Here is a 111,960-nt window from a genome sequence, read left to right as displayed (position 1 = left end):
TCGTGGTCGCTGCGGCGCGCCACGTCGCGCAGGCACCCGCACCGCTGGCGATCTTCCCGGTGGAGGACGTGCTCGGCCTGCACGAGCAGCCCAATCTGCCCGGTCCGACCGATGCCATCCACCCGAACTGGCGGCGACGCATGCCCGATTCGTCGGCACGACTTTTCGACGGCCCCATCGCCCATGCCGTCTGCGCGGCGATCGACCAGACCCGGAACCGTACATGAGCCCACCGCGCGCCCTTGCCCGCCTGCAATTCCATGCGGGCTTTACACTCGACGATGCCGTGCCGGTCGTCCCTTATTACGCCAGCCTCGGGGTGAGCCATCTCTACGCCTCGCCCATCCTGCGCGCGCGTGCCGGCTCGACGCACGGTTACGACGTGGTCGACTGCCACGAGGTGAATCCGGAAATCGGTGGCGAAGACGCGCTACGCCGTCTCGTCGCCGCCTTGCGCGAACACGGCATGGGCCTGGTGGTCGACATCGTGCCCAATCACATGGGTGTCGGCAGCGAGAACGGCTGGTGGATGGACGTGCTGCGGCATGGCCGCGAAAGCCGTTACGCAGGTTACTTCGATATCGAGTGGACCACGCCCGACCCCTTGCTCCGCGGACGCCTTCTGTTGCCGATGCTCGGCGCCGGCTACGACGAAACACTGCGTGCCGGTGACCTTCGCCTGGTCCGCCGCGGTGATACCTGGATGCTCGGCGTGTACGACGATCGCCTGCCGCTGTCGCCGACATCGGTGGCGGGCCTGGGCGACGACGCGGCGGCCGCGCACGATCCCTCGACCGACGAAGGGCGGCAGCGGCTACACGCGCTGATCGAAAAACAGCACTATCGGCTGGCTTTCTGGAAGCTGGCCAGTGACATGGTCAACTACCGCCGGTTCTTCGACGTCAACGAACTGGTCGGCTTGCGCATCGAGCGCACCGCGGTGTTCGAGGACACGCACAAGACCATCTTTCGCCTGTACGCCGAAGGCCTGGTCGACGGCGTGCGCTGCGACCACGTCGACGGCCTGGCCGATCCGCGCCGTTATTGCCGGCAGCTGCGGCATCGCCTGGACAAGCTACGACCGCAGCGCCCGGCGTCGGCACCGCAAGGCGGCGCATACATCGTGGTCGAGAAGATCCTGGCCGAGGACGAAGGCCTGCGCCTCGACTGGCGCACCGACGGCACCACCGGCTACGAGTTCATGGACCAGGTCTCGGCGGTGCTGCACTGCCAGCGTGGCGAGGCCCCGTTGACCGAGTTGTGGCGCAAGCTGACCGGTGAGTCGGCGGATTTCGGGACGCAGTCGGTGCGGGCACGCAGGCAGATCCTGGTCGACAGTTTCGAATCCGAACTGGACCGTACCGCGCGCGCCCTGTTCGCCGCGGCGCGTGCCGATGTCGCCACGCGCGACGTGTCGCTGGCCGCGGTGCGTCGCGTCCTCGTCGAACTGCTGGTCCATTTCCCCGTGTACCGCACCTATGCCGGCGGCATGGGCCGGGACGAGATCGACGAAGCCTTCTTCGCCCGTGCCGTCGAAGGGGCCTCGCGCACCCTGCGCACCGAGGACGGCGACCTGCTGATCCTGGTGTCGTCATGGCTGGGCGGCGAGGCGCCACGCTCGCTTCCCCCGGGCCCGGTGCGCCGGGCGCGCGAGCGCGCGATGGCGGTGTTCCAGCAGGCCACGTCGCCGGTGGCGGCCAAGGCCGTGGAGGATACGGCGGGTTACCGTTACGGCCGTCTTCTCTCGCGCAACGAAGTAGGCGTGGACGCCGGTCGCCTGGCTATGTCGGTCGACGATTTCCATGCGCGCTGCGCCGCCAGGATGCAGACCATTCCGTACAACCTGCTGGCCACGGCGACCCACGACCACAAGCGCGGCGAAGACCTGCGCGCCCGCCTGGCCGTGCTGTCCGAGGTAGCCGAGCGCTGGGTGGTCACGGCCGAGCGGTGGCGTGTTCGCCATGCGGATTTCCGCCAGCGCGCCGAGGGTCGCATGGCGCCGGCTGCCGGCGACGAACTGATGCTTTACCAGATGCTGGTGGGCGCCTGGCCAATGAACCTCGCCCCCGACGACACCGAAGGCGTGGAACGCTTCGCCTCGCGTATCGCGGCGTGGCAGCGCAAGGCCCTGCGCGAAGCCAAGCGCTGGTCGCGCTGGACCTCGCCCAACGAGCCCTACGAAGATGCCTGCGAGGATTTCCTGCGCACCATCCTGTCCAGCGAGGTGGCGGCGGAGTTCGCCGCGTTCGCGAACTACATCGCCACGCCGGGTGCCGCCAACGGCCTGGCCCAGACGGTGTTACGCATCACGACGCCCGGCGTGCCCGATCTGTACCAGGGCAGCGATTACTGGGATTTCAGCCTGGTCGACCCGGACAACCGCCGGCCCGTGGATTTCCCTGCGCGAGTCACGTCCCTCGCGCAGGGGAAATCGCCCCGCGACGCGCTGGAGCACTGGCGCGACGGCACGGTGAAGCAGGCCGTCATCGCCCGCCTGCTCGACGCCCGCCGCGCGCACCCCGAGCTGTTCGCCCGCGGCGACTACCGCCCGCTGACAGCCGAAGGGCCGGCCAGCGACCACGCGATCGGTTTCACGCGCGAGTACCGGGGGCAGCGGCTGTTCGTGGCCGTGGCACGGCATACGGCGGAGTGGGTCGCGGGGCAGGACACGCCGGTCATTGCCGACGATTGCTGGAAGGGTACGTCGGTGGCCCTGCCTGAGGGTCGCTGGGTGAGCGTTTTCTCAGGTGCGGAGTTGGATGGCGGTCGCGTCGGCCTAGAGCGGGTGTTCGATGGCTTGCCGGTGGCTGTTTGGCAGGCTGTTGGGGGTTAGGTTGAAGGAGCCAGGGGTGGGCTCGCCTTCGGCATCGCGTTGGGCCTTGGGCCGTGGAGCAAGAGCCGGCGGGTAGCCCCCTCGGTGCCACGCCTGCGGCGACCCGCTAGGGAAGGGCCGCTCCGCGGCCGTTTTCTTATTGCCCTACGGGCCGGGTCGGGCTTCGAACGGAGGTTTCCGATTCGACCTCCTGTCTCAGCGGAAACGGCCGGCCGTCCTGGCCGGCCCCCTTCGGGCTTTTTCCGTTCGAATCCCTCGCCTGCGGCTACCGGCACCGAGGGGGCTACCCGCCGGCTCTTCCTCAAACTGAGGCTGCGTGTTGGGCGAGCAGCGCGTGGCGTTGGGCGAGCAGGGGTCGGGGTACGGCGTCAGCGCTTTGTTGGCTGTTCGCGCACATCGTGCGCTCCTACCCCCAAGGGTAGGCAGGTTGTGGCATGCCCAACGCCTAATCCGCCGGCTGTGTAGGAGCAACTGTCTTTTTCAGGCCTCTACCGTGCCGTGCCATTGAGTCTGATCGCGGGCCATGGCGTTGAGGGTGATGAGCAGTTTGCGCATGCAGGCCACGATGGCCACCTTCGGAGGCTTGCCTCGCGCTTTAAGGGCCTGATAGTGGGCTCTCAGAGGTGACTGGGTGCTGCGGATGGCGGCGAGTGCGGCCATGTAAAGGATGCGCCGCACGAAGGGCCGGCCGGCCATGATCTGGCGGGGGCCGTCCCGCCGCCCGCTCTGCTTGGTGTACGGCGCGACGCCGACCAGCGCGCTGATCTGCCGATTGCCGCGTTGGCCCAGCTCCGGTAGGAAGGCCAGCAGCGTGGCGACGGCGATCTTGCCCAGGCCAGGCACCTGGAGCAGTTGCTCAGCAAGCGGCGCATCGGCGGCTTTGGCGGCTTCCGCCATGAGCCCTTCGAGTGCCTTGATCTCCGCGGTCAGCAGGGCGCCTACCCGCTCTAGCGCCCCTTGGACGACCATCGACTCGCACCGTTTGATCCGGCGGCGGTTGTCGTCGCGCTGCCGGATCAACTGATCCCGGCCCTTCACCAGGCCGCGCAGATGGCGTTGCGCCGGCGTTGGCGGCTTATAGGGCTGCGGCGTGATGGTCTGGGCCATGTGGGCCAAGGCCCTGGCGTCGGCCTTGTCGGTCTTGGCAAACTTGCCCAGGCTACGCACGAAAGCGGTGCCACGATGCGAGGCAATCCGGGTCACCGTATAGATCTGGGCGATGGCATCCAGAATCAGGTTCTCGTAGCCACCGGTGGCCTCCAGGACCACGTGTTGCACGTCCAGCCTGGCCATGACGCGAAGCAGTTTCTTCGCACCGGCTGGGCTGTTGTCGAACTGCTCACAGGCGCCGGTTTGTTCACCGGCACGGAAGAAAGCCACGTCAAGCGTCTTGCTGCTGACGTCGATACCGAGGTAAAAAGTCATCGTCTCGTTCCAGCTAGGGCGGGATAGAGAGCACTTTCCACGGGCCCACGCTTGTGATGTTCGAGCCGTTAACTCGGGCAACTGTTCGGGCTTGGTGGAAAGAAGGGAGTGTGGCGGCCCGGGCTCCTACACGTGCTCAAGGCACCGCGCACAATCGGCCTGCCACACTCCGCTCTCGACTTCGAATCTACCCCATCGAAAAGACACAAGCGCACGCATGTGCGCGAACCCTCAACACACCTAAGGCGGCTGATGCCGTACGCAACAGGCAAGCGAGCGTTCCCAGCCACGAAGCGAAACCCCGCTCTGTGCTTTCACCACACGCCACCTCAGTCGTCGAAAGAGCCGGCGGGTGCCACCCTCGTGGCCGGTAGCCGCAGGCGAGGGATTCGCACAGATCAGGCCCGAAGGGGGCCGGCCAGGACGGCCGGCCGTTCTCGCGAGACAGGATGTCGAGTCGAGAACCCCTGTGCGAAGCCCGACCCGCCCCGAAGGGGAATAGATAAACGGCCGCGGAGCGGCCCTTCATTGACGGGTCGCCGCAGGCGTGGCCGCGAGGGTGGCGCCCGCCGGCTCTTGCTCCAAGGCGCCAGGGCTCCAAGGCCCAACGCGACGCCGCAGGCGAGCCAGCCCCACATCACCCCACCTCCAACGACCGAACCAACGCCACGTAATCGCGCATAGCCTGCTCACGCGACAGCCCCGCCAACCGCGACCAGGCCTCATGCTTGGCCGTCCCCACAAAGTCGAAGAAACCGGGTTTCGGCCCGGTGGCATCGCCCTGGGTCGCCTGCTTGTACAGGGCATAGATGCGCAGCAGCGTGTGGTTGTCGGGCCGCGTCCCCAGACGGGTGATGTCCAGGTAGGCCTGCTCGAACTGGCTCTGGAGGTCGTCGGACATGGGAAGAGGCCCCGGTGGATCGTTCGGCGCCTTGTAGCATGGCGCGGCCGATGCGTCCATGCGCCGACGGCCGCGCGCCGACGCGATATCATGCCGGTTTGGCGAACGAGGATTCCCCCATGCCCGCATCGGCTGCCGCTCCGGTCCTCACCATCGACGGCCCCTCCGGCTCCGGCAAGGGCACCATCAGCCGGCGGGTGGCCGAAAAGCTCGGCTGGCACCTGCTGGACTCCGGTGCCTTGTACCGCGCCGTGGGCTACGCGGCGGGCGAGGCGGGTATCGACCTGTCCGACGTGGACGCGGTCACCCGCTGCGCGCAGACCGTCAAGATCCGCTTCAAGCCCAGTCCCGCGGGCGATGAGACGCACATCCTGGTCAACGGGCACGATGCCACGGACGAGCTGCGCACCGAGACGGCGGGCGCCGCGGCGTCGGCCATCGCGGTGATCCCCAGCGTCCGCCAGGCCTTGCTGGACCTGCAGCATGGCTTTCGCAAGGCGCCGGGGCTGGTGGCCGACGGTCGCGACATGGGTACGGTGATTTTTCCGGATGCCGGGCACAAGGTCTTCCTGACCGCCAGCGCCGCCGAACGGGCGAAAAGGCGCTATAAGCAGTTGAAGGATAAGGGCCTGAGCGTTACACTTGCCGTTCTTCAACGTGAGATCGAGGCGCGCGACGAGCGGGACGCGTCGCGGCTGGTCGCCCCGTTGAAGCCCGCCGAAGGCGCTGTGGTCATCGATACCACCGGCATGCCGATCGACACGGTGGTGGCAAACGTATTCGCGGTGGTGCGTCCGTAAGGGCGCGTCACGGCACAATTCCCGTGCAGTGTGCACGGGGCAATGGCAACGGTGCGGAGCGGCCTCACAAAGGCCTTCCAGCGCCCACAACCGGTGGGTCCCCTGTCCGCGGGCGTACATAGAAGTGACGCAGGCGCCGGGTACGACCTTTCATAACCCTGGAATCAAGATGACTGAAAGTTTTGCCGAACTGTTTGAACAGAGCCAGCAGGCCATTTCGAAGCTGAAGCCCGGCTCCATCGTCACGGGTATCGTTGTGGAAATCCGCAACGACGTGGTGGTGATCAACGCCGGCCTGAAGAGCGAAGGCATCGTCCCGATCGAGCAGTTCAAGGACGAGAACGGCGCGCTCGAAGTGGAAGTGGGCGACGAAGTTAAGGTCGCGCTCGATGCGCTCGAAGACGGCTTCGGCGAGACCAAGCTCTCCCGTGAGAAGGCCAAGCGTTCGATGGTGTGGGACGACCTCGAGCAGGCGTTCGACAAGGAAGAGACCATCACCGGCAAGATCTCCGGCAAGGTCAAGGGCGGCTTCACCGTCGACATCAAGGACGTCCGTGCATTCCTGCCCGGTTCCCTGGTCGACGTGCGTCCGGTCCGTGATCCGGTCTACCTCGAGGGCAAGGACCTCGAGTTCAAGATCATCAAGCTCGACCGCAAGCGCAACAACGTTGTCGTCAGCCGCCGCGCGGTTGTCGAGACGGAGTTCTCGGAAGAGCGCGAGAAGCTGCTCGAGCGCCTGACGGAAGGTGCGGTCGTGAAGGGTGTGGTCAAGAACCTCACCGATTACGGCGCATTCGTCGACCTCGGCGGCATCGACGGCCTGCTGCACATCACCGACATGGCGTGGAAGCGCGTGCGTCACCCGTCGGAAGTGGTCAACGTCGGCGACGAACTCGACGTCCGCGTCCTCAAGTACGACCGCGAGCGCAACCGCGTGTCGCTCGGCCTCAAGCAGCTCGGCGACGACCCGTGGGTCGCCATCGCACGCCGCTACCCGGTCGGCAGCCGCCTGTTCGGCAAGGTCTCCAACGTCACCGATTACGGCTGCTTCGTCGAGATCGAGCCGGGCGTCGAAGGCCTGGTGCACGTGTCCGAGATGGACTGGACCAACAAGAACGTCAACCCGGCCAAGGTGGTTCAGGTCGGTGACGAGACGGAAGTCATGGTCCTGGACGTCGACGAGGAGCGTCGTCGTATCTCCCTCGGTATCAAGCAGACCCGCTCGAACCCGTGGGAAGCCTTCGCCGCCATGCACAAGAAGGGCGACAAGGTGTCCGGCCAGATCAAGTCGATCACCGATTTCGGTATCTTCATCGGTCTGGACGGCGGCATCGACGGTCTCGTCCACCTGTCCGACATCTCGTGGCAGGCCTCGGGTGAAGACCTCGTCCGCAACTTCAAGAAGGGCGACGAAGTCGAAGCCGTGGTTCTGGCGGTCGATCCGGAGCGTGAGCGCATCTCCCTCGGCATCAAGCAGATGGAGCAGGATCCGTTCGGTCAGTTCATGGCCACGAATCCGCGCGGCACGATCCTGACCGGCACCGTCCGCGAAGTGGACGCCAAGGGTGCGATCATCGACCTCGGCGAAGGCGTCGAGGGCTACATCCGTGCCAACGACATCGCCAAGGAGCGCGTGGAAGACGCCACGACGCACCTCAAGGTCGGCGATGCCATCGAGGCGAAGTTCACCGGCATGGACCGCAAGGGCCGTCAGCTCCAGCTGTCGATCCGCGCCAAGGACGAAGAGGACGTGGCTGACGCCATGGCCGATTACGCCTCGGCCGCAGGCGGTACCACCAAGCTCGGTGCGCTCCTCAAGGAGCAGATGAACAAGGCCGACTAACCGTCGGGCGAGGGGCGGTTCACCGCCCCTCGCTGTTGTTTGACTGGTGTTTTGCTTCAGCTTTAAAGAAGAACCAGGGGACCCATGACCAAGTCGGAACTGATCGAGGCGCTGGCGCGGCGCCAGACCCACCTTGCCTTCAGCGATGTGGAACTCGCCGTGAAGAGCGTGCTCGAACAGATGAGCCATGCCTTGTCCACGGGTGAGCGCATCGAGATTCGCGGCTTTGGCAGCTTCGCGCTGCACTTCCGTCCGCCGCGCATGGGGCGCAACCCCAAGACCGGCGAAGCGGTGGCCCTACCGGGCAAGCACGTGCCACATTTCAAACCCGGCAAGGAATTACGCGAACGCGTAAACCTGATCGAGGAAACCGACGCCGCGCTCTGACGCGGCGTTTTTTTATGTACGAAAGCCCCACCGCGCTGCACCATCGTGTTCACGATTCGGGTACAGTCCGTGGATGCGCCTTCTCGTCATCCTCTTCCTTCTGTTGTTCGCCGCCGCCGGGGTCGTCTTCGGGGCACTCAACGCCGATCTCGTGTCGTTCGACTTCGGCTTTGTCCGCGCTTCGTTGCCCAAGGGCGGCACCATCCTCGCCGCCATCCTGGTCGGCTGGATCCTGGGTGGGCTGACCGCCTGGCTGGGCACGTCCTTCGCCCATCGGCGCCTGCGCCGTCGTGAGCGCAAAGAACGCAAGGTAGGCAGCGCAACGACCGCATGAATCCGATCTGGTTGCTGGCGCTCGTCCCCCCGCTGGCCTTCGTCAGCGGCTGGTGGTTCGCCCGCCGTACGCACACCCGCCGTTCCGGTGAGCGGGTCAATGCGCTTTCCTCCGATTACTTCCGTGGCCTGAACTACCTGCTCAACGAGGAGCAGGACAAGGCGCTGGAGGTCTTCTTGCGCCTGGCCGAATACAACCGGGATACGGTGGAGACCCACCTGGCCCTGGGCAATCTGTTTCGCAAGCGTGGTGAGGTGGATCGCGCCATTCGCCTGCACCAGCACCTGGTCTCGCGGCCCGGGCTTTCCGACGAAATGAAGACGGTGGCCTTGCTCGAACTGGGCGAGGATTACATGCGTGCGGGCCTGCTGGACCGTGCCGAAACCCTGTTTTCCGATCTGGTGGCCATGGATGCGCTGGCCCCGTCGGCCCTGCGGCACCTCATCGCCATCTACCAGCACGAGCGCGAATGGCACAAGGCGATCGATCACGCGCGTCGGCTGGAAACGATGACGAGCGAAGACGAGTCGCCGATGATCGCGCAGTTCTACTGCGAACTGGCCGAGCAGTCGCGCCAGCACGGCGCCCGCACCGAAGCGCGCGACTATGTCCGCGAGGCGTTCGCCTGCCAGCGCGACTGCGTGCGCGCGCACATGATCGCCGGGCGCCTTTCCTCCGAAGACGACGACCTGCCGCACGCCATCACGTCGTACGAGGCCGCCATCGCCGCCGATATCGCCTTCGTTCCGGAAATCCTGCCGCCGCTGCTCAACTGCTATGCGCGCTCGCAGCAGATGGACCGCGCCGAGACCTTCCTGCGCGAGATCATGGAGCGCTACCACGGCATATCGCCGGTGCTGGCGCTGACACGTCTGTACGAGGGCAGGGACGGTGAACGCACCGCCATCGATTTCCTGACCGGGCAGCTGCGCAAGCGGCCGTCCGTGCGAGGCCTGATGGCGCTCATCGATGCCACGATGGACAAGGTGTCCGGTGAGGCGCGGGAGAACTACCTGATCCTGCGCGACCTCACGCGCAAGCTGCTCGAGGGCCAGGCCATGTACCGCTGCAGTCGCTGCGGTTTCGGTGCCAAGGCCCATCATTGGCAATGCCCCAGCTGCAAGAGCTGGGGTACCGTTCGTCCCATCCATGGCGTTGCCAACGAATGATGCCCGTCGTCGTCAGCCTCCTGCCGACGCTGGTCGCCTGTGGCCTCGCTGCCTTCCTCGTCTCGTTCGCCGCCGTCCGGGCCACCATCGCCTACGCCCACCGGCGCGGCATGCTGGATGCCCCGGGGCGTCGCCGCTCGCATAGCGTGCCGACGCCGCGCGGCGGCGGCATCGGCATCGTGCTGGGCGCACTGGCCGGGATGCCGGCGGCTCTGCTGCTCCTCCCGGTCTCACCAGGTGCTGCGATCACCGCGGCGTTTTCCGTTGCCGTGATCGCGGTGGCGGGCATCGGCTGGCTCGACGACCACGGTTCGCTGCCGATCCGGCCGCGCCTGGCGATCCAGCTGGCCGCGACGCTCCTGCTGTGCCTGGCTATGGCCTCCGTCACTGCCAGCCTCTGGTGGGCGGTGCCCCTGCTGCTGGCCGGCGTGTGGTGCATCAATCTGCACAACTTCATGGACGGTATCGACGGCCTGGCGGCCCAGCAGGCCATGTTCTTCAGTGCCGCCTGCGCAGCCCTGGCCTGGTCGGCGGGCAGCCCGGCCCTCGCCGGCGCGGGCCTGGCCATGGCCACCGCGTCGCTGGGCTTCTGGTGGTTCAACCGGTCGCCGGCCCGTATCTTCATGGGCGACGTGGGCAGCGCCACCCTCGGCCTGATGGTGTTCGCGTTGTCCGCCATGCTCTGGGCATGGCGCACGGAACTCCTCTGGCCGGCGCTGGTCTTTTCTTCCGCCTTCGTCATCGACGCGACCTTGACGTTGCTCGTGCGAATGCTGCGCGGTGCGCGCTGGTACACTCCGCACCGCGAACACCTTTACCAATGGCTGGTGAGGCGTGGCGCATCGCATCGCAGGGTAGGCCTGGCCTACCTCGCATGGAATGTTCTCGTCTGTGTTCCCGTCGCATGGATCGCGTTCCGCTTCCCGGCGGCGGCGCCCGTGTGTTTCGTGGCGACCTACCTGGCGGGAGCCGCGGTCTGGCGTACTGGCAAGCGTTACGGCTTGCGTCGAAGGGAGCGACATGTTTCTGCGTAAGTTCATCGGCATCATCCATCCCCGCACGGCGGTCGTCGCCCACGACCTGGCCATGGCCGCGTTCGCCTGGTGGATTGCGAAGACCCTCCGCTACGCCCTGATGCCGGACCTGGCACCGATATCCTACCTGCCGATGGAATTTCCCATCGTGCTGCTGGTGCAGGGTGCCGTGTTCAACTGGACCGGCCTCTACAAGGGCGTATGGCGCTTCGCCAGCCTGCCCGACCTGTGGAACATCATCCGCGCCACGTGCTTCGGCACCCTGATCATCGGTCTGGCCATGGTCATGTATTCGCGCCTGGATGGGGTCCCACGGTCGGTCTTCATGATCTATCCCGTGGTCCTGGTGGTCCTGCTGGGCGTGCCGCGCCTGAGCTACCGTTTCTGGAAAGACAGCCGCATCGACCTGTTTCAGTCCACGCCGACCAAGCGCGTGCTGATCGTGGGCGCCGATCGCGCGGGTGAGGCGTTGTCGCGCGACCTGCGTCGGGACAGCCGTTACAGCGTCATCGGTTTCGTCGACGACAACGCGGCACTGCGTGGGGCCCAGATCGGCGGCATCCCGGTGCTGGGCACCGTGGACCAGCTGGCCGAGTTGTCCAAGGCCGTCGCCGTGCAGATGCTGCTCATCGCTGTACCGGGCGCCACCACGGCGCAGATGCGCCGCATCGTCGCCTTCTGCGAAAGTACCGGCCTGCCGTTCCGCACGGTGCCGCGCCTGGAAGATGTGGTCGCGGGGCGTGCCCAGTTCAACGAAATCAAGGAAGTCGCGATCGAGGACCTGCTCGGCCGCGACGCTGTGGAACTGGACTGGACGGCGATCCGCGAAAATATCAGCGGCGGCCGGGTGCTGGTGACCGGTGGCGGCGGCTCGATCGGCTCCGAGCTTTGCCGGCAGGTGGCCCGCCTGGGGGCGGCATCGCTGACCGTGGTGGAGATGTCCGAATACAACCTCTACCGCATCGGCCAGGAACTGACCTCGGCTTATCCGGAGCTGATCTTCAACGGTGTGCTGGCCGATGCGCGCGACGCCACGGCGATCAACCGCCTGTTCCAGGAGACGCAGCCGCAGATCGTCTTCCATGCGTCCGCGTACAAACATGTGCCGATGCTGCAGGGCCAGCTGCGCGAGGCCTTCCGCAACAACGTGCTCGGCACGCGCGTCGTCGCCGATGCCGCGGTGCGTTGCGGTGCGGCATCGTTCGTACTCATCTCCACCGATAAGGCGGTCAATCCCACCTCGGTGATGGGTGCGTGCAAGCGCATGGCGGAGATCTGGTGCCAGAATCTCGCCGCGCATACGTCTACACGTTTCATTACGGTTCGCTTCGGTAACGTCCTGGATTCCGCAGGGTCGGTGGTGCCGTTGTTCCGCCGGCAGATCCGCCAGGGCGGTCCGGTGACGATCACCCACCCGGAGATCTCGCGTTACTTCATGACCATTCCCGAGGCCTGCCAGCTGATCCTGCAGGCGGCCAGCCTGGGCAAGGGTGGCGAGATCTTCGCGCTGGACATGGGCGACCCGGTGAAGATCCGCGACCTTGCCGAGCAGATGATCCGCCTGGCCGGCAAGCGTCCCGGCTCGGACATCCAGATCGTTTATACCGGTCTTCGCTCGGGTGAGAAGCTGTTCGAAGAATTGTTCCACCCGTTGGAGAATTATACGAGCACGACCCACGCGAAGATCTTCCAGGCGCAGCATCGCCAGGTCTCGTGGGAAATGCTTCAGGTGCAGCTGGCCAGGGCCGAGGAGGCCGTGGCGGCGTTCGATGAAGAAACCCTGCGTCGGTGCGTGTCGCAGCTGCTGCCGTCGTTCCGCTGGAGCGAGCCGCAAAGCGACAACGTGCTGCCGTTACGTCGTAACGAAAGTGGAGACATCGCATGACCCAACCCCTGCGCAAGGTCGTATTTCCCGTGGCTGGCCTCGGTACGCGTTTCCTCCCCGCGACCAAGGTGGTAGCCAAGGAAATGCTGCCGGTGCTCGATCGTCCGCTGATCCAGTACGCCGTGGACGAGGCCGTCGACGCCGGTGCCGACACGCTGGTGTTCGTCACCAACCGCTACAAGCACGCCATTGCCGATTACTTCGACAAGGCCTACGAACTCGAAGAGAAGCTGGCCGAGAAGCACAAGGATGAACTGCTTTCCATCCTGCGGGGCATCCTGCCGCGGCACGTGCGCTGCGTGTTCGTCACGCAGCCGGAAGCCCTCGGCCTTGGCGACGCTGTGCTGCGCGCCGCGCCGGTGGTGGGCAACGAGCGCTTTGGCGTCATGCTTCCCGACGACCTGATCTGGAACAAGACCGGTCCGGGCGCATTGCGCCAGATGGCCGAGGTGGCCGACGCCAACGACGCCGGTGTCATCGCCGTGGAAGAAGTGCCCGAGCAGGACACCGACAAGTACGGCATCGTCGATGCGACGGAGGCGGTCACGGATCGCGCCACGATCATTCGCCACATGGTGGAGAAGCCCAAGCCGGCCGATGCCCCGTCCAACCTCGCCGTGGTAGGTCGCTATGTCCTGCCGTGCGAGATCTTCGAGTACTTGAAGAAGACGGAGAAGGGCGCCGGCGGCGAGATCCAGCTCACCGATGCCATCGAGGATCTGCTCAAGGCCAAGGGCAAGGTGCTGGCCTACCGCTTCGCCGGCACGCGCTTCGACTGCGGCAACAAGGCCGGCCTGGTCCGTGCCACGATGGCGATGGCGCTGGAAGATCCGAAGCTCGCGCCGATCGTCCGCGAGTTTGCCAACAAGGCCTGATTCCGGGCCCCTGCCACATAAAAACCCGCACCGACAGGTGCGGTTTTTTTTTGTTACGTAACGGCGTTTACGTCCGTAACATCCTGCGCTCGCGTGTCCCGCGCGATATCCCCACAGGAGTTATGCCATGGCAGAAGCCGAGTTCGTCACCGATCCCACGCTCAATGCGAAGTGGAACACCCGCTTCGCCTTCTTCGAGCGTTTCGGCGGTCCCAGTTCCCCGCGCTACAAGGAAGAGTTGAAGAAGCTTCCGTTCAAGCAGAAGCTCATCGTCAACGCCAACTTCTTCGCGTTCTTCTTCGGCCCGATCTATTTCTGCATCCTGGGCCTGTGGAAGAAGGCGCTCGCCATCCTCGGGCTCGAGGTGGCGGTCATGGTGCTGATGACGGTGTTCAACGCGCCGGACGTCGTGTATCGCGGCCTCGGCACGGGCTTCAGCGTGTTCTACATGCTGGTGGTCAATTACTCGTTCTACCTCAAGCGGGTCAAGGGCCAGGACAGCTGGAACCCGTTCGAAGGCATGCGCCTGTGATGTAGGGCCACGACGCTGCCGATCAGTGTGTCGGCAGCGTCGGCAGGAACCGCGGACGCCGGAAGGCCCGGGCTTGTCGCTCCACGCCGTAGGCGATGGCGATGAGGGTCGGCTCGCTCCACTTCGTGCCGAAGAACACCACGCCCACGGGCAGCTCGTGCGCGAACTCGACGGGCAGGGTGATCGACGGGTAGCCGGCGATCGCCGCGGGTGCGGATACACCACCGACGGTCGGGTCGCCGCTCACCACATGATCGCCCAGGACCAGGTCGTTGACGAAGGCCGGTCCCCAGCTGGGCGCCAGCAGGGCGTCGAGGTGGTCTTTCGCCAGCGCGGCGTCGATGCCTTGGGGCCCCGCGAGGCGCCGGTTGGCGTCACGCATCGCGATATACGCCGGATCGGTGATGTCGCCCTTCTGCTGTGCCTGCAGGAACAGTTCCTGGCCGAACCACGGCATCTCGCGCGCGGCCTCGCGGTCGTTGAACGCGATGAGGTCGGCGAGGTTCTTCATCGGCTGGTCGGGACGGCCGGCAAGATAGGCGTCGATGCCGTGTTTGAACTCGTAGAGCATCACGTCCAGCTCGTGCTCGCTCAGTTCCTTCAGGTGCGGAAGCGTCACGTTGTCGACCACGGTGGCGCCCTGTGCCCGGAGCAAGGCGATGGTGTGCTCAAGGGCGCGATCGGCGTTGGGCTCGATGCCCGCCAGCTGCCGCACCACGCCGATGCGCTTGCCACGCAGGGCGTTGGGGTCGAGGAACCGTGTGTAGTCGGTGGCGTGCTTGTCCGCGTCCTTCGTGGCCGGATCGCGCGGGTCGCTGCCTGCGATCGCGCCCAGCACCGTCGCGGCATCGGCCACGCTGCGTGCCATGGGGCCGGCGGTGTCCTGGCTGCTCGAGATGGGAATGATGCCGGCACGGCTGACCAGCCCGACCGTGGGTTTGATCCCGATCAGTCCGGTCATCGAGGCGGGGCAGATGATGGAACCGTCGGTCTCGCTGCCGATCGCCACCGTGGCCAGGCCGGCGGCGACCGCCGCGCCGGAGCCCGCACTCGAGCCGCAGGCGTTGCGATCCAGCACGTACGGGTTGAGGGTCAGGCCGCCGCGCCCGGTCCAGCCGCTGGTGGCGTGCGTGGAGCGCATGTTCGCCCACTCGCTGAGGTTGGTTTTGCCGAGGATCACGGCGCCGGCCTGGCGCAGTTTCGCCGCCACGGTGGCGTCGCGCGGCGCCGGCTTCGTCGCCAGGGCCAGCGAGCCGGCCGTGGTGAGCATGCGGTCGCCGGTGTCGATGTTGTCCTTGAGCAGGATCGCGATGCCGGCCAGCGGGCCCTCACGGCCTGCCTTGCGCGCAATGGACAGCGCGTCGGGGTTGGTCTCGAGCACCGCATGGATCGACGGACCCGCCTTGTCGATGCCCTGGATACGCCGGAGGAAGAGGGCGGTGAGGCCTTCGGGTGTCAATGTCCCGGACCTGTAAGCCTGGCGGAGGGTCGCGATGGACGCAAAGGCGTCGTCATCGACCGCGTCACGGGCGTGCGTGGCGGCGCCGGTGAGCGCGAGCGCCAGCGCAACGACGAGCGCGGCCGGTTTTCTCGACAGGTGCGGCATGGTGTTCCCCCTTGGCGACGTCTGCCGATGATGCCCGATCTGACGGCTGTCGCGCATGGCTATACTCGAGCCTCGCTACATCAGGGAGTGTCCATGCGTCTTCCGAGCCGACTCGCCGTCGCTGTCATCGCGCTGTGCGCCCTCGCGGTGCGCGCGCAGGATACGACCACGGTGCCCGATACCCTCGTGCAACGTATTGCCGCCTGCACCAGTTGCCATGGCGCGCACGGGGAGGGTGGGGACAACGGCTTCAACCCGCGCCTGGCCGGCAAGCCGGCGGGCTACCTCCATAGGCAGATGCAGGACTTCCAGAAAGGCCTGCGGCATTACCCGATCATGGAATACACCGTCGCCCCGTTGAGCGACGCGTACCTTCGCGAGATCGCCGACTACTTCTCCGCCCAGCAGGTGCCCTATACGAAGCAGCCGGCACCGGCGATGACGCCACGCGCCACGGCACGTGGCGAGCAACTGGTGTTGCGCGGCGATGCGCAGAAAGGCGTGCCCGCCTGCGTCGCCTGCCACGGTGCACGTCTGGCCGGTGTCCAGCCGGATATCCCGGGACTGGTCAACCTGCCGTACGACTACATCAGTGCACAACTGGGTTCCTGGCGCACCGACACGCGCAGTACGACCGCACCGGACTGCATGGCGACGATCGTCAGCCGGCTGAGCGATGCGGACATCAGCGCGGTATCGGCGTGGCTGGCTACGCGCCCCGTGCCCGAGGATACCCATGCCGAACCGGCCGGCAGTGTCACGCCGCCGATGCGCTGCGGCGTGTTGGGAGGATGAGTCGATGAACCTGCCGATCGTTCATCCCGTACGTTGCCTGTACCTCGCTTTTCTGGTGTTCGCGGGTTTTCCCGTGCATGCCGAGACCGTCGAGGAGCGTGGCCGTTACCTCACTGCGGCGGGCGATTGCGCGTCGTGCCATACCGCGCGGGGCGGCGTGCCGTTTTCCGGCGGCCGCGCTATCGGTACGCCGTTCGGCGCCATCGTTGCGCCCAACCTCACGCCCGACCGGGAGACCGGCCTGGGCGCATGGCATGCCGACGATTTCTACCGGGCGATGCATGAAGGCAAGGGGCACGACGATACCTCGCTGTATCCCGTATTCCCGTTCACCTCGTACACGAAGGTGACGCGCGCGGACACCGATGCCATCTTCGCTTACCTGAAGAGCCTGGCGCCGGTGAAGCGTTCGGTACCCGAGCCGACGCTGCGCTGGCCCTACAGCATGCGTTCGCTGATGGCCTCGTGGCGTGCGCTGTACTTCGACGAGGGCGAGTTCCGGCCCGATCCGAAACGATCGGCGGCGTGGAACCGCGGTGCCTACCTAGTGCAGGGCCTGGGCCACTGCAACGAGTGCCACGCCAGCCGCAACCGTTTCGGTGCCATGGTCACCGAGCCCTACCTCGCCGGCGGCATCATCCCCACGCAGAACTGGTACGCGCCGGACCTGTCCATGGGCCGCCATGGGGGACTGTCCGGCTGGACGGAGGCGGACGTGGTGGCACTGTTGAAGACCGGTCGTTCTGCGAAAGGCACGGCGTTGGGGCCGATGGCCGAGGTGGTGCTGCAAAGCACGCAGCACCTCACCGATGCCGACCTTGCCGCCATGGCGAGCTACCTGGCCGCGCTGCCGGAACGCGAACCCGCGGAGCAACGCGAATCCGCGGCCGGTGCGGACGACCTCGCGCGTAACGGCAAGACAGCCTATACGGCACACTGCGCGCAATGCCATGGCGACGACGGGCGCGGCAAGGGCGACGCCTACCCGGCGCTGGACGGCAATGCCTCGGTCACCGAACCCACGGGCATCAACGCGATCCGCATCGTGCTGAGCGGCGGCTTCGCGCCGGCCACGCGCGACAACCCGCGACCCTATTCCATGCCGCCGTTCTCGCAGAAACTCGGCGACGACGATGCGGCGGCGGTCGTGACCTACATCCGGCAGGCCTGGTCGAACAAGGCCTTGGCCGTGTCACCTGGCGACGTGCGCGCCTATCGATCGACGCCGGGCGGCTGATCGCGCACGAAGGCCGCGAGCTGTCGCCAGGGCTCGATGTCCCACGATCGCCGTGCCTGGCCGGACGGGGAGGGCAGCACGAAGACGGCAGTGTGGCCGATATCCACGGCTTGCCGTCCGAAACCGACCGGCCTGCCGAGTGCGGAGCGTCCGGCCTGCTTGCTGGTGAAAGCGAGGGCGCGTGGGGCGAATCGCGCCAGCTTTTCGTGCAGCGCGGCGACATCGAACGCGTCGCGGGGCAGCTCGGCGTCGTTGCCGTAATGGAATTTCGACAGGTCGGTCAGGCCGATGCCGAAACCCGGCATCACGGGATATTCGGCGGGTGCCAGCAGCCGCGGTGTCAGGCCCACCGCATGTACCGTGCGCCAGAACATGTTCCCCGGGTGGGCGTAATAGGCGCTGTCGCGGGCCGATCGCGTACCTGCCGCGGTGCCGCAGAACACTAGCGCCAGGCCCGTTTCGAGCACGTCGGGCAGGATGAAACCGTGTGGATCGTCGTGACTCATGCCGACGTTTTACCTTCCGATTGCTGCATCACAACAAAATGTGGACATCCGGGGCGTTAGGCTCCTCGCCCATGAACCCCTCCGATTGGATGCCCGATTTTTCGCATCCGTGGACGCGTTTCGCGTTGATCGTAGTGATCGCGCTGGCCGTCGCGGGTATTCTCCGACGCTTCGTCGACCTGTTGTTGCGTCGCTTCACCCTGCGACACCCACGCGGTGCCAGCATCATCGCGCGCGCAAAGGCGCCGATGGAAGTGATCGTGCCGCTGGCGATGCTGCTGCTGACCTTCCGTGCCGCGCCGGAGCAACCCGAGCGCCTGATCGACGGGCTGGAACACCTGATCGCGGTGATGCTGATCGGGGCCTGTACCTGGTTCCTCGTCCGTTGCATCGGCGCGCTGGAAGCCACGGTATCCCGTTTCAATCCCATCGACCTGGAAGACAATCTCCGCGCGCGTCGCGTGCAGACGCAGGTCCGTGTGCTGGCACGCACCGGCATGGTCGTGGTCATCGTGCTCGGCCTGGGCGTGGCGTTGATGACGTTCCCCACCGTGCGCCAGTTCGGCGCCAGCCTGCTCGCGTCGGCGGGCCTGGCGGGCCTTGCCGTGGGCCTTGCGGCCAAGCCGGTGCTGGGCAACCTCATCGCCGGCATCCAGATCGCGCTGACGCAGCCGATCCGTATCGACGACGTGGTGATCGTCGAAGGGGAGTGGGGACGGATCGAGGAAATCACCAGCACCTACGTGGTGGTGGCGATCTGGGACCAGCGCCGCATGATCGTGCCGCTGCAATACTTCATCGAAACGCCGTTCCAGAACTGGACACGCAACAACTCGCAGATACTCGGTTCGGTGCTGCTGTGGTTCGACTACGGCCTGCCGCTGGACCCGTTGCGCACGGAGTTGCAGCGCATCTGCAAGGACGCCGCCGAGTGGGACGGCCGCGTCATCGTGTTGCAGGTGGTCGAAGCGAACGACAAGGCGATGCAGATCCGCGCCCTGGTCAGTTCGATGGACTCCGGCAAGTCGTTCGACCTGCGCTGCAAGGTCCGCGAAGGCCTGATCGCCTTCGTCCGCCGCGACTTCCCCGCCTACATGCCCCGTTACCGCGGTGAACTGGCAACCGAACCACATCCCACGCCCGCCTCTCACAACGCTCGCTCGCCAGGGTAGGAGCCCACGATGTGGGCGAACCCTCAAGGTAGCTAGTGCGAATGAGGCAAACCATTTCGCACAGGCGAGCGTCTTTAGACCCTCCTGACACGGCTGCTAAAGCCCCATAGAAGCATCTTCGTTCAACCCACGGAACCGCTCGCATGGCGCATGGCCTCATCCGCCGTAGCCGCCTTGAGGGTTCGCCCACATCGTGGGCTCCTACCTGATGGATTTTCGGCGTAAAAAAAGAGCCCGGCGTGTGCCGGGCTCTGATTGGATCGCAGGTATCGTCTGGCCTTAGCCGCGCGACGCCTTCTTGCGATCCTGTTCCGTCAGGTGCTTCTTGCGCATGCGGATTTCTTTCGGCGTGACTTCGACCAGCTCGTCGTCGTCGATGAAGTCCAGGGCCTGTTCCAGCGTGAACTTGGTGGCCGGGGTCAGCTGGATCGCATCGTCCTTGCCGGAGGCGCGCATGTTGGTCAGCGGCTTCGGCTTGATCGCGTTGACGGTGAGGTCGTTGTCCTTCGCGTGGATGCCGATCAGCTGGCCTTCGTACACCGAGTCACCCTCGGCGGCGAACAGCTTGCCGCGCTCCTGCAGGGGCCCGAGCGAGTAGGCCGGGGTGTTGCCGCCAGCGTTGGCGATCATCACACCGTTCTGGCGCTTGGCGATCGGAGCCGGGGTGTACGGGCCGTATTCCTTGAATACGTGGAACAGCAGGCCGGAACCCTGGGTGAGGGTCTTGAACTGGTTCTGGAAGCCGATCAGGCCACGGGCCGGGATCTCGTATTCAAGACGCACGCGACCGTTACCGTCCGAGACCATGTTCTTCAGCTCACCCTTGCGGATGCCGAGGCGCTCCATCACGCCGCCCTGGTGGATCTCTTCGATGTCGATCACCAGTTCCTCGATCGGCTCCATCTTCTGGCCGTCGATTTCCTTGAGGATGACTTCCGGACGCGACACCGCCAGCTCGTAGCCTTCGCGACGCATGTTCTCGATCAGCACCGACAGGTGCAGTTCGCCACGGCCGGAGACCAGGAATTTGTCGGCGTCGGAGCCGTCCTCGACGCGGAGGGCGACGTTGTGCACCTTCTCGCGGTCCAGACGCTCGCGCAGCTGGCGGCTGGTCAGGAACTTGCCACCCGAGAGATCCTTGTTGCCGACGAACGGCGAGTTGTTGACCTGGAAGGTCATGCTGATCATCGGCTCGTCGACGCTCAGGGCCGGCAGCGCTTCCGGCGTATCCGGTGCGGTCAGCGTGTCGGAAATGGTCAGGTCTGGGATGCCCGAGATAGCGACGATATCGCCGGCTTCGGCGCTGTCCTGCTCGATGCGCTCGAGGCCCAGGAAGCCGAGCACCTGGACGATCTTGCCCTGGCGCTTCTTGCCTTCGCGGTCGATCACGGCGACCTGCATACCCTTCTTCAGGGTACCGCGCTGCACACGGCCGATGCCGATCACGCCGACGAAGTTGTTGTAGTCCAGCTGGCTGATGCGCATCTGGAACGGGCCTTCCGGATCGACGTCCGGCTTCGGCGCGTGCTGCATGATCGCTTCGTACAGCGGGGTCATGTCGCCTTCACGGGCATTCTCGTCGAGCGAGGCGTAGCCGTTCAGCGCCGACGCGTAGACGATCGGGAAATCCATCTGCTCGTCGGTGGCGCCGAGCTTGGCGAACAGATCCCACACCTGCTCGACCACCCATTCCGTGCGCGCTGCGGGACGGTCGACCTTGTTGACGACGACGATCGGCTTGAAGCCCATCGCAAACGCTTTCTGGGTGACGAAGCGCGTCTGCGGCATCGGGCCGTCCATCGCGTCGACCAGGATCAGCACGGTGTCCACCATCGACAGCACGCGCTCGACTTCGCCGCCGAAGTCGGCATGTCCCGGGGTGTCGACGATGTTGATGCGGTTCTTGACGCCCTTTTTCTTGTCTTCCCAGGTGATGGCCGTGTTCTTGGCCAGGATCGTGATGCCACGCTCCTTTTCCTGGTCGTTCGAATCCATGACGCGCTCGGCGAGCACGGTACGCTCGTTGAGCGTGCCCGACTGCTTCAGAAGCTGGTCGACGAGGGTGGTCTTGCCATGGTCGACGTGGGCGACGATAGCGATGTTGCGCAGGAATTCGATCGACATGCGTTATGCGCCGGCGTACAGCCGGATCGCCTCTTTAGGTTGGGAAGCCGCCGATTATAAAGGAATTTGACGACTTCCGCATGACCGGCGGGGCGCCGTTCAGGCGACCCCGCCCCATGCCCCGTTCAGAGCCCCGGAAGCTGGCCTTTGCAGGTCGCCGGCAGGTACCGCTCGTCGATGCCGTCGCCGGCGCAGATCCAGTTCACGCGGCCCGCCTCGACCTCCGGCATAAGGACCAGGCGCCCGCCGGTCAGCTTCGAATCGGCCTTGTGCGGCGGCTGGTCGTCAAGCGTGATGGCGATCTCGCCACCTTGGCCGACCTCGACCGAACCCGCATACTCGTTGCCCAGCGACTCGGCGGGGCCCAGGCCGGCGGCCTTGTTACTGGAAGGGAACTTGCCGCTGGCGAGCCGTCGCGCGGCTACCGCCGTCTTCGCGGGCTCGGCGGCCCCGAGCGCCGCGGTCACCTGACTGCGAAGCATGTATTGCTGGTATTGCGGGACGGCGATGGCGGCGATGATGGCTATACCCGCTACCGAGCCAGCGGCGTTGCTCCGGCCGATGAACTCCGTCGGGGCCTGCTCGTAGGTGAGCGACAGCCCCAACGTGTCATGGTCGGTCTCGATGGCGGCGCCAAGTACACCGTCGGACGGCAGGCCCAGCGTATGCGCGGCGGGCAGGGCGGAGATGTCGATGTCGCGGCCCGCGATCCCGCCGACGAACTGCAGGAACTGGAGATAGGAATAATAGGCGTCGCGCTGGGCGCCGTGGCTGGTGGCGGTGAAGCCGATCAGGGTGCGCACGCCCGGGTAGGCGCGGTCCTTGTACCAGTCGGCGATGGACGTGTCGGGCTTGCCGGCGGCGCGATCGGCCAGGGCCTGGGGCACCTTGGCCAACACGATCCAGTCGCCTTCCTCGACCCAGTACAGGCGCGTTCCGACCCGCTGGGCGATCGCCAGGTACGGTTTGACCTGCTGGCTCACTTCGCTTTCTTTCTCGGCCAGGTATGGGGCGCCGGGCATGACCAGCCAATGGACATGGGTGTCCTCGACGGTGGTCTCGCCACTGCGCCAGCGGCCGGCCTTGGTCATCTCGTCGATGCGGGCGTACCAGGCCTTGCGGTCGCGCGCACGGATGGCGAAGAACTCACCGGCATCATCGGCGAAGACCACCGATTCGGGGCCCAGCCACTTCGTGTAGTCGGCCACGTCGAAGCCGTAGGTCTGGCGCATCTTTGCCAGCGCTTCGCGCACCTTGCCAGCGTTTTCCGCGCCGAAGTCCAGGTTGAGGTTGTCCTCGAACGCCTTGTAGCCCTCCGCACCGGGCAGCGCGAAGTTCATCGCCCAGCGCGGTTTGCCGACAGTCTTGAAGTCCGGGGCGAACGAGCGCGGCGCAATGTACTGCAGCAGGCGCGCCTGCGGCGCATGGACGATCATGCGGAACTGGCCGCGGCCATCCACCGTGCCGCCGCCGAAAGCCACCGCGTCGGCCTTGCTGGCAAAGTCGGCCGGCAGCTTGCCCAGGGGATTGTCACCGGCCTGTGCGGCGGCGACACCGCCCACGCCACGGATGGAAGCCCAGCCGAACAGGCCCTGGCCCGAGGTGTCGATACGTGCTTCCAGCGCAGACAAGGTGGCGGGGGCGGTCGCCGCGGTGGACTTGCCGAACGTGGCGATCAGTTCGTCGAGGGTTTGGCTGTCGCTGGGCTGCTGCATCGACTGGGTGATCCACAGGCGGTGCTCGGCGACCACATAGCGGACGGCGCCGCCGGTAACCAGCTTGCCGTTGCCCTGGGCATCCAGCGGCGCGGCGATCGCTGGGGTGGTGAACAAGGTAGCGACCTGCTTGTTGAAGGCATCCACCGAATCGAACGAGAGCTTCGCTGTGGCGACGACGCGCGAGGTTGGGGCGGGTATGCCGAGCGGATCGATAAGGACGATTTCGATCGGCGAGCGCAGGTCGCCCAGCAGCAGGCTCAGCGCCGGTCCGATCCCCGCGTCGGTCAGCGCTTTATCCTTGGCGATGGCCTCGCGCACCTTCGCAATGGCGTCGATATTCGCCTTGGTCGACAGCGCGGCGTCCAGCGGCCGTCCGGTGGGGATGCCGCCGACAAGGGCCCACGGCGCGTGGAAGCGCACGTAGGCGACGGTCTGCGCGGGCAGGTGCTGGCGAAGCCAGGCCGGCGAGGAAATGGCGGCCTGGGCGGCGGCGATCGCCTTCGGATCGGCGGTGGGTGCTTCGTCTTTCCGGTGGCAGGCGGCCAGCCCCAGACCCGCGACGATGGCGGCGGACAGCACGACGGTACGGCGGGCAATCATTGCTCTTTATCCCCTTGGTTTCGTCCGGCTCCTGCCGGGAATCGGAGAATAGCAGTCGTTGGACCCGCTCCGGCAGGTGCGTCGGCCGACAGACTTTCGAGTATTGCGCCGACAGATTCCTCGGTCCTTGGATCGTCCAATACCCGGATGAAAATCATCATCACGTCGGTCCCGCTGCTGGGCCACCTCAACGCCGTCCTCGCCGTCGGCCGCATGCTCGTCGACGCCGGCCACGAGGTCGTCGGCCTGTCGGCCACCCATTTCCGCGACCGCATCGAAGCCATCGGTGCCCGGTTCCATCCCTTTCCGGGCGAGGCCGACGTGGACGCCAGCGATATGCTCGCTGCCTATCCGGAATTCGCGGAGCTCGAACCCGGTCCCGCCATGACGCTCTTCTATTTCAAGCGGGTTTTCGCCGATCCCCTCGGCGCCCAGCACCGGGGCTTGCGCGAGGTCATGGCGAATTTCGCCGCCGATCTCATCGTCGCCGACAACCTCTTCTTCGGCGTCCTGCCGCTCCTGCTCGGCGAGCGTTCGGCCCGGCCGGCCATCCTGCTGTGCGGCACCACCTTTCTCCTTTGGCACCGACCGGACCGCGGTCCCTGCAACGTGGGCCTGCCACCCGCTCGCGACGCCGCCGAGGAAGCCGCCTATGCCACCGTCGCCGACGAGGTGGAAAGCCGCTTCGCCCATCCGTTTGCCGCCCATATCGACCGTTGCCTGGCGTCGGCCGGCGCACCGCCGTTGCCGATGGACATCCTCGACGCGGTGACCTGTCTGCCCGACGCCCATATCCAGCTCACCGTGCCCGACTTCGAGTACCCGCGTCCCGACATGCCGACGACCGTCCGCTTCGTGGGCGCGCTGCCCATCACGCCCAACCAGGCACCGCTACCCGCGTGGTCCGACGACCTCGACGGCGTGCTCAAGGTCGTCATGGTCACGCAGGGCACCCTGTCCAACCACGACTTCAGCCAGCTGGTCGAACCCACGCTGGCTGCCCTGGCGGACAGGCCGGATGTGCTCGTGGTCGTGACCACCGGCGGCCGACCGGTGGAATCGCTCACCGGCGGCCTTCCTTCCAACGCGCGGGTCGCCCGTTATCTTCCCTTCGAGTGGCTGCTGCCGAAGGTGGACGTGCTGGTCACCAACGGCGGTTACAACACGGTCAACCAGGCACTCGCCCACGGCATTCCCATCGTGGCTGCGGGCCTCACCGAGGACAAGGCGGACGTCAGCGCACGCGTGGCGTGGGCCGGAGCGGGCATCGATCTGCAGACAAACGCCGCCCGTGTCGAAGAAGTGCGCATCGCGGTCGAGCGCCTGCTCACCGATCCATCCTTCAAGGCCGGGGCCATGGCGCTGGCGGATGCGCACCGCCGCCTGGATACGCGGGCCGAGGTGCTGCGAGTGGTCAGCTCGATCGTGCGTCTTTGAGTCTGCGCGTGCGCATGCGGCGAAAGACGACCCAGAAGATCCATGCATCCGCCAGAACCACGAGCGTCCCCGCCACGGCACGAAGCGGGGCGCTCCATTCCTGCTCGCTGATCACTGCGACGGCGCACAAGACGCCTAGCAACGACAACAACCCACTCACGACGAACGTAGCTGGACCCACCTTGCCCTGGTAGATGGCGCCGTAGAGCTGCCCTTCGGCATGCGCCACGCCGAGCGGATCGGAGGTATCGGGAAACCCCTGGGGTGGCAGTGTAGCCGCCTCGCTCGCCTGGGTTCGAGACGTATCGGGCGGAGGCCGACCGCTGCGCGCATCGATGGTATGCGCCAGGGCACCGTTAGGGTCCTGGAGGACAATCCGCTTGTCGCCGAGCTTCAGTTCGCGTTCCATCCGTCGCTCCATGGGGATCGATGCATGGCCGATGCTAGTGGCGGGGAGCGGTCGTTTTGTTAGGACCCCGTTAGAAGAGTGGCGTTAGCCCCGTGGGCGGATCATTCGCTGCTTGAATCGGCGGGGTAACGGTGTTGCTATCCAGCGGCGAGGTGGCGCATCGTCCTCCGTTCCTGACTCGGCCGAAAGGAAACGTCGATGTCCCTCACCGACACTGTCGGCGATGTTCGCGCCACCACGCACCGCGACAGCGACGACCTGCTCAGCGCCGGGCTGGGCCTTCGCGGCCTGGCCGGCACTCCGTCGGCCTTCGCGCTGCCCATGACGCCCACGCCCGAGGAACTGCGTCGCCGAGCGATCCACAGCAGCTGGAAGGGCATCGCTGATCTCGGTCTGCTCGGTGGTTTTGGCACGCTTTACGGCCGCCTGCCACCGGTGCCGGGCCGCGAGTACACCGCGTTCGCCACGCTGCCGGGTGCACGCGCGCCGCACCGGATGCTGGTGCAGGTGCCCGATGCGTTCGACAACGGGCAGCGTTGCCTCGTGGTCACGGCATCGTCGGGCTCGCGGGGTATCTACGGTTCCATCGCCCTGGCGGGCGGCTGGGGTCTGCCTCGCGGCTGCGCTGTGGCCTATACCGACAAGGGCGCCGGGTCGGGCTATTTCGATACGGCGGATCTCACCGGCGTGGCACTCGACGGTACCCGCGCGAAGGCGGGTGACATACCGCTGGAATTCGAGCCGGTTGATGCACCTACCGATGCAGGGATCGCGGTGAAGCATGCGCACTCGGGCGACAATCCCGAGGCGGATTGGGGGCGGCATGTATTGCAGGCTGCTCGATTCGGCCTGGCCATGCTCGATCGGGCATTTCCCGACGAAGCGCCGTTCACCGCACGCAACACGCGCATCCTCGCCACCGGCATCTCCAACGGCGGAGGTGCCGTGCTGCGGGCTGCGGGCGACGACGACGAGGGCATCCTCGCGGCGGTGGTGGCGCTGGAACCGAACATCCATGTCGAGGGCCGCGGCCGCGCGTTCTACGACTATGCCACGGAAGCCGCGCTCTGGCTTCCGGCGGCGCTGGGTTCGCGCTTCTTCGACGGCGTGCCGTTCGCCAGGATAGGGCTAGCCTCGCCACCTGGCTGGGCCCTGCGCGCCGCCATGTTGCGAGCGCATGGCCTTCTGCATGCGGCGATGCCCGGCGCCCAGGCCGACGAGGCCCTGGACCGGCTACGCGCGGCGGGCTGGCAGGGCGACGCCATGAAGGTCGGCGCGGCATCCACGTCGCTGGACCTCTGGCGCTCCGTCGCCGCCGCCTATGCATCGGCCTATACACGGCGTGCGGCGGGTCGCATGCCCTGCGGTTTCACTTACCACGCCGACATCGGCGCTCCCTTCGATGCGGCGGTCAGGGCGTCCTGGTGGGCCGACGGGTCCGGCGTGCCGCCCGGCGTGGGCGTGAGCCTGACCGGCGGTACGGACGTGTCGCTGGACCCCACATTGCCGGGCGTGCGGTGTCTGCGGAGCTTGTGGGAAGGGCAGGGGCAGGACGCCACCGACCTGCGTGCCGGCGTGGCATCCACCGTCGCGAAGCTGCCGCGCGCCGACCTTCCCGTGCTGGTGGTGCACGGCGCGCAGGACGGCCTGATCCCTGTCGCCTTCAGCTCCGAGCCGTACGTGGCATGGCTGCGCGCGTCCGGCCGGTCGCCCGTGTTGTGGAAGGTGCCGTATGCCCAGCATTTCGATGCCTTCCTCTCCTTTCCCGACTTCGGCGACCGCCATGTGCCGCTGCTGCCGTATGGCTTCGCCGCGCTGGACCGCGCTTGGGCACACCTGACCGAGGGCAGGGCGCTCCCGGAGGATGCCCTGGTGCGGGATGCGAGGCCCCGTGGCGGTGGCTCCCTGACCCGCGAAGCCCTGGCCTTGCCACCGCCATGACCATGCCGTCACATCGTTACGCTTGAACTCTTGGGTCCAGGCCACCATCTTCGGTAGCCTTTGCTGCCCCCAGGACCGGACGCGCGATGCGGATGGACCTATTTTTCAACGAGTTACAGGAATCGCGATGACCATCAACGTCACCATGAAGACCAACAAGGGCGACATCCACCTGCGCCTGCACGACGACAAGACCCCGATGACGGTGGCCAACTTCGTCAACCTGGCCAAGCGTGGCTACTACGACGGCAAGACCTTCCACCGCGTGATCCCCGATTTCATGATCCAGGGCGGCTGCCCCGAGGGTTCGGGTCGCGGCGGCCCCGGCTACAAATTCGGCGACGAGTTCGATGCCAGCCTGAAGCACGACAAGCCGGGCGTCCTGTCCATGGCCAACGCCGGCCCGGGCACCAACGGTTCGCAGTTCTTCATCACCCATGGCGCCACGCCCTGGCTGGACGGCAAGCACAGCGTGTTCGGTGAAGTGGTGGGTCCGGAAGACCAGGCCGTGGTCAACACCATCGCCGGTGACGACACCATCGAGAAGGTGATCGTCGAGGGCGACGTCGACGCGCTGCTGGAGAAGCAGTCCGCCCAGGTGGCCAAGTGGAACGAAGTGCTCGACGCGCGCTGAGCACCCCACGCCTTCGGTTCAGACGCCGCCTTCGGGCGGCGTTTTCCTTGGGGGCCGTGTTAAAATGATGGCCTTTGCCCCAGCCCCGCCGAGGAAACGATGCCGCAGCTTGCCACGCGAATGGGTCGCGCCAAACCCAGTGCGATCATGGTCATCGCCGAAAAGGCCAAGCGCCTGAAGGCGGAAGGCCGCGATATCGTCAGTTTCTCGATCGGCGTGCCTAATTTCCTCCCGGGTGAGCATGTCTACGCCGCCGCCCGCGAGGCACTGGCGAAGGACTCCGGCCAGTACGGCAGCAACCGTGGCGCCGATGCGCTGGTGGATGCCTTCCTGGGCCACATCGAGGCGCTCGGGCTCACCGGCTACACGCGCGAGAACGTCTCCACCGGCGTCGGTGCGAAGCAGATCCTCTACAACCTGGCCGAAGCCCTGCTCGACGAGGGCGACGAGATCGCCTTCCCGGCGCCGTACTGGACCAGCTACCTCGACATCGCCGAGATCGTCGGCGCGAAGATCAACATCCTGCCGTGCCCGCCCGAGCAGCACTACAAGCTCACGCCCGCGCAGCTGGACGAGGCACTGGCGCGCAAGCCGCGCGTGTTCCTGTTCAACAACCCGTCCAATCCCACGGGCATGGTCTATACGCGCGATGAAATCGCCGCGCTGGCCGAGGTGATCGCGAAGTATCCGGACACCTGGATCATCACCGACGACATCTACAACACGATGGTGTTCGATGGCGTGGGCTACCACAACTTCGTGCACGTGCGTCCCGAATTGAAAGACCGCACCATCTTCGTCGACTCGCTGTCGAAGACCTACGGCATGCCCGGCTGGCGCGTCGGCTTCATTGCCGCCCCGGTGGCCGTGGCGCGCGCCGTCACCGTGCTCAATTCCAATCACATCACCAGCCTTCCCGAAGTGGTCACGGCCGCCGCGGTGGCCGCGTTGTCGGGGCCGCAGGACGTGCCACTCGCCAAGTGCGTCGAGTTCGCCGCCAAGCGCGATCGCGTCTACGACGCGCTGGTCTCCATTCCCGGCGTGGTCTGCCCACGCCCGCAGGGCGCGTTCTACGCGTTCCCCGACATCTCGGTGGCCTTCGGCAAGACGCACAACGGTGTGCCGATCACCTCCGACGTCGATTTCTGCGCCGCGCTGCTGGAGGCCAAGGGCGTGGCCTGCGTGCCGGGCTCCGCCTTCGGTGAGCCGCGTGCCCTGCGTATTTCCTATTCGTGCCCGGACGAAGCGCTCGACAAGGGCATGGCCCGCATCGTCGAGTTCTTCGCCGAACTCAACTGATCGAAAGTCCCACGCGATATCCCTGAGGAGTCGAAAGATGAAAGCACCCGTTCGCGTTGCCGTTACCGGCGCAGCCGGCCAGATCGGCTATGCCCTCCTGTTCCGTATCGCCGCCGGCGACATGCTGGGCCCCGACCAGCCGGTGATCCTGCACCTGCTCGAGATCACCCCGGCGCTGCCCACGCTGCAGGGTGTGGTCATGGAACTCAACGATTGCGCGTTCCCGACCCTCGCGGGCGTGGTCGCCACCGACGACCTCAACGTTGCCTTCAAGGATGTCGACTACGCGCTGCTGGTCGGCGCGCGTCCGCGTGGCCCCGGCATGGAGCGCAAGGATCTGCTCGAGGCCAACGGCGCCATCTTCGGCCCGCAGGGCAAGGCACTGAACGACCATGCCAAGCGCGACGTGCGCGTGCTGGTGGTCGGCAACCCGGCCAACACCAATGCGCTGATCGCCCAGCAGAACGCTCCGGATCTGGATCCGAAGTGCTTCACCGCGATGGTCCGCCTCGACCACAATCGCGCGCTGTCGCAGCTGGCCGAGAAGACCGGCGCGCATTCGACGGATATCCGCAAGCTCACGATCTGGGGCAACCACAGCTCCACCCAGTACCCGGACCTGCACGCCACCACGGTGAAGGGCAAGGCCGCACTGGAGCAGGTCGACCAGGCATGGTACGAGGGCGACTTCATCCCGACCGTGCAGCAGCGCGGCGCGGCGATCATCAAGGCGCGTGGCGCCTCGTCCGCCGCCTCGGCCGCGTCGGCCGCCATCGATCACATGCGTGACTGGACGCTCGGCACCGCCGAGGGCGACTGGGTCTCGATGGCCATCCCGTCCGACGGTTCCTACGGCGTCGAGCCGGGCGTGATCTTCGGTTACCCGGTCACGGTCAAGGATGGCAAGTACGCCATCGTCCAAGGTCTGCAGATCAACGCGTTCTCGCAGGCGCGCATCGACGCGACCGAGAAGGAACTGCGCGAGGAGCGCGCGGGCGTCGAGCACCTGTTCGCGAAGTAAGCGGCACAGGGTACCGATCGAGGGCCGCGCCGCGAGGTGCGGCCCTTTTCGTTTTACCTCCGGAACACACCGCAGCCGCGACGATGGCGGATGGCTGAAGGTTCCCGACTCGTCGTTTATGTGGCGCTTGCCGCCAATGTCGCTATTGCCGCGGCCAAGTTCGTGGCAGCCGCGCTCACCGGCAGTGCCGCGATGCTGTCGGAGGGCGTGCACTCGCTGGTCGACAGTATCAACGAGGTGCTGCTGCTCTACGGGCTGAAACGCTCGCAGCGCCCGCCCGATCGCCTGCATCCGCTGGGCTTCGGCCGTGAACTGTACTTCTGGAGCTTCATCGTCGCGCTGCTGGTGCTGTCGCTGGGCGCGGGTTTTTCGTTGTACGAAGGGGTCAACCACATCCTGGCGCCGACACCGCTGGAGGATCCGAAGGTCGCCTATATCGTGCTGGCGACGAGTGCGTTGTTCGAGGGCGCGTCGTGGTATCTGTCGCTGAAGAGCGTGCGGCGGAAGAAGGGTAGCCTGGGTTATTTCGAGGCGTTCCGGCGCAGCAAGGACCCGACCACGTTCACCGTGTTGTTCGAGGATACGGCAGCGCTATTGGGCCTGGGCATCGCGGCGATCGGCGTCTACTGCTCGCACCGGTTCAACGATCCGCGCCTCGATGGCTGGGCTTCGGTCGGGATCGCCGTGGTGCTGGCGCTGGCCGCCCTCGCACTGGCCCGAGAGAGCAAGCAGCTGCTGATCGGTGAACCGGCGCAGCCGGGCCTGCTGGCACAGGTGTGCCGGATCGCCGGCGAGGTGCCGGGCATCGAAGAAGTCAACGGCGTGCTGACGGTGCAGATCGGGCCGGATCATGTAATGGTGGCCCTGTCGGCGGCGTTCGATGACGCGTTGACCACGGTGCAGATCGAGGAATGTATTCGCGAGATCGAACGGCGCACCGAAGCGGCCCGATTGCCGATCGTCGCGCTCTTCATCAAGCCGCAGACCCCCGAGCGCTGGCGTGAGCGCCTGGCCCAACTCGACGGCGCCCCTTCCGCGGGGCATGGCCCGACCCCGTAGGAGCGGACGATGTCCGCGAGCCCAAAACGCAGATCACGCGAGGGGATGCCGTGCAGCGATAAGCAAAAGCGTTTCCGGGCGCGGAACGAAGCCAGCGCACCCCGGCAGAGGCCCTCGTAGGCAGGATCGTCTTCATTCGCAATAGACAGGTCGAGGGTTCGCCCACATCGTGGGCTCCTACATGTCGTTCCGCAGGTGTCGTTCCTAACAAAAGGCCCCTTGCGGGGCCTTTTGTTTCACCGTCGCAAGCGTTCCTTTCAGGAATGCTCGCCTTCCTTGGGCGGGGTGCCACGGCCTTCGATGTGGCCACCGAAGCCCATGCGCATGGCCGACAGCAGGCGTTCGCCGTAGGTGTGGTCCTGGCGCGAGCGGAAGCGGGCGAACAGCGCGGAGGTGAGCACCTCGGCGGGGACGGCTTCCTCGATCGCGGCGTTGATCGTCCAGCGGCCTTCGCCGGAATCGTCGACGTAACCGGAGTAGTTTTCCAGCTCCGGACCCTTGGCCAGGGCGCTGGCGGTGAGGTCGAGCAGCCACGAGGACACCACGCTGCCGCGACGCCATACTTCCGCGATGTCGGCCATGTCGAGCTGGTAGCGCTCGCGTTCCGGCAGCTGGGTGCCGTTGCGGTTCTTCAGGATGTCGAAGCCTTCCGCGAAGGCCTGCATCATGCCGTACTCGATACCGTTGTGGATCATCTTGACGAAATGACCGGCACCGGCCGGGCCGGCATGCATGTAGCCGTTCTCGACGCGCGGGTCGCGGCCGTCGCGGTCTTCCGTGCGCGGGATGTCGCCGGCGCCCGGGGCGAGGGTCTTGAAGATCGGGTCGAGGAAATCGACCGTGGGCTTGTCGCCGCCGATCATCATGCAGTAGCCGCGGTCGAGGCCCCACACGCCGCCGGAGGTGCCGACGTCCACGTAGTGCTGGCCCTTGGCGGCCAGTTCCTCGGCACGGCGGGCGTCGTCCTTGTAGAACGTGTTACCGCCGTCGATGACGATGTCGTCCTTGCCCAGCATGTCGCTGATCTTGGCGATCGTGGTCTCGGTGATCTCGCCGGAGGGCAGCATGACCCACACCACCTTGGGCGAGGGCAGGGCCTGCACCAGCGCCTCGAGGGACTCGACGGCTTCGGCGCCATCCTTCGCCAGCGTGGTGCGCGCGTCGGCGTTGTTGTCGTACACCACGGTCTGGTGACCGTCCCTCATCAGGCGGCGGGCGATATTGCCGCCCATCTTGCCCAGTCCGATCAAGCCGATTTTCATGCGTGGGATCCTCGTGTGTTTATCGGGGGGGAATATGTGGCTGTCTGGTCAGGATGCAAGGCATGCCCGGATCAAGGCGCCGGGTGGGGCGCGTCGAAGTCGGCATCCGGTCCGGCGGGAACGATGCCCGTCGGGTCCAGCCAGGGGTGGCTCAGGTAATAGTGCTTTTTGATATGCGCGAAGTCGACCGTGTCGCGAATGCCGGGTACCTGGTACAGCGCGCGGGTATACGCCCAGAGCACGGGGTAGTCGACCAGGCGCCGCAGGTTGCATTTGAAATGGCCGTGGTAGGCGGCATCGAAGCGGAGCAGGGTGGTGAACAGCCGCCAGTCGGCTTCGGTCAACGTATCGCCGCACAGGTAGCGGCGGTCGCTCAGGTGGCTTTCCAGCCAGTCCAGCGAGTCGAAAAGCGGGTGGACGGCCTCTTCGTAGGCCGCCTGGGTACCGGCGAAGCCCGCCTTGTACACGCCATTGTTCACCGTATCGTAGATACGCGCATTGTAGCCGTCGATCTGCCCGCGCAGCGCTTCCGGGTAATAATCGCCCGGCGCGGCGCCGATTCCGTCGAACGCCGTGTTGAACATGCGGATGATGTCCGCGGACTCGTTGCTGACGATGCAGCGCCGACGTTTGTCCCACAGGACCGGGACGGTGGCCCGCCCCGAGACGGCGGCGTCGGACAACTGGTAGAGCTCGTAGACGCGACGGGTCTGGTTGACGGTGTCCGGGATCACCCCGTCGGCAGGGTCGAACGTCCAGCCCTCGTCGCCCATCAGCCAGTGGGTCACCGACAGCCCGATCAGGGTGTCCAGGCCCTTCAGTGCACGGAAGATCGTCGTGCGGTGGGCCCAGGGGCAGGCCCGGGCGATATAGAGGTGGTAGCGATCGGGCTCGGCCATGAAGCCACCCTCGCCGGTCGGGCCGGGCGCGCCATCGGGGGTGATCCAGTGGCGGAAACGCGTCGGCTCGCGCTCGAAGCGTCCACCGCTCTTGCCGGTGTCATAGCCCGCGGTGGTCCATCTGCCTTCGACGAGCAACCCCATGGGTAGCCCTCCCTCGTGGATAAACCGCTGTGATAGCGCATGCCGAGCGAAGATTACGTCATGTGAGGGCAGGATCGACGCGCGTCGACCTGACTTCTGGCACGGTAGAGGTAGGCTTGGTTTGCCGGTTACGCTGAACGGTCGTCCCCAGGGTGCCCCCGATGAAAAACCCAGTCCGTCTCTCGCTTGCCGGCTTCGCCCTGGCGGCCTCGCTCGGCGCTGCCGCCGGCACGTTCGATCCCCGGGAGGCGTTCGCGCCGTTCACCTATCCGCAGCCGGTCACGGCCTACCGTTCCGGCAGCGGCATGCCGGGCCCGCTGTTCTGGCAGAACCGTGCGGACTACGACCTGGCCGCCACGCTCGACCCGGTCCGCAACACGCTGGTCGGCAAGGCCACCGTGCACTACACCAACAACAGTCCGGACGCGCTCGACGTGCTCTGGCTGCAGCTGGACGAAAACCGGTTCACCCAGGACGCTCGCGGCAACTTCACGGCCGGCGCGATGCCCACGTCGCATACCGATGGGTATCGCATCGCCACGGTGACGGTGGAGCAGGGCGGGCGGGCCGTGAAGGCGAGCTACGTGGTGAGCGACACGCGCATGCAGGTACGCCTGCCGCAGCCGTTGCCGGCCCGTGGTGGCAAGATCACGCTGACGATCGATTATTCCTACGACTTGCCGGGCGATTTTGGCGGTCGTACGGGTTTCGCGCCGTCGAAGAACGGCAATATCTACGAGATGGCGCAGTGGTACCCGCGCATGTGCGTGTATGACGATCTGCGTGGCTGGGACACCGCGCCCTACCTCAACAGCGAGTTCTACCTCGAATACGGTGATTTCAACTACGCCGTTACCGTGCCCGCCAACATGATCGTCGCGGGCTCCGGCGAGCTGGTCAATCCGGACGACGTGCTCACGGCCACGCAGCGCGATCGCCTGGCCCGCGCGCGCGACAGCGATACGACGGTGATGATCCGCACGCCGGCCGAGGTGACCGACCCGGGCAGCCGGCCTGCGAAAAGCGGCACCCTGACCTGGAAGTTCCGCATGCGGAACACGCGCGACGTCGCCTTCGGCGCCTCCACCAGCTATGTCTGGGACGCCGCACGCATCAACCTGCCGGAGGGCGGCAAGGCGCTGGCGATGTCGGTCTATCCGGTGGAGAGCGTCGGCGACACCGCCTGGGGCCGCTCGACGGAATACCTGAAGGCCGCGGTGGAACACTTCTCGGCACGCTGGTACCCGTATCCGTACCCGGTGGCGGTGAACGAAGCCGGCTCCGCGGCCAGCGGCATGGAGTATCCAGGCATCGTGTTCGATCCGATGAAGGCCTCGCCCAAGGACCTGCACATGGTCACGGCACACGAGATCGGCCATACGTGGTTCCCGATGATCGTGGGCACCGACGAACGCCGTAACGCCTGGATGGACGAAGGTTTCAACACCTTCATCGATGTGTACGAGGCTGACGCGTTCCACGGCGGCGAGTTTGCGCCCAAGCGGGACGGCGAATACGCCCCCAAGGGCGGCAACCCGGTGGACGAGATCCTGCCGTTGCTGGCCGACCGCGATGCGCCCAACCTGCTGATCGGCGCGGACATGGTCAAGGAGAAGTACCGCCACCCGGCCACGTACTTCAAGGCGGCGCTCGGCCTGGTGCTGCTGCGCGAGCAGATCGTCGGCCCGGAGCGGTTCGACCCCGCGTTCCGCAAGTACATCGCCACGTGGGCGTTCCGGCATCCCACGCCCTCCGATTTCTTCCGCCTGATGGAAAGCGAGACGGGCGAGGACCTCGGCTGGTTCTGGCGCGGCTGGTACGCCAACAACTGGGAGCTGGACCTCGCGGTGACCAAGGTCGCCGGCACGAAGGTCACCCTGGCCAACCTCGACCGCCTGGTCATGCCGGCCACGCTGCGGGTGACCTTCGACGACAAGAGCACGCGTGACATCCGCATCCCCGTGGAAACCTGGCAGCAGCACACCACGTTCGACGTGACCCTGCCCGGGACGAAAGCGATCGTCCGCGCGGTGATCGATCCGGACCACGCGCTGCCCGACCGCGATCGCAGCAACAACACCTGGCCACGTTGACCATGTCGCCACGCGTGGGTGCGGTCTCCCATCTGTTCGCCCTGGTCGTCGCGGCGGTGGCGTGGCCGGCGCTGATGCTGCAGTACTGGCTGTCGCTATGGTCCGCGCCATGGCCCGAGGCGACCCTGCGCTTTTTCAGCTTTTTCACCATCCTGTCCAACCTGCTGGTGGCCCTCGTGGCCACCGCGTGGGTCACCGGTGGCAGCTGGGCGCCCGTGCGGTTCTGGCGCGGTCCGCGGGTGCGTGGACTGGCGGCGCTGTCGATCTCGGTCACCTGCCTGGTCTATGCGGCCGTGCTGCAGTCGCTGTGGCATCCGATGGGGCCGGAGCTCGTCGCCGACCGAGCCCTCCATTACGTAGTGCCGTTCCTGTTCCTGGTCTGGTGGATCGCCCTGTTGCCCCACGGTTCGCTGGACTGGGGCGATGCGCTGCGCTGGCTGGGTTTTCCCGCGGTGTTCCTCGCCTGGACGCTTGCGCGGGGCGCCGTGGTGCACGAATACCCGTACCCGTTCATGGACGTGCGGCACCTGGGCTATGCGGCCGTGCTGCTCAACAGTGCGCTTGTGGGTGCGCTGTTCCTCGGGCTGGGCATGGGCCTGGTCGCGATGGACCGTGCCCTCGCACGTGGCCTCCGGGCACGCCCGTAACCGTTCCCGGTCTACAATGACCGCATGATATTTCGCTGGTTCGAATCCCTGATCGACATCTTCCGCGAGGTCCCCGACCAGACCCCGCCGAAGGGCGTCGTACGTTTCTACGCGTTCTACCTCCGCCAGGTATGGAAGATCTTCGGTGCCGCGCTGGTCGTGGGCCTGGCCGTGGCGCTGATCGAAGTTGCGCTGTTCGACTTCCTCGGCCGGCTGGTGGACATGGCGCAGAAGACGCCCGCCGCCACGTTCTTCGCCACCCATGCCAACACCCTCTGGTGGATGGGCTTCGTGGTGGTGGTGTTGCGTCCCGTGTCCATCGGCCTGCACGACCTGCTGGTCAACCAGGCGCTGAACCCCGGCATGACCAGCATGATGCGCTGGCAGCACCATCGTTACGTGCTGAAGCAAAGCCTCTCGTTCTTCCAGAACGATTTCGCCGGGCGCATCGCCAACCGCATCATGCAGACCGCGCCGTCGCTGCGGCAGTCCGCCGTGCAGGTGGTCGATGCGCTGTGGTACGTCACCGTCTACGCGGGCACCTCCATCTACCTGTTCGCGCGGGCGGACATCTGGCTGGCGATGCCGCTGGTGGGCTGGATCGCCTGCTACGTAGGCATGCTGGTGTTCTTCGTGCCACGCGTGAAGGAGCGCTCGTGGAAGGCTTCCGAGGCGCGCTCCAAGCTCATGGGGCGCATCGTCGACGGCTACAGCAACGTGATGACGCTCAAGCTGTTCGCGCACACCAACCGCGAGGAAGCCTATGCGAAGGAAGCCATCGTCGAGCAGACCGACAAGGTGCGCTCGTCCAGCCGCATGGTCACTACCATGGACGCGTCGATCACCGCCCTCAACGGCCTGCTGATCGCCGGTACCAGCATCCTGGCGCTGTGGCTGTGGTCGCGCGGCACCGTGTCCACCGGTCAGGTGGCGCTCGCGGTGGGCCTGGTCATCCGTATCAACAACATGTCCGGCTGGATCATGTGGGTGGTCAATGGCATCTTCGAGGATGTCGGTACCGTGCAGGACGGCATCACCACGCTGGCACAGGAGCGCACGGTCGTGGACCGCGCCGACGCGGCGCCGCTGGAGGTCACCCGCGGCGAGGTGCACTTCAAGGACATCCACTTCCACTACGGCAAGGCCGGCGGCATCATCGGCGGCCTGGACCTCACGGTGCGCGCCGGTGAAAAGATCGGCCTGGTCGGCCCGTCCGGCGCGGGCAAGTCCACCATGGTCAACGTGCTGCTGCGCCTTTATGACCTGGAGGACGGCCAGATCCTCATCGATGGACAGGACGTGGCCGGGGTGACCCAGGAATCCCTGCGTTCGAAGATCGGCGTGGTCACACAGGACACCTCGCTGCTGCATCGGTCCATTCGCGACAACCTGCTCTACGGGCGCCCCGATGCCACCGAGGCCGAGATGGCCGAGGCGGTGCGCCAGGCACGCGCGGACGAGTTCATTCCGCTGCTGTCCGACGGCGAGGGCCGCACCGGCTACGACGCCCACGCGGGCGAGCGTGGCGTCAAACTGTCCGGCGGGCAGCGACAGCGCATCGCCATCGCGCGGGTGCTGCTCAAGGACGCGCCCGTCCTGGTACTGGACGAAGCCACCTCGGCGCTGGATTCCGAAGCCGAGGCCGCCATCCAGGAAAGCCTGGAAACGTTGATGCGCGGCAAGACCGTCATCGCCATCGCGCATCGCCTGTCCACCATCGCGAAGATGGATCGCCTGGTGGTCATGGATCACGGCGCCATCGTGGAAACCGGCACCCATGCGGAGCTGATCGCGCATGGTGGGCTGTACGCGCGTTTGTGGGCGCACCAGACCGGCGGTTTCGTCGGCGCGGAATAAACACCGCCGACATGAAACGAATGCGAGGCTGACTTGCACGCAATGCGCTTGTCGCCCGTGCGGTTCCGGCGACAATAGGCGTTACCCAAGGGAGAGTTACCTATGTCCGCCGCCAGCGATGCTCCGATCGACAACCGCCTCGCCGCCGTGGACCGCGACTGGCGCACCCCTGTGGAACTGGTCGCGCTGGGCGCCATCTGGGGCGGCTCGTTCCTGTTCATGAGGGTGGCGGCGAAAGACTTCGGGCCGTTTCCGATGGTGGCGACCCGGCTGCTGTTCGGCTCGCTGGTGTTGCTGCCGCTGCTGCTGAGGGCGCGCAAGACCTTGCGGTTCTCGCACCTGTGGAAAATGCTGGCGCTCGGTGCGCTCAGCGCCGCCGTGCCGTTCACGCTGTTCGCCTGGGGTGCCGAGCGTGCTCCCGCGGGCATCGGTGCCATCGCCAACAGCATGACGGTGCTGTTCGCCGCGCTGGTCGCGTTCATCGGCTTCGGCGAGCGCATCGGCACGCGCAAGGCGATCGCCCTGGTGGCCGGTTTCGCCGGCGTGCTGATCCTGGCCAGCGGGCGGACCGCCGGCGACAACGTGGCGCCCGCCGCGCTGGCCGGTGCCGCGGCCGCCTTCTGCTACGGGCTGGCGGGTAATCTCATCAAGCGCTACCTTGCCGATATCGCTCCCACCGCCGTCGCCGCCGGGTGCCTGCTCGGCGCCACCGTGCTGACCGCGCCGCTAGCCGCGCTGACCTGGCCGGACGCACCCATACCCGTGAAGTCGTGGCTGGCCGTCATCGCGCTGGGCGTGCTCTGCACGGGGCTGGCCTATGCGTTCTATTTCCGCCTGATCCAGCGCATCGGCGCACCGCGTGCGGCCACCGCGACCTACCTGGTGCCGTTGTTCGGCGTCGCCTGGGCATGGATGTTCCTGGGCGAGGCGCTGACTCCGACGATGGCGCTGGCCGGCGCGATCATCCTGGGCAGCGTGCTGCTCAGCCAGCAGCGCAAGGTGTCCTGAGCCCCTTTCCCCGGACGACGATGCGTGGAATAGTCCCGCCATCGTTTTTGTCGCAGGGGTGTTGCATGTCGCGTCTTCGTGTTCGTCATATCCTCGCCGTCGGTGGCGCGAGCCTCGCCTGCGCGCTGGCCGCGCCGGCGCAGGATGCGGCTTCGGCGCCAGCCGCGGCCACGACCGCGGCACCGGCCCGTCCACCCGCCCTGGCCGACTTCGACGCCTACGTGGATGCCACGCGCAAGCAGTTCGACGTGCCCGGTATCGCGGTGGCCATCGTGAAGGACGGCCGGATCGTGCTGGAGATGGGCTCGGGTGTGCGCAAGCTGGGTGACCCGAAGAAGGTGGACGCACACACGCAATTCGCCATCGCATCCAACACCAAGGCTTTCACCGCCGCGTCGCTGGCCATCCTCGCCGACGAGAACAAGCTGGACATGAACGATCGCGTCGTCGACCGGCTGCCGTGGTTCCAGATGTCCGATCCGTTCGTCACCCGCGAGATGCGCATCCGCGACCTGCTCGCGCATCGTAGCGGTCTGAGCCTGGGCGCGGGCGACCTCCTTTACTGGCCAGCCACCTCGTACACCACCCGCGAAGTGGTGCAGCGCCTCCGCTACGTGCCGCTGACCAACAGCTTCCGCGCCGAGTACGCGTACGACAACATCCTCTTCGCCGTGGCCGGCCTGGTGGTGGAGGAAGTCACCGGCAAGCCGTGGGCCGACTTCGTACGCGACCGCATCTTCGTGCCGTTGGGCATGACCGAGTCGCAGACGCACGCACCGACCACGATCGGGCCGAACGACGATATCGCCACGGGCCATGCCAAGTTCGACTTCAAGGACCTGAAGCCGGTCGGGCCGATGTCGTGGAGCAACAATCCGTCCGCCGGCGGCATCTATTCCAGCGTGCACGACCTGTCGAAGTGGTTGACCATGCAGCTGGCCGGCGGTACCTACATCGACGCCGCCGGCAAGTCGCAACGCCTGTTCAGCGAGAAGCGCCAGGCCGAGATGTGGTCGCTGATCACGCCCATCCGCATCCCTGAACCCAGCGTGCCCGAACTGAAGGCGGCCAGGCCGAATTTCTCGGGCTACGGCGAAGGCTGGTTCGTCTCCGACTACCGCGGCCACAAGCTGGTCTGGCACACCGGCGGTTGGCCGGGCATGGTGTCGCGCGTGACCATGGTGCCCGACCTCAAGCTGGGCATCGTGGTGCTGACCAACCAGGAAAGCGGTGCCGCGTTCCAGGCGGTCACCATGCGCGCCCTCGATGCCTTCACCGACGCACCGAAGACGGATTGGATCGCCGCCTACGCGGCCGGCGTGAAGAAATCCGAGGGCAACGCCGACGACAGTATGAAGACGCACGAAGCGGCGCGCATGAAAGGCACCAAGCCGTCGCTCCCACTGGACGGCTACGTCGGCACGTATCGCGACCCGTGGTACGGCGACGTCAAGGTAACCCGCCAGGGCGGCAAGCTGGTCATGACGTTCACCAAGACGGCGCAGCTCACCGGCACGCTGGAGTCGTGGCAGCACGATACGTTCATTGCCCACTGGGACGATCGCTCGCTCAACGGCGACGCGTTCGTCAACTTCGCGCTGGACCCCGACGGCAAGGTACGCGAGATCCGCATGGAACCGGTATCGCCGCTGACGGACTTCAGCTTCGACTTCCAGGACCTGCGGCTCACGCCCGTGAAGTAACCCTTCAGCCTGCCGGATCGTCCGTCGATGCCTTCGGCGCACCGGCGGCGGTCGGGCCTGGCGGCCCGGGCATCTCAGGCATGGCACCGCCGGAGCGCAGCACCAGGTCCTGCGGACGCAGCAGCGGGATATCCGCGCCGCGCAGGCGCGCGATGATGTCGAACAGCAGGTCGCTCTTGACGTTGCCCACGTCGCGCGGGCTGCCCACGTAGCAGGTGGCGACGAACATCATCGCCGTGCGATCGATGCCGTCCAGGGTGACCGACGGGGCAGGGCTCTCCTGCACGGCGTTGTGTGCGCCCATGGCTTCCAGCATGTGGCTGCGCACGTCCACCGGATCGCTGTCCAGCGGCATCGGCATCTTGATCTGCACGCGTCCCTGCGGGTTGGCCATCGTCATGTTCCGCACCGGCTTGGTGATGAACGACGAGTTGGGCACGATGATGGTCGACCGGTCGCCTACCTGGATCTCGGTGGCGCGGACATTGATGCGCCGGATGTCGCCTTCCGCGTCGTCGAGCACCACCCAGTCGCCTACCTTGACCGGTCGCTCCGCCAGCAGGATCAGGCCGCAGATGAAGTTCTGCACGATGGCCTGGAGGCCGAAGCCGATGCCGACGGAAAGTGCCGAGGCGACCCAGGCCACGTTCTGTACCGACAGGCCCATCGCCAGCAGGGCGATCGCCACGACGACGACGACGCCGACATACCCCAACAGGGTGGTCAGCGAACTGCGCATGCCCGGATCGAGGTTGGTTCGCGGCAGGTACTGGTCGGCGAGCCAGTTCTTCGCCGTGCGTACCGCCAGCAGTCCGACGAAGAACAGGCCGATCGCCGTGAGGATCTGGTCGGGCTTCAGCTCGACGTTGTAGATCTTCAGCGATTGCAGCTTGCCGCCCAGTTCGAGCAGATCGGGCACGCTGCCGCCGGCACCGGCCGCCGCGGCGGACAGTCCGAGCAGGAACAGGCCCAGGCGCACGACACCGGACAGCAGCACGCCCGCCTGGTCCAGCAACCGGGGATGCGTGCCGAACACGGCCTGGGCGCGGGCGCTCATCGGGCCCTTTTCCGAAAGCAGCGTTTCGAAGAGGTCGTCGACCAGGCGCATCGCGAGGTAGGTGGCCGCGATCACGATGGTGATCCAGACCACGCGCCCGGCCATGAAGGCCGCGAACGACACATAACCCAGCAGCAGGCCGACCCATGCGGCCACGATGGCGATCCACGCGGCGGCGATCAGCACGCTGGTCCAGACCGGGCGCGACGGAGGCGCCTCGTCCTCGCCTTCGGTGCGGTGGGTGCGTCCGAGCCGGATCAGCACGAGCGCCGCCAGCACGGTCAGCACCACCGCCTGCACGCTGCTGGTCATCACCGTCGCGGCAAGACTGGTGCCGATCGTGCGGTTCAGGTCTTCGAGGAAGCGGAACAGCACGATGGCGAGGGAGAACGCCATGGGGAAACGCCGCAGTTGCATGGCCGTCTCGTCGGCCAGTGCGGGCAACCGCCAGGAGGGTCGCTTCGCGGAGATCAGGGCGCGACCGAGACCGGCGACGAAGGCGCTGAAGAACACCAGGCCGACGACGTGCCGTGCCATTTCGTCGGTGTCGTGGCTGAGCGTATCGTTCCAGTTGATGCCCAGGTAGAGCAACTGCGTGCCCAGGCCGGTGGTCAGGGTGGAGGTCAGCGCGATGCCGAGGATCAGTGCCGAACGCCGCAGGCGGCCGGGCGGCATGCGGTTGGCGGTGAGGTGCCGCACCCGGTGTTCGATGTAGAAGCGCACGGCCGTCATCAGCAGCAGGCCGAACAAGACGCACGCGACCAGCGCGGTGCGGTTGCCTTGCGTCCAGCTCGCTACCAGGTCGGTCTTCACCTGGTTACCGAAATCCCGCAGGTTGGACGAGTCGCGCGGGAAGGCCTGCGCCGGATCGGACCAGAATGCGCGGGACAGCGGCGAGTTGGTCCGCTGCGAGATGGTCTGCTGGAAGCGGATGCGACGCAGATCGGCCAGCTGGCCCGAGGTCTGCTGGGCTTCCAGTGCGATGCCGTCGGCCTGCTTGACCTGGGCGTCCACCGCGTTGAACGCCTTGGTCGCGTCCTTGCGTGAGGCGGCCAGTTCGGGCGCTTCTTTCGTGCCGGCCGCTGGCGCGGGGCCGAGCTGGTCGAGGCGCGCCTTGGCGGCATCGCGGCCGGAGCGCAGCGTGCCGGAGACGGCCTGCGCGCTGGAGACGATATCCGTGGCCTTGCCGCGGAGGTCGTCGATCTTGCCATCCGTGATCTGGTCGTCCTTCATGGCCTTCTCGACCTGGTCGAGTTGCCCGCGAAGGTCGTCCAGCTGCTGGGCCGGCGTGGCGACGGCGGCAGGCGCGGGCGCCGCCGTGGAGTCGTCGTCGCTCTGGGCGAAGACGGGGCCGCTCGTGACGACGAGCAGGGCGATGAAGAGAATTCTCAATGTGCGCATGCGGGCGATCATAAGGCAGGTCGGCCCGCGTCGGACGCCTCGTGCCTGCGGTACGCTGACGGGAAGGGCACGCGCGGGCCGGCGATGCGGCAATGCAGCTTTGCCATGCCGTGCCCCGCCGTTATCCTGCCGCCCTTATTCCACGTACGGAAACCCGACCCATGCGCACGAAGCTCGTCGCCGGTAACTGGAAGATGCATGGCTCGCTGCGCATGGCGGACGACCTGATCCGTGCGGTGGTGGGTAACGTGCCTGGCAACGTAGATGTCGTGGCGTTTCCGCCGGCCGTGTTCCTGCACGACCTGGCACAGCGCTACGACGGTCGCGGCCTGGCTTTCGGGGCGCAGGACCTGTCGGAGCACACGCAGCCCGGCGCCTACACGGGTGAAGTCGCAGGCAGCATGCTGCGCGATGTGGGCGCCGCCTGGGTACTGGCGGGCCACTCCGAACGTCGCCAGTACCACGGCGAATCCGACGCGCTGGTGGCCAGAAAGGTAGATGCCGCGCGGCAGGCGGGCCTCACACCCATCCTCTGCGTGGGCGAGACGCAGGACGAACACGAGGCAGGGCAGGCCGAGTCCGTCATCGGTCGCCAGCTGGACGCCGTGCTGGACCAGGTGGGCGTGGACGCTTTCCGTGACATCGTGATTGCCTACGAGCCGGTCTGGGCCATCGGCACGGGGCTAACCGCCACCCCGGACAAGGTGCAAAAAATTCATGCGTTCATCCGTAGCCAACTGGCAAAAAAGGATGTTAATATCTCGCTCCTGACCCGGGTGCTTTACGGTGGAAGCGTCAAGCCGGCCAATGCGGCCGAACTTTTCGCCCAGCCGGACGTAGACGGGGGACTCATCGGCGGTGCGGCTCTCGTAGCGTCCGATTTCCTGGATATATGCGCCGCGGCGCGATAATCGCGACACGGCAAACAAGAAGACATGTTCATCCTCTTCAGCGTTTTCTATATCCTGATCGCCGCGGCGATGATCGTGCTGATCCTCATGCAGCGCGGCGCCGGTGCGGACGCAGGTTCCGGTTTCGGTGGCGGCGCGTCGGCCACCGTGTTCGGTTCGCGCGGCTCGTCCAGCTTCATGACGCGGGCCACCGCCATCCTCGCCGCACTGTTCTTCGTGCTCAGCCTGGGTATGGGTATTTATCTCGGTCGCTCGGGTGCTCCGCAGCCGGCCGCGGATCTCGGCGTGATGTCAGGTGCCTCGGTGCCGGCCGCTCCCGCCAGCAACGCTCCGGTGAAGCCGGTCGCGTCGGATGTGCCGCAAGCACCCGCCGCCGCCAATGGCGACACCCCGGCTGCCAAGCAGGATGCCTCGCAGGCTCCCGCCGAACCGGCCAAGAAGTAATCAGCGATACTGCAACACGCTGTAAAAGTTATGCCCAGGTGGCGGAATTGGTAGACGCACTACCTTGAGGTGGTAGCGGCTTAGGCTGTGGGGGTTCGAGTCCCCCCTTGGGCACCATAAACGGTTTCAGGGAATCTCACTGAATCTTTGAACCACAACGAACCCCGCCACCGTGCGGGGTTCGTTGTGTCTGCACGTCTCACGATGTTTCATCGAGGCTTGGACTTTTGGGTAGGTCTTTGGGTATGGTGCGCGCCACCTTACCCAAACCGGTCCCCGTTCGATGCCCAAGCTCGCCTCGCCGCTTACTGAGCTTCAAGTGAGCAAAGCCAAGCCAAAGCCCAAAGCGCACACTCTTTCCGACGGTAACGGGCTTGCGCTCGTCGTGAGCCCATCGGGCGTGAAGTCGTGGACGGTGCGCTACCGACTGCCGGATGGTTCCCGTCCCGCCCCGGTGACTATCGGTCGTTACCCTTCGCTGACGCTCGCGCAGGCGAGGGCTAAGGCAGTTGAGGTCCAGCGCGATGCCCGGCTTGGGCTGACGGCTTCGGGTGTTCGGGATGCCCGGCGCGTCGCCGCCGAAGCGGCAGTCGCATTGGACGCCATCGAGGAAAGGGCCAAAGAAGCTCGCGAGAACGCCGCGTTTCGCGCGGTGTCGGCTCGATGGCTGGCTGCAAAGCGGCCGTCGTGGGCAGTGGAGACCTTTAGGAAAGCCCGATTGGTCGTCAACTCTCACCTTGTGCCGAAGATCGGCGACCTCGACATGCGGGTGATCGAGACAAAAGACGTGCGCCCCGTGTTGATCGAGATGGCCCACGTCACTCCGCAACTCGCGCGCAAAGCTCGGCAGTACATGGGAAGCATCCTAGAGCAGGCAATCGACGAGGGACTCCGGTCGGATGAGAGCACGCTTCGCCTTGTGCGAATCCTCCCCAAGCTCAAGGCGGGGCACATGCCAGCCGTCACTGATGACGACGCGCAGCTAGGCAAGGTGATGACCGCGATCTACGGATATGAGAATCGAGTCGTCCGCGCCGCACTCATCCTCACGTCGTTGACGGCCATCCGGCCCGGCGTGGCCGCAAGCGCTCGTTGGTCAGAGATCGACCTTGATGCGGGGGAGTGGAAGATTCCCGGACTGAACCCGGACGGCAGCCGCAGGATGAAGACCGGTCAAGACTTCACCACCTCACTGCCGACTCAGGCGCTCGAAGTTCTCCGGGAGATGCATAGCGTCAGGTCGATGGAGGAGTTCGTGTTTCCTCCCCAGGCACGCCAGAAAACGAAGCACCTACACCGCGATTCCCTAAGTAAGGCTTTACGGGAAATGGGTTTTCAGGGGCGGCACACCACGCATGGGTTCCGCGCGTCGCTTCGAACGTTGGGGCGTGAACGCCTGAACATTGACGTGGACGTGTTGGAATCGCAGCTGGCGCACGCACCGAAAGACGAAGTACAGGCCGCATACGCGCGGGTCAAGTTCAAAGAGCAGCGGCGAACGGTGATGCAGGCGTGGGCGGATTACCTGGATGAGCTGCGAGTGGGCGGCTCCAAGGTTGTTCCCTTCAGGCGCTCGGTGGCGTAGGTGCCCGAAGTCCGGCGCTGGGCCGGGCAACGTTCGCACGAGCTTCTTCCCGTATCTGTCGTTTTGCTGCGAGGCGATTCAGGGCGTGCGAGGGAGGGCGAAACGCAATGATGATCTCGACTATGGCGCTGTTGCCGAATTTGCTTCAAAGTTTGCCACCGAACGCGAGGACCACTGATGCGGTCGGGCGGCTGCCAAGCGATACTGTCGGGTAAGGGGATCGTGACTCGATGAATTCTGGTAAGGGTTTGGGAATACAGCCATCGGTGCTGCGCTGGGCAAGAGAGTCTGCGGGCATGACCGTGGACGAGGTAGCCGTGCGCATGAAGCGTCGTCCCGGCGAGATTGATGCCTGGGAAAACGGAAGCGGCTCGCCGACGTATTCCCAGCTTGAGTCGCTGGCCTATAAGCATTACAAGCGGCCGCTTGCCGTCTTTTTCCTGCCCGCACCGCCTAAAGAGAGCAAACCGAAACATGAGTTCCGCACTCTTCCCGCTGGGGAGCTAGAGGGGCTCTCGCGCGACACCCACCTGCATATTCGCAAGGCGCACGCTTACCAGATCGGACTGGCCGAACTTTACAACGGTATTAACCCGGCGCCCGTGCGGCTCTGGGAAAGAGTGGGCTTGGCGCTGGGTGACAACGTATCGGCGAAGGCAGCCGAGATACGCTCTCTGCTGGGTATCGATATGCCAAGGCAAAGCAGCTGGGACAGCGACGAGGTGGCGTTGCGAGAATGGCGTCAGGCGATAGAGGCCGCTGGCATCTTCGTATTCAAGGACTCTTTTAAGCAGCGAGTCCTGTCAGGCTTCTGCCTGCGCGATGATAATTTCCCTCTGGTCTACATAAACAACAGCACGACTAAGACGCGACAAATATTCAGCCTACTGCATGAGGTTGCCCACATCCTCTTTTCGGTGAACGGCATCAGCAAGTTCGATCAGGCGTATCTCGACACGCTGCCACAGGCAGAGAAGCGACTTGAGATTTTCTGTAACGCTATCGCCGCCGAAGTGCTCATTCCTAGTTCGGAGTTTCAAAAGGACATAGGCGGCCTTCCCAACTCGGTCGAAGCGGTGCCTGAAAAAATCTTCATCACCCTGGCCCATAGGTTTGGCGTGAGTCGCGAAGCGATCCTTCGGCGCTTTCTTGACCTCGGTCGGGTGACTCCGGCGTTTTATGAGTCGAAAGCGCAGGAGTGGACTGCACAAATCAAAAAGAAGGCGGGCGGCGGCAGTTGGGTTGCGTCCACGGGCGCGTATCTGAGTGATCGCCTTCTCCGCGATGTCTTCGCGCGTAGGTCTCGCGATCAGATATCCGTCGAACAGGCGGCGGATTACCTTGGCGTCAAATCTAGGAACGTCGGTGCGCTTGAGGAGCTGGCCCTCAAAAGGAAGTTCGCATGAATTACGTCTTCGACAACGGCCCCTTTAGTCGGCTGAAGCATTATTACCCGACGGTGTTCAAGTCAGTGTGGGCCGGTCTCGAACAGCTGATTGAAGAAGGCGCGGTCGTTTCGACTAAAGAGGTCTGGACGGAGCTTCAGAACGGCGAGCCGAATAAGCATGTGCATCCCTGGTTGAAGGCGCGAAAGCACATATTCACCGTGCCAAGCGCGAAGGAGCTTGGAATGGTCGGGCAGATTCTTGCCGTGCCGCACTTCCAAGCAATCATCGGCGAGAAGCAGCGCCTACGCGGGACACCAGTCGCAGACCCGTTCGTCGTAGCTGCGGCATGGGCTCGGGATGCGGCGGTCGTGACGGAAGAGCAGCACAAGCCGAATGCATCGAAGATTCCGAACGTTTGCGAGCACTTCAAGGTTCGTTATCTGTCGTTGGAAGAGTTCATGGCGGAACAGGGTTGGACGTTCTGAACGCTATCTCCCGCGACGCCATTGCCTCGACGGGCGTGTGGATGGGTTGAGGTGGCTAGGACGGCCATGCGACCCAACGTGCGCATCATGCGCCCAACCGGGTATATGTGGTGTGGGCCTTATGGCAGACTCTACCGATCGTATGACTGCAGGGGAAGCTCGTGAGGAAGTCACTTTCACTAGGCATGATTCTGGCTCTGTCGTTCGCGCAGGCCTCCCGTGCCGAAGATCCGGTCATTACCGATGCCGTGTACACGCGACCGGCGCGAATGGTAAACGTGGGACAGGGGCGTCGCATGAACCTGTATTGCATGGGCAAGGGTTCCCCGGCTGTGATCATGGACGCTGGGATGGGCGATTCCTCGATCAGCTGGGCGCTTGTGCAGCCTGCCATATCGCGACATGTCCGCACCTGCTCGTTCGACAGGGCGGGGCTGGGTTTCAGTGACGCCGCAACGCGCGCTGGAACGGCCGAAAATGCGGCTGAAGATTTGCACCAGCTGCTCCAAGCTGCCGATATTGGGCCACCCTACGTTCTAGTCGCCCACTCTTCCGGCGGCCTGAATGCCCGCATCTTCGCCGATCGCTACCGCAGCGAGGTGGTGGGAATGGTTATGGTCGAATCGTCTCACGAGGATCAATTCACCGAAGGCTGGGCCATCGGCTCACCAGACCAGAAGCGCAAGTATGAGGAATTCCTGGCAGAGGAACATGGCTGCATCGCGCTGGCAGAAAAGGGGCTAGTACCCGGCAGTCCTGAGTTCAAAAGGTGCGTGGGCGACGATGCCGATCCCCGCAACAGTGACGCGATTAATGCCGCGCAACGCGCCTATGCTATTACCCCTCGCTGGCAGGCGGCGGTGGCATCTGAGCGCGAGAACGTTGCCAGCGTGAGCGTTGAGCAGGTACGAGCGACGCGGAAGGACTACGGTGATATGCCGCTGTTCGTGCTAATCCATTCGCCATACCCAAAGCGAGACGATGAGACCCAGTCCGAGCGCGACCTACGCACGCTGTCTTGGGAGCGGCTTCACACCCGGATGGCTGCGATGTCCGCGCGGGGCGTCAACATGATCGTTCCCAATAGCGGTCACTACATCCAGTATGACCATCCACAAGTCGTCGTGGATGCCGTGCTGCATGCGCTCGCCTTGCAGGAGACAAACTAGCGATTGGGCTAGGACAATGCCGCAAATGAAACGTCGCTTCGCCACTGTCACCGCCCCTGGCGAGCTTCGTTTTGCAACCACTCGTCGCCGGAAAATAAGCGACAGGGGCCGCCGTGTTTTCCGAGGGACTAACGACACTGATGCTATTGAGTTGAGATCTGGGCTGATGGATTCGGCAACCAGGGCATTTTGTGTGCGGCCCCCCGAGTAAGGTGAATGCTGTCATCGCAACCCGAGGGCGCCAGTGTGATTGATTGGCGGTCAGTGGGCGATCACCGTCAAAGGCCGTGGTTGCGCTGCGCACTACCCGTGGTGTCTCTGGCAATCGCGGGGGGCGCTCGCCCACCGAAGACGGCGGGCTTGAAAAAAGTCGCCACTTAGGATCAAGGCACGGGCTCGTGGAATAAAAGACGGAGCTTAGGACCTAACTTCCGGCCACGTTACGGCCAATGGCTGGATATATCTTGCAGCGTAGGAGCAACGAGGCCGTTGGCCGTTCCCCTGCTGGGACGCATGTAGACACAGGGCCGGTCTCACGGTAGGTGGATATAAGTCGGAACTTGGGACCTATCTGGCCGGGCGAGATAAACCCGCAGCTTAGAAACTACCGGCTGGGCTTAGATAAAACTCGGAGCATAAGACCAACAATATCCGGACCGGCTCAAGCGGGGACACGCGGTAAAACTGCGAGCCGTGAGGGAATGCGGTCGGCCCGACAGCTTATAAGTTGCAGCTTAGGACCATAGTGTCTCGCAGTGCCCCTCACAGGCCCATGCAGTAAAACTAGGAACTTAGATAGATACCCAGCAGCCGCTGGAACCGGGGGGCTTTAGGCACCATCCGGACTTTCGTCGTGCCCAGCGTTTGGGCATCCCAATCCACATCAAACAGACACAGACGCATGATTGAAAACGAACTCACATCATTGGCCGACGCGGTAGCCCTCCGCGAACCCTTGGTCATCCGTAACGTAGCCTTCGACACGGCGACCTTCGACGCGCTCAAGCACATCCAGCGCGGGCTGGAGCACCGCATCCGCCGCGACACCTCCAATGCGGAGGTGCTCAAATACCTGCTACTGACCCACCCGGATGCCCGAGCCACCCGTGGCGAATGCCTCTGAGGCCCTTGCAGCACTGAGGCATGGAGCACCTCGAATGGTTGCCGTCGGCAGCCTTAAGACCGATGAGATCCTTCAGCCCCGTGAAGGTCGCATGGTCCCCTACCGCGAGCAGGGCACTGTGGCTGCTCGTAGCGATGCCCATGTCGGGACCATGCGGCTGGCTCTAGAAGCTGGGGCGGCCGTTGAACTGGAACCGCTCCTGGCCGCTGAGGTCGGAAACGAGCTGTTGATTGTCGACGGGCACCACCGCCTAAAGGCTTACTCATTAGCCCGGCGCGCTATGGTGCCAGTCCGTACAGCGAAGATGTCGCTCCATGCGGCGGTCATCCTCTCCAAGCTAGCAAACACAGACGCGCGGGCCATGGAGATGCATCCGCAGCAGCGGCTGGATGCCGCGTGGCAGTACCTTGCTCACATCACCGAGCGAGGCCGCCTTCGCCTGCCTCCCGGGGAATCGCTCAGGGCAGTTTCCGGCCGCTTCGGTATTGGCCGAGGCACCGTGGCTCGGATGGTCGAGAAACTTCCGAGCGTCAGCCCATCCGCTTTCGCTCCGGCTGCTAATGACCTTGGCACGGGATTCCCGCGCTGGCGCTATGTACGCGAGCACGGAGCCGGATGGTTGGAGATGGAGCACAAGATGACCGCTGGCGCAATCGCCACGCGTGACGCCGAGAGGCTCGCGCGCAAGCTTGGCAAGCTCATATCCGACGTTCGCCCAGATGTGCTGACGGCTGCCTTGCGCCTCTTGAGTGCCGAGACGGCCTTGAAGAACGACCGGGACACAGCCGAGCTGATGGCGGCAGCAATGGACGTTGACGGGGCCGACTTCTAACGCCTTCGTTTCAGCTCGGGACTCTTCTGTCCCATCTCAAGTGTCCCATTGGGACAGCCGCCTCTCTTTACCCCCTAACTGCGGCCCTGCTCTCCGAGCACGGGCACGCCTGACTATGCCTAGAGAAAGACTCCATGACTCACGTCACCACCTCAAAACAAGCCACACCATCGTGTGCCGTTACCCCGGCCCGCATCGCGATATCACCGTCGACGGATGAGGCGCCCGAGAGCAACGCGCGGCCGCCCGAGCTGCGTCGGCCGAGGCGGGCATAACCGGCAACTCCGCTGACGCCGTTATCAGCGACATCCAGATGCAGCCCGGCCGGGATGTCTCCCGCATCGAGAAGAACCGCGAGAACGGCATCGCTGAAACCTCGCAGCAGGCACGTTCCCGAGGCGGCGAGATAAACGGCCAGCTCGTGCAAAGCCTCGTGTCTTCGGCTTCCTCGGCTGCGGGGGTATGGCCGAAGTCCACGGGTCTCCCGTCGACCGGAGCCACGGGCATTAAGGAATCAGTCGCCTCGGACATCAATGGTTACCGAAGCGACGTAAGCAAATTCACGATCAGCGATCAGCGATCAGCGCTGACGACACTTTTATAGACCAGAGACGCAATGACTAAGCAACGAGCTACCACTTACTACACCCGCGACGCGCGCGGGAACCGGCTGGCCCATGTCGCCGTTAATGGCACGCAGGATCGTGCAGTGCTACACGTGGACGACCTTGCCCGCATCCTTGATGGAGGCTGGTCGCCTCATTGGTCCCTGCAAAACACCGGGTGCCACCGGTACGTGCTGGTGTGGGCACACGGCCCCAAGGGCAGGCCGCGGACCTTGACGGTGGCGCGTCTCGTGGCGAACGCGGGGAAGGGCGAGATAGTCAGGTATGCGGACGGCGATCGACTAAACCTGAGGCGAGATAACTTGCTCGTGCGCAAAGGCACCGCATGGACACCGGTCGACACGCTGAGGGCGCCCGGCGTCGCCACGGCCTCCTGCCTGAAATGTTCGGCAGAAATTTCCGGTAGGGGTTCTAACACGGAGGAACAGCAAGGTTCCCCCCGTGCCCCCCTCGTCCCCGTGGGACGGCTTGGCGAGTTCCGGCCCACCGGCGGGCAGTCTCATGTCTGACGTCTCGCGCCCGACAATCCTCCGGCTGCCCGACGTCCTGGCGACCATCGGCCTTTCCCGCCCTACGCTCTATCGCATGGTGCAAGCGAAGACCTTCCCCGCGCAGATTCGACTCGGCACGGCGTCCGTCGGCTGGCTGCGGGCGGAGGTCGAGCAATGGATCAACGACAGGGCGGGGGCGCGTCCGTGACTCCGTGCTCCGCAAGCGCGGCGGTTTGGGCATGTTTTTGGGTATGTTTTTCACCGTGCCCGCTGATGAGCCTTGCATGGACAATCACTTACGTGCGGTGGAGGGTCTCCCCTTGGCACCAACGAAAGATTCGGAGTACCTCAACCGGATCGCAATCGAACCCGCGAAAGCGGGTTTTTTTGTGCCCGGACACTCGGTGTCGCTGCCTGAACGTACCGACACTCGATGATCGCGAAAGCTCAATAATTCGGTAAATTTGCCGATACTTGCCTATAGCCGCATGCTGCGGTGACGTCATCAGGCAAACCCCTTTCCATGCTCGCAAGCAGTTATAGCGGCATCCTCGTCGTGTTCTCGCTCGTTGTCGCCGTGCTTGCGTCCTACACCGCGCTGATCATGGCCAGCCGCGTGGCGGGTGCGCGAGGTCGTGCCTCGTTGCTTTGGCTGATCGGCGGTGCCGTGGCCATGGGCTTCGGCATCTGGTCGATGCATTTCATCGGCATGCTGGCGTTCCGGTTGCCCATCGCCGTGGGCTACGACCTGGGCCTCACCGCGCTGTCGCTGGTGATCGCCGTCGGCTCATCCGCCTTCGCCCTGTGGCTGGTCTGCCTGGAGCAGTTGCCTCGTCGGCGCCTCTGTGGCGGCGCGTTGCTGATGGGGGCGGGCATCGCCACGATGCATTACACGGGCATGGCCGCGATGAAGATGCAGCCGGGGGTGATCTACGATCCCTGGTTGTTCGCGGCATCGGTGGCGATCGCCGTGCTGGCGTCGGGTGCCGCCTTGTGGATCGCGTTTCGCCTGCGTCACGATGGCGAGCGGGTAGTGCTGGCGCGTCTGGGCGCGTCGCTGGTCATGGGCTGCGCCATCGTCGGCATGCATTACACGGGGATGGCCGCTTCCGCGTTCCCCTCGGACAGCTGGTGCGGTGCCGCCTATACCGGTATCGATGCGAAATGGCTTGCGTTCGTCGTAATCGTCGTCAGCCTCGCCGTGTTCGCCATCACGCTCATCGTGTCCATGCTGGACGTTCGCGCGGACGCGCTGGCCATGTCGCTGGACCGGGCGAACAGCGAACTGGTGCAGCTGGCACTGCACGACAACCTGACGCGCTTGCCCAATCGCGTGTTGCTGGGCGATCGCATGGAGCACGCCATCGACATGGCGGAACGCGACCGGCGCCAGCTGGCCGTTCTCTTCGTCGATCTGGACGGGTTCAAGGCCGTGAACGACGTCTACGGGCATCACCTCGGCGACCTTCTGCTCAAGGAGGTGGCAGGTCGTATCCTGAAACTGAAGCGCGGGCAGGACACCGTGGCACGGCTGGGTGGCGACGAGTTCGTGCTGGTGCTCGACATCCGTGGCCCGGAAGACGCCGCGGAGCTGTCGCAGCGACTCGTCGACCAGCTGGCGGCGGTGTACGTGATCGAAGACCACGCCATTCATGTCGCCGCCAGCATCGGCATCGCCATCTATCCCGAGAACGGGCGGACCACGCATGAGCTGATGGTCAATGCCGATGCGGCGATGTACCACGCGAAAGAGCAGGGGCGTAACGGCTACTGCTTCTTCGAAAAAGCGATGAACGCGAACGTGCACCAGCAGCTGCAACTCCAGCAGGACCTGCGGCGGGCGGTCGACAATGGCGAATTCCTGCTGCATTACCAGCCCAAGGTGGTGTCCCCCGCGGGGCCCATGATCGGCGTGGAGGCCTTGTTGCGCTGGCAACCGCCCGGGCGGGAGATCGTCGCGCCGGACGACTTCCTGCCTGTCGCCGAACGCACGGGGCTGATCGTGCCCATCGGCAACTGGGTGATCGACGAAGCCTGTCGGCAGATGCGTGCATGGCAGGCCCAGGGGCATACGGACTGGACCGTGGCGGTCAACCTGTCCACGGTGCAGCTCACTCATGCCGGTCTGCTCGATGTGCTGCGCGACACGCTGCAACGCCACCAGCTCGAGCCGCGGCACCTCGTGCTGGAGGTGACCGAATCCACGGCCATGCGTGACGCCGCCACCAGCCTGGCCATCCTCAACCAGGTGTCGGCGCTGGGCATCGGTATTTCCATCGACGATTTCGGTACCGGCTATTCCAGCCTGCTCTATCTCAAACAGCTGCCGGCCAACGAACTGAAGATCGACCGGGGCTTCATCACCGAACTGACGCAAGGCAACGACGATGAAGCGATCGTCTCGGCCATCGTCGCCCTGGGCAAGACGCTCGGCCTGAAGATCGTCGCCGAAGGCGTGGAAACCACGGAGCAGCAGGCGTTGCTCACGCGGTTGGGCTGCAACGTGCTGCAGGGCTATCTGCTGGGCAGGCCGGTGCCTGCCGCACAGGTCGCGTTGTCGATGCCGGTGCATTACGATGCGGGCTGACGTACACCCAACCACCGGAACTGCCATGAACCAGACTGCCGATCCGATCGACCGACTCTTCGAGTTCACTGTCTCGTTCGCAAAAGGCAGGCTGGAAGACGACGGCGACTTCTACCCGTTCGGCATGGTCATTTCGACGGATGGCAAGTTTTCGGCCGTGCACGGCGAATTTTCGGCCGTGCAAGGGGAGGGCAATCCCGACGCGGAACAGTCCCCTGTCCTGGACGTGTACTGGTCGACCGCGGAAGCGCTGACGCGCGCCTGCGCCGACGGTGGCGTGGCCGCCGCTGCCCTGCTTGCTCCCGTGACCATTCCGGCCGAACTTGACGCACCTGTCAGGAGCGGTATACGCGTGCATATCGAGGCACCGGGGATCGCGCGCCTGATCTATGTTCCGTATGGGCCCTATGCCGACGCCGGTCGCACGCTCGAGTTGCATGAACCGCTGGCGGTGGAAACCCCGGACGCTTTCTTCAAGGCCTGATAGCGATCGTCCTCACATCGTGAGGATGATCTTGCCCACGCTCTTGCCCGATTCCATGTGCGCGTGCGCCTCCGCGGCCTCTGCGAGGGGGAAGCGGCTATCGACCACAGCGTGCAGCGTGCCGTCGTTGAAACGGTGCAGCCAGCGCTCGCGGAACCGCCGTGTCATCGCCTGCTTGACCGCCGCGGGGCGTGACTTCATCACCGTGCCGATGATCTGCAGGTGGCGGTATAGCAACTGGTCCAGCGGCAGGCTGGCCTTCGCGCCGCCGCCCAGCAGGCCCACTTCGACCAGGCGTCCGCCATGGTTGAGCGAAGCCAGGTTGCGGTCGAAGTAGGACGCGCCGATGAAGTCGACGATCACGTCGACACCGCGCTTGTCCGTTTCGCGGGCGATCACCTCGGCAAAGTCGCTGCTGCGGTAGTCGATGGCGATATCGGCACCGAAACCGCGAACACGATCGAGCTTGCCCTCGCTGGCGGTCGCGAACACGCGTGCCCCGGCGGCATGGGCCAGCTGGATGGCGGCCGAACCGACGCCACTGGCGCCGGCATGCACCAGGATGGCGTCCATCGATTCCAGGCGACCCAGGTGGAAGGCCGCCTCGTGGGCGGTGACGAAGGCCTCGGGAATCGCCGCGGCGTCGGCATAGTCCATGCCGTCCGGAATCGCCATGGCCATGCGATGGTCGATGCGCGCCAGCGGGGCGTAGGCGCCGCCGCCGACGATGCCCATGACGCGATCGCCCAAGGCATGACCGTGCACGTTGCGCCCGACGGCGATCACCTCACCAGCGATCTCCAGGCCCATGACCGGGGAGTCGCCGAAGTTGTCGCGCTTGTAGCCGCCGGTGCGCTGGATGATGTCCGCCCGGTTTACGCCCGCCGCATGCACGCGCACCAGCAGGTCGTCGTCGCGCGGGGTGGGATCGTCCACCTCGCCCAGGTGCAGTACGTCGGCCGCGCCGAAGTCGTCGAAGATGATGGCTTTCATACCAGCGAGCATCGCGCCGCCCGCGCGAGGCGAGGGTGAAGATATGCATGCGCGTCCGCGACGCATTGACGCGCTGCAAGCCAGGCGACAAGCTGGACGACAAAGCCGATGGAAATGGGATTCCCATGACGAATGTGACACTGCGGGTTTCGCTCCTTGCCGGCCTGATGGCCCTGGCCGGCTGCGCCGCGCATGGGACGTTGCCCGAACCGCGTCAGGGAACGGACGTGGCGCAGCGCAAGAGCGATGCGCACCGGGTCTATGCACGCGGCGACATGCAGCAGGCTGCCGATCTCTACGAAGCGCTCGTGCGCGATGTCCCGGACGATGCCGACGCATGGTTCCACCTGGGCAATGCACGTTTCCGGCTGCAGCGGCAGGACGACGCCGTGGCGGCGTACGAGCAGGCCATCCGGATCAGGCCGGGCGATGCGCGGGCGCTCTATAACCTGGGCGTGGTTCGCCTTAAGCAGGCGCAGGCCGCGATGATCGACAGCGCCCAGGCCGGCAAGCCTGGCGATCCGTTGCGCGGCGACGGTGTGCGTATCGCCCAGCGGCTGGCCAAGGTCGGCGACGACCTCGGCTCCCACGGCAAGGCGGACGGTGGCGCCCCGCCGTTCATCGTCGAAGCGACGGACGACGCGTCCGCGCGGTGAGGGGTCGCCCTATGACGTATGGCCGGCGTCGGTGAACCGGTGTAGCGTTCCTGTGAACCAGGCGACATCGACCAGGGGGTGACATGTCGCGTATCGATTTCGACGAGCCGTGGACGTTCGGTGGACAGCCCTGGCACAGCCTGAAGGACATCGAGTTCGGGGTCATCGTCGTGGATGCCGCCGGCGCCATCGTGCACGTCAACGATCGCGCCGCCGAGCTGCACGGCTGGGTGCGCCTGGCGGTTGGCCCGGACGACTACAGCCGGATGTATGGCCTGTTCACCGAGGAGGGGCGTCCCTATCCCTCCGACGACCTTCCGCTTGCTCGTTCCGTCCGCCATGGCGAGACGGTTCGCCATGCCCGATGGGTGGTCCGGCGGCCCGACGGAAGTCGCCAGACCATACAGGGTACGTCCTACCCGGTATGCGATCGGGAGGGTGACCAGGTGGGGGCGGTGCTGGTCCACGATGCCATCGGCGAGCCGCGGCACGGATGAACGACCGTGCCGCGCCTGCCGGGCGACTCCGCATGCTGGCCCGTATCCTCATCGGCGTGATGGCGGGTCTGGTGCTGTTCGTCTCGGGCGCCTGGGGCACGCTTGCGCTGAGCTACCAGCTGCCGGGGCCGTCCTACGCGCGGATCGTCGGCGCGGGCGCATGGTCGGTCATGTGGCTGGGCCTGTGCGCCGCCCTGGTCGTCTGGCGCCCGTGGTGGGCGTCGGTGGCGATGCTGGTCGCGCTGACGGCACTGGCCCTGTGGTGGACCAACGTGCGGCCGTCGAACGATCGCGTCTGGGCGGACGACGTCAGCCGTCTGGTGTCGGGTACGATCGATGGCCCGCTCGTCACCCTGCACAACGTTCGCCATTTCGACTGGCGCACGGATGACGACTACGACGCACGATGGGAAACCCGCCAGTACGATCTCGATCACCTCACCGGGGTGGACGCGATCCTGTCTTACTGGTCGGGCGAGGTCATCGCGCACGCCATGCTGTCGTTCGGTTTCGACGATGGACGCCACCTGGTCTTCTCGGTCGAGATCCGGCGGGAGCGGGGCGAGGCCTTTTCCGAGGTGGGCGGGTTCTTCAAGCAGTTCGAGTTGATCCTGCTGGCCGCCGACGAGCGCGATATCGTTCGCGTAAGGACCAACGTGCGCGGCGAGGACGACTACCTGTTCCCGTTGCGTATGCCACGTGAGGCCATGCGCTCGCTGTTCGTGTCCTACGTGGAAGCCGCCAACCGGATGACGCACGAGCCGCGTTTCTACAACACGGTGACTTCCAACTGCACCACCATCGTCTATCGCATGGCACGGCGCATCGACAGCGGCCTGCCGCTGGACCCGCGCCTGCTGCTCACGGGTTACCTGCCGGAGTACTTCATGGAGGTCGGCGCGCTCGACCCACGCCTGGGCGTGGAGACCTGGCGGCGCCTCGGGCGCATTACCGACCGTGCCCGGGCCACCACCGCGAAAGACGATTTTTCGTCTGCCATACGCGTCGGTGTGCCGTCGGCTCAGTCGTCATCGTCGGGGGCCGACACCTTATAGCCCCTGGTGCTTAGCGCGCTCAGGTAGCCGTCGTTGCCCAGCAGGTCGTCCAGCGGCACGATGGCGATGGTCTGGTCGTTGGCGGCCACCGCGGTATCCACGGCGGCAAGCCAGCGCTCCCGCACGGCCTTGGGTATGTCGGTCAGGCCGATCTGCTGGGCTATGCCGCTGTCGGTCGCCGCGTTCATGCAGGTGATGCGTTGCCGGGCCGTGCGCTCGTCCTTCAGCGCGGCGATATCGCCCGTCGCCCACGCATTGGCACGTCGGGCCATGTCGGCCAGCTGCGCGTCGATGTTGTCGATGCTCTGCGCGAAGCATGCCACGTCGTCCAGGTTCGAACGCTTGAACGACTTCACCACGGCGCGCGGATCGTCGACCATCAGGGTGTACTCGATGGGCACCTGTTTCACGCCGTGTCGGGTCGCCAGGTCCATGACGGTGCGGGTGACGCCGCCGGAGCGTGCCAGGCCGCTGCTGCGTATGGCGGCCTTGTAAAGTTCCAGCACGGCGAAAAGGGGCCGGTAGCGCTCCACCTTGCGATCGTCGCCGATGTACTTCGCCTTCACCGTGAGCCAGCGGGCGTAGACGTCGGGTGGCACGGTCTCCTGCAGCGTCTTGCCGTCGGGCGAGTTGCGCACCCCGATCAGCGAGGGCAGTAGCGCAAGGCGACCGAAGAACCCGGCATTGGGCTTGATCTCCACCTTGGGGGGAAGGATGAGCGCCCCGGTATGGGCCAGTGCCTCGTCGATCTCCCGCGTCTGCCAGGTCATGTTCCTGGGCAGCGGGGTGAGCGTGCCGAGGATCAGCAGCGTGTGACCCCCGCGCGTTACCCGCCACAGGCCGGGTCCCGGCTGCTCGCCGCTGACCGTGACCGCCTCCAGCAGGGGCACGGACGTGGCCGGCGGTGGCGCGGCGGGAGGGGGCGTCTGCGCGGCAGCGGGGAGGGCTGCCGCCAGTACGAGGCCGAGGGCGGCAAGGGCTCTGAGCATGCGGTTCGGGGTCATGGCGTTAGGCTAAAGGAGGAACGCTGAAGGGAGGAGTGCCGCTTGGCCCGGGTTGCCGCTTAACCGGGTGCTCGCCCGGCATTCACATGGGATCGTGAACATGGATCACTTTCCCGGACCGGAGTTCCGCACATGAAGATCGGCATCATCGGCGCAGGCAATATCGGTAAAGTGCTCGCCAGGCGTTTCCGCGAAGCGGGCCACGACGTACTGATCGCCAACTCCCGCGGGCCGGAGACCTTGTCCGGCGTGGCCGCGGAGACCGGCGCCGTGCCGGCTACCGTCGAGGCGGCGGCGCACGGGGGAGACGTGGTCATCGTCACCATTCCCGAGTCGAGCATTCCGTCCCTGCCGGTCGACCTGTTTGCCGACGTGCCGGCGGACACCGTGGTGGTCGACACCGGCAATTACTATCCGCAGCAACGCGATGGTCGGATTGCCGCTATCGAGGAAGGACTGGCCGAGAGCCAGTGGGTTGCCGACCAGCTCGGGCGGCCGGTCATCAAGGCCTTCAACAACATCCATGCGGAGCACCTGGGCAGCATGGGTGTGCCGTCCACCGACGAGCATCGGATCGCCCTGCCGGTGGCTGGTGACGACCCCAACGCGAAGGCCAAGGTGCTCAAGCTCGTGGACGAGATCGGCTTCGACGGCGTGGATGCCGGCACGTTGGCGGAATCGTGGAAGCAGCAGCCGGGCACGCCGGTCTACGGCACCAATCGCGACATCGAAGGGGTGCGTCAGGGCCTGCTGGACGCCGAGCGTGATCGGCTTCCCGAATGGCGCGCAACGGCACAGAGTCCGGGTGATTACAAGGCACCTCGCTGACGCGAATCGTGACTTTCATGTGAAGATTTTTTTGGGCATTTCTTCCATTGTGGCGACACGTACGACCGGATAGTCTTGCTCGTCCCTTTCCGTGGCAGGACTGTCTCGCCCTCGCGAGCGCATAGACGGAATTTCGAGGTTACGCATTTTTCCATGGCCCTGGTCATTTACGACATTCCCTTCAGCCCGGACCTTGCAGGCCTGTGGCACGTGCAGATGAACGGCGTGCCCACGGAAAATTTCGACACGCGCGTCGCCGCCATCGCCTATGCCGTGCAGCAGTCCAAGCTGCTAGGTGCGCACAGCGGGTTGCAGGTGCTCGTCTCGGTCGAAGGCGCCGACGGTATATGGCGCGAGTTCGAATCCAGCGCCAAGCGCCCGGTCAGCGGACTGCTGTAGCCACCAGTGCACGTCCTTTTGATGCGCGATGCTTAGGATGATGCGCTGGAACGAGGAACATCCCACCTATGACGCATCGCAAGATCGGTTACTTCGACGTGGAAGGCTCATGTTACGTGGCAAAGCCAGGGCGCTGGCGCGGTAAATACGTCATCAGCGAGGACGGCGACGAGGTTGCCGAAAATCTCTGCACCACCCTGCACGAGAATGAGGCAGATGCCTGCGCCGAGGGGCTCAACCTGGGCATCCTGGCCGCTCGTCGGCTCATGAAGGAGCGCGAGGGTTTCGATCCTGGCGATGACTGATCCCGGTCATTCCCCCGTGCAATCGGGCGACACGCTTCGAAGCGACCTGGAGCGTCTTGCGAGCGCGGTGATGCCGTTCGGCAAGTTCAAGGGCAGGCCGATCGCGCAGCTTCCCGGTCACTATCTGGCGTGGTTCGCCCGCGAGGGCTTTCCGCCCGGCGAACTGGGGCGCCTGCTGGCGCTCATGCTGGAGCTCGATCACAACGGCCTGCGCAGCCTGCTCGATCCGCTGAGGCAGCCGTCCGCACACTGAAACGCAAGATATCGCGGCGAGAGGTCTTGTCGCCTCAGGCATTGGACGATCAGTGCCGCAGTGCCGATTCGTCCACGACATCCACACCCGCAGGATGGACACTGACGACACCGTCGTCGCGCAGCTTTGCCAGCATGCGCGTCACCGTGGCCGAACTCATGCGCAGATACGAGCCGATGTCGTCACGCGACATCGGTAGCGGGATCGTTCGGGTGTGTTCGTCGAGACGGCGGTGACGATCCAGCAGGTCGACGAGGAAGCCACGGACGCGCGATGCGGCGACACCGTCCGCGGCATGTCTGGTAACGGCGTGCTCCCGCCGACGCAGCGTGCGGAGGTGACGCGCCAGGGCATCGTTTTCCACGCAGAGGGCATCGACGGCGTCCCGTGGAAACCGGCAAAACCATGTCTTGCCCACCGCCACGACGGAGCGGCCGTGCGTTTCGTTGCGTGCCACGTCCAGGGCGAACAGTTCGCCGGGCAAATGGAAGGCCAGCACGCAGCCGGCGCCGACCGTCTTGGCCATGCCGTTGAGAACGGCGAAGGCTGCGCGGTGTGGGGCATCCGGTTGCACGAGTCGATCGCCGTCGGAAAAGGGGCCTACCCGTTCGACGACGTCCCTAATGTCGAGCAGGGCGGGGTCGCCACCTCTCGTTGCTTCGCACGCTTCCGCATGGCGACAGGAGGCGTTGCAGCACGCCGACGTGCGGCGCGTGGGCGCGGGGCTCGTAGCAGCGACAGGATGCGGCACGGTGGACCTCCCTGCACGCTGGAAGGGCGTGCGTGACCATTTTATGCCTTCGGGTCCCCGGCGGCGGGCGCGGTCAGGTGCCTGTGCCGATTTGCCGCAATGAACGGCATCCGCGGGCACCTCCATGGCGGGTGGTTCGCAGTCTTGGTCGACGCTTGACGCCGGTGGGTATTTACCTTAGTAAAGGGCGTTGGGGGAACCACAAGGGGGCCTTGCAGGCCATGGCACGTCGATCCACGCTTTTGCCCGAGACACAGATCGTTACCTTGCCCGATGGCTTCGTGCCCGGCACCGTGGCGCCGTTCGTGATGCGCTACGGCACCGACTTCCTGGTCGCCATGCAGCGGGCCGCCTCGGTCCACGATGCGGCGCAGTCGGCGGAAACAGAAATGGAAACGGCCTAGCGATCCGCAGCGTGGTTCGTCGGTGCGCGGGCACCGTCGTCCGGCGTATCGCCGGCCGGTCCGCCCTTGTTGATGGCGCCTACGACCACGATGGCCACTATCGCGACAATCAGCGCGATGAGTGCGTAATAGCGTGTGCGGTTCATACGAGTGTTTCCCCCATCACGGTACCGATTCGACGAAGGTGTCCATTGCGAAACGCCTCATGCCGTGCACGTCACGCAAGATGCACGCCTGTCCGTGGACGCTGACTTCCGGTTACCAACGAGGAGGAGCGTCCGATGGACGAGGGTAAGATTGCGGTTGCTGACAAACAGAAGGGCGGCATCGGATACATCCTGTTGTGGGTTCTGGGCGTGCCCATTCCGGTGCTCCTGCTTATTTTCCTGGTCAGGGGTTGTACCTGACTGAGCCAGACCGGCGTATCCAGGCAAAGGGAGGGACCCCGCGGGGTCCCTCGTGCCATGCACTGTCAGTGCTTGCCGGCGTCGCGCACCTTGTCGGCGGCCTTGCCTACTTCCTTCTGCGCCTTGCCGGCATTTTTCTCGATATTTCCCGCTGCTTCCTTGGCGTCATTTCCGGTGACCTTGCCGACAACTTCCTTCACGGCGCCCTTCACCTCGTGCTTGGTGCCTTCGGTACGGTTCTTGTCCATGGTGGTGTTTCCTCTGCAGGCTCTGCGTCATTCGCAGCGTGACCTGTGTACGCCTCGCGGCCATGAGCACTGCGTGAAACAAGCGTGGGGTCCGATTGATGGTGTTCAGGGTGCGGGGTAGGCGGACGCCTTGAGCAGCCCGGCGAGGTGCGCGGCGTTGGTCGTCAGCGTCGCTATGGTCTGCACGACCTTCTCCGGAGTCTTTTTCAGATCGATGTAGTTGGTGTCCGACATGGCTTCGCCCACCCAGTAGGCAGAGCTTCCCGCGGGGATGGTGAAGCCGACATCGGCCAATGCCTGGTAGAGCTCGGCGGTGACGTGGTGTGCGCCATCCTCGTTGCCGACGACGCCGACGATCCCCACTTTCCCGAACGTCGGGTAGCGTCCGTCGTCGCCGATATCGCCCAGGATGGCGTCCATGCGTTCCACGACACGTTTGCTGATACTGGACGGCTGTCCCATCCATATGGGTGTGACCATGACCAGGATGTCCGCTGCCATGATGCGCTCGCGCAGCGCCGGCCACTCGTCACCGTCGCCCTCGTCGTGGCTTACCCCGGGCTTGATATCCAGGTCGACCACGCGAGCGCTGTCCACCTCCACGCCATGCCGCTTGAGCCCTTCCAGCAGTTGATCGAGCAATTTCTGGCTGGATGACGGCTTCGGCGAGCGGGCAAGCGTGCAGTTGAGTCCAAGGGCTTTGAGTGTCATGAGGACGCTCCATTCGTGTGAGGTGAAACGTCAACCTCGGGCAAGGCATGTGCAGCACATGTGGTGCCGATGTGCATGTCGACGACCATCGGCGTATCGAAGACACGGGCATGACAGCGATCTCACACCGGGTCACGCAACTTCGGCGGACTACGACTCAGACGGTTGCCGACGCCATGCAAAGTCCTTATGTGCCCGAAACCCCCGGCCGCTCACCGGTCATCCCCGAAGAGTCGCCGGTCGAGCCGAGGCCCGAGACGCCGGGCGGTAACCCGGGAACGGATCGTCCGCAGGAGCGGCCCGCGCATCCGGATCAACCGGAAGATGACGGCGGCCCGTCGCCGGTGGCGCCCGAGGCGCTGGCTGTGCGGATTCCCTGAACTCAGGGGGATTGCAGGCCGGATATGACGGCGGCGGAGCGTCCCCTGCGATCCGGGCAGTTACGATCCGGGCCATGCCTCGCGATCGTTTTTACGACACAGAGGCCCGTCGAAAGACGGGCCTCTGTGTGTTTTCAGGAACGGTGTGCCATGCGCAAGCGCGTTGGCTCGGGACGCAGGGTCAGACCGCGTCGCCGCTGAGTCGGCTGGCGACCTCGCCGAGCCAGTCGTAGCCGTCCATCTCGCCGCCGAACAGATCGAGGCCGGTGCTGCTGTCGCCTGCACGGAAGCCCGTCGAATATTCGAAGGTGGTGATGCCGTATTCGTTGCGAAGTTCGTTCATGGTCGTGTCTCCCAGTCGTCTGTGACCGGATGCGAAATGCTCTGGCACCAACGTCGCCGGTCTTTGACGTGGTGGGGACCTTACGCCGATGCAGGACCTCGAAGAAGGCGTGCTGGGCGGTCAGTCCGTTTCGTTTGGTGAACAATCGGTTCGTTAGGCTTTCGTCATCACCCGATAGGGTGTAATTCCTGAACTAACGAGTTTACTACACGCCTTTTGTATGGGCGGCTCGGGCCATTACAAGGGGTCCCGGGCATTGAAGGGTTGGACAGGCTTGTGAGTAAAAGGTTCAAGCAAATCGCCCGGCGGTGTGTCGGAGCGCTTTCCAGGGATCCTTACTACGGGCTTTCGTTCACCGTTTCAGCTGTATCCGTTAACCCTAGTTTAACTCAAACGATCGTTCGGCGCCACGGGGGTGCCTGGAGGCGCTCCACGAGGAAGTCGGCGAGCTGGCGAACCTTGGGGGAAAGGTGGCGACTTTGCGGATACACCAGCCACACGGCACCGTGCTCGTAACGCCATGGATCGAGCAGAGAAACCAGGCTGCCTTCGACCAATGCCTGCTCCACGTAGAAGTCAGGCAACTGCGCGATGCCGAGTCCGCGGTGCGCCGCATCGAGCAGGGCCTGGCCCGAACTGGCCCGATAGCGGCCGTGCACGGGTCGCTGCCGGGGCTGGCCGTGCTCGGCGAAGATCCAGTGGCTGGCCGATCCCAGCAGGAGCGTGTGTCCCGCGAGTTCGTCGGGTGTCGTCGGCGCTGCATTGGCCGCGAGGTAGGCGGGTGAGGCGACGACGAAGAGTCGCCGCTCACCCAGGCGTCGTGCCACGAGGTTGGAATCGGGCAGGAGGCCGGTGCGCACCGTCAGGTCATAGCCTTCCTCGATGAGGTCGACGGTGCGGTTGGAAAAATCCATGTCCACGCCCAGTTGCGGGTGGAGCGCGAGAAAGGCGTTGACCAGTGGCGCCACGTAACGCTCGCCATAGGTGGTCGCCAGGCTGATGCGCAACTTGCCTCGCAAGCCGTCCTGGAAATCGACGATGGCCTGGTCGGCGGCGTCAAACCCCTCCAGCAGGTGCCGCGCATGCTCGTAGTAGAGGCGCCCGGCGTCGGTGAGACGCAGCTTGCGGGTGGTCCGGTGCAGTAGCTGGGTGCCGAGTCGTTGCTCCAGCGCGCTCACGGCGCGGCTAACGAAGGCCGTGGACAGGCCCAGGTGACGGGCGGCGGCGGAGAAGCTGCCTAGCCTTACCACTTCCACGAAGGCGTCCATCCCGTCCCAAGCACGCATCGATCTTTGCTCCCCGGTAAAAATGCTTCACCCGCAGGGCGGCTAATCGACGGGCCCGGGGCTGGCTAAAATCCTCGCTACCGCCGGCTGCCATGCCGGTTCCACCGTTAGTGTAAGAGGAATTGCCCACCATGAAGTCTCGTGCCGCTGTTGCCTGGGAAGCAGGAAAGCCGTTGTCCATCGAAGAAGTGGATGTCCAGGGTCCGAAAGCGGGCGAGGTGCTGGTGCGCATCGTGGCGACCGGCGTGTGCCACACCGACGCCTACACATTGTCGGGCGACGACCCGGAAGGGGCCTTCCCGGTCATCCTGGGTCACGAGGGCGGTGGCATCGTCGAAGAGGTGGGTGAGGGCGTCACATCGCTCAAGCCGGGCGATCACGTCATTCCGCTGTACACCCCGGAATGCGGTGAGTGCCGGTTCTGCCTGTCGGGCAAGACCAACCTCTGCCAGAAGATCCGCCTGACCCAGGGCAAGGGCGTCATGCCGGATGGTACGTCGCGCTTCTCGCTGGCGGGCAAGCCGCTGTTGCACTACATGGGCACGAGCACCTTCAGCGAATACACGGTGTTGCCGGAAATCTCCCTGGCGAAGATCAACAAGAACGCCCCGCTGGAAAAGGTCTGTCTGCTCGGTTGCGGAATTACCACCGGCATCGGTGCCGTCCTGAACACGGCCAAGGTCGAGCCCGGTTCGACGGTGGCGGTGTTCGGCATGGGCGGCATCGGCCTGTCGGTGGTGCAGGGCGCGGTCATGGCCCAGGCCAGTCGTATCGTGGTGATCGACACCAATCCGTCGAAGTTCGAGATGGCGAAGATGCTGGGTGCGACGGATTGCATCAATCCCCGCGACTATCCGGATACGCCGATCCAGCAGGTGATCGTCGACCTGACCGATGGGGGGGTGGACTATTCGTTCGAGTGCATCGGCAGCGTGGACGTGATGCGCGCCGCCCTGGAGTGCTGCCACAAGGGCTGGGGCGAGTCGATCATCATCGGCGTGGCCGGTGCCGGCCAGGAGATCCGCACCCGTCCGTTCCAGTTGGTGACCGGGCGCGTATGGCGCGGCTCGGCGTTCGGCGGCGTGAAGGGGCGCAGCCAGTTGCCGGGCTACGTGGATCGGTACATGGGGGGCGAAATCAAGATCGACCCGATGATTACCTACACGATGGGACTGGATGAGATCAATCGGGCTTTCGACCTGATGCACGAGGGCAAGGCCATCCGCTCCGTCATCCTTTACTGAACCCGCTCGTCATGACGAAGGACCGGATGGGACGGTTTCTGGTTGTCGACCGGTAGCGGTGTTCTAATGGGCCACCGTTACCAAAGCGAAGCCATCGTCATGCCGTTCCATGAATTCCGCCTTGAAGGCGATTACGTCGAGCTCAACCTGCTGCTCAAGCTGACCGGCATCGTCGCCAGTGGCGGCGAGGGCAAGCATCGGGTGGCCGATGGCCTGGTCGCCGTGGACGGCGTGACGGAAATGCGCAAGACCTACAAGGTGCGCGCGGGCCAGGTGGTCACCATCGGTAGCGACGAGATCAGCGTCCTGCCCGAAGTGGACTGACCCGTTCCATCGTCCGCATGAAAAAACCCGGCGCCTCGCGGCGCCGGGTTTTCTTTGGGCGGTTATTCCGCGGATGCGGAATTACATGCCGGAGCTGGACGACTTGGCCGGTTCGGTGCCGGTGGTCGGGGTGCTCTTCTTGTGCTTCTTGTGAGTGGACTTCATCGAACCGTTGGAATTGGCGGCGCTGGAACCGGAGGTGCCGGTGCTCTTCATGGCGTCGCTGGTGGTCTGCGTCTGCGAGCCCGCGCTGGAAGACGGCGTGGGGGACGCCGACTGCGAAGCATCCTGGGCCATGGCGGCGCCGCCGAAAGCCATACAACCAGCCAGCATGGCGACGATCAGTTTCGTGTTGCGCATGACGAAATCTCCTGGAACTTGTGGCGCCTTGGTCGAACTTCGCGATGCACGGCGCATGAGCATCGCTTACCGGATATCCGGATGTGTCGATGGGATAGACGCTATCGCGTTTCCGCTGAACAGTGTTCTTGCGAAGCAGCAAATTCCGGTTAACCGTTCAGAGTAAAATTAGCCGGCGTTAAGTAACGGCAAGGTCGTGCGATTCCTGACACGATCAGTGGAAATCCCGTGACACGGCACCGAGTTCCGGCAGGAGGTCGCTGTAGTCATGAAGACGGCTTGCCACGAGGTGGCGTACGCCTTTGATCGACTGCCAGCGGCCATCGACCGCCAGCAGCACGGCTTCCAGCAGCGCCTGCCGACAGGCCTCGGCCACCGCGGGTCGCACGATGACGTTGACCTGGCCCGTTTCGTCTTCCAGGGCGACGAAGGTAATCCCGCTGGCGGTCTGGGGGCGCTGGCGCATCGTGACCAGGCCGGCATGACGCAACCACGTGCCGCTGCGTGTGTCTTCGATGTCCCGTGCACGACGGACACGGCGCGACTGCAATATCTTGCGAACCAGCAGCAGGGGGTGGCCCGCCAGCGACAGGCCGGTGGTGGCGTAATCGGCAAAGACGTTTTCGGCCATGCTGGGTGGGCGCAGCGGCGTAGGTTGTTCGGCCACGGCCTCCAGTAGCGGCAGGCTGCGTTCGATGCCGGAGCTCTCCCAGCGGGCGCGATGACGATGGCCGCTGAGCACGCGCAGGGCACCGGCATCCGCGAGGCGTTCGCGCTCGAAACGGCTAAGGCGTGCACGGTGGGCGAGGTCGGCAAGATCGCGAAAGGGCGCGCTGTCGCGTGCCTGCACGATGCGTGCGCCGAGGTCGGCCGAGAGGCCGCCGATCAGGCGCAGACCCAGGCGCAAGGCAGGGCGTGGGGCCCGGGTCGCTTCCAGCGTGCAATCCCATTGGCTGGCGGTGACATCGGGTGGGCGCACCTCGGCACCGTGCCGACGCAGGTCGGCGACGAGCTGCGCCGGCGCGTAGAAGCCCATCGGCTGGCTGTTGAGCAAGGCGCAGCAGAAGATTTCCGGATGGTGGCATTTCATGTACGACGAGGCATAGGCGATCAACGCAAAGCCGGCCGCGTGCGATTCGGGAAAGCCGTAGCTGCCGAATCCCTGGATCTGGTCGATGATCTGCTGGGTGAACTCGGGGGTGTAACCCCTCGCCGCCATGTTGGCTCGAATTTTCGGCTCGAATTTCTGCAACCCGCCACGGCGCTTCCATGCGGCCATCGACCGGCGCAGGTCGTCCGACTCGCTTTCGGTGAAACCCGCCACCACCTGCAGCAGCTTCATCACCTGCTCCTGGAAGATCGGCACCCCTAGGGTGCGTTCCAGGACGTCCTTGACGCCCGGTTCGTAAACGATCTGTTCCGGCGGCAGTTGGCGTCGTTGCAGGTAGGGGTGAACCATGCCGCCCTGGATCGGGCCCGGTCGGACGATCGCCACCTGGATCACCAGATCGTAGTAAACAGCCGGTTTCAGGCGCGGCAGCATCGACATCTGCGCACGTGATTCGATCTGGAACACACCCACGGTATCGGCGGCCTGGATCATCGCGTAGGTTTTCGGATCCTTCATGGGGATGTCGGCCATGCATCGGTAATCCGGGCCGCCACGGGCACGCAGCAGGTCGATCGCCTTGCGCATGCAGGTCAGCATGCCCAGCGCCAGGCAATCCACCTTGAGCAGTTTCATCGTTTCCAGGTCGTCCTTGTCCCACTGGATGATGGTGCGGTTATCCATCGCCGCGTTCTCGACGGGCACCAGGTGATGCAACGGCGTATCCGAGATGACGAAACCGCCTACGTGCTGGGACAGGTGGCGAGGCATGCCGTTGAGTTCGTGCACCAGCACGATCAGCTGCCGGATGGTGCGACTGGCGACGTCGAAACCTCGCTCCTGCAGGCGCTGGATGATCGGCACCTCGCCATGCGCGTGCGAATAGGCACGGCTGAGCTGGTCGAGCTGGTCTTCGGACAACCCCAGCGCACGCCCGACATCGCGGGCGGCACTCTTGGGCCGGTAACTGATGACCGTAGCCGCCAGCGCGGCCCGTTCGCGGCCGTATTTCTCGAAGACGTACTGCAGGACTTCCTCGCGGCGCTCGTGCTCGAAGTCGACGTCGATGTCCGGTGGCTCGTCGCGCTCCAGCGAGATGAACCGTTCGAACAGCGTGGTGATCTGGTCCGGGTTGACCTCGGTGATGTGCAGGCAGAAACAGACCACTGAATTGGCCGCGGAGCCGCGGCCCTGGCAAAGGATCTGCTGCGAGCGGGCGAACCTGACGATGTCCTGCACCGTGAGGAAAAATGCCTCGTAACAGCACTTGGCGATGAGGTCCAGTTCTTTTTCGATGCGTGTGACGAGGTCGGGTTTCATGCCCCCGGGCCATCGCCGCGCCGCGCCCTCGTAGGTGAGACGGCGTAGGTAAGCGGCAGGATCGGTGCCTTCGGGCACCAGTTCGCGCGGGTAGACGTACTGGATCTTGCGGAGGTCGAAACCGGTGCAGCGGGCGGCCACGAGCAGGCTCTGCTCGAGCATGTCACGCGGATAGATGCGCGCGAGTGCCTCACGCCGACGCAGGTGGCGCTCCCCGTTGGGAAAGAGGTGGTGGCCGGCCTCGGCCACGCTGCGGTTGAGGCGGATCGCCGTCATCACATCCTGCAAGGCGCGACGCCCGCGCAGGTGCATGTGCACATCGCCGGCGGCGACGCATGGCAGGCCATGCCGCTCGGCCAGGTGACGCCACGCCGCCAGTTCGGCCGCGTCGTGCTGGCCGCGGTGCAGTTCCACGGCCACCCATGCGCGGTCCCGGAAATGCGTGGCCACCCAGGCCGCGCGGTCGTCATGGGTGGCGGCATCGTCGGCGGCCAACGGACCCGGTGCCCAGAGCAGGCAGAGGCCGTGGGCGAGGTTTTCCAGGTCGGCACGGTGGAGCTCGTAGCGTCCTTTCGGCGCGCGACGTCGGCCCAGCGTGATCAGCCGGCACAATTCGGCATAGCCGTCCTGGTTCTCCACCAGCAGCACGAGCGTGGTGCCGTCCACCAGACGGACCTCGCTGCCGACGATCATCGGCAGGTCGACTTCCAGCGAGGCTTCCAGTGCGCGGACGATGCCCGAAAGCGAACACTCGTCGGTGATCGCCAGGGCGGTGTAACCGATGTCCCTGGCGCGCTCGAACAACTCCCGCGCGCTGGAGGCGCCGCGCTGGAAACTGAAGTCGCTCAGCGCGTGCAGCTCGGCATAGGCGGGAAGGTCGATCTCGCCCTCGTTCGCGGGCGGCGGTAGGGTCAAGGGCAGCATGGCGAACTACGCGAACCAGCCGTGCAGCATCCAGCCGTCGAGGGTGCCGGGCGGCAGGTAGGCCCAGGCCTGTTGCCCGGAGGGAGTGCGCACGATGTAGTAATCGCGGCGCGTGTCGTCGCCATCCCACCAGCCGCTTTCGATACGTTCGGGCCCGGCCAGCACGGCGACAGGCTCGGGACGCATGGGCAGAGGACGTGGCAACAACCATAGCGGGCGCCGGCGACGTGGTGGGGCCACCGTGGTATCCGGTGGGCCATAGCGCATCGCGCGTTCCGGTCGATGGTCGGCCACCATGGCGATCTGCCGAAGCGCGGCATCGCCCAGGCGGGCCCGCAGGCGTTCGTCGAGCGTGGGCCAGTCCAGCCCGTCGCCGCGAATGGGCTCGAAAAGGTCGCGCACCGGTGGCCGGAAAACCGGAAGTTCCTCGGCATCGAGTTCGATGGCCCGCGCCGGCGCAGGCAGGACGGTACGTTCGAGCCGGGTGCGGGCCAGTTCGAACAAGCGTTCCGCCTCGCGCTGGGGCGCGGCCATCGCTACGACCACGCGCGTGGTGGCGCCGCGGGCATGCTCGAGCGTCAGGGTGAAACGCTGCACGCCACCGTCGCGTGCGGCGAGCAGGTTGGCGAGCGAGCGGGTCAGCCGGCGCAAGGGAAACAGCAGTGGCTGGCTGCCATCCAGCTCGCTATCGAATTCGATCTTCTGCCGGAAGTTTGCCGGTGGCTGCCACGCGGGCAGCGGCGCGGCCGCCTGCCCACGTAGCCGATCCAGCCAGTTCACGCCATCGCGGCCGATGCGACGTGTGAGTTCCGGGCGCGGCAGCCGGAAGATGTCGTCGAGCCGGCGAAACCCCATGGCCTGCAGCGATTTCACCGTCGTGGCAGGCAGGCCGGCCTGACCCAGCGAGAGGGAGCCCAGCATGCGGACGACGCCTTGCGGCTCCGGTAGCACCATGCCGTCCGCGTGCGCCGCAAACACCCACGAGGCGGCAGGGAAGGGGGTTGCCGCCAGGGTGTGGACATGGCCCTGTTCGCCCAGGCCATGGCGGAGGCGTTCGGCTATCAACGGCCAGCCGTCGAACAGCCTAAGACTGGCGCCCAGTTCGAGGAGGATGGCCGCAGGGGGTATCAAACTGACGTGCCCACTGAACTGGTAACACCACGCGGCAAGCTCCGCCAGCAGGCGGGATTCGGCGGCACGATCGCGAGGGCGTACATCCAGCGCGGGGCAGAGGGCGCGCGCCGCGGCGAGGCTCTGGCCCCGACGAACACCGGCGGTGGCCGCTTCTGCATTGGCGGCGGCGATCAGGCGCTGGGGTGACCGTGTGTCGAGCAAGGCAGAGGGGCCTGCCTCCGAGGTCGCGGCGAAGGCGGCGGAGAACGCCAGGCCGGGAAAACGGAGGCAGGCCCAAAGCATGGCTGCGTAAGAAAGGCGGCGACGAAGCGTTCGTCATGACGGCGGGTGGAGCACGGCGTCATGACGAGGTCCATCAGGCCCGCATGCGCAGCAGCGGAGCGGTGGTGGTCAGCAGGCCGCGCGACTTGAGGACATCTACATAGGTGGCCTCGTCGCTGTTGCTGACCTTGAGACGGAGTGCCGCGGGACTGTTCTGCGCTGCATGCGCGGCGGGACGGAAGAGCATGGCGCAGGCGTCACCGCTTTCCGCGGCCAGTTGCAGTCGCCGCAGGCTGCGATAGTCGATGTCCGGCAGCCAGCCGACCACGGCGCCGCAGCAGCCGGAGCGCAGGCATTGCTCCATGCTCCAGGCCGCCTCGGTCGTGCCGGCATGGATTTCATGCAGGAAGCGCAGATCGACCCCAGCGGCTGCGAGTGCCGGCGCATAAGGCAGGTAAGGGGGCGCGACGAAAATCACGCGGCGGTGTTCCTGCGTGAGCGCGGCCAGTGCGGGCATCACCAGGTCCAGTTCGCCCAGGCCATCGTGTTCGAACAGGATTTCACTGAGCGCGCCTTGCGGCCATCCCCCGCCCGGCAACTTCGCGTCCAGGGAGGTCCAGCCCGTGGAAAGCGCGCGCGTGCGCGGCTGACGATCGGCGGAACGGCGCCAGATACCGGGATGGTCGAGAACCTGGGCGAGGGTCGGGGCAGCGATGGCGTTCATGGTCAGGTCCTGCGGATGATGCCGACGTAACGCCCTTCGATGGCGAACGCGTGGCGACGGGGATCGACTTCGATAGGCTGGAAGTCGGGGTTTTCAGGCAGAAGAAGGAGGCGGCCGCGCTCGTGCCTGAGGCGCTTGACGGTGACTTCGTCATCGAGCCGGGCCACGACGATCTGCCCGTCGGTGGCGGTGGCCGTCTTGTGTACGGCCAGCAGGTCGCCATCGAGGATGCCGGCATCGCGCATGCTCAGGCCGACGACGCGCAGGAGGTAGTCCGCGCGCGGCCGGAACAGGGCAGGGTCCACCTCGAGCTGTGCTTCGATGTTTTCTTCCGCCAGGATCGGCGAGCCTGCGGCTACGCGGCCGATCAGCGGAAGATCGTTGGCCGCGGCGGCCCGCATGAGGGCCGCGTTACCCGCCGACAGGCGCAGGCCCCGGTGCTGGGGGGAGCGCTCGAGGACACCCTTGCGGACCAGCGATTCCACACAGGCCTGCGCCGAGCTGTGGCTGGGGAAGCCCAAGGCATCGGCGATCTCGCGCAATGTGGGCGGCAGGCCCTGCGTCTGCAGGTATTCCTGCAGGAAGGCGAGGGTCTTTTGCTGGCGCTCGGTGAGGGTAGGTGTCGACATGTGTACATTTGTACAGATGTCGGGCCGCCGGTGCAAGAGGGTAGGCCCCTTGAGAAAATCCGGAAACGTAAGCGTGTCGTCCAGGCTTACAGAAAGCGGTGGGCAAGCGCGACTGTCGATTCTGGCAGCCAAGGTGAATGCTCACCTCGGATCCTTTCAGCAGGCCCCGGCCCCTTCATTCCCGTGGGAGAACAGCATGATCATGGATCGATCCGGTGCCGGAAACAAAACGGTTGTCGTCTCCTGCCAACCTTCGCAACTTGCAAGCGAGCACATCACAGCCGAGTATCCCGCCATGGAAAATCGCCTCAGCCGACTGGAAGTCGCCACGACCCAACTCGACACCCGCCTTGCGCGCGTCGAAGTCACCCTCGAGCACATCGGGGAAGACGTCAACGGTCTCCGTACGGATTTCCGCGACCTTCGCAACGATATGAACCATTTGCGTGACCAGTCGCGTAACGATATGAGCCATTTGCGTGACCAGTCGCGTAACGATATGAGCCATTTACGTGACCAGTCGCGTATGGATTTTCGCGTGCTCTTCAGCGCGATGATCAGTCTGGCGCTTGGCATGGCTGCCCTGATGGCCAAGGGGTTTCACTGGATCTGACCGAAACGCGCATCGGGCTTGCACGTTTTTGCACGTTTAATTACATTGATGCGTATTCCTTGCTTTTGGCCTACGCATGAATCCCGTCCGCGCCACTCGGCTCATCTTTCTTCTTTCCGGCATAGGCATGGCCAGCTGGGCCCCGATGGTTCCCTATGCCAAGGAGCGCCTTGGCCTGGACGACGCCACGCTTGGTCTCGTGCTGCTGTGCATGGGTTGCGGCGCCACCGCGGCCATGCCCCTCGCGGGGTTCTTCACCCACCGGTTCGGTCACCGCGATGTCATCGGTGTCAGCGGCTTGCTGGTCTGCCTCGCGCTGCCCCTGCTTACGCTTGCGCCGAATGCATGGTGGCTGGGTGCGGCACTTCTGTTCTTCGGCGCGTCGCTCGGTGTGGTCGATGTCGCCATGAACGCGCATGCGGTGGATGTCGAGAAACAGCAGGGCCGGCCGATGATGTCGGGTTTCCACGGGCTGTTCAGCGTCGGCGGCCTGGCGGGTTCCGCCGGCATGGCGGCGTTGCTCCGGTTCGGCTCGCCGCTGACCGGTAGCGCCATCGCGGTCTCGGTGCTGCTGTTGCTGATCGTCGGCACCCAGTGGCGGCACTTCCTCGTGCGTCACGACGACGGCTCGGGCGAGGCGCGTGCACGGTTTCGCATGCCGGGCGGGGCGGTGTTCCTCCTGGGTTTCCTGTGCATGGTCGTCTTCCTGGCCGAGGGCGCCATGCTCGACTGGAGTGCCGTGTTCCTGCGCTTCTCGCGCGGTTTCGATCCCGCCACGGCCGGCCTGGGCTATGCGGCGTTTTCCGTGGCGATGGCCCTAGGCCGCCTGCTCGGCGACCGCATCACGGCGTCGCTGGGCGCCACGACCATCGTGCGGGTCGGCAGCCTGGTCGCCGCCGCCGGTTTCTTCCTTGCCACGTTGCTGCCGTGGGGCCCGATGGCACTGCTCGGCTTCGTGCTGGTGGGCATCGGTGCTTCCAACATCGTGCCCGTGCTGTTCAGTGCGGCGGGACGACAGGTAAGCACCTCGCCCGGTATCGCCATCGCCACCGTGACCTCACTGGGCTACGCGGGCATGCTCGCGGGGCCGGCCGTCATCGGTTTCGTCGCCCACGCCAGCAGCCTGTCGATCGCCCTGGCAGGCGTGGCCGCCCTGCTTGTCGTCGTATCCCTGTGCGCATCCATCGTTCGCCGCTGAAAGGAGTGTTCCATGCATAACAAACGCGATGTCGTGATCTTCGATTTCGGTGGCGTGCTGATCGACTGGAATCCCCGCTATCTCTACCGCAAGCTGTTCGGTGACGATGTCGAGGGCATGGAGACGTTCCTCGCCGAGGTGACCACACCGGAATGGAACCTGCAGCAGGATGCGGGCCGTTCGTGGGACGAGGCCGTTCGCCTGCTTACATCAAAGCATCCGACGAAGGCCGACCTGATCGCCGCCTATCAGCATCGCTGGGAAGAAACCCTGGGTGGCGCGATCGACGACAGCCTGCACATCCTCAGGGAACTGAAGGAGGCCGGCCATCCGTTGTACGGACTGACCAACTGGTCGCATGAAACCTTCCCCTTCGCACGGGAACGCTTCGATTTCCTCCGCTTGTTCGACGGCATCGTGGTCTCGGGGGAAGAGGGCACGATCAAGCCGGACCCGAAGCTGTACCGGACACTCCTCGAACGCTACGACATCGACCCGGCGCGCGCCGTGTTCATCGACGACAACAAGGCCAATGTCGACGCCGCCGAGGCATTGGGTATCCACGGCATCCATTTCCACACGCCAAGGCAACTGCGTGACGAACTGATTGCCCTGGGTTTCCTGGCGGCATGAGCGCATCGCCCGACACCACGCTGCCACGTGAGCGGCAACCCTTGATCCTGCAGCGGCTACGTCGCGACGGCAGGGTGGTGGCCGCGGATCTGGCCCAGGAATTCCGGGTGTCCGAAGACTCCATTCGCCGCGACCTGCGCGATCTTGCAGCGCAAGGCCTTTGTCGCCGTGTCTATGGCGGTGCGTTGCTCGCGGTGAACATCCCGCCGCTGGGCGAGCGTCATGCCGAGCGCACGGAACTGAAGCATGCGCTGGCCCGTATCGCGGTCGGCCTGGTCGGTACCGGGCAGATCCTCTTCATCGACGCGGGTTCGACCAATACGGTGCTGGCAAGGATGCTTCCCGAGCACCGGGAACTCACCGTGGTGACCAACGCCCCCGATGTCGCCCTTGCCGTGCTGGGTCGGCCCGGTTTCGAGGTGATCCTGCTGGGTGGCCGGGTCGATCCTTCCATCGGCGGTGCGATCGGCTCGCGTACCGTACGCCAGGCGCAGGATATCCGCGCGGACATCTGTTTCCCGGGGGTCTGCGCCATCGATCCCGAGCGCGGGTTGTGGACCTACGACGAAGAAGAAACGGTGTTCAAGCAGGCGATCATCGAGGCCAGTGGCGAGACGGTGGCGATCGCCACGCCGGACAAGCTGGTGGCATCGGCGACGCACCACACGGTGCCCATCACCGGCATCTCGCATCTGGTGGTGGCAGCCGATACGGAGGCGACGGTGGTGGCGACGTATCGCGACGCCGGGGTCACCGTGCACTGCTGACCTGAAAAAGAACGGCGCCCTGGAGGGCGCCGTTCTGCGATACCCATCGGAATGTCGGTCAGCCGGCCTTTTTCTTCGCCAGGCGCAGCCACGTGTCGACCACGGTGTCCGGGTTGAGCGACACCGATTCGATACCCTGTTCCATCAGCCATTCGGCAAGGTCCGGATGGTCCGACGGGCCCTGGCCGCAGATGCCGATGTACTTGCCCTTGGCCTTCGCGGTCTTGATCGCCATGGACAGCAGCTTCTTCACCGCCGGGTCGCGTTCGTCGAACAGGTTGGCGACGATGCTCGAATCGCGGTCGAGACCCAGGGTCAGCTGGGTCAGGTCGTTTGAGCCGATCGAGAAACCGTCGAAGATGTCGAGGAACTCGTCCGCCAGCAGCGCGTTGGAAGGCACCTCGCACATCATGATGACCTTGAGGTCGTTCTCGCCCTGCACGAGGCCGTTCTTGCGCAGCACCTCGATCACCTTGCGGCCCTCGTCCAGCGTGCGCACGAACGGGATCATGACCCATACATTGGTCAGGCCCATGGTTTCGCGTACGTACTTGGCGGCCTTGCATTCCAGGGCGAACGATTCGGCGAAGTCCGGCGAGACGTAACGGCTGGCGCCGCGGTAGCCGATCATCGGGTTTTCCTCGTGCGGCTCGTAGCGCGAGCCTCCGAGCAGACCGGCATATTCGTTCGACTTGAAGTCGGACAGGCGCACGATCACGGGCTTCGGGTACACCGAGGCGGCGATGGTCGAGATGCCCTCGGCCAGGCGGTCCACGTAGAACGAGACGGGGTCCTTGTAGCCGGCGATGCGCGTATCGATCCGCGCTTTCGTCTCCGCATCCTGCTTGTCGTATTCCAGCAACGCCTTGGGATGCACGCCGATGTGGCTGGCGATGATCATCTCCAGGCGGGCCAGGCCGATACCGGCGTTCGGCAGCATGCCGAAGTCGAAGGCGCGTTCGGGGTTGGCCACGTTCATCATGATCTTCAGGGGCGCTTCCGGCATCGCGCCCAGGTCGGCGGTGATGCGATCGAACTTCAGCAGGCCTTCGTAGATCGTGCCGGTGTCGCCTTCGGCACAGGACACGGTGACCTCGGCGCCGTCCGGAATCGACTGCAACGCGTTGCCGCAACCGACCACGGCCGGCACGCCGAGCTCACGGGCGATGATCGCCGCGTGGCAGGTACGGCCACCGCGATTGGTGACGATGGCGGCCGCGCGCTTCATCACCGGCTCCCAGTCGGGATCGGTCATGTCGGCCACCAGCACGTCGCCGGGCTGCACCTTGTTCATGTCGGAGAGCGACCGGATGACCCGGGCCTTGCCGGAGCCGATCTTCTGGCCGATGGCGCGACCCTCGGTGAGGATCTTGCCCTTCTCGTTGAGCTGGAAGCGCTCGAGCGTGGTCGCGTGCGAGCGCGACTTCACCGTCTCGGGGCGGGCCTGCACGATATAGAGCTTGCCGGTGTTGCCGTCCTTCGCCCATTCGATGTCCATCGGGCGGCCGTAGTGCTTTTCGATGATCAGCGCCTGGCGGGAGAGTTCCTCGACATCGCTGTCGACCAGGCAGAACCGGTGGCGCAGTTCGGCCGGCGTTTCCTCGATGCGAACGCGCTCGCCCGGCTGGTCGGAATAGACCATGCGCTGCTGCTTGGCGCCGAGGCTGCGACGGAGCACCGCGGGCTTGCCGTCGCGCAGGGTGGGCTTGAAGACGTAGAACTCGTCCGGGTTGACCGCACCCTGCACGACCATCTCGCCCAGGCCGTAGGAACCGGTGACGAAGACGACGTCGCGGAAGCCGGATTCGGTGTCCAGCGTGAACAACACGCCCGAGGCGCCGACGTCCGAGCGCACCATCAGCTGCACGCCGGCGGAGAGGAAGACGTCCTCGTGCTTGAAGCCCTGGTGGACCCGGTAGGCGATGGCGCGGTCGTTATAGAGCGAGGCGAAGACTTCCTTCACCTTGTGCAGCACGTCGTCGATGCCGACGACGTTGAGGAAGGTTTCCTGCTGGCCGGCAAACGAGGCATCCGGCAGGTCCTCGGCGGTGGCGGAGGAGCGCACGGCCACCGCGATGTCGTCCGCGCCGGCGTCCTTGCAGAGCTTGATGTAGGCGTCGCGGATGGCCTGTTCGAGGTCGCCGGGCAGGGCAGTGTCGACGATCCAGCCGCGGATCTCCTTGCCGCCGCGGGTCAGTTCGTCCACGTCGTCCACGTCCAGCGTGGCAAGGCGCTGCTGGATGCGCGTGGCGAGGCCGCTCTTCTCGAGGTAGGTCTGGAAGGCGTCGGCCGTGGTGGCGAAGCCCCCCGGCACCGAGACGCCCAGTTTCGCCAGGTTGCCGATCATCTCGCCCAGTGAGGCATTCTTGCCGCCCACCTTGCCGAGGTCGGTCATGCGTAGCGCGTCGAGCCAAAGTACCAGGTCGCTCAAAGGAAGTTCCTCACATCGGTTGGGCGGCGGGCCGCGCTGGAAAACCGGCGCATTGTCGCGGTGGTATGGTCGGCTTACAAGCCGCGATGCACCAAACGCGCAGTGATTCTGCGGGGTGGATGGTTATGATGACGTATTGGTCTTAAGGTGAGGGTCGGGAACCAGCCAAGGAAACCGTTCGATGCGGCGCACCGTCTTCTTCATCTCCGATTCCACCGGCATCACCGCCGAGACCATCGGCAACAGCATGCTGGCCCAGTTCGACGGGGTGCAGTTCGATACCCACCGGCTGCCGTTCATCGACAACGCGCAGAAGGCCGAGGCGGCCTCGCTGCGGATCAAGACCAAGTACGCCCAGGACGGACACCGCCCCATCGTGGTCAACACGATGACCTCCCGGGCCCTGTGCGACATCGTCGCCGGCAGTGGCGCCCTCATGCTGGACGTCTTCGCGCCGTTCATCGAGCCGCTGGAGGCCGAACTGGGAGCCAAGCAGTCGGGTGCGGTCAACCGGTCGCACGGCCTGGTGGATTTCGAGCGGTACGAGGCGCGCATCGAGGCGACCAACTATGCCCTGGCCCACGACGACGGCCTGGACGTGGACTACAACCAGTCGGACGTGGTGCTGGTGGGGGTGTCCCGCTCGGGGAAGACCCCCACCTGCCTGTACATGGCCTTGCATTACGGGGTATGCGCCGCCAATTATCCGCTCACGGACGACGACCTGGACAAGCTGGAGCTGCCGGTTCGCCTCCGCCCCTATCGCAGCCGCCTCTTCGGGCTCACCATCGATCCGGTGCGCCTGGCGCAGATCCGGGAGCAGCGCCGTCCCGGCAGCCGCTACGCCACGTTGAAGCAGTGTCGCTGGGAACTCGAACAGGCCGACCGGCTGATGCGGCGGGAAAACATACCCGTCCTCAACACGACGCACACCTCGATCGAGGAGATTTCCAGCAAGATCTTCGAGTACCTCGGCATCGAACGACACATGTACTGATCGCGCAAACGATTACGGAGACCGCCATCCTTTATGACCGCTGTGATTGAACGCCCCACCGCGTTGATCCCGGGACGCTTCGAGTTCCTGATGGGCCTGTACGCGGAAAACTACCATCGGCTGGCGCGCCTGTTCGCGCCGGAGCGGCTGGCGCCCGGGCGTTACGTATCCGACGTTGACGATGGGTTGATGGTGCGGCTGGATGTCCAGGAAAAGCATCCGTACACGCTGGAGCTCGAGCTTACCTACGACTTCGTCGACGAGGCCACCGGCCATCCCTCGCCCTCGGCGCAGCTGCGCATGTACACCGATGCCCACGTGGCCGAGGCCATGCATTGCCATCCGGGCCGCAAGCTGTGGCAGGTGCTGGGGCCGTTCCCGCCCGCGCATTCGGTGTTCCAGCACCGCCTGCGCATGAACGGCTTCCTCAGCCGCTGGCTGGAATACCTGGCCGAGCAGGGCCATTCGATCGGCACGCTCCAGCGGATCGATACCCCGGCTCCGTGAAGGTCTGGGGCCTGGGCATGCCGACATAACGCGCCAGCGCCCATGTCGGAGCGCACGATGTGCGCGACATATGTTGAGGCCGAGACATGGCGCTGGCGCGCCGACCGCCAATTGTCGCGAAAAGATGTCGCGCACGTGCGTGCGCTCCTACATGCCTATGCCGGTGCATGGGGAGACCGGGCAAATCCGAGACAAAAAAAATCCGCCAGATGGCGGATTCCTTTTGGAAGTAATGGCGGAGCGGACGGGACTCGAACCCGCGACCTCCGGCGTGACAGGCCAGCATTCTAACCGACTGAACTACCGCTCCACACTTACCGTCCAACACGTTCCAACAACTACCAACTTCTCGTCCATTCACTTCCTGGCGGACCAGAAAGTGGCGTCCCCACGGGGATTCGAACCCCGGTCGCCACCGTGAAAGGGTGATGTCCTAGGCCTCTAGACGATGGGGACGTCTTAGAAGTTGGTGGAGCCAGCCGGGATCGAACCGGCGACCTCCTGCATGCCATGCAGGCGCTCTCCCAGCTGAGCTATGGCCCCCTGCTGGAAGCCGCAAAGATTACGTCCGACCCATCCGTTCGTCAAGCATTCGTTACACTTTTTTTGAATTTTTTTTCCACGAAACGAGAATGACGAGGCGTGGCGGCTACTTGCGTGTGTCATGTGGCGCATGTCGTTTCGCCTGCCGCGTGTCGTGCCATGCGAGCACGGGTTAACCTGTGGGTTCGACATCACAGGGACAGGCATGCACGGCATCGTTTTCATCCAGGACCTGGCCACGGTCATGCTCGTCGCGGGGCTGACCACGGTGATCTTCCAGCGCCTCCGCCAACCGGTGGTGCTGGGATACATCATCGCCGGCCTGCTGATCGGTCCGCATACGCTGCCGGTCATCTTCATCCACGACGAGCAGACGATCCGCACGTTGTCCGAGTTGGGCATGATCCTGCTGCTTTTTGCGCTCGGGCTCGAGTTCAGTCTGAAGAAGCTGCGCGCCGTGGGCGGTGCCGCGCTGGTGGCCGCGTTTTCCGAGATCGTGCTGATGGTGTGGATCGGCTACGAGATCGGCCGGTTCTTTGGCTGGTCGGCCATGGATTCGATCTTCCTCGGCGCGATGCTGTCCATTTCCTCCACCACCATCATCATGAAGGCGCTGGAAGACCTGGGTCTGAAGCGCGAGCGCTTCGCCCAGCTGATGTTCGGCATCCTCATCGTGGAAGACCTGCTGGCCATCGTGCTGATGGCGCTGCTCACGGGCATCGCCAGCACCGGTGGCGTCGAGGCGGGGCAGGCGTTCGCCGCGGTCGGCCGGCTTGGCCTGTTCATGGCCGTATCGCTCGTGGTGGGCCTGCTGCTGGTGCCGCGCGTGGTCGATTACATCGCGCGTGTCAGCCGCAACGACGTGCTGCTGGTGGCCGTGCTGGGCATCTGCTTCGGTTTCTGCCTGCTGGTCACCGAGATGGGCTACAGCGTGGCGCTGGGCGCCTTCATGATCGGCGCCATCGTGGCCGAGTCGGACAGCGTGGCGCGCATCGAGCGGATCATCATGCCCGTGCGTGACATGTTCAGCGCCATCTTCTTCGTCGCCATCGGCATGCTGATCGATCCGGCCCTTCTGGTGGCCTACGCGTGGCCGATCACGATCGTCACCATCGCTGTGGTCGTGGGCAAGGTGGTGACCTGCAGTTTCGGCAGCTTCGTGGCCGGCAACGACGGGCGCACCTCGTTGCGGGTGGGCATGGGCCTGGCCCAGATCGGCGAATTCTCGTTCGTCATCGCCTCGCTGGGCCTGACCCTGAAGGTCACCAGCAATTTCCTCTATCCCGTGGCGGTGGCGGTCTCGGCCATCACCACCTTCCTCACGCCCTACCTCATCCGTTCGTCGGATCCGCTGGCGAACCTGCTTTCCCGCGTGCTGCCCGCGCGCGTGACCGGCGTGTTCGGCGCCTACACCGAATGGATGGGTAACCTGGGGTTGCAGGGGCAGGGCGCCATCGTGATGAAGATGATCCGCCGGCTCGTCTGGCATGTGGTCATCAACACGGCGCTGGTGGTGGCGGTGTTCATCGCCACGGCCTTCGCGTATCGCCGCGGGTTCCTCCACCTGGACATCCTCAGCGGCGATGCGACGGTCCGGCGCAGCCTGGCCTGGTCGATGGCTGCGCTGGTCTCGCTGCCGATGATCGTGGCCACCTACCGCAAGGCGGAAGCCCTGGGCATGCTGCTGGCGGAGTTGTCCGTGCCGGACCGTTTCGGCAGCAGCACCTACCGGATTCGTGCCGTGCTGGCGCGGATCGTGCCCCTCATGGCGATGCTGGTGATGGGGCTGCTGGTGGCGGCGCTGGCGTCCACGATCCTGCCCCCACGCGAAGTGGCGGGCCTGCTGATCCTGGTCGGGATCGGGCTGGCCTGGCTGATGTGGCGGGTGCTGGTGCAGGTGCACGCCCGACTCCAGGCCGCCCTGCGCGACACCCTGGACAAGCCCGGGGCGGACCCCCACGAATGAGCCGGTCACGTTTTTTGAAAGGTTTCTGAACTTTCCATGTGAAACCTTGTCTTTCGACCCGTCATTGCAAGCAGGATGCGAACCACCGCACAATGGCGATTCTGCCTCCACAAGGAGGTGTAAACCGGCGGCGTCGCCGAATCTTTCCAAGAGAGGGAGTATTCAATGAAGCACTTTTTGCGTCCCACGATGACGGCCGTCGCCCTGGCGGTTGCGCTGGGTACGGCTGCGGGCGCATCCGCCCAGGCCGCCAAGCCGGCTGCCTCCGGGGCACCGGTCGATAAGCAGAAGGCCAGCTACGTCGTGGGTTGGGACCTTGCCAGCTCGCTGCCGCCGCTCGTCGCGAAGGAAGTGGATGCCGCTACGGTAGCCAAGGCCCTCCAGGCCGCCCTGTCCGGCCAGAAGCCGACCATGTCGGAAGCGGAAGCCAAGTCCGTTCGTGAAGCCTTCGTGTCCCAGCTGAAGGTCAAGGCCGAAGCCGAGTACAACAAGGTTGCCGCCCAGAACAAGTCCGAGGGCGACGCCTTCCTGGCCAAGAACAAGTCGGCTTCCGGCGTGAAGGTCACGGCCTCGGGCCTGCAGTACCAGGTCGTCCAGGCCGGTACCGGTCAGCGTCCGGGTCCGAACGACACCGTCACCATCAACTACACCGGTACGTTCGTGAACGGCGAGAAGTTCGATTCCTCGGCCGATCACCAGCCGGCCGGTCCGGCCCAGATCCCGCTCGCCGCGGTCATCCCGGGCTTCCGCGAAGGCCTGCAGCTGATGCAGACCGGTGGCAAGTACAAGTTGTTCATCCCGTCGAACATCGCTTACGGCGCCAAGCCGGAAAATGGCTTCCCGCCGAATGCGACCATCATCTTCGACGTCGAACTGCTCAAGACCGGTCCGACCCCCGCGGGTCAGGGTCCGGGCGCCGGTCCGGCGCCGGGCGGCAAGTAAGCCCTCGCTACATCGGTGAAAAAGAAAGGGCGCGGAGCAATCCGCGCCCTTTTTCGTGCGCCCCCGTTACAATCGGCCGTTGGATCGCTTGCCGGAGCCACCCTGGGAGTCGCATGAAAGTCACGATCTTCGGAACCGGCTACGTCGGCCTCGTCACCGGCACCTGCCTCGCGGAAATGGGTAATCATGTCGTCTGCGTCGATGTGGATGCGACCAAGGTCGCGCGGCTGAAATCGGGTGATATCCCGATCTACGAGCCCGGCCTCGAGCCGATGGTGATCCGCAACCACGCGGATGGCCGGCTGGATTTCACCACCGACGCCGCCCCTGGTATCGATCATGGCCAGGTCGTCTTCATCGCGGTCGGCACGCCGCCCGACGAGGATGGCAGCGCCGACCTGAAATACGTCGTGGCCGTGGCCAACACCATCGGCGACCACATCGACCGCTATACCGTGGTGGTCAACAAGTCGACGGTGCCCGTGGGCACGGCGGACCGCGTGCGCGCGGCGATCGCCGCACGGTTGCAGGCGCGCGGGGTGGACGTGCCGTTCGACGTCGTGTCCAACCCCGAATTCCTCAAGGAAGGCGATGCGGTCGAGGACTGCATGCGTCCGGATCGCATCGTGGTCGGTGCGTCCAGCGAGCGTGCCGTCGCGGTGCTGCGCAAGTTGTACGCGCCGTTCAACCGCAACCACGACCGCATGGTGGTGATGGACGAACGCTCGGCCGAGCTGACCAAGTACGCGGCCAACGCGATGCTGGCCACCAAGATCAGCTTCATGAACGAAATCGCCAACATCGCCGAGCACGTGGGGGCCGATGTGGAACTGGTTCGCCAGGGCATCGGCGCCGATCCGCGCATCGGCTATCACTTCATCTATCCCGGTGCGGGCTACGGCGGGTCGTGCTTTCCCAAGGACGTGCAGGCGCTGGCGCGCACGGCCCACGGCGTGGGCTACGACGCGCGCCTGCTCGATGCGGTGGAGGCGGTGAACGACGCGCAGAAGTCGCGTCTGTTCGCGCTGCTGTCGAAGCACTTCGACGGCAAGCTCAAGGGTCTGACCGTCGCGGTCTGGGGCCTGGCCTTCAAGCCCAACACCGACGACATGCGCGAGGCCTCCAGCCGCCGCCTGATGGAGTTGCTGTGGGACGCCGGTGCCAGCGTGCGCGCGTTCGATCCCGAGGCGGCGGACGAAACCCGGCGCATCTACGGCAACCGCGACGACCTCGTGCTCGTGGAGCGGCCCTTCGATGCGTTGCAGGGGGCGGACGCGCTGGTCATCGTCACCGAGTGGAAGGCCTTCCGCGCCCCGGATTTCTCCCGGATCAAGTCGATGCTGGGCACGCCGGTAATCTTCGACGGGCGCAACCTGTACGACCCGGCGCAGGTCGAGGAAGCCGGCATCGCCTATTACGGTATCGGCCGCGGCCGCAGCCTGGCGGGACGCGATCATGGCTGAGTCCGTCGACGACCGCTTGAACGAGCTCGAAGTGCGCCTGTCCTTCATCGACGACACCGTCAACGGACTGTCGTCGGCCGACACGGAAATCGCGCGGCGCCTTGACCGGCTGGAGCGTGCCGTGCGCGACCTGCGCTCCGACCTGATCAACATGCGCGCCGGCATCGGCAGCGACCCGGCGAATGAACCGCCACCTCCGCATTACTGACACCCGAACGAGTCTTACCGATCATGGCAGAGTCCCTGCGCGACCAGTTGTTGAAAAGCGGCCTCGTCAAGGAGGTCCGTGAAGAAAAAAGGACCGCCGCGCCAGCGCCACCGAAACAGGCGGGGGGCAGCGGCCAGCCTTATGCGGGCCGCAATCCGCGTCACGGCGCCAAGCCTTCCTCGAGCCAGGGCGGTCGGCCGCAAGGCGAGCGGCCGGCTGGCAGTGGCGGTGCCCGGGCCGGAAGCGGTGGTCCCGGGGGCGGCGGTAATCGCGCCCAGGACGGCCGTCGCGGTGGAACCGGTGGAGGTCGCCCGCAAGGGGGCCGGCCGCCGCAGGCGGCCAAGCCCGCACGCACCGATGGCGAGATGGACCTGGCCAAGGCCTACGCCATTCGCGCCCAGGCCGAGGCGACCGAGCGTCGCCGTGCCGAGGCCGAGGCCGCCGAAGTGGCCCGGCTGCGCAAGGAAAAGAAGCGCAAGGTCGAGGAGCTTCTGAAGGGCAAGGCGAAGAACCTGCCCGACGCGGACCAGGTCAGGCATTTCCCGTATGGCGAGAAGATTCGTCGTGTCTATGTGGACACGGCACAGCTGGCGGCACTCAATGCCGGCGAACTGGGCGTGGTGCAGCAGGGCGGGCGTTATCTCATCGTCGACAAGGCGGTGATCGACGAATTGCGGGCCATCGCGCCGGAGTTCATCGCGCTCATGGTCGACCCGGACGCCCCCGTGGCCGACGACGGTGTTCCCGACGACCTGATGTGGTGACGTCAGGTCACGCCGGCGGCATCGCCAGCGCGGGGTTGTCCCAGCCTTCCTTCTTCGCAAAGCGTGCGCCGTGCTTCTGTCCCAGCCGGGCCAGTCGCTCGCCGATGGCGGCGACGCCTTCCGTGCGGAGGTACTGGATGGGGCCACCACGGAACGGCGCAAAGCCGGTGCCGAAGATGACGCCCGCATCCAGCAGGTCGGCGTCGTCCACCACGCCTTCGGCAAGGCATGCGACCGCCTCGTTGACCATTGGCAGGATCATCCGGTCCTGGATGTCGGTCGGCGGCACGTAGTCGGGATCGACCTCGGGCTTGTCCGGCTTGCCGTCCTTCCATACGTAGAGGCCTTCGCCGTCTTTCTTGCCGCGCTTGTTCGCGGCGAGCTTGTCGTCGAGCCCGGCCGGGATGTGCAGGCCCAGGAAGGGGGCAAGTTCCTTGCCGACGGAGGCGCACACGTCGAGACCGACCGTGTCGGCCAGTTCGATCGGGCCCATCGGCATGCCGAACTTCTTCGCCTCGCGATCCAGCACCGGACCCGGCACGCCTTCGTTGTAAAGGCGCATGGCTTCCATGAGGTAAGGCATGAGGATGCGGTTGACCAGGAAGCCCGGCGTGCCCTTGACCGGCACCGGCAGCTTGCCCAGCGCCTTACAGAAGGCGAGGGCGCGTTTTTCGATGGCGGGGTCCAGCCCGTCGTGACGGACGACCTCCACCAGCGGCATCTGCGCGACCGGGTTGAAGAAATGCAGGCCGAGGAAGCGCCGCGGCGCCGCCAGGCCCTGGCGCAGTTCGTCCAGCGGAATGGACGAGGTGTTGCTGGCCAGGATCTGCTCGGCGGTGAACTGCGGCTCGATGGTGGCGTACAGGGCGTGCTTGGCGTCCGCGTTCTCGAAAATCGCCTCGATGGCCAGGTCGGCCTGTGCGACGCCTTTGCCTTCCACGTCGGCGCGAAGTCGCGCCACGGCGGCATCGACCTTCGCCGGCGTCTTCAGTTTTTTCTCGAACAGCGTACGTGCGCGCTGGAGGGCGGGCTCGACGAAACGCAGCTCGCGATCCTGCAACGTAACGTCGAAGCCTTTCAGTGCGGTCCAGGCGGCGATGTCACCACCCATGGTGCCGGCACCGACGACGTGCACGTGCCGGATGCCGTGCTCGATGCCGCCGCCCAGTCCCTTGAGGCGTTCCTGCAGGAAGAAGATGCGGATCAGGTTGCGCGCGGTGGGCGTGGTGGCCAGCTTCGCCACCGATTTCGCCTCGAGTTTCAGGCGCTGCTGGATACCGGCACCGCCGCGTGCCCACACGTCGATCAGCGCGAAGGGGGCAGGGTAGTGTTCCTTGCGCACCTTGGCGGCGGTTTGCTTGCGGACCATGGGCGCGAGGATGGCCCTTGCCAGTGCGGTGTTGGTGGCCCAGGCCTTGGCGCGCAGCGCGAAGGGGCGCGCCGAGGGGCGCCGTGCCAGTTGCCTGGCTTCGGCCAGCAAGGCTTCCCGGCGTGCCAGCCGGTCGACGAGGCCGACGGCGCGGGCACGCCGCGCGTTGAACGGCTTGCCCGTGAGCATGGCCGGGAGGGCGTCCGGCGCACCGATCAGCCGCGGCAGCCGAGCCGAGCCGCCCCAGCCGGGATGGATACCGAGCATGACCTCGGGCAGGCCGATCTTCGTGGTGTCGTCGTCCGCAGCGATGCGCAGGCGGCAGGCCAGGGCCAGTTCGGTACCGCCACCCATGCAGGCGCCGTGGATGGCGGCCACGGTGGGGCACGGCAGGCGGGCCAGGTTTTCGAAAATGCGCTGGCCGTTCTCGATGTTTTCCAGGACCGAGCCGGCCTGGGCGTATTCGACGAACTCGCGGATGTCGGCGCCCACCGCGAAACCCGACGGCTTGGCCGAGTGGATCACCACGCCGCGCGGTGCCTCGATGGCCAGGCGCTCGACGAGGCGATCCAGTTCGTCGAGTACCTCGCGCGACAGCGCGTTGGCACTGGAGCCGGCGCGGTCCAGCGTGAGGACGACGATGCCGTCGTCATCGGCCTGGGTGGTCCAGTGCTTGAATCGGAGTCCTTCGAACATGGTGAAAGTCGTGCGCTGGCGAGTGAGCGCATCACCTTACCTTTCCGCCGCGTCGAATGCGAGATATCCGCTGGCGTCGCCCCCGGTGTTGCCACGATACTGCGCGTACCTCATGCAAGTGATGCCCATGGCGCCCGACACCCAGGCAGGTTCCGATGTCTTCGAGCGCATCCTGGCGTCGACGTGCCCGCTGGTCGCGTTGCAGTCGGCCGACCCGGCGATCCTGGTCGAGCAGTTCCGACTGGTGGCACGCCGCACGGGCCAGGCCGTCTACCTCTGGCGGCATGCAGACGGATTGACCAGCCTGCGCGATGCGCAGATGCGGGTGCCCGGCTGCGTACGATTGGGCGATGCCCTGCGCTACATCCTGCAGAGCCTGCATTTTGGCGTCTACCTGATGGACATGCCGCCGGGCCCGCCCAGCGCCACCGATGGTGCGCTTTTGCGGCAACTGGCCCGAACGAGCACGGGGCACGTGCGCCGCGTCGTGCTGATGGGCGCCAGCGCCAGCCTGCTGGCGACGTTCGAGGACGACGTGGTCAAGGTGGACGCCCAACCGCCGGGCCCGGCAGCCGCGCCCCGGCTTCGTGACGGTCGCTGGATCGTCTGACCCGTGTCGATCCGTCCAGCGCCTCTCGGCATCCTCATCTTCACGCCGCATCGCGACGTTCGGCGTGCCATTTTCGACGCCCTCGACCTGGATGGCGACTTCGTGCTGCTGAGCGCACGCGACGCCACGCAACTCGAGGCGCTGCTCGAGGATGCTCCCCCGCTGCACGTGATGGTGGTCGGTGCCGAGGGCGATCCCGAGATCGTCCGGGGGCTGCGCATCCTGCGTGCCTGCGAACGCTATGCCTCGCTGCCGGCAGTGCATGTCGTGGACGATCTTCCGGGTGTCGCGCCTGCGGGCGGTGTCGACTGGCTTCGCCAGGGCGCGATCGCCACCGAACTCGCCCAGCGCGTGCGGCAGGCGGTGACGACGCCCCCCGTTCCCGTCGTGCCGGTCGCTTCGGCACGGGATTACCGGTTCGCTTTCGATGCGGGCGCGGCATGGGTGGTGGCGTCCATCCCCCAGGGCTGCATCCTCGAGACAGGCGAGGCGATGGATCGCCTGTGCGCGGGGGATGGCCCGGCGCAGGGTCGCTTGCTGGCCGAGGTGTTCCATCCCGCCGGGGGCGCCGCCTGGCCGCTGCCGGATGGCGATGCCATCGCGTGCACGCTTCGCCGGCGCGATGGCACGGAGATCGTCGGCGAGATCGACGTACGGCATCGCACCGACGATGGGGAGCATCGCATCGCGGTCGGTTTCCGCGACCTGCGTGCCACCGACATGGCGTCGCGGGCGCTTTCCTTGCTGGCCGTGCTCGAGGGCTGCCCCAGTGACGATGAGGGCATCGGTGAGGCGGCGGCCCTTATAGCGGACGCCCTCGACCTGGACGCGTTCGCGGTCTGGTCGGCGCTTCCCGAGAGCGAGACGGACCCGTCGCTGATCACCCACCTGTACAACGGCCCGACGCCCGTGGAGTGGCCATCGCCCGACGACCTGCCCCTGCTCAGGACATGCCTTGGCGGCGCGACCCTGTCCAGGCTGGTCGAAGGTGACGATACCGCTTCCAGCGATCCGCTGGTCGACCTGCTGGGGCTGGTGTCGTTCGCCTTCATGCCGCTGCTGGACGAGCGCCGTAATGTGATCGGCGCGATGCTGGCGGGGCGGCGTCGCCAAGGCAGCGACGGCCGCGTGCTGTCCCTGGCGCTGCGCGCAGCCACCGCCCGATTCGCCTCGGCGCTGGAACTGCGCCGTGCGCGCGAGCAGGGCCGGGTGCGGGGCCTCATCGACACGCTGACCGGGCTGCCCAACCGGCTGCTGTTCAACGATCGCCTGGACACCACCATTCGCGAGGCGGAGCGCACCGGCGAGCTGTTCGCCATCCTCCTGGTCGACCTGGACCGTTTCAAGGGCATCAACGAGTCGCTCGGCCATGCGGTGGGCGATCTGGTACTCGACGCCGTGGCCCGGAGGCTGCGTGCCAGCGTGCGCGCGTCCGATACCGTGTCGCGGTTCGCGGGGGACGAGTTCACGTTGATCCTGCGCCACATCATCAAGCGCGACGACGTGCTGCGGATCGCCGAAAAAGTGGTCCAGGCGATGGAGGTGCCGCTGGCGCTGGATGACGGGTCGGAGTTGCAGGTCACCGTGTCGGTCGGCATCGCGTTCTTTCCCGACGACGCCCACCGGGGCGAGGTGCTGCTGCGCCATGCCGACGAGGCGATGTACGGCGCCAAGAGCCTCGGCCGCAACAATTACCAGCTGTATGCCGCCGATACCGGTGTGGCGCAGCGGCAGAGCGCCGAACTCAAGGCCCGCCTGCGTCACGCCGTGCGCAACGACGAGCTGCGCGTGTTCTACCAGCCCCAGGTGGCGGCGGCCAGCGAGGATATCGTCGGCATGGAGGCCCTGGTCCGCTGGGAGCATCCCGAGCTGGGCATGATCAGCCCCGCCTTTTTCATTCCGCTGGCGGAGGCCAGCGGCCTGATCGTGCCGCTGGGCGAATGGGTGCTGCGTACCGCCTGCGCGCAGGCGAAGGCGTGGGACGATCGGTTCGGCCTGCGGCTGCGGCTGGGTGTCAACCTCTCGGCGGTGCAACTGATGCAGCCGGACCTGGCCGGAGTGGTGGCGTCCGCGCTGCGCGACAGCGGCTTGCCGCCCGAGCTGCTCGAGCTCGAGGTCACCGAAAGCATCAGCGTCAAGACGGTGCCCCGGCTCGTCGAGACTCTCGATGCCCTGCATGCCCTGGGCTGCCAGATCGCCATCGACGATTTCGGTACCGGTGCCGCCTCACTGGACTACCTGCGCCGGCTGCCGGCAGACCGGATCAAGATCGACCAGAGTTTCGTGCGGAACATCGGGGTCGATCCCGACGACGAAGCCATCGTCAAGGCCACGATCGACGTGGCCCACCAGCTGAAACGGGCGGTGGTCGCCGAGGGCGTGGAGATCGAGCAGCACCTGCAGTTCCTGCGCAGCAACGGCTGCGAGGAACTGCAGGGCTATCTGTTCTGCCGCCCGCTGCCGGCCGCCAGCTTCGACAAGCTACTGGGCGAGCGTGAGCGCCTGGTCGGCGACGGCACCCAGGATCGGCCCGCTTTTCGGGCGTAGTGCACGAATCAATCCAGGGGGTATGTCTCTATGTCGTCGACGCGCCCGGCATAGAAGGCGAGATGCCCCTTGATCGCCAGTACGTGGTCGAACGGGTCTTCATACGACCACGCGATGTCTTCCTTGTGGTCCTTCCTGCTGAAATAACTCGCATCGCCCTTGAAAGGGCAATGGGTTCGGGTCCTGCTGGCCATGAGTTCCTGCATCGCCACCTCGTCGCGCGGAATGTAGAAAACCGGCGGCAGGCTGCCCTCGCGAAGCAGCAGAGCGTTACGACTATCGGCCAGCACCGCGCCGTCCGCCCGGACGATCACTCGCTGCGCGGCTGGTTCCACGGTGATGGGATGATGCGGTCCCGGTTGCTTGCCACCTTGCATGTGAACCTCTCGGGTGATGACGGATGCCGAAGCCGGCGGCATGGACCGCCAAAAATGTTGGTGCCGGTGATCATGGCGGCCGGCGATGGTTATCGGGGTCGCTGTCCAACGTGCCGTTCAGCCATTGGTGGGCATATTCCCACCGGCTGGGCCTGGCCCGTAAGTGAACTTGCCCGCGCGGCGCTTGTCTCAGCTGCGCCCGCGACTGGCCCCGAATGAGTTAAGGAGACGGCCCGGATGGGCGAAAACGAACTGGATCAAGCACTTGTCGAGCGCGTGCAGCAGGGTGACCGCCGCGCGTTCGACTTGCTTGTTCGCAAGTACCAGCACAAGGTCATCGCGCTCATCTCGCGATACGTCCACGACCGTACGGAGTGCGAGGACATCGCGCAGGAGGCCTTCGTGCGCGCCTGGCGGGCTTTGGCCTCGTTCCGCGGCGAAAGCGCTTTCTATACATGGCTTTACAAGATCGCGGTCAATACGGCGAAGAACCATCTCGTCGCCATGGGGCGTCGGCCCCCGACGGGCGACATCGACGTGGAAGACGCTGTCTACGTGCCCGGGGCGACGCGCATGCACGAAAGCGCTACGCCCGAGCGCGAGCTGATGCGGGAACAGGTGGAACAAACGGTCTTTTCCACTGTCCAAGCCTTGCCCGAGGAACTTCGGGTCGCGATCACCCTTCGCGAGGTGGACGGCAAGAGTTACGATGAAATCGCCGTTCTCATGGACTGCCCCATCGGGACCGTCCGCTCGCGTATTTTCAGGGCTCGCGAAGCCATTGACGAAAAACTGCGGCCGTTGCTATCCGACCGCGAGGATCACACCCCATGAGCGAAACCAATCGCGAAATTCTCTCCGCCGGCATGGACGGGGAGTTGTCACGGGAGGAAATGCGCTTCCTGCTGCGCCGCGTCGAGGCCGACGCCAGCCTGGCGGGCGCATGGTCGCGTTATCACACGGTGCGTGATCGCTTGCGCGGCGAAGCCCACCTGGCGGTGTCGCCGGATTTCGCCAGCCGTGTCATGGCGGCGATCGACGCGGAGTCCGTGATCGTTTCTGCGGCACCGCGACGTCGCTGGCTGCATTGGTCCGCGGGTGGCGCCATCGCCGCTAGCGTCGCTGTCGCCGCGCTGATGCTTTCACAGCCGGCGGGTCGCCACTCCACGGCGACCGACGTGGCCCAACAGGCCCCGGCCATGCAAGGCACTACCGTGGCGGATGTTCCCGCCGCTGCCGCCGCTCCCGTCGCACCCCAGTGGCTGTCGGGCAACGATGCGTCTCAGTTCACGCAGAAGGCGGCGTTCGATGGTTCGAGCGAAGCCGGCACCGCGTACCTGCCGCGTTCCATGCCTTACCAGATCCACCGCGCCCGGGCGTCGGAAAATCCCGAGGGCAACGGCTACATGCTGCTGACCCGTCCTGACGGCAGCCGCTATGCGCAGCCGGTGTCCGTCCCGCAGGCTCGCTGAGCCGCGGTCGTATCCGCGCCCGCCGCCGTCCCCGGCGGGCGCATCCCCTTCTGTTGATCCCCGGCGGTGCCATCGCCGCACGGGCAGTCGTGGCTGGAAAAAGGAGGAAAAGATGGCTTTCTGGCAGGTACGCGCGCTCCTGGGCGGCGCACTCGTGATGGCCGGCGCGACAGCGCAGGCACAATCGCTCCCGGACTTCACCGGCATCGTGGAAAAGAACGCCCCGGCGGTCGTCCATGTGGAAGCGAAGACCAACGGTTCATCCAGGGGCAAAGGGCGGAGCGGGCCCGACAGCGGCGGTCAGGACGACCAGCAGGAACTCCTGCGGCGCTTCTTCGGCATGCCGGGCATGCCTCCGGGCACGCCGGCGCCATCGCCCGAGCAGACCTCGCTGGGCTCGGGCTTCATCATCTCCGCCGACGGCTACGTGCTCACCAACGATCATGTGGTCGACGACGCCGACGAGGTGAAGATCCGCCTCCAGGACCGCCGCACCTTCACCGCGAAAGTGGTCGGCAAGGATCCCCAGTACGACATCGCCCTGCTCAAGATCGACGGCAGCGCCTTGCCCACCGTGACCATCGGCGACTCCCGCAGCGTGCGGCGCGGCCAGTGGGCCCTGGCCATCGGCTCCCCCTTCGGACTGGATGCCACGGTCACCCACGGCATCATCAGCGCGGTCGGGCGCAACCTGGGTAGCGGCGACCAGCCCTACACCTCGTTCATCCAGACCGACGTGCCGATCAACCGCGGCAATTCGGGCGGTCCGCTGTTCAACCTGCAGGGCCAGGTGATCGGCATCAATTCGCAGATCTACTCCACATCGGGTGGCTATCAGGGCCTGTCTTTCTCGATCCCGATCGACGTCGCAATGAACGTCGTGCAGCAGATCAAAGACAAGGGTTACGTGTCCCGCGGGATGCTCGGCGTCACCGTGCAGCCGGTGGACCCCTTCGTGAAAAACCTCGACCTGCCCGACGCCAACGGCGCACTGGTCGCCCAGGTCACCCCCGGGAGTGGCGCGGACAAGGCCGGTATCCGGCAGGGCGATGTCATCCTTTCGTTCAACGGCACCCCCGTCACGCAGTCGGCGGACCTGCCGCCGCTGGTGGGCATCACCCGTCCCGGCTCGACCGCGAAGGTCGAGGTCCTCCGCGATCACAAGAAGCAGGCGCTCGAGGTCAAGGTGGGCGAACTGCCGCGCGACAAGAACGCGCTGGCCCAGGCCGGCGATGCGGGCGCGGGGGCGGGCGGTTCGGCCGCCGCGCTGGGTCTGGCGGTGCAGGACATCGATGCCTCCTCGCGCACCGAGCTCGGCCTGAAGGCCGGCGAGGGCGTGGTGGTCAGCCGCGTCACCGGTCGCGCGGCCGCCGGGGCGGGGCTGCAGGCAGGCGATATCGTGCTCATGGTCAACCAGAAACGGGTCGGCTCGGCCGCGGCGTTCCGCGAGGCCACCCAGGGCATCAAGCCGGGCGACACGGCCATGCTGCTGGTTCGCCGCGACGACACCACGCGCTTCATGGGCATCACGGTTCCCCAGGATCGATGATCCCGCGCAGGCCACCCGTCGCCGTTCGGCGGCGGGTGGCCTTCCATGCGATAATGCCGGATTCGCACCGGCCCCCAGGGCCGCTGCGCGTCGTTCGCGCCGCGAGCGATGGTGAACGTGACCACGGCGCTCCATGGAACTCATCCGCAACTTCTCCATCATTGCCCACATCGACCATGGCAAGTCGACGTTGGCCGATCGCATCATCCAGCTTTGCGGAGGCTTGTCCGAGCGCGAAATGGAAGCGCAGGTCCTCGACAACAACCCGATCGAGCGCGAGCGTGGCATCACGATCAAGGCCCAGTCCGTGTCGTTGCCGTACACGGCGCGCGACGGAAAAACCTACCAGCTGAACTTCATCGACACGCCCGGCCACGTCGACTTCTCCTATGAAGTCAGCCGCTCGCTGTCCGCGTGCGAGGGTGCGCTGCTGGTGGTCGACGCTGCGCAGGGGGTGGAGGCGCAGTCGGTCGCCAACTGCTATACGGCGATCGAACAGGGGCTGGAAGTCATTCCCGTGCTCAACAAGATCGACCTGCCCACGGCCGATCCGGAAAAAGCCAAGGCCGAGATCGAGGCGGTGATCGGCATCGACGCCAGCGACGCCATCGCGGTCAGCGCGAAGACCGGGCAGAACGTGATCGAGGTGCTCGAGGCCATCATCCACCGCATTCCCGCTCCCAAGCCGGGCAATACGGACAAGCTCCAGGCGTTGATCATCGATTCCTGGTTCGACAACTACCTGGGCGTGGTCTCGCTGGTCCGCGTGATGCAGGGCGAGATCAAGCCGGGCGACAAGATCCTGGTCATGTCCACCGGTCGCACCCACCTGGTCGACGACGTGGGCGTGTTCACGCCCAAGCGCAAGAAGCTCGAAAAACTCTGCGCCGGCGAAGTCGGCTGGATCAACGCGTCGATCAAGGATGTCCACGGCGCCCCCGTGGGCGATACGCTGACACTGGCGGGCAAGCCGGCCAGCGAGCCGCTGCCGGGCTTCCAGACCATGCAGCCGCGCGTGTTCGCGGGCCTGTTTCCCGTGTCCGCCGACGATTACCCGGCCCTGCGCGAGGCCTTGGACAAGCTGCGCCTGAACGACGCCGCGATGTTCTTCGAGCCGGAAAGCTCCGAGGCGATGGGCTTCGGCTTCCGCTGCGGCTTCCTCGGCATGCTGCACATGGAGATCGTGCAGGAGCGCCTGGAGCGCGAATACGACCTCAACCTGATCACCACCGCGCCCACGGTGGTGTACGAGGTGGCCAAGACCGACGGCACCATCCTGTCGATGGACAACCCGGCCAAGTTGCCGCCCCCGCAGCAGATCGTCGAGATCCGCGAGCCGATCATCGTCGCCAACATCCTCACCCCCGGTGAGTACGTCGGCAACGTCATCAAGCTGTGCGAGGAAAAACGCGGCGTGCAGCGCACCATCCAGTACCTCGCTACGCAGGTGCAGGTGACCTACGAGCTGCCGCTGGCCGAAGTGGTGCTGGATTTCTTCGACCGCCTCAAGTCGGTATCCCGCGGCTATGCCTCGATGGACTACCAGCTGGAGCGTTTCGACGCGGGCCCGTTCGTGCGTGTGGATGTGCTCATCAACGGCGATCGCGTGGACGCGCTCAGCCTCATCGTGCATCGTTCGCACGCCGACCGCCGTGGGCGGGAACTGGTGGAGCGGATGAAGGATCTGATCCCCCGGCAGCAGTTCGACGTGGCCATCCAGGCCGCGATCGGTGCGGCGGTGATCGCGCGTTCCACGGTTAAGGCGTTGCGCAAGAACGTGCTGGCCAAGTGCTACGGCGGCGACGTCTCGCGCAAGAAGAAACTGCTCGAGAAACAGAAGGAAGGCAAGAAGCGCATGAAGCAGGTCGGCAGCGTCGAAATCCCCCAGGAAGCTTTCCTGGCGGTGCTCAGGCAGGACAACAAGTAGCCTTGCCGGCTGCGACGGCGTTTCATCACGGATAGCCGGCGCCGGACGCGCCGGAACGGGCCACCGGCCCCTCGACACGACTTACGGAGTTGGCATGGCGTCATTCGATTTTTCGGCGATTCTTCTCGGCCTCACGGTGCTGTTCGGCGTGATCTGGCTGATCGACTGGCTGTTCCTCGCCAAGGCGCGCCGTGCGCGCACCGAAGCCTCCGGCACCGAACAACCCGAGCCGTGGCCGGTCGACTGGGCGCGGTCGCTGTTCCCGGTGATCCTCGTCGTGCTGCTGCTTCGCTCGTTCGTGGCGGAGCCGTTCCGGATTCCCTCCGGCTCGATGATGCCCACGCTGGATGTCGGCGACTTCATCCTGGTGAACAAGTTCGCCTATGGCCTGCGCATGCCGGCGTTCAACAACAAGCTGCTGGAAAACGGTGAGCCCCGTCGTGGCGATGTGGTGGTCTTCCGCTTCCCCGGTTACCTCTGCCGGGACGAAAGCGGCCGCACCATCCGCAGTGGCGATGTCTCCTGCGCCGATCCCCACGCGCCGGTGCCGGGCGAAAACTGGATCAAGCGCGTGATCGGTCTGCCGGGCGATCGCATCGAGACCCGCGGCAGCGAGCTCTACATCAATGGCGAGCGGGTCGGCGCCGACGATCTCGGCGCGTTCAAGGGCAACATGAACCGTCCGGAAGACCGCATGCTGATGACCTACGGTTCGCACCTGTACACGGAGCACCTGGGCAGCATCAACCACACGATCGCCCTGACCCCGGCCTACAACGTGCCGATGGACATCCCCAACGCCATGGTGCCTTCCGAGGTGCCCAAGGGCTGCTACATCGTCATGGGCGACAACCGCATGAACAGCACCGACAGCCGCTGGTGGGGCTGCATGCCGGAGGAAAACCTGGTGGGCAAGGCGTTCTTCGTCTGGATGGCCTGGCGTGGTCTGGGCAACGGTATCCTCGACTTCTCGAAGATGGGCAAGGTCATCCATTGACGGCGGCATGGCCCCGTCGTGCGGCAGGACGTTGCGGATGGCCGTGGACAAGGTAATCTCCGCTCCGGGGCGCCCGTGCGCCCCGCTGCCATTCACGGTCTTGAACAGGGGAGCCGCCGGCCACGGCGGAACACACGCATGAAATCCAGGCAATCGGGTATCACCCTCATCGGTTTCGTCATCCTCCTGGCGGTGCTGGGTTTCTTCGCGTTCATGGCGATGAAGCTGGTGCCGTCGTACATCGAGTACATGGGCGTGGTGAAGGCCATGAACCAGATGTCGACCGAGGGTGGCAACGAGGACGTCGGCCAGGCACGTCGCCAGCTGGCCTTCAAGATGAGCTTCCAGTACGTCGACGATTCGACGATCAAGCCGCAGGACGTGACGGTGGAGCGCGCCAACAACGGTGCGGTGCTGCACGTGGACTACGACAAGCAGATTCCGTTCCTCTACAACATTTCCTTCCTGTTGCATTTCGACCATTCGGTCCCGCTCAAGAGTGCCGTCGGGCAATGATGAGGTTTCGTGCAGTTCCCGCATTCCTTCCGTAATCCGACTCTCGCGGCGCTGGCGCTCACCCACCGGAGCGTCGGCAAGCCGAACAACGAGCGGATGGAATTCCTCGGTGACGCGCTGCTGGGCGCCATCGTCGCCGAGTTGCTCTTCGAGGTGCACCCCAATGCCAGCGAGGGCGAACTTTCCCGCCTGCGCGCGCAACTGGTCAACGGCGAGGCCCTGGCGGTGATCGCGCGGGAGCTGGCACTGGGCGACGTGCTCAAGCTGGGTCCGGGCGAACTGAAAAGCGGCGGTTTCCGCCGCGATTCGATCCTCTCCGACGCCTTCGAGGCGCTGATTGCCGCCGTCTACATGGACGACGGCTTCGACGCCTGTCGCCAGGTCGTGCGCCGGCTGTTCATGCCGCGCGTGGCCGAACTCAAACGCTCCAGCAAGGACGCCAAGACGCGCCTGCAGGAGTGGCTGCAGGGCAGGGGCTTGCCGCTGCCCGTCTACGAACTCACCGACAGCTACGGCGAAGATCACGCCAAGACCTTCGACGTCAGCTGCTGCATCGACGAACCGGAACCGATCCGCGTGGAAGGACGCGGCGGCAGCCGGCGTGCCGCCGAACAGGACGCCGCGGAAGCGGTGCTGCGCCGATTGCTGGAAAAAAAGAATGAACGATAACGATACCCCCGAGAACGACACCCCCGTCGACGGCGACTTCCGCTGCGGTTACGTGGCCCTGTCCGGCCGACCCAACGTCGGCAAGTCCACGCTGCTCAACGCCATGATCGGCGTGCGCCTGAGCATCGTGAGCCATCGTCCGCAGACCACCCGCCATCGCATCCTGGGCATCTCGACCAAGCCCGCGGGCCAGATCCTCTACGTCGACACGCCGGGCCTGCACCGCGGCGCCAAGCGTGCGATGAACCGCAGCATCAACCGTGCCGCGCGCGCCGCGATCACCGAGGTCGATCTCGCTGTGCAGGTGATCGAGGCCGGTCGCTGGACCGACGAGGACGCCGCGATGTATGCGGCTCTCGCCGAACAGGAGGGCATGACGCGCCTGCTGGCCATCAACAAGGTGGACCTGCAGAAGGACAAGACGGCGATGCTGCCGTTCGTGGCCGACCTGATGACCAAGCACCCGTTCGACGATGTCTATTACGTCAGCGCGCTGAAGTCGAAGGGCCTGGAAGGCCTGGAAAAAGGCATCCTCAAGCGCCTCCCCGTGCAGCCGGCCGTCTATGGCGAAGACGAGATCACCGACCGCAGCGAGCGTTTCCTCGCCGCGGAAATGGTCCGCGAGCAGCTCATGCTGCGCCTGGACCAGGAACTGCCGTACGCCACCACGGTGGAAATCGAACAGTTCGAGGACCGCCCGGATGGCGTGGCCGAGGTGCATGCGGTGATCTGGGTCGAGCGCGACGGCCAGAAGGCCATCGTCATCGGCAACGGCGGCGCCCAGCTCAAGGCGATCGGCACCTCGGCGCGCAAGGGCATGGAGCACCTGTTCGAGCGCAAGGTCTTCCTCAAGCTGTGGGTGAAGGTGCGCGAAGGCTGGGCGGACGACGAGAATCTGCTCAAGCGCTTCGGCTACGAATAAGCCGGTGCGCCGTACCGCGTCATGCGCGTCGAACAGCAGCCCGCCTTCGTCCTGCACGCCCGGCCCTACCGGGAGACATCCCTGTTGGTGGAGTGCCTGACCCGGGACCACGGCCGCCTGGGCGTGGTCGCCCGCGGGGTGCGCAAGGAAGGCGCGCGATTGCAGCGGGCGCAGCTGGAGCCGTTCCAGCGCGTGGAACTGGACCTCCTGCTCAAGGGGGAGCTGGCCACACTGCGCACGGCCGAACACGTGGGCACGCCGCAACGCCTGACCGGCGACGCGGGCATGGCCGGCCTCTACCTCAACGAACTGGTGGTGCGGCTCACCGGCCGCCAGGACCCCAACCCCACACTGTTCGCGCACTACGAGCGCACGTTGCGCCGCATGGCGACGGGCGATGCCCTGGCCTGGACGCTGCGCCGCTTCGAGCGCGACATGCTGGACGCGCTGGGTTATGCGTTGCCGCTGGATATCGACGCCATCGACGGTGAGCCGCTGGACCCGGCGCTCACCTACTTCTATGACCCGGAGTCGGGGGTACGCCCCGGACGCGCGGGCGATGCCCGTGGCATTCGCGGTGCCGATCTGCTGGCGTTGGCCGCCGACCATTCCCCCGACGTGGCGGGGCTGGCCTCGCTGCGCCGCATGATGCGCCAGATCATCTCCTTCCACCTGGGCGGCGGCGAGCTGAAGGCCTGGCGCGTGCTGCGTTAAACGGCGGGCGTGTCGCGGGGCAGGGCCGCCAGCGCCTCGTTCAGTTCGAAGCGGAAGCGCTCTATGGCGGCGGGCGGAACGACGGTGCGGGTTTCCAGCACGTGGTTCTGCAAGGCCCTGGCCTGGGCACCCAGGCGGGCGGTGCCGCAGAACCCGCAAGCGGAACGCAGGCGATGCAGGCGGTCGACCAGGTCGGTCGGACGACGTGCCAGGTCGTCCAGCGCGGCCTCCAGTTCGACCAGTTCGACACGCAGCAACTGGCGCAGTGCCAGCAGGGTGATGGCATCGCCACTGGCCGCGCGCCCCGCGTCGTCGTCCAGCACCTGCAGATGCCCCTCGATGCCGAGCGTGGCGGCCAGCGCATGGCTGAGCGCGGCGAGCTGGCAGGGTTTTTCGATCACGCCGGCGAAGCCGGCCGCCAGCAAGGCCTCGCGCAGACGGGCGGGAATTTCCGCGCTGGTGGCCAGGGCCACGGCGTCGCGCGACCGGGCGGAAGGATCGGCGCGCAGCGCCGGCAGCAAGGCCTCCGCACCGGCGCCCGGCATGCGGCAATCCAGCAGGAGCGCGTCGAACGGCTGTCGCCTGGCGAGGTCCAGGGCGCGGTCGCCATCGGCCGCGACATCCACCCGATAGCCGAGCGATCGCAGCGCCTGCGCCAGGAACATACGGGTGGCCTCGTCGTCGTCAGCCACCAGGACATGCCGTGGCGTCGGCGCGGAAGGGGCGGACAGATACTGCTCGATCATGCAACGTTCCGTGTTGTTCATCTTGATTTGGCAGAATGGCGGAGCATGTTCCCGGTATCAACCCGCACGTTCAGCTTCCTGTTCATCGTTCTGGTCGCCCTGGTCGGCGCGGATGGGGCGCGGGCGGCTGTGTCCGTGGACGCGGAGGGCGTGTCGTTACCCGGCGTGGTGCTGGACGGACTGCACGCCGACCTGACCGCCGCGGGCGATGGCGTGGGCGTCGCCCTGACCGTGCAGCGAGCCGACCTGGCCGCCATGGGCTGGCACAAGGCCGCGATGGACCTGGACGGCACGCTCGCCCGCGACGAACCCGGTTGCTGGACGTTCACGGGCAATCTGCGCATGCGCGGCGCGGCGGGAGACCCCTGGCCGCGGGCCACCGTGCGTATGGTGGCCGACACCGCCGCGAACACGCTGGAGCTGACCGTGCGCCAGGATGCCTCGCTGGCCCGCGTGGCGATGCCGATGGACCAGACCACCCATGCGCAGATCACGCTGAAAGACCTGCCTGCCGGTTGGTTGCAAGGGCTGCTCTCGACGGTGTGGTCCGGTCGCATGACGACCGGCCGGGTGGATGCCGACCTGGCGCTCGACCTGCTTCCCGGCGGCGTGCAGGCCGGTGGCCAGTTCGCGCTGGCCGGCGTGGGCTTCGACAGCCCGGGCGGCGCGCTGGCCGGTGAAACGGTGTCGGGCAGCGGTCGGCTCGGTGTGGACAGCCAGGCGGAGGCCACCGTCATCGAACTCGACGCCGCGCTGCGCGGTGGCTCGTTGCTGCTGGGCCCCCTGTATGTCGATCTTCCCGCCCACCCGGTGCAGTTGTCGTTTTCCACCCGGGCGCAGAAGGGTGCCATGGCGATCCGGCGCCTGCGGCTGACCGATCCCGACGCCCTGCAACTGGAAGGTGAGGTAGGCCTCGCGGCGGACGGTAGTCTCGCCTCGCTGCGGCTGGACCGTTTCGATGCACGCTTTCCCGCCGCCTACGCACGCTACGGTAAAGGCCTGGCTCGCAGCTTCGGCGTCGATGCGCTCGATGCCCGGGGCGATGTCACGGGGCACCTCACGATGGGTTCGAAAGGCCCCCAGGCCTTCGCGTTCCAGACCACGGCGCTGGATATCTCCAGCGGCGAAGGACGCTTCGGGGTGCAGGGCCTGCATGGCGCGGTCGACTGGAGTGCCACGGAGGATCGCCCCGCCACGAAGCTCGGCTGGCGTGCCTTGCAGATGCAGCGGATTCCGAATGGCGCCGCCGAGGCGGCACTGCGCAGCACCGGCGGCACGCTGGGCCTCCTGGCACCGCTGGTCATTCCCGTCCTGGATGGCCAGCTACGAGTGCAGCGCCTGGCGTGGAAGCCCGCGGCCACCGCGGGCGACCGCCTGCAGACCTCGCTGGTGCTGACGCAAATCGACATGGCTGCATTCTGTCGCGCACTGGGCTGGCCGGAATTCAAGGGTACGCTGGGCGGCGCGGTGCCGTCGCTTCGCTATGTAGACGATCGCGTGGAAATGGCCGGCGGCCTGTCGCTGAACATATTCGACGGTTTCGTCGACATCACCGGCATGAGCCTCGCGCAGCCTTTTGGCGTGGCGCCGATCCTCACCGGCACGCTCTCGCTGCGCCAGCTCGACCTGGGCCTGATGACCTCCGTCTTCGACTTCGGCAGCATCACCGGCCGACTGGATGGTGGCATCGACAACCTGCGCCTGGTCGCCTGGCAGCCCGCCGCGTTCGACGCCCACCTGCTGGCGGGCGGTGGCGGCCGGATCAGCCAGAAGGCGGTGAACAACCTCACCTCCGTCGGCGGGGGCGGTATCGCCGCGGGCCTGCAGGGCACGGTGCTGAAGATCTTCAAGACGTTCGGCTACAAACGCATCGGGCTGTCGTGCCGCCTGCGCGGCGATGTATGCGCCATGGGTGGACTGGGCGCCGCGAAGGATGGCTACACTATCGTCGAAGGAAGCGGGTTGCCCCGCCTGACCGTGGTCGGTCACCAGCGTGAGGTCGACTGGCCCACCCTGGTACGCCGCCTGCAAGCCGCCACCCAGGGCGATGGCCCGGTGGTCCGTTGAGCGGGCAAGCTGCCCCCACAAGGAAAAACCATGCGTAAATCGTTCATCGCCCTCATGGCTGCCATCGCCGTCGCCCTGGTCGGCTGCGTCACCATCAACGTTTATTTTCCCGAAGCCGCCGCGCAGAAGGCGGCCGACCAGTTCATCGGCACCGTGCTCGACGACAGCGGCGTGGCCAAACCGTCCGCCGCGCCGGAAAAAGCCCGTCCGGCCGCACCGGGCAAGCAGCCCTCGGCGTCCTTGCTGGACCTGGTGATCCCCTCCGCGCAGGCGGCGGAGTCGCCTGACATCCAGGTGCGCACCCCGGAAACGGACGCGATCCGGCTGCGCATGACCAGCCGCTTCGGCGGCCAGCTGAAGGCGTTGTTCGACAGTGGCGCGGTGGGCTTCACGGCCAACGGCCTGGTCGCCGTGCGCGATGCCGGCGCGTTACCGCTGGACCAGCGCTCGCAGGCCAACGGCCTGGTCGACCAGGAAAACAGCGACCGCGATGCCCTGTATGCCGCCGTCGCCAAGGCCAACGGTCACCCGGAATGGGAGCCGCAGATCCGCAAGGCATTCGCGGACGGCTGGGTCCAGCGCGCGCCGCCGGGCTGGTATTATCGCGATGCCTCCGGTGCCTGGAAGCGCAAGTAAGGCACCCGCCAGGAACGCCCGCCATCGCGCGGGCGTCCTCCCAGCCAGCCCGGGCCTTCGTCGTCCGGGCTTTACGTTTCAGAGCGCATGATCGAATTCGAAGCCACCATCATCGGCCTCACCCACGACGGCAGGGGCGTTGCCCGCATCGACAACAAGGCCACGTTCGTGCCCGGCACGTTGCCGGGCGAGCGCGTACGGCTGGTCTACCACAAGCGCCACCGCAAGTACGACGAGGCCGATCTCGTCGGCATCGTCGAGGCCTCCCCCGCGCGTGTCGAGCCGAAATGCCGCCATTACGGCCAGTGCAGCGGCTGCGCGTTGCAGCACATGGCGCCCGCCGAGCAGATCGCCGCGAAGCAGCGTGTGCTTGCCGAGAACTTCGAACGCATCGGCAAGGTCACGCCGGATGCGTGGTTGCCACAGCTGACCGGCGAGCCGTGGGCATACCGTCGCAAGGGGCGTTTTTCGGTGCGCTACGTGGCGAACAAGGAGCGCGTGCTGGTCGGTTTCCGCGAGGAATCCAACCCGCGTTTCGTCGCCGACATCGAGCATTGCGAAGTGATCCATCCCGCGCTGGGCCCCAAGGTGGGCTTGATCGCGGCACTGGTGGGCGGCTTGTCCGCCGCGCACGACATTCCGCAGATCGAGTTCGCCGCAGGCGACGACACCGTTGCGCTGGTCTTTCGCCACCTGGTACCGCTGAACGAGGCCGATCGCCAGGCCCTGGTGGATTTTGGCAAGGCGCACGGCCTGGCCATCTATCTGCAACCGGGCAACCACAGCACGGTGCATCCGTTGTGGCCCGACGCGCCGCGCCTGGCCTTTGCCGTCCCCGCCCAGGATGTCGAGCTGGAGTTCCTGCCGCTGGATTTCGTGCAGGTCAATGCGGGCATGAACCAGCGCATGCTGGCGCGTACCCTGGAGCTGCTGGACCTGCAACCGGCCGATCGCGTGCTCGACCTGTTCTGCGGCCTGGGCAACTTCACCCTGCCGATCGCACGTTACGCCGCCGAGGTGGTGGGCGTGGAAGGCGAGCACGGGCTGGTGGAGCGGGCCGCGGCCAACGCCGCGCGCAACGGCCTGGGCCATGCCTCGTTCCAGGTAGCCAATCTGTTCGAGGACCAGCGCAACCAGCCCTGGGCGAAACAGGCGTGGGACAAGATCCTGCTGGACCCGCCGCGCGTCGGCGCCGACAAGCTGCTGGCATACCTGCCGCGCAAGGGCACCGACCGCGTCGTCTACGTCTCCTGCCATCCCGGTTCGCTGGCACGCGATGCAGGCATCCTGGTGCAGAAGGGGTTTCGTCTCGCCGCGGCGGGGGTGATGGACATGTTCCCGCACACCGCGCACGTCGAATCCATCGCGCTGTTCGAGCGCCGCTGACACCGGAGACCCCATGGGCATCGAGATCGAGCGCAAGTTCCTCCTGGCCAGCGACGCCTGGCGCAAGCAGATCGTGCGCAGCGAGCGCATGGCGCAGGGTTACCTGATCAGTGGCGCGGCCGTGGCGTCCGGACAGGCCAAGTCGTCGGTACGCCTGCGCGTGTCCGGCGAGCAGGCCTGGCTCAACATCAAGTCGGCCACGCTGGGCATCGAGCGGCAGGAATACGAATACCCCGTGCCGGTGGCCGATGCCGCGCGCATGCTGGACGACCTGGCCGACGGTCGCGTGGAGAAGATTCGTCATCATGTCATGGTCGAGGGCACACACTTCGAGATCGACGAGTTCGTCGGCGCCAACGCCGGCCTGATCGTCGCCGAGGTGGAACTGCCGTCCACGGACGCGACCCACCCGACACCGGCATGGCTCGGCCGCGAGGTCAGCGGCACGCTGCGCTATTACAACGTCAACCTGATCGACCGACCGTACAGCGACTGGTCTGATGCGGAACGGGACGGCACGGAGGACATGGCATGCTGATCATCGGTCTATCGGGGACGCAACTGGAGCCGCACGAGCACGCTTTGCTGACGGCCCACGGCGTGTCCGGGGTGATCCTCTTCTCGCGCAACTTCGCCTCGCGCGAGCAGGTCACGGCCCTGATCGAAAACGTGCGTGAGGTGGCCGGCGACGAGATCCTGGTCTGCGTGGACCAGGAAGGCGGGCGCGTGCAGCGCTTCCGCGACGGATTCACGCGGTTGCCGCCATTGTCGGCGCTGGGCAGGCTGTACGACAGCGACCCGGGCGCGGCGATCGACCGCACCGAGGAACACGCGTGGATCATGGCCAGCGAGATGCGCGCCATCGGCGTGGACTTCAGCTTCGCGCCCGTGGCCGACCTCGAACGCGGCAACGCCGCGATCGGCAACCGGGCGCTGCACGCGGATCCGGCGGTCGCCGCCGAGCTGGTCCAGGCCTACGTGCGCGGCATGCACCTGGGCGGCATGGCCGCCGTACTCAAGCACTTTCCGGGGCACGGCTCGGTGCGCGAGGACACGCACCTTGCGTCGGCCATCGACCCGCGCAGCAAGCACGATATCTTCGCGACCGACCTGCAGCCCTTCGTCGCCGGCATCGAGGCACGTGCCGAGGCCGTCATGGCCGCGCATGTCGTCTATACCGCGGTGGACGACCAGCCGGCCGGGTACTCGCACGTGTGGATCGAGGAGATCCTGCGTGGTGAGCTCGGTTTCGGCGGTTGTGTCGTCGGCGACGACATCAGCATGGCCGCCGCCGGCAGCGTCGGCGGTGTGGCCGCCCGCGTGGCAGCCAACCTCGAAGCGGGCTGCGACCTCGTACTCGCCTGTTTTCCCGATGTGGTTCCCGAGGCGATCGCGGCGGTGCAGCACCGCCGTCCTTCACCGGTCGAACGTATCGCCCCGTTGCGCGGTGCGATCGGTTCCACCTGGGAAGGCCTCATCCACAATCCCCAGCGCGATCGATTCATCGCGCGCGTGACCGCCCTGGAGCCCTGACCCGATCATGACCGCCACCGCCTCGCTCGACCATGCGCTCGCGCATTCCGACATCCTCTTCAACCGCGAACAGCTCGACACCGAAATCGCCCGCATGGGCCGCGAGATCGACCACGCGCTCGATGGCGAAGTGCCGGTATTCCTCACCGTGATGCACGGTGCGCTGGTGTTCGCCGGCCAGCTGGCGTTGTCGATACGCACGGACCTCGAGTTCGACTACGTGCACGCCACGCGTTACCGCGGGGAAACCAGCGGCAGCGACCTGCAATGGCTGCGTCGTCCGGAGGTGCCGCTGCACGAACGTACGGTGCTGCTGGTGGACGACATCCTCGATGAAGGCCATACGCTGAAGGCCGTGCGTGACGCATGCCTTGCGATGGGTGCGAAGCGCGTGTTGCTGGCCGTGCTCTGCACCAAGCGCCACGATCGGCGCGCGCACGGCATCGAGGCCGATTTCAACGGCGTGGACCTGCCGGATCGCTACGTGTTCGGGTATGGCATGGATTACCACGAGCAGGCGCGCAACCTGCCGGCCATCCATGCGTTGAAGGACTGATTCCGATGAGCATCGACCTCGCTGTTATCGGTGGCAGTGGCCTCTACCAGTTCGAAGGCCTGGAAAACACGGAACGGCATGCCTTGCAGACGCCGTTCGGCCCGGCTTCGGGCGACGTGGTGACGGGCGATTTTCGCGGCAGGCGGCTCGCCTTCCTCGCTCGTCATGGGGAGAGCCACACCGTACCGCCCCATCGGGTGAACTATCGCGCCAACCTGTGGGCCCTGCATGCGCTGGGCGCGCGCCGCGTAGTGGCCGTCAACGCCGTGGGCGGCATCCGCGACGACATGGGCCCCCGCACGCTGGTGGTGCCCGACCAGATCATCGATTACACGCATGGCCGCTGCACCAGCTTCAACGATGTCGAGGGTGCCGAGGTGCGGCATATCGATTTCAGCGAGCCATACAGCGCCGCACTGCGCCAGGCCCTGCTGGCCGCGGCGCGCGCCGAGGGCCTGGCGATCATCGATGGCGGTTGCCACGGCGTGACCCAGGGGCCGCGCCTGGAGACGCGCGCGGAGATCGCGCGGATGAAGCGCGACGGCTGCGACCTGGTCGGCATGACCGGCATGCCCGAGGCCGTGCTTGCCCGCGAGCTGGACCTGGAATTCGCCTGCCTGGCACTGGTGGCCAACTTCGCCGCCGGCGCCGGCGACGAGGCGGAGATCAGCATCGAGGAAATCTTCGCCCACCTGGCCGCGGCTACGGCCAACGTTCCGGCGATTCTTGGGCGTTTGTTGGCAGTCTTGTAGGCATTTCGCGGACATCGTCCGCTCCTACAACCGCGGATTGCGGGCATCGTATGTTTCTGCACTTCGGATCGCGGACATCGTCTGCTGCTACAACCGTGGATCGCGGACATCGTCCGCTCCTACAATCGTGGATCTCGGACATCGTCCGCTCCTACGTGGCGCTGTGGAGGAGCGGACGATGTCCGCGATACGCGAATCCCACACCCGTTGTCATCCTGCGGTGCGATGACGTACGCCGAAACCAGGCATGACGCTGCGGCCGATGCCGTGCATCGGCATGCGGTAACGTTGCGCGCGGGCTGCGGTGCATAGCCGACGCGATACCCCACCGTGGACCCGCAGCGGGCAGGGCGCGACTGGCCCACGCTAGCTCCATGAAACCCCACTGCCACGGTGCCTCACTGATTGAATCACTGACTGCCCTGTCGGTGTTTGCCGTCGGCAGCGCGGCCAGCGGGGCGTGGTTTCACGCGTCGATGGCCATGGATGCGGCGGCATCTCGGACGATGGCCACCGTGACCGCCATCGCCGATCTGCGCGAGCGCATGCGCGCCAATCCGCTCGGTGTGTCAGGCGGTTCCTACAACGCCACCACGCCATCGGACGTCGGTTGCGCGGGCGGCTGCACGCCTGACCAGCTTGCCGCCGACGACCTCGCGCGGTTCCGCGCCAGCCTTCGTCGGCACGTCGGATCGTCCACGGCGTCCGTCGTCCGCTGCGAGGACACGACGCGTTGCATCGTGCATGTCACGCTCGGCCGCCATGTCGTCGCCGCCACATCGTTCCGGCCATGAACCAGCACGGGTCTGGCCTCGTGGAACTGCTGGTCTCGCTCGCCGTGGCCGGCATGGTGGCAGCGGTGGTCGCGGCAGGGGCGGGAGCGGCCGGTATGGCATCGCGGCGTCATCTCGACCGGGTCCAGCGCGAGGATGCGGCGCGCATGGCGCTGGCGGTGCTGGCGGACGATCTTTTCAGTTCGAAGCAGTGGCGAGCCTGCACGGAGGCAAGGGACTGCGACCTCACCGCCTGGCATCGCCCGTATCGGTCGTACCTGCTGCACACCGACGTCGCGGACTGGCTGGTCGGCGACGGGCTGCGGCGATGCGTAAAGCAGTGCGAGTCGCTGGTCGACGGGATCGTTCGACTTGAGGTCATGGCCGACCTGCCGGCCGATCCCGGGCAGGTTCGGCGCGTTCCCTTCCTGCAACGGCATGGAGACACGGCGCGCCTGCTGGAGGTCGCCGTGGTTCTCGCCGACGGCAGGCGATTCTCCCGCGTCGTGGCGAAGCAACCATGAAGTGTCGACGTGGGTCCGTGCTGGTCTTCGTGCTGCTGATGCTGGCCGCTCTCGGCCTGCTGGGCGCAGCCTTGTCTCGCGGCGCTGCCTCGCGGCGGCTGGCCGCCGCCGAATACCGGGACCGCGTCTGCGTCGCCGTCGGGCAGGACCGGGCTCGCTGGCAGGAGGATGTCGCCGCATGCGACCATCGGTAAAGGCGCAACCGGCGCGTCGTCGCACATGAGGGTTCCATGGATCGCAGGCGGTTTCTTCAGGGGGCGACGGTCGCTTCGGGCATGGCGTTGACTGCCAAGGGTCTGGCGGCGGATGTGGCGGGCGGGGCGAAGCAGCCCACGGCCGGCGGCATGCTGCCGCGCGTGTGTTCCACGTGGGACTTTGGCGTGGCCGCCAACCAGGCCGCGTGGAAGGTGCTCGCCGGCGGCGGTCGGTCGCTGGATGCGGTCGAAGCCGGCGCACGCGTGCCCGAGGCCGACCTGCGCAACCACAGTGTGGGACGCGCCGGCTACCCCGACCGGGACGGCAAGGTCACGCTCGATGCCAGCATCATGGACGAGAACGGCAACTGCGGCGCCGTCGCGGCGATCGAGCACATCGCGCATCCCATCTCCGTCGCGCGCCGCGTCATGGAGCGTACGCCGCACGTGCTGCTGGTCGGCGACGGCGCGCTGCAATTTGCGCTCGAGCAGGGCTTTTCCCGCGAGGAACTGCTTACGCCCGAGTCGGACAAGGCCTGGCACGAGTGGCTCAAGTCGGCGAAGTACAAGCCGGTGGCCAACAGCGAAGTGAAGAGTTACAACGCCGGTCCAGGCGGCACGCCGGGCGATGCCAGCAACCACGACACCATCGGCATGCTCGCCATCGATGCCAGGGGCAATCTCTCCGGTGCCTGCACCACCAGCGGCATGGCGTGGAAGCTGCACGGCCGTGTCGGCGACAGCCCGATCATCGGCGCGGGCCTGTATGTCGACAACGAGGTAGGCGCGGCAACCTCCACCGGCGTGGGCGAGGAAGTGATCCGTAACGTCGGCAGCTTCCTGGTCGTCGAACTGATGCGCCAGGGCCGATCACCCGAAGACGCCTGTCGCGAGGCCGTGGAACGCATCCTGCGGCGCAAGCCGCAGGCGAAGGATCTCCAGGTCGGCTTCCTCGCCCTCGACAAGAAGGGCAACGTGGGCGCGTGGTCGATCCAGAAGGGCTTCTCGTACGCAGTGTGCGACGCGTCGAAGCAGGATGCCCTGCATCCCGGCAAGAGCACCTACTGAGATGGCCT

At 65.8% G+C, this 111,960-nt stretch carries 110 protein-coding genes and 4 tRNA genes (2 of these 114 cut by a window edge); 84 read left to right on the top strand and 30 right to left on the bottom strand.

Features of this window, described 5'->3' with window-relative positions; translation table 11 throughout:
* Positions 1-227, top strand: the final stretch of a protein-coding gene (gene malQ, locus AB8808_RS13420) for a 4-alpha-glucanotransferase (protein ID WP_369930128.1). Its footprint begins 1,852 nt before the window's first position; 227 of the gene's 2,079 nt are visible here — the last part of the coding sequence; its start codon lies off the left edge, out of view; it ends in the stop codon at positions 225-227.
* Positions 224-2,833 (top strand): malto-oligosyltrehalose synthase, encoded by a 2,610-nt coding sequence (gene treY / locus AB8808_RS13415; protein ID WP_369930125.1) that lies wholly within the window; start codon positions 224-226, stop codon positions 2,831-2,833. Before malQ ends, treY begins: the two co-directional genes overlap by 4 nt.
* A 480-nt stretch (positions 2,834-3,313) precedes the next feature.
* Here the strand turns inward: treY and AB8808_RS13410 are convergent, their stop codons facing one another.
* Complete coding sequence (locus tag AB8808_RS13410) at positions 3,314-4,258, bottom strand: IS110 family RNA-guided transposase (RefSeq protein WP_369925716.1); 945 nt, start codon at positions 4,256-4,258, stop codon at positions 3,314-3,316.
* 637 nt (positions 4,259-4,895) lie between these two features.
* Positions 4,896-5,159: an acyl-CoA-binding protein gene (locus tag AB8808_RS13405; protein ID WP_369930123.1), complete on the bottom strand. Its 264-nt coding sequence runs from the start codon at positions 5,157-5,159 to the stop codon at positions 4,896-4,898.
* 119 nt (positions 5,160-5,278) lie between these two features.
* Between AB8808_RS13405 and cmk the strand changes: the two genes are divergently transcribed.
* The 9 genes from cmk to AB8808_RS13360 all read left to right on the top strand — a co-directional run bounded on the left by cmk (position 5,279) and on the right by AB8808_RS13360 (position 14,018).
* Positions 5,279-5,959, top strand: coding sequence for a (d)CMP kinase (gene cmk / locus AB8808_RS13400; RefSeq protein ID WP_369930121.1), 681 nt, complete (start codon positions 5,279-5,281; stop codon positions 5,957-5,959).
* Positions 5,960-6,128: 169 nt separating this feature from the next.
* On the top strand, positions 6,129-7,802 hold the full coding sequence (gene rpsA, locus AB8808_RS13395; RefSeq protein ID WP_036140785.1) for a 30S ribosomal protein S1: 1,674 nt from the start codon (positions 6,129-6,131) through the stop codon (positions 7,800-7,802).
* A gap of 84 nt (positions 7,803-7,886) precedes the next feature.
* Positions 7,887-8,189, top strand: coding sequence for an integration host factor subunit beta (locus AB8808_RS13390; protein WP_036140786.1), 303 nt, complete (start codon positions 7,887-7,889; stop codon positions 8,187-8,189).
* A 73-nt stretch (positions 8,190-8,262) separates the two neighbouring features.
* Positions 8,263-8,523, top strand: a complete 261-nt coding sequence (locus tag AB8808_RS13385; protein ID WP_369930117.1) for a lipopolysaccharide assembly protein LapA domain-containing protein — start codon at positions 8,263-8,265, stop codon at positions 8,521-8,523.
* A complete protein-coding gene (lapB, locus tag AB8808_RS13380) occupies positions 8,520-9,692 on the top strand; it encodes a lipopolysaccharide assembly protein LapB (RefSeq protein WP_369930115.1) in 1,173 nt (390 codons plus the stop codon). The genes AB8808_RS13385 and lapB overlap by 4 nt, the downstream gene beginning before the upstream one ends.
* Positions 9,689-10,726, top strand: a complete 1,038-nt coding sequence (locus AB8808_RS13375; protein ID WP_369930112.1) for an MraY family glycosyltransferase — start codon at positions 9,689-9,691, stop codon at positions 10,724-10,726. The genes lapB and AB8808_RS13375 overlap by 4 nt, the downstream gene beginning before the upstream one ends.
* On the top strand, positions 10,713-12,611 hold the full coding sequence (locus tag AB8808_RS13370; RefSeq protein WP_369930110.1) for a polysaccharide biosynthesis protein: 1,899 nt from the start codon (positions 10,713-10,715) through the stop codon (positions 12,609-12,611). Before AB8808_RS13375 ends, AB8808_RS13370 begins: the two co-directional genes overlap by 14 nt.
* On the top strand, positions 12,608-13,486 hold the full coding sequence (gene galU / locus AB8808_RS13365) for a UTP--glucose-1-phosphate uridylyltransferase GalU (RefSeq protein WP_036140790.1): 879 nt from the start codon (positions 12,608-12,610) through the stop codon (positions 13,484-13,486). The genes AB8808_RS13370 and galU overlap by 4 nt, the downstream gene beginning before the upstream one ends.
* A 127-nt stretch (positions 13,487-13,613) precedes the next feature.
* The gene (locus tag AB8808_RS13360) at positions 13,614-14,018 is read left to right on the top strand and encodes a DUF2628 domain-containing protein (protein WP_036140791.1); all 405 of its coding nucleotides are present in this window, start codon (positions 13,614-13,616) and stop codon (positions 14,016-14,018) included.
* A 22-nt stretch (positions 14,019-14,040) separates the two neighbouring features.
* Here the strand turns inward: AB8808_RS13360 and AB8808_RS13355 are convergent, their stop codons facing one another.
* Positions 14,041-15,624 carry an amidase gene (locus AB8808_RS13355; RefSeq protein WP_369930107.1) on the bottom strand — a complete coding sequence of 528 codons (1,584 nt, stop codon included), beginning with the start codon at positions 15,622-15,624 and terminating at the stop codon, positions 14,041-14,043.
* Between the two features lie 93 nt (positions 15,625-15,717).
* Between AB8808_RS13355 and AB8808_RS13350 the strand changes: the two genes are divergently transcribed.
* Both AB8808_RS13350 and AB8808_RS13345 read left to right on the top strand, forming a co-directional pair.
* Positions 15,718-16,419: a c-type cytochrome gene (locus AB8808_RS13350; protein WP_369930105.1), complete on the top strand. Its 702-nt coding sequence runs from the start codon at positions 15,718-15,720 to the stop codon at positions 16,417-16,419.
* Positions 16,420-16,423: 4 nt separating this feature from the next.
* Positions 16,424-17,656, top strand: coding sequence for a c-type cytochrome (locus AB8808_RS13345; RefSeq protein WP_369930103.1), 1,233 nt, complete (start codon positions 16,424-16,426; stop codon positions 17,654-17,656).
* Here AB8808_RS13345 and AB8808_RS13340 read toward each other — a convergent pair.
* Complete coding sequence (locus tag AB8808_RS13340; protein ID WP_369930101.1) at positions 17,632-18,162, bottom strand: mismatch-specific DNA-glycosylase; 531 nt, start codon at positions 18,160-18,162, stop codon at positions 17,632-17,634. The genes AB8808_RS13345 and AB8808_RS13340 overlap by 25 nt on opposite strands.
* 71 nt (positions 18,163-18,233) lie before the next feature.
* Here AB8808_RS13340 and AB8808_RS13335 point away from each other — a divergent pair, with 71 nt between their 5' ends.
* The gene (locus AB8808_RS13335) at positions 18,234-19,334 is read left to right on the top strand and encodes a mechanosensitive ion channel family protein (RefSeq protein ID WP_369930099.1); all 1,101 of its coding nucleotides are present in this window, start codon (positions 18,234-18,236) and stop codon (positions 19,332-19,334) included.
* Positions 19,335-19,613: 279 nt separating this feature from the next.
* Here the strand turns inward: AB8808_RS13335 and typA are convergent, their stop codons facing one another.
* Together typA and AB8808_RS13325 are read right to left on the bottom strand one after the other, a co-directional pair.
* On the bottom strand, positions 19,614-21,458 hold the full coding sequence (typA, locus tag AB8808_RS13330) for a translational GTPase TypA (RefSeq protein ID WP_369930097.1): 1,845 nt from the start codon (positions 21,456-21,458) through the stop codon (positions 19,614-19,616).
* A gap of 125 nt (positions 21,459-21,583) precedes the next feature.
* Positions 21,584-23,776 (bottom strand): pilin, encoded by a 2,193-nt coding sequence (locus AB8808_RS13325; RefSeq protein WP_369930095.1) that lies wholly within the window; start codon positions 23,774-23,776, stop codon positions 21,584-21,586.
* Between the two features lie 147 nt (positions 23,777-23,923).
* Here AB8808_RS13325 and AB8808_RS13320 point away from each other — a divergent pair, with 147 nt between their 5' ends.
* Complete coding sequence (locus AB8808_RS13320) at positions 23,924-25,213, top strand: glycosyltransferase (RefSeq protein WP_369930093.1); 1,290 nt, start codon at positions 23,924-23,926, stop codon at positions 25,211-25,213.
* Here AB8808_RS13320 and AB8808_RS13315 read toward each other — a convergent pair.
* Positions 25,191-25,622, bottom strand: a complete 432-nt coding sequence (locus AB8808_RS13315; protein ID WP_369930091.1) for a hypothetical protein — start codon at positions 25,620-25,622, stop codon at positions 25,191-25,193. The two genes, AB8808_RS13320 and AB8808_RS13315, sit on opposite strands and share 23 nt — an antisense overlap.
* Positions 25,623-25,820: 198 nt before the next feature.
* Here AB8808_RS13315 and AB8808_RS13310 point away from each other — a divergent pair, with 198 nt between their 5' ends.
* The 5 genes from AB8808_RS13310 to AB8808_RS13290 all read left to right on the top strand — a co-directional run bounded on the left by AB8808_RS13310 (position 25,821) and on the right by AB8808_RS13290 (position 31,576).
* Positions 25,821-27,563 (top strand): 3-hydroxybutyrate oligomer hydrolase family protein, encoded by a 1,743-nt coding sequence (locus tag AB8808_RS13310; RefSeq protein WP_369930089.1) that lies wholly within the window; start codon positions 25,821-25,823, stop codon positions 27,561-27,563.
* A 127-nt stretch (positions 27,564-27,690) separates the two neighbouring features.
* On the top strand, positions 27,691-28,197 hold the full coding sequence (locus tag AB8808_RS13305; protein WP_285401399.1) for a peptidylprolyl isomerase: 507 nt from the start codon (positions 27,691-27,693) through the stop codon (positions 28,195-28,197).
* Positions 28,198-28,296: 99 nt separating this feature from the next.
* Positions 28,297-29,496 (top strand): aminotransferase class I/II-fold pyridoxal phosphate-dependent enzyme, encoded by a 1,200-nt coding sequence (locus AB8808_RS13300; protein ID WP_369930087.1) that lies wholly within the window; start codon positions 28,297-28,299, stop codon positions 29,494-29,496.
* 37 nt (positions 29,497-29,533) lie between these two features.
* Positions 29,534-30,517 (top strand): malate dehydrogenase, encoded by a 984-nt coding sequence (locus tag AB8808_RS13295; RefSeq protein WP_369930084.1) that lies wholly within the window; start codon positions 29,534-29,536, stop codon positions 30,515-30,517.
* Between the two features lie 90 nt (positions 30,518-30,607).
* On the top strand, positions 30,608-31,576 hold the full coding sequence (locus tag AB8808_RS13290) for a cation diffusion facilitator family transporter (RefSeq protein WP_369930082.1): 969 nt from the start codon (positions 30,608-30,610) through the stop codon (positions 31,574-31,576).
* A gap of 257 nt (positions 31,577-31,833) precedes the next feature.
* Here AB8808_RS13290 and gnd read toward each other — a convergent pair whose 3' ends face one another.
* Positions 31,834-32,838 carry a phosphogluconate dehydrogenase (NAD(+)-dependent, decarboxylating) gene (gene gnd / locus AB8808_RS13285; RefSeq protein WP_369930080.1) on the bottom strand — a complete coding sequence of 335 codons (1,005 nt, stop codon included), beginning with the start codon at positions 32,836-32,838 and terminating at the stop codon, positions 31,834-31,836.
* A 71-nt stretch (positions 32,839-32,909) separates the two neighbouring features.
* On the bottom strand, positions 32,910-33,881 hold the full coding sequence (locus AB8808_RS13280) for a glutathione S-transferase family protein (RefSeq protein WP_369930078.1): 972 nt from the start codon (positions 33,879-33,881) through the stop codon (positions 32,910-32,912).
* 161 nt (positions 33,882-34,042) lie between these two features.
* On the opposite strand from AB8808_RS13280, the gene AB8808_RS13275 reads away from it, so the two are divergent.
* The 5 genes from AB8808_RS13275 (at position 34,043) to AB8808_RS13255 (ending at position 41,189) form a co-directional block, all read left to right on the top strand.
* Positions 34,043-35,974 (top strand): M1 family metallopeptidase, encoded by a 1,932-nt coding sequence (locus AB8808_RS13275; protein ID WP_369930076.1) that lies wholly within the window; start codon positions 34,043-34,045, stop codon positions 35,972-35,974.
* 2 nt (positions 35,975-35,976) lie between these two features.
* On the top strand, positions 35,977-36,621 hold the full coding sequence (locus tag AB8808_RS13270; RefSeq protein WP_369930073.1) for a Pr6Pr family membrane protein: 645 nt from the start codon (positions 35,977-35,979) through the stop codon (positions 36,619-36,621).
* 24 nt (positions 36,622-36,645) lie between these two features.
* On the top strand, positions 36,646-38,478 hold the full coding sequence (locus AB8808_RS13265) for an ABC transporter ATP-binding protein (protein ID WP_369930071.1): 1,833 nt from the start codon (positions 36,646-36,648) through the stop codon (positions 38,476-38,478).
* A 102-nt stretch (positions 38,479-38,580) separates the two neighbouring features.
* A complete protein-coding gene (locus tag AB8808_RS13260) occupies positions 38,581-39,486 on the top strand; it encodes a DMT family transporter (RefSeq protein WP_036140808.1) in 906 nt (301 codons plus the stop codon).
* Positions 39,487-39,551: 65 nt separating this feature from the next.
* Positions 39,552-41,189 carry a serine hydrolase gene (locus tag AB8808_RS13255; protein ID WP_369930069.1) on the top strand — a complete coding sequence of 546 codons (1,638 nt, stop codon included), beginning with the start codon at positions 39,552-39,554 and terminating at the stop codon, positions 41,187-41,189.
* A gap of 4 nt (positions 41,190-41,193) precedes the next feature.
* Here the strand turns inward: AB8808_RS13255 and AB8808_RS13250 are convergent, their stop codons facing one another.
* Positions 41,194-43,647, bottom strand: a complete 2,454-nt coding sequence (locus AB8808_RS13250; RefSeq protein ID WP_369930067.1) for a DUF3772 domain-containing protein — start codon at positions 43,645-43,647, stop codon at positions 41,194-41,196.
* Positions 43,648-43,808: 161 nt separating this feature from the next.
* Here AB8808_RS13250 and tpiA point away from each other — a divergent pair, with 161 nt between their 5' ends.
* From tpiA to AB8808_RS13185, 13 genes are all read left to right on the top strand, one after another.
* Positions 43,809-44,558 carry a triose-phosphate isomerase gene (tpiA, locus tag AB8808_RS13245; RefSeq protein WP_369930065.1) on the top strand — a complete coding sequence of 250 codons (750 nt, stop codon included), beginning with the start codon at positions 43,809-43,811 and terminating at the stop codon, positions 44,556-44,558.
* A 24-nt stretch (positions 44,559-44,582) separates the two neighbouring features.
* Complete coding sequence (gene secG, locus AB8808_RS13240) at positions 44,583-45,002, top strand: preprotein translocase subunit SecG (protein WP_369930063.1); 420 nt, start codon at positions 44,583-44,585, stop codon at positions 45,000-45,002.
* Between the two features lie 32 nt (positions 45,003-45,034).
* Positions 45,035-45,119 (top strand) — tRNA-Leu (locus tag AB8808_RS13235).
* Positions 45,120-45,285: 166 nt separating this feature from the next.
* A complete protein-coding gene (locus AB8808_RS13230) occupies positions 45,286-46,587 on the top strand; it encodes a tyrosine-type recombinase/integrase (RefSeq protein ID WP_369930061.1) in 1,302 nt (433 codons plus the stop codon).
* 230 nt (positions 46,588-46,817) lie between these two features.
* Positions 46,818-47,993 (top strand): ImmA/IrrE family metallo-endopeptidase, encoded by a 1,176-nt coding sequence (locus AB8808_RS13225; RefSeq protein ID WP_369930059.1) that lies wholly within the window; start codon positions 46,818-46,820, stop codon positions 47,991-47,993.
* Entirely contained in the window at positions 47,990-48,460 is a 471-nt protein-coding gene (locus AB8808_RS13220) for a PIN domain-containing protein (RefSeq protein ID WP_369930057.1), read from the top strand. Before AB8808_RS13225 ends, AB8808_RS13220 begins: the two co-directional genes overlap by 4 nt.
* Before the next feature lie 161 nt (positions 48,461-48,621).
* Positions 48,622-49,629: an alpha/beta hydrolase gene (locus AB8808_RS13215; RefSeq protein ID WP_369930055.1), complete on the top strand. Its 1,008-nt coding sequence runs from the start codon at positions 48,622-48,624 to the stop codon at positions 49,627-49,629.
* 901 nt (positions 49,630-50,530) lie between these two features.
* On the top strand, positions 50,531-50,752 hold the full coding sequence (locus AB8808_RS13210; protein WP_369930053.1) for a hypothetical protein: 222 nt from the start codon (positions 50,531-50,533) through the stop codon (positions 50,750-50,752).
* A gap of 34 nt (positions 50,753-50,786) precedes the next feature.
* The gene (locus AB8808_RS13205) at positions 50,787-51,584 is read left to right on the top strand and encodes a DNA-binding protein (protein ID WP_369930051.1); all 798 of its coding nucleotides are present in this window, start codon (positions 50,787-50,789) and stop codon (positions 51,582-51,584) included.
* 271 nt (positions 51,585-51,855) lie between these two features.
* The gene (locus AB8808_RS13200) at positions 51,856-52,188 is read left to right on the top strand and encodes a hypothetical protein (RefSeq protein ID WP_506193273.1); all 333 of its coding nucleotides are present in this window, start codon (positions 51,856-51,858) and stop codon (positions 52,186-52,188) included.
* Between the two features lie 523 nt (positions 52,189-52,711).
* Complete coding sequence (locus AB8808_RS13195; RefSeq protein WP_369930046.1) at positions 52,712-52,909, top strand: helix-turn-helix transcriptional regulator; 198 nt, start codon at positions 52,712-52,714, stop codon at positions 52,907-52,909.
* Positions 52,910-53,224: 315 nt separating this feature from the next.
* Positions 53,225-55,288, top strand: a complete 2,064-nt coding sequence (locus AB8808_RS13190) for a putative bifunctional diguanylate cyclase/phosphodiesterase (protein ID WP_369930045.1) — start codon at positions 53,225-53,227, stop codon at positions 55,286-55,288.
* Positions 55,289-55,313: 25 nt separating this feature from the next.
* Positions 55,314-55,772: a hypothetical protein gene (locus AB8808_RS13185; RefSeq protein ID WP_369930042.1), complete on the top strand. Its 459-nt coding sequence runs from the start codon at positions 55,314-55,316 to the stop codon at positions 55,770-55,772.
* A 12-nt stretch (positions 55,773-55,784) separates the two neighbouring features.
* Here the strand turns inward: AB8808_RS13185 and AB8808_RS13180 are convergent, their stop codons facing one another.
* Positions 55,785-56,765 (bottom strand): NAD(P)H-quinone oxidoreductase, encoded by a 981-nt coding sequence (locus tag AB8808_RS13180; protein ID WP_369930040.1) that lies wholly within the window; start codon positions 56,763-56,765, stop codon positions 55,785-55,787.
* A 125-nt stretch (positions 56,766-56,890) separates the two neighbouring features.
* Here AB8808_RS13180 and AB8808_RS13175 point away from each other — a divergent pair, with 125 nt between their 5' ends.
* The 3 genes from AB8808_RS13175 to AB8808_RS13165 all read left to right on the top strand — a co-directional run bounded on the left by AB8808_RS13175 (position 56,891) and on the right by AB8808_RS13165 (position 58,973).
* On the top strand, positions 56,891-57,421 hold the full coding sequence (locus AB8808_RS13175) for a tetratricopeptide repeat protein (protein WP_369930038.1): 531 nt from the start codon (positions 56,891-56,893) through the stop codon (positions 57,419-57,421).
* 83 nt (positions 57,422-57,504) lie between these two features.
* Positions 57,505-57,918: a PAS domain S-box protein gene (locus AB8808_RS13170; protein WP_369930036.1), complete on the top strand. Its 414-nt coding sequence runs from the start codon at positions 57,505-57,507 to the stop codon at positions 57,916-57,918.
* Entirely contained in the window at positions 57,915-58,973 is a 1,059-nt protein-coding gene (locus AB8808_RS13165; RefSeq protein WP_506193221.1) for an Lnb N-terminal periplasmic domain-containing protein, read from the top strand. Before AB8808_RS13170 ends, AB8808_RS13165 begins: the two co-directional genes overlap by 4 nt.
* Here the strand turns inward: AB8808_RS13165 and AB8808_RS13160 are convergent.
* Entirely contained in the window at positions 58,940-59,977 is a 1,038-nt protein-coding gene (locus tag AB8808_RS13160; RefSeq protein ID WP_369930034.1) for a TraB/GumN family protein, read from the bottom strand. The genes AB8808_RS13165 and AB8808_RS13160 overlap by 34 nt on opposite strands.
* Before the next feature lie 132 nt (positions 59,978-60,109).
* Here AB8808_RS13160 and AB8808_RS13155 point away from each other — a divergent pair, with 132 nt between their 5' ends.
* The 4 genes from AB8808_RS13155 to AB8808_RS13140 all read left to right on the top strand — a co-directional run bounded on the left by AB8808_RS13155 (position 60,110) and on the right by AB8808_RS13140 (position 61,762).
* Positions 60,110-60,805, top strand: a complete 696-nt coding sequence (locus tag AB8808_RS13155) for an NADPH-dependent F420 reductase (protein WP_506193220.1) — start codon at positions 60,110-60,112, stop codon at positions 60,803-60,805.
* Positions 60,806-60,958: 153 nt separating this feature from the next.
* Positions 60,959-61,204 carry a DUF2188 domain-containing protein gene (locus tag AB8808_RS13150; RefSeq protein ID WP_369930032.1) on the top strand — a complete coding sequence of 82 codons (246 nt, stop codon included), beginning with the start codon at positions 60,959-60,961 and terminating at the stop codon, positions 61,202-61,204.
* Positions 61,205-61,272: 68 nt separating this feature from the next.
* Complete coding sequence (locus tag AB8808_RS13145) at positions 61,273-61,509, top strand: hypothetical protein (RefSeq protein WP_369930030.1); 237 nt, start codon at positions 61,273-61,275, stop codon at positions 61,507-61,509.
* Positions 61,502-61,762, top strand: a complete 261-nt coding sequence (locus AB8808_RS13140) for a DUF3820 family protein (protein ID WP_369930028.1) — start codon at positions 61,502-61,504, stop codon at positions 61,760-61,762. The genes AB8808_RS13145 and AB8808_RS13140 overlap by 8 nt, the downstream gene beginning before the upstream one ends.
* A gap of 49 nt (positions 61,763-61,811) precedes the next feature.
* Here AB8808_RS13140 and AB8808_RS13135 read toward each other — a convergent pair whose 3' ends face one another.
* The gene (locus AB8808_RS13135) at positions 61,812-62,336 is read right to left on the bottom strand and encodes a Crp/Fnr family transcriptional regulator (protein WP_369930026.1); all 525 of its coding nucleotides are present in this window, start codon (positions 62,334-62,336) and stop codon (positions 61,812-61,814) included.
* A 398-nt stretch (positions 62,337-62,734) separates the two neighbouring features.
* Between AB8808_RS13135 and AB8808_RS13130 the strand changes: the two genes are divergently transcribed.
* On the top strand, positions 62,735-62,917 hold the full coding sequence (locus AB8808_RS13130) for a hypothetical protein (protein ID WP_369930023.1): 183 nt from the start codon (positions 62,735-62,737) through the stop codon (positions 62,915-62,917).
* On the opposite strand, the gene AB8808_RS13125 is transcribed toward AB8808_RS13130, so the two are convergent.
* Positions 62,914-63,063 carry a hypothetical protein gene (locus AB8808_RS13125; RefSeq protein WP_369930021.1) on the bottom strand — a complete coding sequence of 50 codons (150 nt, stop codon included), beginning with the start codon at positions 63,061-63,063 and terminating at the stop codon, positions 62,914-62,916. The genes AB8808_RS13130 and AB8808_RS13125 overlap by 4 nt on opposite strands.
* A gap of 135 nt (positions 63,064-63,198) precedes the next feature.
* On the opposite strand from AB8808_RS13125, the gene AB8808_RS13120 reads away from it, so the two are divergent.
* Positions 63,199-63,324, top strand: a complete 126-nt coding sequence (locus AB8808_RS13120; protein ID WP_255349640.1) for a hypothetical protein — start codon at positions 63,199-63,201, stop codon at positions 63,322-63,324.
* A 65-nt stretch (positions 63,325-63,389) separates the two neighbouring features.
* Here AB8808_RS13120 and AB8808_RS13115 read toward each other — a convergent pair whose 3' ends face one another.
* Together AB8808_RS13115 and AB8808_RS13110 are read right to left on the bottom strand one after the other, a co-directional pair.
* A complete protein-coding gene (locus AB8808_RS13115; RefSeq protein WP_369930018.1) occupies positions 63,390-63,572 on the bottom strand; it encodes a CsbD family protein in 183 nt (60 codons plus the stop codon).
* A gap of 105 nt (positions 63,573-63,677) precedes the next feature.
* Positions 63,678-64,283, bottom strand: coding sequence for a flavodoxin family protein (locus AB8808_RS13110; protein WP_369930016.1), 606 nt, complete (start codon positions 64,281-64,283; stop codon positions 63,678-63,680).
* Positions 64,284-64,459: 176 nt separating this feature from the next.
* Between AB8808_RS13110 and AB8808_RS13105 the strand changes: the two genes are divergently transcribed.
* On the top strand, positions 64,460-64,663 hold the full coding sequence (locus AB8808_RS13105; protein ID WP_369930013.1) for a hypothetical protein: 204 nt from the start codon (positions 64,460-64,462) through the stop codon (positions 64,661-64,663).
* Between the two features lie 181 nt (positions 64,664-64,844).
* On the opposite strand, the gene AB8808_RS13100 is transcribed toward AB8808_RS13105, so the two are convergent.
* The gene (locus AB8808_RS13100; protein WP_185754331.1) at positions 64,845-65,006 is read right to left on the bottom strand and encodes a hypothetical protein; all 162 of its coding nucleotides are present in this window, start codon (positions 65,004-65,006) and stop codon (positions 64,845-64,847) included.
* Positions 65,007-65,395: 389 nt separating this feature from the next.
* The gene (locus AB8808_RS13095) at positions 65,396-66,292 is read right to left on the bottom strand and encodes a LysR substrate-binding domain-containing protein (protein WP_369930011.1); all 897 of its coding nucleotides are present in this window, start codon (positions 66,290-66,292) and stop codon (positions 65,396-65,398) included.
* 131 nt (positions 66,293-66,423) lie between these two features.
* Between AB8808_RS13095 and AB8808_RS13090 the strand changes: the two genes are divergently transcribed.
* Entirely contained in the window at positions 66,424-67,536 is a 1,113-nt protein-coding gene (locus AB8808_RS13090) for an S-(hydroxymethyl)glutathione dehydrogenase/class III alcohol dehydrogenase (RefSeq protein ID WP_369930009.1), read from the top strand.
* 99 nt (positions 67,537-67,635) lie between these two features.
* Complete coding sequence (locus AB8808_RS13085; protein WP_036144222.1) at positions 67,636-67,860, top strand: RNA-binding S4 domain-containing protein; 225 nt, start codon at positions 67,636-67,638, stop codon at positions 67,858-67,860.
* A gap of 81 nt (positions 67,861-67,941) precedes the next feature.
* On the opposite strand, the gene AB8808_RS13080 is transcribed toward AB8808_RS13085, so the two are convergent.
* From AB8808_RS13080 to lexA, 5 genes are all read right to left on the bottom strand, one after another.
* The gene (locus tag AB8808_RS13080) at positions 67,942-68,220 is read right to left on the bottom strand and encodes a hypothetical protein (protein WP_369930007.1); all 279 of its coding nucleotides are present in this window, start codon (positions 68,218-68,220) and stop codon (positions 67,942-67,944) included.
* A gap of 214 nt (positions 68,221-68,434) precedes the next feature.
* Positions 68,435-71,572, bottom strand: coding sequence for an error-prone DNA polymerase (locus tag AB8808_RS13075; protein ID WP_369930005.1), 3,138 nt, complete (start codon positions 71,570-71,572; stop codon positions 68,435-68,437).
* A 6-nt stretch (positions 71,573-71,578) separates the two neighbouring features.
* On the bottom strand, positions 71,579-72,988 hold the full coding sequence (locus AB8808_RS13070) for a Y-family DNA polymerase (RefSeq protein WP_369930003.1): 1,410 nt from the start codon (positions 72,986-72,988) through the stop codon (positions 71,579-71,581).
* A 73-nt stretch (positions 72,989-73,061) separates the two neighbouring features.
* Positions 73,062-73,691, bottom strand: coding sequence for a translesion DNA synthesis-associated protein ImuA (imuA, locus tag AB8808_RS13065; protein WP_369930001.1), 630 nt, complete (start codon positions 73,689-73,691; stop codon positions 73,062-73,064).
* A gap of 2 nt (positions 73,692-73,693) precedes the next feature.
* Complete coding sequence (lexA, locus tag AB8808_RS13060) at positions 73,694-74,320, bottom strand: transcriptional repressor LexA (RefSeq protein WP_285401454.1); 627 nt, start codon at positions 74,318-74,320, stop codon at positions 73,694-73,696.
* 196 nt (positions 74,321-74,516) lie between these two features.
* Here lexA and AB8808_RS13055 point away from each other — a divergent pair, with 196 nt between their 5' ends.
* The 4 genes from AB8808_RS13055 (at position 74,517) to AB8808_RS13040 (ending at position 77,531) form a co-directional block, all read left to right on the top strand.
* On the top strand, positions 74,517-74,933 hold the full coding sequence (locus tag AB8808_RS13055) for a hypothetical protein (RefSeq protein ID WP_369929997.1): 417 nt from the start codon (positions 74,517-74,519) through the stop codon (positions 74,931-74,933).
* Positions 74,934-75,060: 127 nt separating this feature from the next.
* On the top strand, positions 75,061-76,131 hold the full coding sequence (locus AB8808_RS13050) for an MFS transporter (protein WP_506193219.1): 1,071 nt from the start codon (positions 75,061-75,063) through the stop codon (positions 76,129-76,131).
* Between the two features lie 12 nt (positions 76,132-76,143).
* Positions 76,144-76,764 (top strand): HAD family hydrolase, encoded by a 621-nt coding sequence (locus AB8808_RS13045; RefSeq protein ID WP_369929994.1) that lies wholly within the window; start codon positions 76,144-76,146, stop codon positions 76,762-76,764.
* Positions 76,761-77,531 carry a DeoR/GlpR family DNA-binding transcription regulator gene (locus AB8808_RS13040; protein WP_369929992.1) on the top strand — a complete coding sequence of 257 codons (771 nt, stop codon included), beginning with the start codon at positions 76,761-76,763 and terminating at the stop codon, positions 77,529-77,531. Before AB8808_RS13045 ends, AB8808_RS13040 begins: the two co-directional genes overlap by 4 nt.
* 58 nt (positions 77,532-77,589) lie before the next feature.
* Here the strand turns inward: AB8808_RS13040 and ppsA are convergent, their stop codons facing one another.
* Positions 77,590-79,962, bottom strand: coding sequence for a phosphoenolpyruvate synthase (ppsA, locus tag AB8808_RS13035; protein WP_369929990.1), 2,373 nt, complete (start codon positions 79,960-79,962; stop codon positions 77,590-77,592).
* Positions 79,963-80,143: 181 nt separating this feature from the next.
* Between ppsA and ppsR the strand changes: the two genes are divergently transcribed.
* On the top strand, positions 80,144-80,959 hold the full coding sequence (gene ppsR / locus AB8808_RS13030) for a posphoenolpyruvate synthetase regulatory kinase/phosphorylase PpsR (protein WP_354512607.1): 816 nt from the start codon (positions 80,144-80,146) through the stop codon (positions 80,957-80,959).
* A gap of 33 nt (positions 80,960-80,992) precedes the next feature.
* On the top strand, positions 80,993-81,466 hold the full coding sequence (locus tag AB8808_RS13025; RefSeq protein ID WP_036140837.1) for a DUF1249 domain-containing protein: 474 nt from the start codon (positions 80,993-80,995) through the stop codon (positions 81,464-81,466).
* A gap of 233 nt (positions 81,467-81,699) precedes the next feature.
* On the opposite strand, the gene AB8808_RS13020 is transcribed toward AB8808_RS13025, so the two are convergent.
* The 3 genes from AB8808_RS13020 to AB8808_RS13010 all read right to left on the bottom strand — a co-directional run bounded on the left by AB8808_RS13020 (position 81,700) and on the right by AB8808_RS13010 (position 82,009).
* Positions 81,700-81,776: transfer RNA gene (locus AB8808_RS13020), tRNA-Asp, on the bottom strand.
* Between the two features lie 70 nt (positions 81,777-81,846).
* A tRNA-Glu gene (locus AB8808_RS13015) sits at positions 81,847-81,922 on the bottom strand.
* 11 nt (positions 81,923-81,933) lie between these two features.
* Positions 81,934-82,009: transfer RNA gene (locus tag AB8808_RS13010), tRNA-Ala, on the bottom strand.
* 205 nt (positions 82,010-82,214) lie between these two features.
* Here AB8808_RS13010 and AB8808_RS13005 point away from each other — a divergent pair.
* The 5 genes from AB8808_RS13005 to AB8808_RS12985 all read left to right on the top strand — a co-directional run bounded on the left by AB8808_RS13005 (position 82,215) and on the right by AB8808_RS12985 (position 87,352).
* Positions 82,215-83,975, top strand: a complete 1,761-nt coding sequence (locus AB8808_RS13005) for a cation:proton antiporter (RefSeq protein ID WP_369929988.1) — start codon at positions 82,215-82,217, stop codon at positions 83,973-83,975.
* A gap of 165 nt (positions 83,976-84,140) precedes the next feature.
* The gene (locus AB8808_RS13000) at positions 84,141-84,917 is read left to right on the top strand and encodes an FKBP-type peptidyl-prolyl cis-trans isomerase (RefSeq protein ID WP_036140839.1); all 777 of its coding nucleotides are present in this window, start codon (positions 84,141-84,143) and stop codon (positions 84,915-84,917) included.
* A 113-nt stretch (positions 84,918-85,030) separates the two neighbouring features.
* Positions 85,031-86,380: a UDP-glucose dehydrogenase family protein gene (locus AB8808_RS12995; protein WP_369929986.1), complete on the top strand. Its 1,350-nt coding sequence runs from the start codon at positions 85,031-85,033 to the stop codon at positions 86,378-86,380.
* Positions 86,373-86,588: a SlyX family protein gene (locus AB8808_RS12990; RefSeq protein ID WP_369929984.1), complete on the top strand. Its 216-nt coding sequence runs from the start codon at positions 86,373-86,375 to the stop codon at positions 86,586-86,588. The genes AB8808_RS12995 and AB8808_RS12990 overlap by 8 nt, the downstream gene beginning before the upstream one ends.
* Positions 86,589-86,611: 23 nt before the next feature.
* On the top strand, positions 86,612-87,352 hold the full coding sequence (locus tag AB8808_RS12985; protein ID WP_369929982.1) for a DUF2058 family protein: 741 nt from the start codon (positions 86,612-86,614) through the stop codon (positions 87,350-87,352).
* 7 nt (positions 87,353-87,359) lie between these two features.
* On the opposite strand, the gene AB8808_RS12980 is transcribed toward AB8808_RS12985, so the two are convergent.
* Positions 87,360-89,417, bottom strand: coding sequence for a 3-hydroxyacyl-CoA dehydrogenase NAD-binding domain-containing protein (locus AB8808_RS12980; protein ID WP_369929980.1), 2,058 nt, complete (start codon positions 89,415-89,417; stop codon positions 87,360-87,362).
* 127 nt (positions 89,418-89,544) lie between these two features.
* On the opposite strand from AB8808_RS12980, the gene AB8808_RS12975 reads away from it, so the two are divergent.
* A complete protein-coding gene (locus AB8808_RS12975; RefSeq protein WP_369929978.1) occupies positions 89,545-90,027 on the top strand; it encodes a Ycf46 family AAA ATPase in 483 nt (160 codons plus the stop codon).
* Positions 90,028-90,030: 3 nt separating this feature from the next.
* On the top strand, positions 90,031-92,574 hold the full coding sequence (locus tag AB8808_RS12970; RefSeq protein WP_369929976.1) for a putative bifunctional diguanylate cyclase/phosphodiesterase: 2,544 nt from the start codon (positions 90,031-90,033) through the stop codon (positions 92,572-92,574).
* A gap of 8 nt (positions 92,575-92,582) precedes the next feature.
* On the opposite strand, the gene AB8808_RS12965 is transcribed toward AB8808_RS12970, so the two are convergent.
* Complete coding sequence (locus AB8808_RS12965; RefSeq protein WP_369929974.1) at positions 92,583-92,951, bottom strand: DUF427 domain-containing protein; 369 nt, start codon at positions 92,949-92,951, stop codon at positions 92,583-92,585.
* Between the two features lie 237 nt (positions 92,952-93,188).
* Between AB8808_RS12965 and rpoE the strand changes: the two genes are divergently transcribed.
* The 9 genes from rpoE to recO all read left to right on the top strand — a co-directional run bounded on the left by rpoE (position 93,189) and on the right by recO (position 101,717).
* Complete coding sequence (rpoE, locus tag AB8808_RS12960) at positions 93,189-93,785, top strand: RNA polymerase sigma factor RpoE (RefSeq protein ID WP_036140845.1); 597 nt, start codon at positions 93,189-93,191, stop codon at positions 93,783-93,785.
* Positions 93,782-94,423, top strand: coding sequence for a sigma-E factor negative regulatory protein (locus AB8808_RS12955; protein ID WP_369929971.1), 642 nt, complete (start codon positions 93,782-93,784; stop codon positions 94,421-94,423). The genes rpoE and AB8808_RS12955 overlap by 4 nt, the downstream gene beginning before the upstream one ends.
* Positions 94,424-94,535: 112 nt before the next feature.
* The gene (locus tag AB8808_RS12950; protein WP_369929969.1) at positions 94,536-95,972 is read left to right on the top strand and encodes a Do family serine endopeptidase; all 1,437 of its coding nucleotides are present in this window, start codon (positions 94,536-94,538) and stop codon (positions 95,970-95,972) included.
* Positions 95,973-96,105: 133 nt separating this feature from the next.
* Positions 96,106-97,899, top strand: coding sequence for a translation elongation factor 4 (gene lepA / locus AB8808_RS12945; protein ID WP_369929966.1), 1,794 nt, complete (start codon positions 96,106-96,108; stop codon positions 97,897-97,899).
* Between the two features lie 94 nt (positions 97,900-97,993).
* The gene (gene lepB, locus AB8808_RS12940; protein ID WP_036140849.1) at positions 97,994-98,896 is read left to right on the top strand and encodes a signal peptidase I; all 903 of its coding nucleotides are present in this window, start codon (positions 97,994-97,996) and stop codon (positions 98,894-98,896) included.
* 138 nt (positions 98,897-99,034) lie between these two features.
* Positions 99,035-99,412 (top strand): DUF4845 domain-containing protein, encoded by a 378-nt coding sequence (locus tag AB8808_RS12935; protein ID WP_036140850.1) that lies wholly within the window; start codon positions 99,035-99,037, stop codon positions 99,410-99,412.
* A 9-nt stretch (positions 99,413-99,421) separates the two neighbouring features.
* On the top strand, positions 99,422-100,081 hold the full coding sequence (gene rnc / locus AB8808_RS12930) for a ribonuclease III (protein ID WP_036140851.1): 660 nt from the start codon (positions 99,422-99,424) through the stop codon (positions 100,079-100,081).
* A complete protein-coding gene (gene era, locus AB8808_RS12925) occupies positions 100,071-101,003 on the top strand; it encodes a GTPase Era (protein WP_369929962.1) in 933 nt (310 codons plus the stop codon). The genes rnc and era overlap by 11 nt, the downstream gene beginning before the upstream one ends.
* Positions 101,004-101,024: 21 nt before the next feature.
* A complete protein-coding gene (gene recO / locus AB8808_RS12920; protein WP_369929961.1) occupies positions 101,025-101,717 on the top strand; it encodes a DNA repair protein RecO in 693 nt (230 codons plus the stop codon).
* Here the strand turns inward: recO and AB8808_RS12915 are convergent.
* Positions 101,714-102,463: a response regulator gene (locus AB8808_RS12915; RefSeq protein ID WP_369929959.1), complete on the bottom strand. Its 750-nt coding sequence runs from the start codon at positions 102,461-102,463 to the stop codon at positions 101,714-101,716. The two genes, recO and AB8808_RS12915, sit on opposite strands and share 4 nt — an antisense overlap.
* A 45-nt stretch (positions 102,464-102,508) precedes the next feature.
* On the opposite strand from AB8808_RS12915, the gene AB8808_RS12910 reads away from it, so the two are divergent.
* The 12 genes from AB8808_RS12910 to AB8808_RS12855 form a co-directional block, all read left to right on the top strand.
* A complete protein-coding gene (locus AB8808_RS12910) occupies positions 102,509-104,530 on the top strand; it encodes a hypothetical protein (RefSeq protein WP_369929958.1) in 2,022 nt (673 codons plus the stop codon).
* 30 nt (positions 104,531-104,560) lie between these two features.
* Positions 104,561-105,166 (top strand): YdbL family probable chaperone protein, encoded by a 606-nt coding sequence (locus AB8808_RS12905; RefSeq protein ID WP_369929956.1) that lies wholly within the window; start codon positions 104,561-104,563, stop codon positions 105,164-105,166.
* An 87-nt stretch (positions 105,167-105,253) separates the two neighbouring features.
* Positions 105,254-106,552 (top strand): 23S rRNA (uracil(1939)-C(5))-methyltransferase RlmD, encoded by a 1,299-nt coding sequence (gene rlmD / locus AB8808_RS12900; protein WP_369929954.1) that lies wholly within the window; start codon positions 105,254-105,256, stop codon positions 106,550-106,552.
* A gap of 13 nt (positions 106,553-106,565) precedes the next feature.
* A complete protein-coding gene (locus tag AB8808_RS12895; protein ID WP_369929951.1) occupies positions 106,566-107,090 on the top strand; it encodes a CYTH domain-containing protein in 525 nt (174 codons plus the stop codon).
* Positions 107,084-108,085, top strand: a complete 1,002-nt coding sequence (nagZ, locus tag AB8808_RS12890) for a beta-N-acetylhexosaminidase (RefSeq protein ID WP_369929949.1) — start codon at positions 107,084-107,086, stop codon at positions 108,083-108,085. The genes AB8808_RS12895 and nagZ overlap by 7 nt, the downstream gene beginning before the upstream one ends.
* Before the next feature lie 7 nt (positions 108,086-108,092).
* The gene (locus AB8808_RS12885; RefSeq protein ID WP_369929947.1) at positions 108,093-108,641 is read left to right on the top strand and encodes a hypoxanthine-guanine phosphoribosyltransferase; all 549 of its coding nucleotides are present in this window, start codon (positions 108,093-108,095) and stop codon (positions 108,639-108,641) included.
* Between the two features lie 5 nt (positions 108,642-108,646).
* Positions 108,647-109,393 carry an S-methyl-5'-thioinosine phosphorylase gene (locus tag AB8808_RS12880; RefSeq protein WP_369929946.1) on the top strand — a complete coding sequence of 249 codons (747 nt, stop codon included), beginning with the start codon at positions 108,647-108,649 and terminating at the stop codon, positions 109,391-109,393.
* Between the two features lie 374 nt (positions 109,394-109,767).
* On the top strand, positions 109,768-110,187 hold the full coding sequence (locus AB8808_RS12875; RefSeq protein ID WP_369929944.1) for a hypothetical protein: 420 nt from the start codon (positions 109,768-109,770) through the stop codon (positions 110,185-110,187).
* 20 nt (positions 110,188-110,207) lie between these two features.
* Positions 110,208-110,690, top strand: a complete 483-nt coding sequence (locus tag AB8808_RS12870) for a hypothetical protein (protein WP_369929942.1) — start codon at positions 110,208-110,210, stop codon at positions 110,688-110,690.
* Positions 110,687-110,884 carry a hypothetical protein gene (locus AB8808_RS12865; RefSeq protein ID WP_369929940.1) on the top strand — a complete coding sequence of 66 codons (198 nt, stop codon included), beginning with the start codon at positions 110,687-110,689 and terminating at the stop codon, positions 110,882-110,884. The genes AB8808_RS12870 and AB8808_RS12865 overlap by 4 nt, the downstream gene beginning before the upstream one ends.
* 36 nt (positions 110,885-110,920) lie before the next feature.
* Positions 110,921-111,952, top strand: coding sequence for a glycosylasparaginase (locus tag AB8808_RS12860; RefSeq protein WP_369929938.1), 1,032 nt, complete (start codon positions 110,921-110,923; stop codon positions 111,950-111,952).
* 1 nt (position 111,953) lies between these two features.
* A protein-coding gene (locus AB8808_RS12855) for a copper homeostasis protein CutC (RefSeq protein WP_369929936.1) crosses the window boundary here: on the top strand, positions 111,954-111,960 show its beginning. The gene runs 710 nt beyond the window's last position; the window shows 7 of its 717 coding nt (coding positions 1-7); the start codon lies at positions 111,954-111,956; the stop codon falls past the right edge of the window.

The sequence above is a fragment of the Xanthomonas sp. NCPPB 2632 genome (genome assembly GCF_041228075.2).
Classification (GTDB): domain Bacteria; phylum Pseudomonadota; class Gammaproteobacteria; order Xanthomonadales; family Rhodanobacteraceae; genus Luteibacter.
Note: the sequence above shows the minus strand (reverse complement) of the source record. Positions and strands in the feature narration are given on the sequence as shown.

Coding starts and splice junctions, on each gene's coding strand:
- treY (WP_369930125.1), top strand. CDS start 224: ATGAGCCCACCGCGCGCCCTTGCCCGCCTGCAATTCCATGCGGGCTTT.
- AB8808_RS13410 (WP_369925716.1), bottom strand. CDS start 4,258: ATGACTTTTTACCTCGGTATCGACGTCAGCAGCAAGACGCTTGACGTG.
- AB8808_RS13405 (WP_369930123.1), bottom strand. CDS start 5,159: ATGTCCGACGACCTCCAGAGCCAGTTCGAGCAGGCCTACCTGGACATC.
- cmk (WP_369930121.1), top strand. CDS start 5,279: ATGCCCGCATCGGCTGCCGCTCCGGTCCTCACCATCGACGGCCCCTCC.
- rpsA (WP_036140785.1), top strand. CDS start 6,129: ATGACTGAAAGTTTTGCCGAACTGTTTGAACAGAGCCAGCAGGCCATT.
- AB8808_RS13390 (WP_036140786.1), top strand. CDS start 7,887: ATGACCAAGTCGGAACTGATCGAGGCGCTGGCGCGGCGCCAGACCCAC.
- AB8808_RS13385 (WP_369930117.1), top strand. CDS start 8,263: ATGCGCCTTCTCGTCATCCTCTTCCTTCTGTTGTTCGCCGCCGCCGGG.
- lapB (WP_369930115.1), top strand. CDS start 8,520: ATGAATCCGATCTGGTTGCTGGCGCTCGTCCCCCCGCTGGCCTTCGTC.
- AB8808_RS13375 (WP_369930112.1), top strand. CDS start 9,689: ATGATGCCCGTCGTCGTCAGCCTCCTGCCGACGCTGGTCGCCTGTGGC.
- AB8808_RS13370 (WP_369930110.1), top strand. CDS start 10,713: ATGTTTCTGCGTAAGTTCATCGGCATCATCCATCCCCGCACGGCGGTC.
- galU (WP_036140790.1), top strand. CDS start 12,608: ATGACCCAACCCCTGCGCAAGGTCGTATTTCCCGTGGCTGGCCTCGGT.
- AB8808_RS13360 (WP_036140791.1), top strand. CDS start 13,614: ATGGCAGAAGCCGAGTTCGTCACCGATCCCACGCTCAATGCGAAGTGG.
- AB8808_RS13355 (WP_369930107.1), bottom strand. CDS start 15,624: ATGCCGCACCTGTCGAGAAAACCGGCCGCGCTCGTCGTTGCGCTGGCG.
- AB8808_RS13350 (WP_369930105.1), top strand. CDS start 15,718: ATGCGTCTTCCGAGCCGACTCGCCGTCGCTGTCATCGCGCTGTGCGCC.
- AB8808_RS13345 (WP_369930103.1), top strand. CDS start 16,424: ATGAACCTGCCGATCGTTCATCCCGTACGTTGCCTGTACCTCGCTTTT.
- AB8808_RS13340 (WP_369930101.1), bottom strand. CDS start 18,162: ATGAGTCACGACGATCCACACGGTTTCATCCTGCCCGACGTGCTCGAA.
- AB8808_RS13335 (WP_369930099.1), top strand. CDS start 18,234: ATGAACCCCTCCGATTGGATGCCCGATTTTTCGCATCCGTGGACGCGT.
- typA (WP_369930097.1), bottom strand. CDS start 21,458: ATGTCGATCGAATTCCTGCGCAACATCGCTATCGTCGCCCACGTCGAC.
- AB8808_RS13325 (WP_369930095.1), bottom strand. CDS start 23,776: ATGATTGCCCGCCGTACCGTCGTGCTGTCCGCCGCCATCGTCGCGGGT.
- AB8808_RS13320 (WP_369930093.1), top strand. CDS start 23,924: ATGAAAATCATCATCACGTCGGTCCCGCTGCTGGGCCACCTCAACGCC.
- AB8808_RS13315 (WP_369930091.1), bottom strand. CDS start 25,622: ATGGAACGCGAACTGAAGCTCGGCGACAAGCGGATTGTCCTCCAGGAC.
- AB8808_RS13310 (WP_369930089.1), top strand. CDS start 25,821: ATGTCCCTCACCGACACTGTCGGCGATGTTCGCGCCACCACGCACCGC.
- AB8808_RS13305 (WP_285401399.1), top strand. CDS start 27,691: ATGACCATCAACGTCACCATGAAGACCAACAAGGGCGACATCCACCTG.
- AB8808_RS13300 (WP_369930087.1), top strand. CDS start 28,297: ATGCCGCAGCTTGCCACGCGAATGGGTCGCGCCAAACCCAGTGCGATC.
- AB8808_RS13295 (WP_369930084.1), top strand. CDS start 29,534: ATGAAAGCACCCGTTCGCGTTGCCGTTACCGGCGCAGCCGGCCAGATC.
- AB8808_RS13290 (WP_369930082.1), top strand. CDS start 30,608: ATGGCTGAAGGTTCCCGACTCGTCGTTTATGTGGCGCTTGCCGCCAAT.
- gnd (WP_369930080.1), bottom strand. CDS start 32,838: ATGAAAATCGGCTTGATCGGACTGGGCAAGATGGGCGGCAATATCGCC.
- AB8808_RS13280 (WP_369930078.1), bottom strand. CDS start 33,881: ATGGGGTTGCTCGTCGAAGGCAGATGGACCACCGCGGGCTATGACACC.
- AB8808_RS13275 (WP_369930076.1), top strand. CDS start 34,043: ATGAAAAACCCAGTCCGTCTCTCGCTTGCCGGCTTCGCCCTGGCGGCC.
- AB8808_RS13270 (WP_369930073.1), top strand. CDS start 35,977: ATGTCGCCACGCGTGGGTGCGGTCTCCCATCTGTTCGCCCTGGTCGTC.
- AB8808_RS13265 (WP_369930071.1), top strand. CDS start 36,646: ATGATATTTCGCTGGTTCGAATCCCTGATCGACATCTTCCGCGAGGTC.
- AB8808_RS13260 (WP_036140808.1), top strand. CDS start 38,581: ATGTCCGCCGCCAGCGATGCTCCGATCGACAACCGCCTCGCCGCCGTG.
- AB8808_RS13255 (WP_369930069.1), top strand. CDS start 39,552: ATGTCGCGTCTTCGTGTTCGTCATATCCTCGCCGTCGGTGGCGCGAGC.
- AB8808_RS13250 (WP_369930067.1), bottom strand. CDS start 43,647: ATGCGCACATTGAGAATTCTCTTCATCGCCCTGCTCGTCGTCACGAGC.
- tpiA (WP_369930065.1), top strand. CDS start 43,809: ATGCGCACGAAGCTCGTCGCCGGTAACTGGAAGATGCATGGCTCGCTG.
- secG (WP_369930063.1), top strand. CDS start 44,583: ATGTTCATCCTCTTCAGCGTTTTCTATATCCTGATCGCCGCGGCGATG.
- AB8808_RS13230 (WP_369930061.1), top strand. CDS start 45,286: ATGCCCAAGCTCGCCTCGCCGCTTACTGAGCTTCAAGTGAGCAAAGCC.
- AB8808_RS13225 (WP_369930059.1), top strand. CDS start 46,818: ATGAATTCTGGTAAGGGTTTGGGAATACAGCCATCGGTGCTGCGCTGG.
- AB8808_RS13220 (WP_369930057.1), top strand. CDS start 47,990: ATGAATTACGTCTTCGACAACGGCCCCTTTAGTCGGCTGAAGCATTAT.
- AB8808_RS13210 (WP_369930053.1), top strand. CDS start 50,531: ATGATTGAAAACGAACTCACATCATTGGCCGACGCGGTAGCCCTCCGC.
- AB8808_RS13205 (WP_369930051.1), top strand. CDS start 50,787: ATGGTTGCCGTCGGCAGCCTTAAGACCGATGAGATCCTTCAGCCCCGT.
- AB8808_RS13195 (WP_369930046.1), top strand. CDS start 52,712: ATGTCTGACGTCTCGCGCCCGACAATCCTCCGGCTGCCCGACGTCCTG.
- AB8808_RS13190 (WP_369930045.1), top strand. CDS start 53,225: ATGCTCGCAAGCAGTTATAGCGGCATCCTCGTCGTGTTCTCGCTCGTT.
- AB8808_RS13185 (WP_369930042.1), top strand. CDS start 55,314: ATGAACCAGACTGCCGATCCGATCGACCGACTCTTCGAGTTCACTGTC.
- AB8808_RS13180 (WP_369930040.1), bottom strand. CDS start 56,765: ATGAAAGCCATCATCTTCGACGACTTCGGCGCGGCCGACGTACTGCAC.
- AB8808_RS13175 (WP_369930038.1), top strand. CDS start 56,891: ATGACGAATGTGACACTGCGGGTTTCGCTCCTTGCCGGCCTGATGGCC.
- AB8808_RS13170 (WP_369930036.1), top strand. CDS start 57,505: ATGTCGCGTATCGATTTCGACGAGCCGTGGACGTTCGGTGGACAGCCC.
- AB8808_RS13165 (WP_506193221.1), top strand. CDS start 57,915: ATGAACGACCGTGCCGCGCCTGCCGGGCGACTCCGCATGCTGGCCCGT.
- AB8808_RS13160 (WP_369930034.1), bottom strand. CDS start 59,977: ATGACCCCGAACCGCATGCTCAGAGCCCTTGCCGCCCTCGGCCTCGTA.
- AB8808_RS13155 (WP_506193220.1), top strand. CDS start 60,110: ATGAAGATCGGCATCATCGGCGCAGGCAATATCGGTAAAGTGCTCGCC.
- AB8808_RS13150 (WP_369930032.1), top strand. CDS start 60,959: ATGGCCCTGGTCATTTACGACATTCCCTTCAGCCCGGACCTTGCAGGC.
- AB8808_RS13145 (WP_369930030.1), top strand. CDS start 61,273: ATGACGCATCGCAAGATCGGTTACTTCGACGTGGAAGGCTCATGTTAC.
- AB8808_RS13140 (WP_369930028.1), top strand. CDS start 61,502: ATGACTGATCCCGGTCATTCCCCCGTGCAATCGGGCGACACGCTTCGA.
- AB8808_RS13130 (WP_369930023.1), top strand. CDS start 62,735: ATGGCACGTCGATCCACGCTTTTGCCCGAGACACAGATCGTTACCTTG.
- AB8808_RS13125 (WP_369930021.1), bottom strand. CDS start 63,063: ATGAACCGCACACGCTATTACGCACTCATCGCGCTGATTGTCGCGATA.
- AB8808_RS13120 (WP_255349640.1), top strand. CDS start 63,199: ATGGACGAGGGTAAGATTGCGGTTGCTGACAAACAGAAGGGCGGCATC.
- AB8808_RS13115 (WP_369930018.1), bottom strand. CDS start 63,572: ATGGACAAGAACCGTACCGAAGGCACCAAGCACGAGGTGAAGGGCGCC.
- AB8808_RS13110 (WP_369930016.1), bottom strand. CDS start 64,283: ATGACACTCAAAGCCCTTGGACTCAACTGCACGCTTGCCCGCTCGCCG.
- AB8808_RS13105 (WP_369930013.1), top strand. CDS start 64,460: ATGCAAAGTCCTTATGTGCCCGAAACCCCCGGCCGCTCACCGGTCATC.
- AB8808_RS13100 (WP_185754331.1), bottom strand. CDS start 65,006: ATGAACGAACTTCGCAACGAATACGGCATCACCACCTTCGAATATTCG.
- AB8808_RS13095 (WP_369930011.1), bottom strand. CDS start 66,292: ATGCGTGCTTGGGACGGGATGGACGCCTTCGTGGAAGTGGTAAGGCTA.
- AB8808_RS13090 (WP_369930009.1), top strand. CDS start 66,424: ATGAAGTCTCGTGCCGCTGTTGCCTGGGAAGCAGGAAAGCCGTTGTCC.
- AB8808_RS13085 (WP_036144222.1), top strand. CDS start 67,636: ATGCCGTTCCATGAATTCCGCCTTGAAGGCGATTACGTCGAGCTCAAC.
- AB8808_RS13080 (WP_369930007.1), bottom strand. CDS start 68,220: ATGCGCAACACGAAACTGATCGTCGCCATGCTGGCTGGTTGTATGGCT.
- AB8808_RS13075 (WP_369930005.1), bottom strand. CDS start 71,572: ATGCTGCCCTTGACCCTACCGCCGCCCGCGAACGAGGGCGAGATCGAC.
- AB8808_RS13070 (WP_369930003.1), bottom strand. CDS start 72,988: ATGCTTTGGGCCTGCCTCCGTTTTCCCGGCCTGGCGTTCTCCGCCGCC.
- imuA (WP_369930001.1), bottom strand. CDS start 73,691: ATGAACGCCATCGCTGCCCCGACCCTCGCCCAGGTTCTCGACCATCCC.
- lexA (WP_285401454.1), bottom strand. CDS start 74,320: ATGTCGACACCTACCCTCACCGAGCGCCAGCAAAAGACCCTCGCCTTC.
- AB8808_RS13055 (WP_369929997.1), top strand. CDS start 74,517: ATGATCATGGATCGATCCGGTGCCGGAAACAAAACGGTTGTCGTCTCC.
- AB8808_RS13050 (WP_506193219.1), top strand. CDS start 75,061: ATGGCCAGCTGGGCCCCGATGGTTCCCTATGCCAAGGAGCGCCTTGGC.
- AB8808_RS13045 (WP_369929994.1), top strand. CDS start 76,144: ATGCATAACAAACGCGATGTCGTGATCTTCGATTTCGGTGGCGTGCTG.
- AB8808_RS13040 (WP_369929992.1), top strand. CDS start 76,761: ATGAGCGCATCGCCCGACACCACGCTGCCACGTGAGCGGCAACCCTTG.
- ppsR (WP_354512607.1), top strand. CDS start 80,144: ATGCGGCGCACCGTCTTCTTCATCTCCGATTCCACCGGCATCACCGCC.
- AB8808_RS13025 (WP_036140837.1), top strand. CDS start 80,993: ATGACCGCTGTGATTGAACGCCCCACCGCGTTGATCCCGGGACGCTTC.
- AB8808_RS13005 (WP_369929988.1), top strand. CDS start 82,215: ATGCACGGCATCGTTTTCATCCAGGACCTGGCCACGGTCATGCTCGTC.
- AB8808_RS13000 (WP_036140839.1), top strand. CDS start 84,141: ATGAAGCACTTTTTGCGTCCCACGATGACGGCCGTCGCCCTGGCGGTT.
- AB8808_RS12995 (WP_369929986.1), top strand. CDS start 85,031: ATGAAAGTCACGATCTTCGGAACCGGCTACGTCGGCCTCGTCACCGGC.
- AB8808_RS12990 (WP_369929984.1), top strand. CDS start 86,373: ATGGCTGAGTCCGTCGACGACCGCTTGAACGAGCTCGAAGTGCGCCTG.
- AB8808_RS12985 (WP_369929982.1), top strand. CDS start 86,612: ATGGCAGAGTCCCTGCGCGACCAGTTGTTGAAAAGCGGCCTCGTCAAG.
- AB8808_RS12980 (WP_369929980.1), bottom strand. CDS start 89,417: ATGTTCGAAGGACTCCGATTCAAGCACTGGACCACCCAGGCCGATGAC.
- AB8808_RS12975 (WP_369929978.1), top strand. CDS start 89,545: ATGGCGCCCGACACCCAGGCAGGTTCCGATGTCTTCGAGCGCATCCTG.
- AB8808_RS12965 (WP_369929974.1), bottom strand. CDS start 92,951: ATGCAAGGTGGCAAGCAACCGGGACCGCATCATCCCATCACCGTGGAA.
- rpoE (WP_036140845.1), top strand. CDS start 93,189: ATGGGCGAAAACGAACTGGATCAAGCACTTGTCGAGCGCGTGCAGCAG.
- AB8808_RS12955 (WP_369929971.1), top strand. CDS start 93,782: ATGAGCGAAACCAATCGCGAAATTCTCTCCGCCGGCATGGACGGGGAG.
- AB8808_RS12950 (WP_369929969.1), top strand. CDS start 94,536: ATGGCTTTCTGGCAGGTACGCGCGCTCCTGGGCGGCGCACTCGTGATG.
- lepA (WP_369929966.1), top strand. CDS start 96,106: ATGGAACTCATCCGCAACTTCTCCATCATTGCCCACATCGACCATGGC.
- lepB (WP_036140849.1), top strand. CDS start 97,994: ATGGCGTCATTCGATTTTTCGGCGATTCTTCTCGGCCTCACGGTGCTG.
- AB8808_RS12935 (WP_036140850.1), top strand. CDS start 99,035: ATGAAATCCAGGCAATCGGGTATCACCCTCATCGGTTTCGTCATCCTC.
- era (WP_369929962.1), top strand. CDS start 100,071: ATGAACGATAACGATACCCCCGAGAACGACACCCCCGTCGACGGCGAC.
- recO (WP_369929961.1), top strand. CDS start 101,025: ATGCGCGTCGAACAGCAGCCCGCCTTCGTCCTGCACGCCCGGCCCTAC.
- AB8808_RS12915 (WP_369929959.1), bottom strand. CDS start 102,463: ATGATCGAGCAGTATCTGTCCGCCCCTTCCGCGCCGACGCCACGGCAT.
- AB8808_RS12910 (WP_369929958.1), top strand. CDS start 102,509: ATGTTCCCGGTATCAACCCGCACGTTCAGCTTCCTGTTCATCGTTCTG.
- AB8808_RS12905 (WP_369929956.1), top strand. CDS start 104,561: ATGCGTAAATCGTTCATCGCCCTCATGGCTGCCATCGCCGTCGCCCTG.
- rlmD (WP_369929954.1), top strand. CDS start 105,254: ATGATCGAATTCGAAGCCACCATCATCGGCCTCACCCACGACGGCAGG.
- AB8808_RS12895 (WP_369929951.1), top strand. CDS start 106,566: ATGGGCATCGAGATCGAGCGCAAGTTCCTCCTGGCCAGCGACGCCTGG.
- nagZ (WP_369929949.1), top strand. CDS start 107,084: ATGCTGATCATCGGTCTATCGGGGACGCAACTGGAGCCGCACGAGCAC.
- AB8808_RS12885 (WP_369929947.1), top strand. CDS start 108,093: ATGACCGCCACCGCCTCGCTCGACCATGCGCTCGCGCATTCCGACATC.
- AB8808_RS12880 (WP_369929946.1), top strand. CDS start 108,647: ATGAGCATCGACCTCGCTGTTATCGGTGGCAGTGGCCTCTACCAGTTC.
- AB8808_RS12875 (WP_369929944.1), top strand. CDS start 109,768: ATGAAACCCCACTGCCACGGTGCCTCACTGATTGAATCACTGACTGCC.
- AB8808_RS12865 (WP_369929940.1), top strand. CDS start 110,687: ATGAAGTGTCGACGTGGGTCCGTGCTGGTCTTCGTGCTGCTGATGCTG.
- AB8808_RS12860 (WP_369929938.1), top strand. CDS start 110,921: ATGGATCGCAGGCGGTTTCTTCAGGGGGCGACGGTCGCTTCGGGCATG.